Origin of the sequence: Exiguobacterium sp. R-39, from assembly GCF_049942815.1 — a bacterium.
Classification (GTDB): domain Bacteria; phylum Bacillota; class Bacilli; order Exiguobacteriales; family Exiguobacteriaceae; genus Exiguobacterium_A.
Map to the genome: position 1 here is coordinate 1133261 of NZ_CP187965.1, position 114441 is coordinate 1247701.

Consider the following 114441-nt stretch of genomic DNA (forward strand, 5'->3'; position numbering starts at 1 on the left):
GAAGCTGACTTCGACATCGATCCAAGCGGCCGTAACATCTGGTTTGGTGTGCGTGAGTTTGCGATGGCAGCAGCTGTCAACGGTATGGCGTTACACGGTGGTGTCATTCCTTACGGTGCGACATTCTTCGTATTCTCGGATTACCTCCGTCCTGCAGTTCGTTTAGCAGCGTTGATGGGTATCCAGTCGATTTTCGTCCTGACACATGACTCGATTGCTGTTGGTGAAGATGGTCCAACACACGAGCCGGTTGAACACTTGATGAGTTTCCGTGCGATGCCGAACTTGACAGTTTACCGTCCGGCAGATGGGAAAGAAACGATTGCCGCATGGAAAACAGCCGTTCAATCAACAAACAAACCGACACTTCTCGTCATGACACGTCAAGGATTACCTGAACTTGAAGGTACGACGGTTGAAGGCGCTGAAAAAGGCGGATACGTCATTGCGGGTGACATCAACAAAGCGGATACAATCTTAATGGGAACAGGTTCTGAAGTGCATCTGTTAGTCGAAGCACAAAAAGAACTTGGCGAAACGGCAGCAGTCGTTTCACTTCCATCATGGGAATTGTTTGAAGCGCAATCAGCAGAATACAAAGAATCAGTTTTACCAAAACGCATCACGAAGCGTCTTGCGATTGAAGCCGGTGCTTCACTCGGTTGGTATAAATATGTAGGAACAGAAGGACAAGTCATCGGAATCGATCGCTTTGGTGCTTCGGCTCCTGGAGATCTTCTGTTAAAAGAGTACGGCATGTCTGTCGAAAATGTCTTGAACACAGTTAAGCAACTCGGTTAATGAAGAAAGGTGCGCAAACGCGCGCACCTTTTTTTTGCATTATCTATGCAAAGGCTTTAAATTATAGTATAGTAAAAAGCGACGTTTGAAGTTAGAGGAGGAAGCAACTTGGCTACATGGATTTGGATTTTAATTGCCCTTCTTTGCTTGGTAGCTGGTGTCGCCCTTGGTTTTTATATCGCTCGTCGATACATGATGAACTATTTGGAGCAAAACCCACCAATCAACGAAGATATGATTAAGACATTGATGATGCAAATGGGTCAAAAGCCATCACAAAAGAAAGTCAACCAAGTGATGCGTTCAATGAGTGGTTCAATGAAATCACCGAAAAAATAACGACTTGTAAAAGGAGACCAATTTGGTCTCCTTTTGTTTGCTATTTTTTAGGAAGATGGCTAATCTAAAATGTGAGACTATTAGAAATACTCAATCGATTTAAAAAGGGGGGACTTGTATGGGAGTCTTCAGGAAACTGAGTTGGTTTTTCCGACTCGAATGGAAAGCATACAGTTTAGGCATCATTGCTTTAATTTTTGTTGCCGGACTGGAACTGATTCCGCCGAAAGTAATCGGTTCGACGGTCAACGGACTGAGCGAAGGCAGTTTGACGAAAAATGATTTATGGAAACTGGTCGCGACACTGGTGTTGATCGGGGTATCGACCTATGTGATTCGTTATTTTTGGCGGTTTTACATCTTCGGAGCGTCGATCCGGCTCGGCCGGTTGTTGCGAAGTCAGCTATATGGTCATTTTTCGGACCTGGATCAATCATTTTACAAGAAGTACCGCAGCGGGGATTTGATGGCTCATGCGACGAATGATGTACAAGCCGTCTCGATGACGGCAGGAGCCGGTATTTTGACACTCGTCGATTCCGTGACGATGGGCAGTTTCGTCATCATCACGATGATTACGACGATCAGTTGGAAACTGACGCTTGTTTCGTTGTTACCGATGCCGCTGATGGTTTATTTGACGTCACGGTACGGGAAGATGCTGCACTCCCGATTCCACGATGCGCAGGAAGCTTTTTCGGATTTGAATGACAAGGTCGCAGAAAGCGTCAGCGGAGTCCGCGTCTTGAAAGCAACAGGGGAAGTTGAATCGGATGTCGGAACGTTTACTTCGTTATCTGATGATGTCGTTCAAAAAAACCGCCGGGTCGCGAAAATCGATGCCTTATTTGATCCGACGATTTTCGGTTTGGTCGGCTTATCTTATATCATTGCCGTCGGATACGGCGCGTATTTATTACAGCAAGGGGAAATTCGGATCGGGGACATCGTGTCCTTCACTACATATTTGGGATTACTGACGTGGCCGATGCTTGCGTTCGGCTGGTTGTTTAATATCGTCGAACGGGGACGGGCTTCGTACGACCGGATTGAACGGATGCTTGCAATCGAACCGGAAATCAAGGATGCGAAAGAAGCGGCGACGACGGTTTCGTCCGCTGATTTACAAGTCGCGATTGATCGGTTTGTATATGAGACACAACCTGTGCTTGAGAACATTCACGTGACATTGACACCCGGACGGACACTTGGAATCGTTGGTCGGACCGGTGCCGGAAAATCGACGTTCGTTCGTCTGTTATCACGCGAATACGATGTCAAATACGGTTCGATTGCGATTGGCGGACAGGACGTCAAACAATTGACGCGTGAAACGGTCCGCAAGCAGGTTGCAATCGTTCCGCAGGATCATTTCCTGTTCTCTGCTTCGATTGCTGATAATATCGCCTTTGCGAAACCGGATGCATCGATGGAAGAAATCATGGAAGCTGCACGGATTGCTGCCGTTCACGAGGATATTCTCGGCTTTACGGAAGGCTATGCGACGATGGTCGGGGAACGGGGTGTCACATTATCCGGCGGTCAGAAACAACGGATTTCGATTGCCAGGGCGTTACTCGCGGATTGTCCGATTCTGGTATTGGATGATGCATTGTCGGCGGTTGATGCCAAGACGGAGGAAGCGATCATCGAACACTTCCGGACAGCGGATAACGAACAGTCACAAATCATTGTCGCCCACCGTCTGTCGGCGGTTTCGCATACCGATGAGATCATCGTCCTCGATGCGGGTCGAATCATTGAAAGGGGAACACACGATGAACTGCTTGCCCGTGACGGTTGGTATAAAGAAACCTACGACCGTCAGCAACTCGAATCACTCGTCGAACAGGGAGGTGGAACGCTTGAATCATGATATTAATGAAAAAGCGGTCTTACGACGATTGCTGGGATTCGTCAAACCGTTTAAAAAACAGGTGTTAGTCGCCTTTTTACTGTTGCTTGTGACGACCGGAGCAAAGCTCGGAGGTCCCTATCTCGTTAAAATCTTCATCGATGATTATGTCGCGGTCGGCAACTATCCGGTGCAGGAAGTGGCGTTATTGTTCGGCGTGTACTTACTGTTGCATACGACAGGGATCGTCGTCGATTATCTGCAGGCGTTTGAGTTCCAAAAAATCGCCTTGAAAGTCATTCAACGGCTTCGGATCGATGTGTTTCGCCACGTCATGCACTTACGGCTCGGTTATTTTGACCGGACACCGGCTGGCGTACTTGTTTCACGGATCACAAACGATACGGAAGCCATCAAAGAACTGTATATCGGTGTCTTGTCGACGTTCTTCCAAAGCGGGGTGCAACTGATTGGAACCTATCTGTTCCTTTACTTACTGGAACCGCGCCTCGCGACGATTGCGTTAGTCCTGTTACCGCTGTTTTATTTCATCATCTGGATTTACCGCCGTTATTCAACGAAATATTACGCTGAAGTCCGGGATTTGTTGTCGAAGATTAACGGACAGCTGAATGAATCGATCAACGGGATGGCAATCATTCAACAATTTCGCCAGGAAAAACGGTTGATGGCGGAATTTGAAGAGACGAACATCGCCCATCAGAACGGCCGTTACAAGAACTTGAAGCTCGACAGCTGGCTGCTTCGGCCAATCATCGAGTTGATGTTAGCGCTGACGATTGCGTCCTTGATTACGTACTTCGGTGTCCTGTCATTTTCACAAACGGTCCAGGTCGGGGTCGTATATGCCTTTATCAGTTACATGGAGCGGATTTTCCAACCGGTTCAGCAAATCATGCAACGTCTGTCTGAATTCCAACAGGCTGTCGTCTCGGCGGACCGTGTCTTTAAAGTACTCGATACGGATGAGCCGGAACCTGCGAAGACGATTGCGGGTGACGCTGATATTACAGAAGGACATATCGTCTTTGATAACGTCCGCTTCAGTTATGACGGAGAGAAGGAAGTTTTAAAAGGAATTTCGTTTGAAGCGAAGAAGGGTCAGACGATTGCCCTGGTCGGTCAGACGGGCAGCGGGAAGAGTTCGATCATCAATATCCTGATGCGTTTTTATTCCTATCAGTCGGGTCGAATCTTGATTGACGGGCAACCGCTCGAACAATTGCCGGAAGACGAACTGCGGCGCCATGTCGGACTGGTGTTACAGGATTCATTCCTGTTTACTGGAAGTGTCGCCGATAACATCCGGTTATTCGATTCCTCGATTCCATTCCAAAAAGTCGAGGAAGCAGCCCGTTTTGTCCAAGCAGATGGCTTCATCAATCAGTTGGACGAGCAATATGACAGTCCGGTCGCAGAGCGGGGAGCGACGTTTTCTGCCGGGGAACGCCAGTTGGTCTCGTTTGCCCGGACGATGGCGCGGGATCCGAAAGTCCTGATTCTCGACGAAGCGACAAGTTCAATCGATACGGAAACGGAAGAAAAAGTTCAAGTCGCCTTAAAACGCATGCGACAAGGGCGAACGACGATTGCGATTGCCCACCGGTTGTCGACAATCCAGGATGCGGATTTGATTTTAGTCCTGCATCAAGGGGAAGTCGTGGAACAAGGGAATCATCAGACGTTGATTGAAAAGAACGGATTGTATAAAAAAATGTATGAATTACAATCCGGACACGTTTCATCCGTTTCTTAAGACATAAAAAAGCCTGCCAGGCGATCTCGCCCGGCAGGTTGTTTGTGTTTAAAATTAGTAGACAGTAACAGTGACGTTTTGACGTCCCCAGTTGAGTGCTTCTTGTTGTGAACCAACGAGAAGGTCAAGTTTGTTACCTTGGATAGCGCCGCCACGGTCAAGTACGATGGCTTCACCGATACCAGAGATGTGCATGCGTGTACCAATTGGGTATTGAGCTGATGCTGCAACGATACGCATACCATTGTACGTGATCGTGTTTGTAACATCATAACCGCTGGCAGTCAATGCGCGACCGTTGTAAAGGCGGCTACCGTTATTTGATGGATCAGTTGTGTACGCTGTAACGTTCATTGTTACTTTCGTACCTGATTTTGCTGCTGTTGTTTGTTTTGTTGCTACAGCTGGTTGAGCTGCTGCTTTTGGAGCTGCTTTAGCAACAGGTGCTGCTGGAGCTGCTGGAGCTTTAACAGCTGGAGCTTTTGCTGTTGAACCTGCTAAAGTTGTATAATCGCTGTGTACGTAACGAGTTTTTCCGTCGATTGTTGTTTTGATCCAAGCACCGACTTTGCTTTCTACGTTAACGGACTGGCCTTTATACAAGTTGCCAACGTCTTTAGAGTTTGTAGTAGGTTGCGTACGAACGTTTAATACTGCCGTAGTGACTGTAGCTTTTTTAAAGTCGAATGAAGAACCGGCTGAAGTGTAAGCACCGTGTACATAACGTTTTTGGCCATTGATGTTTGTTTGAATCCATGCACCAGAACGTCCTTCGACATTTAATTTTTGACCTTTATATACGTTACCTACATCCGCTGATGCCGTAGTAGGTGCTGTCCGTACATTTAATACCGCTGTATTTACTGTTACCGTCTCTGAGGCAGCCTCTGTCTCTTGGGCGAATCCTACTGATAGAGCCGTTGCTGCAAGACCTGCAGCGAAAACTGCTTTTTTCATTATTGATGTCCTCCTGACATATGCTGTGTTTACTGTTCCTACTTTACACGGCAATTCAGGGTTGTGCGTTTACAGGTCAGAGTCATTCAAGTTACAAACCGGGCTAGTATGACAAACAGATTGCAAAAATGCATGTTTTGTCACGTCTAGGTCATAATGCTTGGAAAATTAAAGGGGAAGTAGGACTTTAGGCATGGTAAAGAGGAAATATTCTAATTATTCACCTAACTAAAGACTCAAAAAAAGAATCGGATGAAGAAAGTAAAGAAAGAATTAAAGATTTTTTAAAACATAAAACAAAAAAACGCATTATATAGAAGAAACACGAAAAAGCCGCTGACGAATACCATACGTCAACGGCTTTTACATCAGGCTATATGGACGACTGTCGTGTTGTTGCGACAACAAAACAATGTTTTATCCTAAAACAGATTCGTTCGTACGGGAAGGATACGTGTACTTCTGAACGAAACGGGAGTATTCCAGTAATAATAAATCCAGTTCATGACTCAGTTTCAACACATGAGGGGAGGTGAAACTAGACCGATCCGCTTGATGATACAGTTCACTTCGTTTTGCCTCGATTGCTAAAGTCAATAGATGTTGGCTTGTCATAGGATCCTCCCTTACATTGATGTCATATCCATATTCTAGCAAGTGGTTTCTGGCAGTGCAACGACATTTCATCTGTTTTGAGGAAATGTAATTTTTTTGTAATTTCAGTTGTCATGAATCTTTTTAATCTTTCGGAAGATAATAGGTGCTAAATGTCGATTAGTTTGGCAAAATAGAGAAGGAACTTCTTCTTAATTAGAAAGGAGCTGCTGAAATGGAGCTCTCGCTTTGGTTAGCGTTTGGTGCAGGGTTATTGTCATTTGTCTCACCTTGTACGCTTCCGTTATATCCGGTGTTCCTCTCATACATTACCGGTGTTTCTGTAACGGACTTAAAAGAAAAAGGGGTCAGAGAAAAACGGTCACTGTTGCATACAGTAGCGTTTTTGGTTGGATTTGCAATGGTCTTTGCTGTTCTTGGCCTATCGACTTCCTTATTAGCGGATGTTTTCATTACCTACCGTGACACATTGCGGATGGTCGGCGCGCTCGTGATTTTCGTATTTGGTGTGGTATTGCTTGGATTGTGGCAACCGACATTCTTGATGCGTGAGAAAAAACTCAATTTAGGTGAACGAAAGGGCGGGTACATCGGTACGATCCTTGTCGGAATCGGTTTTGCTGCCGGATGGACACCATGTACGGGTCCGATTTTGGCAGGTGTCATCGGACTGGCAGCGACGAACCCGAGTCAAGGCATGTTGTATATGCTGTTTTATGTGCTCGGATTCTCGATTCCATTTTTATTGATGGCCTTTTTCGTCGGTCGTTCGAGATTATTCGTTCAATACAGTTTAAAGATGACAAAATTCGGTGGAGCATTGATGATGTTGTTCGGAATCGTCCTGTATTTTGACGGACTCAGCGCATTTGCTGCATGGATGAGTGATATCGTAGGATTCACTGGATTTTAACAAGGAAGTGATGGGATGATTTGGGTATCAACAGGGGTTGCGCTCGTCATGGGTTTACTGATCAGCTTCATTCGTGTCAAAGCTTCGGCTAAACCGACGAACGCTAAAAAAATCTTAATCCCGCCCTTCGCCATGTCGACCGGGATGCTGCAGTTTTTATATCCGGCATCACGTCTGACCTGGACGGAAGTGGCAGAAGCGTTATTGATCGGGATGATCTTCAGTATTTTTTTGATCAAGACGTCTAATTTTTACGAAGCCGAAGGACAAATTTATTTGCAACGGTCGAAAGCCTTTTTCATCGTCCTGTTCGGGATTCTGATTGTCCGGACCGTCGCGAAGTTTGTCATCGGCGGGCAAATTGATATTTTTGAGACGGGCGGAATTTTTTATCTCGTCGCCTTTGGGATGATTGTGCCTTGGCGGATTGCGATGTACCTGAAGTATAAGCAGGTTAAGTCGGGAATCGTTCCGGTCAAACATTTACCGCAAAACTAAAAGGAAGGATTCTCGCGAGAGAGTCCTTCCTTTTAGTTTTGGAAATAAAGTTCGTAATCCCGCCAATCGATGGCGTGTTCGCGTAAGGCTTTTTTCAAGAATTTATGATCCCGTTTCGGTGTCGCAGAAATATAGCCTTTGACGACCAGTTCGGACGTCATTACAGATGCGCGTTCTTCCAGTGCGAACTGACCGATCCGTCCCGCGATCTTTCGGCGTGCCACATCCCGAAAAGCAGCCGGAACAGGCATAACCAGTGCATTTAATAAATCAAGTGTTTCATCCGTCCATAAATGGCGGGTCTGATCGATGTATTCATCTTCCCAGTCCATCATCGATTTGCCGTCTTCTTTCGGAAGTTTCTTTAGGAACTTCCGGAACATGAAGAAACCGCCAATCGCCATCAATGTGATCATGATAAAGCCCCAGAGCAAAATTCCATTCATGAACCATGCCATCCGTGACTCATCCCCCTTTCAACATCACTTATACATTAGCATAATTTTTTTTGTCATGCTATGATAAATGACGGAGAAAGTGAGGCGGAACGATGTTACAACCTTATGTACAATTGGATGAGTCCGGACGACCTCAAAAAGGTCTGTTGCCGGAGACAGCGGACGGTCGTGTCGTCGAATTTTATTACGATACGAACGGAACGGACATCACGGTCGTATTCGTGACGATTCCGGTTCAGGATACGAGCCGGAAGCGGGCGTTCACGGTCGGAAAAACGTTTAAGACGATTTCGACGCTCGAGGACTTTACATTGGTACGATACGACTTGACGGACCATAAAATCCTCGCGACACTCGAGATGTTTGCCGATGGATCGAAGCGTCAAATTGATGCTTCGAGATTGCTCGACTATTAAAGAAGGAGGAGACGCGGATCGCCGCGACTCCTCCCTTTTTTAATGTTGAATCGAAATCATGCCGTCTTCCATCGAGACCTTCCCGCCGATCGGGAAGGTGAAGAGCGGCATCGTATGACCGAAGTCTGCTCCGGAGATGACCGGAATCGATGAGAGAGCAGGGTACAGGCTGACCAGATAACGCAGGTGTTCATCTGTCATCTGAGTTGCGAGCTGAAAACGACCAAAGACGATTCCTCGAATTTGATCTGCCCCGGGCTGTGCCATCAAAGAAGCAAAATCACGGGCAAATGTCGCCGGATGGACTTCGTAATCATCTTCAAGGAACAGGATACTGTCACGTAAGTCCGGGAAGTACGATGTACCTTGTAACAGATTTAACGTACAGAGGTTTCCGCCAAGCAGACGTCCTGTCGCAGAACCGGACGACAGGACGACAGGTCCCGGATTCGAAAGCGTTACATTTTTTCCTTCGTGCTGATCATGCCAATTGACACTCGGCTCAATCAGCGTCGTTCCGCTTTCGAATAAAACCTTCACGAACGACTGTAACGTATAGGCATCGCGGGAGGCGAGTGCGCGTAACATCGGTCCGGAATAGGTAACGAGTCCGCTTTGCGTCAGGAGTGCCTGACTAAGCGCCGTAATGTCGGAAAAACCGCAGAGAATCTTCGGATTGTTCCGGATTAAATCGTAGTCCAGCCCGTCCAGCAATTCATTGGAACTAAATCCACCACGGACACATAAAATCGCATCAATCGATGGATCGGCGAACGCGGTGTGGAGATCGTCCAGGCGGCATGCAGGATCACTCGAACCAAACGGATTCAAGGCCCGGGCATGTTGACTGATCGAAACCCGTAAGCCAAACGATTCCAAAACCGTAATTGCCTGATCGAGGATATTTGACTCGACTGTCGCGAGACTTGAGGCCGGTGCGAGCAAACGAACGTGGGAACCGTTCGTCAGCCGTTTCGGGACGATAACGGGAATTTGCTGTTCAATGCATTCAATCCGGTTACCGAACGGGTCATTTGTAAACAAACGTCGGCGTGGTGCCAGGCGGTCATCAAACTGAACAGGGTATCCGTCAGTCTGTAACCGGTTTGCCAAGTCATCCAGATGCGAAAAGGTCAGACCCGGATGCGCTTTTGTGGCAGGATGAAACGGCTCTTCGATACCGAGGTGAAGCAAGGCAGCGTGCGATTCAAACCAGACACCACCGCTTGCTTTGACACCGGACGGTTTGTCAACTTCCTTCATATGTAAAAGCCCGGCATAAAAAGCCCGAGCCTGTTCTTCCGAGTTTCTTGGGGCAGCTAACTGTACATGATCTAACATTCTGACACGTCCTCTCAAGAAAATTAAACGATGAATTCTGTGACCCGTTTGAGTTCCCGTTCGACGAAATTCAAATAAAAATGTCCGTCAATCCGTCGATCCAGTTCCTGGGCGACTTCGTAAATATTGGAGCGCAGTACTCCGAGATAGGCAACTTCGGCATGACGCGCAGCACGGTAGGACGCTGCATAGTGGGCGAGCAGGAATTGCAGGTAACCACGGTCCGTCAATAATGGAATCAACTGTTTTTTCTCTTCCATCGACCAGACGTACTTGTCGTCGTAATACATTGCGGCATAGAGGTGGTACGGTTCATCGCCGCCCGTAAAGAGCGGTTTAACCCGTTTGACTTCTTGGATCAATCGTTCCGTCCAATCAAACCGGTCTTTCTTCCGACTGATGAATAACGGAAGGATAAACGGATGGGCTTGATCGGGCATACGCGAACAGCCATGCTCATGGCGGATTGCGGCATACAGTAACAAGGCCCGGTCTTCGTAACCGCGTTCAATCGCATACGTCATCCGGCTGAAACCTTCGCAAGACGGGCAGTCACTTAATTCATCGGACGGAGCGTCAATCCATTCGGAAAGATAGTGGTCCGCCTGTTCTTCGTCACCGAGTTTGCTGTAAATCATAAAGCCGATATAATCCCGTGTCCGGGCAAAGCCGTGAGTGTCACAAAAATCAACGAACCGGTCAAAGTCTTCTTCTAACAAGGCAACAGGCATATCCTCCTGTTCGGCTGCATAAATTAAATAGGATTTATAATTCCAGTACAGGTCAAGTTCCTGTTTAGGGGTTAATGTCAATTCGTCTTTTCGGACCCAATCCATCAAAAGGGAAAAGGAAACTAAAAAAGAGCGGAAGTGACCCAAATCGAATTGGTTTTGAGAAAACGTCCATAAGGCAAGGGGACGGAGTGTCGCATCAGTCGTGTCTTCAAAAATGGTCCAAAGTGATTCACCACGTTCGAGTGACGGATCTGCCTCTTTTAAACGGAGATATAAAGTGTTGAGTTCTTCGTGAGGGTTCATCTGTACCCCTCCTTTCTTATATGAGTATACCACGCACGGATTCAGATGACGTCACGGATGTCTGTCGACAAAAAAATGATTCCGCCCACGATTAGTCGCGGCTCGGAATCATTTCAAGGATTTGTCGATGTGTGGAACTCGTTGGATGAAGTAAATCATTTATCGTGTAACTGTTCAAGACTTGATGAAACGCAGCAATCGCGTCATCAAAAGCGTCGCGTGCAGGGTCTAAAGAAGGGAGCTCGGACATCCCCTCGAGTGGATCTAAAAAGTGAGTTGTTGGTTCAAACAATTGCACTACGTCACCGATATAAATTTCATCCGGCGGGCTTGCCAAACGGAATCCGCCACCTCGACCTCGAACAGAATGAATCAATCCATTTTGTCCTAACCGATAGACGACTTTCATCAGATGATTTTTTGAAATGTCGTAACAGTCCGCTACTTCCTGAATTCGGACCAATCGATCAGAGTTTGCCCCGGCAAATAACAGGGATCTGATTGCATAATCCGTATAACGTGTCATGCGCATTTTCATCACCTACTTACCTACACATGTTAGAGAAGTTTAATAGGAAGTACAAGTTTGAATGTGCATATCTAAAGATGCATTTTAGAGATTGAATTTAAAGAAAAGGTCGGGCATAATATACGAGGAAAGGTAGGTCATGTCATGCATTTTGATCAGGCATTACATTTATTACAATCGATCGGACCACAAGTGGATCAAAACGGCTTACGAATTGCCAGCCGTTTTTATAAACAGTTGGAAAATAAGTATAGCGCAGAACTGCAGGAAATAGGAAGTCTCGAGCTTCCATCGCAAAGTTTTGAGCTCCGGATCCTCCGATTGGCTCAACTTTTAAAACATGTCACGCATCAACATGAATCCAGTGAACTGTTTAAAATGGTCTTATTAAATGAAATCAGGCAAACCAAATCTTTTATCCTGACCTATCCGGATATCGTCAGTACCGAGATTGTCGATGCGGTCAGAGTGGAGCTTGGATTGTCATCGACGGACCCGGTGCTTGAAGCCTGGCAGATTGTCCATCATCAATTAGTCGAGACGTGTCGCCATTTTTGCAAATATAAGCAACAAGGTGACTGGTCTCGTCTTGGTGTCCTGCTCGTCGCGGAAGGGCATCATCTGGGTGCTATCATCGATGAGGCGCAATATGCGCTGATGAGTGGACGGACAACGACGATTTTACATGTCCGGACAACAAAACCGTCTTCAAAGAAGATGTTGTCAGATCTTAATTCACTCACAAAACAGGGCTTAATTTTTCATAGCATTCAGAATGAGGGATGGGACGAAGAAATTGAAAGTTTCCTGGAACTCATTTCAATAGACGATCCAATCGTTTTCGTGAGCGGCTCGAGTCGATTCATTGCCGAAGTACAACGAACGTTAGAACCTCTGCCCGTTATATTTGGTCCATTTGTTGCGGACGGTGTGTTGCCATCTTGATGGTGTTCGAAAATCAAGTCTGTCTTTTGGAACATTCGAAGCAGAAGCCATTTCCTACATGAGCTGTTTCGGGTTCCGGAATGCTTTGAATGTATAATCAATTTTTTCTCAGATAGGAACAGACCACATATTTTGTCAAACGATCAGAAGGCAATAACGTGTCAGGGAAGTGAACGGGGCTTTTGTCATATAAACATGCGTATAGGAGTCATCAAACGTGATCAAGGCAGAGACAAGATGAGCCCGGATATGGCGACAAGAATGGCTTCGTCGTTGTGGTGTAATCAATTCGTCCCGATTGGAATCGAAGTCTAATAACAGTTGGAGCGGCTGCTCCGTAAAAATCGTCACCTGACAGCGGATCCCGACTCGTTGATAGTAATCGAAGATGCACTGGCGAACGGATAGCGCTCTTTTATGGGTAATCATATGCATCGTCTCTCCCTTAAACCGGAACTGAAGCATCGAGATTCCTACGTTAATGTCCCGATCCTGACACTCCCACTCCCACCACGGAAGTAGTGGGCTTTCTGGCCTTAAATTCTGTAAAGGAGTTCATTTCCTGCTGTGGAGAGTAAATATCTCCACGGAAAACTTGTAAAATAAATACTACTATTTAATCATCAATACCCTTTCTCCTCCTCGAATATCATATAGGACGAAATTCCTTATTAAATCATATACATACGAAAACCCCAAACCGGATACTTTTGACGAGTGTCTGGTTTGGGGTTTCTATATTAAATGAGTAAAAAAAATCTACTTTAATTTATGCGGATTGAGACAACCGTTTCGCGCGTTGGATCGAGCGATCAAGCGCGAGATAAACAAGTCCGGACAGACAACAGGCGAGTCCGACACCGGCAAGTGCATATTGTCCGTTTCCGGAGTCAAGGAACAGGGATCCGAGGAGCGGCGCCGTCACACCACCGATTAGCCACTGGATACTGGCGGCACCGTTATACGTTCCGCGCAAATGTTCCGGTGCAATCAATGCGATGAATGTCATCTGGACCGGTGACATGATCATCTCACCGAGTGTATAGAGTGCGTAGATGAACAGTAAAATCGTGACGAGCACGATATAGCCGGTTCCGAGTGAAAACAGATAAGACGGAATGAACGCGAGTAAAATCATCCCGAGTCCAAAGATGCTCGCCCCGAGCAGCATGACTTTACCGAATGCTTTACCGGACAGGCGGGCAGCGACCGGGAACTGGAACAGGACGACCATGATGCCGTTCAGTCCCATCAGGTACGGGAACGGATTTTTATCGTTCGGCAGTCCCGGTAACGCTTCCTTCAGGAAAACCGGCAACATGCTTTCGACGAGAGCGAAGCCCATCGAGATGAAAACGCCGGCTGCGATGAAAATCACGAAAACATGATCTTTGCGCAGGACGGTGAAGGCTGACAGTTTCGGCTCATCCTGCGTGTGTTCGATCTGATCCGGCTTTGTTTCCTGGATGAAGATCAACAAGACGAGTGCATACAGGAAAAAGACGGCGGCAGCGGCATAAAAGATCAGCGACCGGTCGACGAACAGGACAGCACTTCCGATCAACGGACCAAACGCTGCCCCGACGTTATGTCCCATCCGGAGTAGTCCGAATGATTCGTTGAGCCGCTCCGGCGGCGTGACATCAGCGACCATGGCGCTCGCTGCCGGGTGGAACAAGGAGTTCGTCAAACCGAGCAAGGCGTTCATCAGTAGTAACGGCCAAAACGAATCGGCGAACGAGAAGCCGATCAACGCGATGACATCGCCGACGATCGAAATGACCATCAGCGGTTTACGTCCGTACAGGTCGGCGAGATAGCCGCCGAGGAACGAACCGAACAGGGACGTGATTGGGCCGGTCGCCATGATGAGACCGACTAAAAAATACGAATCGAGCTGTTCCGAGTAATAAAGAACAAGAAATGGTGCAATCATGAACATCATGACTCCGGTAATCGTTTCCCCGACGAACCGGATCCAAATGTTACGGTCAAGCTGTTTTAGTGCAGTAAACATAAACAAAACCCCTTATATTTCCGTTTTTAGACCATGAAAAAGACGGATACGCACAAATATGGGCATACCCGTCCTGATATAAGAGGGCAGCATGTACGTATACGCATACGTACACCCTGCTTAATTAAAAATTAAACGATTGGGTGACGTACAGTTGTAGCCAATACGTGAATCGATGGTTGCTGATTAAATGATTGTGACATTGTACGTCTCCTCCTTTTTGTAATAGTAACTTCCTCGTCATCGTATAGAACATGAGGCAGGATTGTCAATATGAAATCTGAAAATTGAGTCAATAAAGTGAAATGGACGAGACTGCGAAAATTCGGTATGATAGACTAGTTGCGAAAAAGTATCTGTATCGAGGTTGAATATATAGGTGAAAGGAATTAATATACATGACAAAACTACTTCAAACCGAAGTTGAGAAACGCCGGATCTTCGGCATCATCTCCCACCCGGATGCCGGGAAAACGACATTAACTGAAAAATTCTTGCTCCACGGTGGAGCAATCCGGGAAGCCGGATCCGTCAAGGCACGGAAAAACTCGAAATTTGCGAAATCCGACTGGATGGAGATCGAAAAACAACGGGGAATCTCCGTTACGTCCTCGGTCATGCAGTTCGAATACGATAAAAAAATCGTCTCGATCATGGATACACCGGGTCACTCCGATTTCGGGGAAGATACGTACCGGATCCTGACAGCCGTCGACTCGGCGATCATGGTCATCGATGCCGCGAAAGGGATTGAGTCCCAAACGAAAAAACTGTTCCAAGTCTGCCGGATGCGCGGAATTCCGATCTTTACGTTTATCAACAAGATGGACCGTCAAGCACGTGATCCGCTTGAATTAATGGAAGAACTCGAAGAAGTCCTCGGCATTCCATCGGTTGCCGTCACATGGCCTGCGGGATCGGGACAACAGTTCGAGGGCGTCTACGACCGTGTCAACGAGAAATTCCACTGTTTCAAGAACGACCGTCTGACGATTGATCTCGGTGAAGAAGGACTGGCAAACGATCAGTTGGCATCGACGATCAACAACGAAATGTACGATACGTTAGTGGATGAAGTCGATTTACTCGACGGAGCGGGAAATGAGTACAATGAAGAACTGATTGCAAAAGGTGAATTGACACCGGTCTTCTTCGGTTCTGCCTTAGTCGACTTCGGAATCACACCATTGCTTGAGCATTACCTCAACTTGTCCCCGTCCCCGACACCACGTGAGTCGAACAAAGGACAAATCGAGCCGGCACAAGAGTTCTTCAGTGGTTTCGTCTTCAAGATCCAAGCGAACATGAACCCGAACCACCGTGACCGGATCGCCTTCGTCCGGATTTGTACCGGAAAATTCGACCGCGGGATGGAAGTCGTCCTGACGCGGACCGGCAAAAAGATGAAGCTGTCGCAATCTACACAGTTTATGGCGGATGAGCGGGAAACGGTCAACGAAGCGTTTGCCGGCGATGTCATCGGATTGTACGATTCCGGTAACTATCAAATCGGTGATACGATCACGAACGGTGATCCGAGCCTGCAGTACGAGGCCTTGCCGACGTTCGCACCGGAACTGTTCCTGAAAGTCTTTACGAAAAACGCACTAAAGTCCAAACAGTTCCAAAAAGGTGTCGAACAGCTCGCACAAGAAGGAGCCATTCAAGTCTATAAGACGGAATACAACGAAATCATCCTCGGCGCGATCGGACAACTTCAATTCGAAGTCTTCGAACACCGTCTCAAAGGGGAATACGGCGTAGACATCTTAAAAGATGCGGCAAACTTCCAAGTTGCGAAATGGGTCAAGGTAACGGAAATCAGTGAAGTCAAGAAGTTGACGGATTCGCGGACGGTGCTTGTCTATGACCGTTGGGAAAACCCGGTTCTCTTGTTTGCCAACGATTTCGTCTACGAACGGTTCGTTCAGAAAAACGACGGTGTCATAACACTCGTCGACTCACCACAATTACTCAAAGACTAATCTGTTAAAACGTATCTTCCGGTTCACTGGAAGATACGTTTTTTTCGTTTGGAGATGCAAAAAGAAGGGTAAAAATGGAGGTCTGTGAATTCATATCTCTGTGAGAGGAATGGTGTTGACGATGGCGAAAAAATTTGTTGGTATTTTTCATGATGAATCGAGTTTACATCAAAAAATGCAAGCACTAAAACAGCAAGGACATAAGGATTCTGATTTTTCAGTAGTGGGACGGGACGACGCAACAGATGAGACATCTGGTGTGTCCTGGATCGATCAAGTCAAATCGAAGTTCAGCCATGAGCCGCCGCTTCGGGAAACACTAAAGCGGGTCGGTCATTCCGATGATGAAGCGGAACGCCATTACCAAGAAGTCGAGCGGGGAGGAATCGCATTGTTCGCAAAAGACCGGCACGATGAACATGACCATACACATGATCACAATCACGACCATGATCACGACCATTTACATGATCACGACCATTTACATGATCATTCTAACGATGAGAACGACCGTCACGGCGGGAAAGTCGCAAATCCGGGCATCAATGATTATGAATCAGATCGTACAGATGATCATGACAAGAGTGACCGTTCAAAATGGAAGGCTGACGATGTAGATTAATCGAACTGGACGTGAAGCTGAGTTTTTCAGCTTTGCGTCCTTTTTTGTGAAAGTGAAGTTTGTTCATTACCGTTTTGAAAATCACCGGTGCTATACTGAACGTATCAAAGAGGTGAAGAAAAATGAAAAAAACAGTAGCAGCACTAGCCGGTCTCGGCGTTCTCGGAGCGGTCTTCATGACCCGTTATCCGTTGTTCGGCCGCCGACCATCGAAAACAGATCAACAGCGTTATGCCCGTTCGACTCAGTTTTCGAACGGAAAATTTCAAAATGAACTGCCGTTCCAATTAAAAATGGAATGGGAGACGATGAAAAGTATTTTAAAAGATTACGGACGGGAATTGCCGTTGTTAAAACCGGTCAAACCGTTGCCGGTCGTTCCGTTTGAACGCCGGACGGACGGAACCGAACCGCGCGTGACGTGGTTTGGTCACTCGGCCTTTTTACTGGAGCTCGATCAGCAGACGATTTTCTTTGATCCGATGCTCGGTCGCGCCCCGTCACCGTTCCCGAAATTCGGAGGCGGACGGTTCCAGACGACGGCTCCGGTCGATCTCGATGCCTTACCGCCGATCGATCTCGTCATCTATTCGCATGACCATTATGACCACTTGGACTATCATTCGGTCCTGGCGTTAAAAGACCGGGTCGGGCAATTTATCGTCCCGCTTGGTGTCGCAAGCCGTTTAAAAGGATGGGGTGTGGATCCAGACCGGATTACCGAACTCGATTGGCATGAATCCATTGAGATGAACGGTCTTCGCTTAACGGCAACACCGGCCCGGCACTATTCGGGACGAAACGGTCTCGATCAATTTTCGACACTTTGGGCATCATGGGTGCTTGAAGGGTCGAAGAAAGTCTTTTTCAGCGGAGACAGCGGTTACGGGCCCCATTTCAAGGCAATCGGAGAACAATATGGTCCGTTTGACTTAACGATCATGGAATGCGGGCAATACGATACCCGTTGGTCGAACTCACATATGTTGCCGGAGCAGACACTTGCTGCGCATCTCGACGTTAAGGGAGACGTGATGATTCCTGTTCACTGGTCGGCCTTTACGCTGGCGTTCCACCCGTGGTTCGAACCGGTCGAACGGGTGTTGAAGGAAGCGAAAAAACACGACGTGCCGGTCGTAACACCGATGATCGGCGAAAGTGTCACCGCTGCAAGTGAGACCCGCAGATGGTGGCGTGAGGTACGGTGAAGTTAAGTTAAGTGAAACTCGTCTTATTTTCCCGTGCTTTCCTCAGGCTGGTTTGTCTCTGACAGCGCAAAAAGCAAGCGCTCTTTCCCGTAGGAGTCACGTGAAAAAGCCGGTGCTAAAAGAGATAGATCGTGTCTGAAAAAATAAATTACCGTGTTCTGAAATGATCAGGAAGAAAAAATCCCCACTTTGTCGCATTTTGCGAGAAAGTGGGGATTTTACTTTGAGATATAGATTAACTGGCAAGCCGTTCTGATTTAGCATCACGTCGTGAACGCAAACGTTCGATGACTTCAAAACCGAGCACAAGCATCGTGCCGATCAATAAACCGTTACTGAAGAACGGACGTAACGTCAACGGCAGGATTTCCGCCAGGACCGTTGATTGTAACAAAATACTGATTCCGATGACGGCACAAATCGCAAAAGCATGTTTCCGGCGGCTCGTCGTCATGCTGCTTTCAGCGGACTGCCAGGCAATCAGGAACATGTGCGGTAACGTCGCAAGCAGAGCGGCGCTGGCCACACTGCGCGGCAACGTCGCGATAATCCCGATGATACTCGGGAAAAAGCCGATCAGGGCAATGACAAGGGAGGCAATCAAAAACGGTCGGCGTTCCTTACTTCCCGTCTGAGCGATGAAACCACTCGTAATCGGCAATGGAACCGGGACGAGCGTCGAGAACGTCGCCGCAATCAAGTGAATGATCCCTTCGACCGTCAGCCCCTGATTCAAGGCCCCTTTTTTCTGAATCGTCGCTTCGACGGCGCTGAGCGCAGCAATTAAGTTGACGATTAAAAGAATCGCAAATGGAATCGCAACCAAAAAAGCACTGCCGTCAAATTGCGGCATCCCGAACGGTAAAGCCGTCGGAACGGCGAAGATACCGGACGCTGCCGGTAACGACGGACGGCTGACCAACCAGCCGACGACAATTCCGATCATCAAGGCGAATGGCCGGAGACGTGCCGGACCAAACTGGCTGAGTCCGAGCACAAGCAGGAACGTCAGCATTCCGGCGAAGCGTGTTGCTTCAACGGCGAGAACGGCACCGAGCATGACGCCGGTCAGTTGAATACATAATAAAAGCAAAAACGTTCCGCTGACGAGCGGCGTAAAGACCGGTAATAAAAAGCGGGTCCATCCCGTCAACCCGAGGAAAATCAAGACAACGCCGGCAATGACGACCGCGGCCATCGCAATCGTGAAGGCGGTCTTTGAATCGACCGGCAACGCGGCGATGACAACAAAGATACTGACCCATGAACCGGCCGGACCGGATACGATCGGTAACCGGTGACCAAACGTTCCGTGAAGGAAACAGGCGATTCCTCCAACAAAGAAGGATCGTTGAACAAGTGCGGCCGTCTCGACGCTTGAGAGGTCAAACAGGCTCGCGACGACGATTGGCAAGGCAATCGTGTTGGCTAATAAAAAAATGATCCACTGGACCGTGGACGTCGTACGTTTCACAAAAATCATCTCCTTTGAAAATCGCTGATTTCAGCATCATATCATATGATTGATGTTATGATTAATACATATTTATGACTGAAAACATATGAAAGAGATGATGAAGATGGATTTACGCCAATATCGGTATTTTTGTGCAGTTGTCGAAGAACAATCGGTCACGCGGGCGGCAGAACGTTTGCGGATGGCCCAACCCGCTTTGACGCAACAGATTCGGAAAATGGAAGAGTTGCTTGGGGTGCGGTTGATCGAACGGGCAGGGCGCGGCATCCGGATCACGGCAAGCGGCGAGCGGCTGTATGAACGGGCCGTCTCCTTGTTGCGTTACGAAGCGGAAACCCGGATTGAAGTCAGTGACATTAAGGAAGGACGAGCCGGGATTTTACGGATTGGTGTCAATACGTTGTCTGCCGGTCGACTGACTGGCTGGGTTCAAGAGATGAAACGACGGCATCCCCGGATTACGCTTCAAATTCATCAGGGAGAGTCGGGTGTATTAATTGACCGTCTGAAGGATCATGCGATTGACGTGGCACTTGTCCGACTGCCGATCGATGCACAAGGCGTCACGATCGAATGGATGGAGGAAGAACCGTTTTATCAAGTTCGTCATCCGGAATTTGCGGACGCCGACATCATCATTCCGAGTCAGGAAGGACTTGGTGTCTTTCAGACGCTCAGCCAGCAGTTCGGAGTCGTCTCGCAGGAAACCTGTTCCGACGTCTTGACCTTGATTGGACTTGTTCGTTGCGGGCAGGCGGTGACGCTGTTGCCGGAAAGTACACTTCGCGAGCTTGATATGACAGGACTGGTTCAAGAACGGTTACCGGACGCGACGAGTACGACGGCTATTGTCTGGTTGACGGAAGATGGTCAGTCGGCACTGATGCAACAGTTCCTGAAGATTGTTCACGAACGAGAATAAATTGTTAAAAAAGGGATTTTGTAGGATAATTAAAAAGGAATACATAGGGGGATGACGATATGAAGACGATTCGCGGAAAATACGGTGAAGCGAAGATTTTTACCCACAACGTCGATGACATGACGATTGAGCAGGTGACAGGCATGCTGAATGAAAATATTGCCGTCGACGGGAATGTCCGGATTATGCCCGATTGTCACGCCGGCAAGGGGTCGGTCATTGGAACAACGATGCGGATTCACGATAAAGTTGTCCCGAATCTCGTCGGTGTGGATATCGGTTGCGGGATGTTATGTACACAGATTACACGAAACGACACAGCCGGCATCGACTATGACAAACTGGATGCGACGATTCAGGAACTGGTGCCGAGTGGCATGTCGGTCCGTAATCAGCCGCACCGCTTGTCGGAACAGATTCCATTTGATCAAGTATTGGCACCGTTTAACGAAACACGCGCCCGGTTATCGATCGGCACGTTAGGCGGAGGAAATCACTTTATCGAGCTGAATACGGACGAGGAAAACAATCTGTATCTCGTCATTCATTCCGGCAGCCGGAACCTCGGGAAAACGATTGCCGAGCATTATCAAAAGCTGGCGGAAAGCTCACAATTCACTGTCGATACAGAAACAATCGTCGCATCGCTGAAAGAACAGGGACGTGAACAAGACATCCAATCGACTTTGGTCGAGTTGAAGAGTCAGTTCAATGAAACAAATAAAGATTTGGCGTACGTGTCCGGTTCCGATATGGACAACTACCTGCATGACTTAAAAATCGCCCAACGCTACGCGGCACTGAACCGTCAAGCGATGACCGACGTCATTGTTGAAGCGATGGGCTGGTCGGTCACGGAACAGTTCGATACGATCCATAACTACATCGATCTCGAGCAGATGATTCTCCGGAAAGGTGCGATTTCAGCGCAAGCCGGTGAAGTCGCCATCATTCCGATGAACATGCGCGACGGTTCACTGATTGTCAAAGGAAAAGGCAATCCGGACTGGAACTATTCGGCGCCACACGGAGCAGGACGTATCATGTCCCGCTCAAAAGCCTTCAAATCAGTGGACTTGAAGGAATTTGAGGAGACGATGCAGGAGGTCTGGTCGAGTTCGGTCGTCGAATCGACGCGCGATGAGTCACCGTTTGTCTACAAACCGATGGAAGAAATCATCCGAAACACAGAGGACACGGTCGAGTTATTAAAAGTCATCAAGCCGCTTTATAATTTTAAAGCGAAATGATGGGACGAAGTACGAATAATATTACTGGCAGATGAACTGATGACTGTCTTGGTCGCAAATCCCTGTCGTGAACCCGGCTGTTAAGAGAACGGACTGTGAGGCACGGTTATCAGGTGCGGTATAGGCACAGACCTGTCTGACCTTCATGTCCTGCAGTCCAAAGCGGGTAACTGTTTTGACGGCTTCCGTCATGTAGCCGTGACCCCGAAAGTCCGCTTTGAGTACATAACCAATCTCGGCGATGTTGTTTTGGTAGCCTCTGCAAAAACAACAATTGCCGATGAATTCGCCGGTCGACTTTAAATACAGTCCCCACGTGATGCCATCCCCGTTGAGGTAATCAAGAGCAATTTGACTCAAAATCCGGACGACGTCGCGACTATTTTCTGCCTGTTGCCCGTCATAGGCCGTAATCTCAATCATTTGGTTTGCTTCGCTTAACCGGATTTCCCTTAACAGGAGCCGTTCGCTCGTCAGTTCAGGAAAGACGTCAAAATAGTATTTTTCTTTCACGGGGCATGCCTCCTTTAATTTGTTTCTTATCTCAAGTGTACGTTATTCGATTGGAACCGGAAACATTCATCAGAACGAAAAATCCGTTTATTCATCAGGAGGAACTCACATGTCCAAAAAAGCTTTAGTCGTCATCGATATTCAAAATGACATGACAAAAAACTACAAAGAAGTCATCGGGACCATTAATCAGTCGATTGACTGGGCAGTCGAACAAAACATGCATGTGGTCTATATCCGGCATGAGAATTTATCGGCTGGAACCAGAACGTTTAAGACCGGAACACGCGGTGCCGAGTTGGCACCTGATTTAAAGATTGTGTCGGATCACATTTTTACAAAATATAAGGGGAACGCCTTAACAAGCGAAGATTTCGCAGCATTCATTGCGCAACATGACATCACCGGCTTTTATCTGACCGGCGGAGATGCGACGGCTTGTGTCAAATCGACGTGCTTTAACTTACGTAAACTGGATTACGGCGTGACGGTGATCACGGACGGCATCACGAGTTACGATAAAAAGAAACTTCCGGAAATGATTGAATACTATGAGAAAAAAGGCAGCAACATCGTTCAGTTCAATGATCTGATGTCGATTAACTAACACTTTTGAACAGAAAGCATCATGAATCAGCTTGAGAGGAATGGAGTAACGCGAAATTAATTTTGATGGGAATCAGTATTATTTTATTTGGAATCGCTCTGATGATCGGCTTTAGTCCAATGGGTTTGAATGATGCACTGGGAATTAAAGTGGGAATTACAGCATCGTTTATTGGTTTACTCGTCACGTTCATGGACTTTTTCATTCGCGTGAAGGAATGAATGGAGGGCGTTAAATGAAAGTCAGAAAAAGATTCTTAATGGTACTATCGAGTGCTTTTTTCGTTGTGGGATGCACGGATGATGCAGTAACATCTAATCCTAAACCAGAAATCAAAAAAGTCACTTCTGCTAATCAAAAAATAGTTGGAAATCAGAATCAAATCATGAATCACGACCGGTTTGAGAAGCTGTTTGAACAGATGCATGAATACTTGAAGATTGATCATTTTCAACTGAAAGCAAGTACGCTGGGATCAGATTTTACAATAATCGACAGGGAGTTAAGCTTTGGCAAAAGAAAATGGCTAACCGTTGATGGAACCAGTGACAGTGCCTCAACACAAGAGAGTTTGTATTTCGAAGACGAAAAACAGACGACTCAGTTATCTATCCACTTTGCATACATAGATCACTACATAGGGGAAGACATGATCCAGTATCCAAGCAATTCGGGTTACAACAAATTGAATCAAAAACTCGCGAATAAATCAGATTTAATTATTATCAGCTATAAGAACATAGTGATTTCGGTTCAGCAAAACACATTAAGTAAAATAGATCCGGAAACGACACGACTTGCAGTAAAGAGGGTAATCGATGAGTTAGAAAAACGAAAATAATTACTTACTAAAATGAGAGAACTCCGCCATGAAGGAGCTCTCTCATTTTTTGTCTCTATTCAAACATTCTTCAGTATCATTAGATGCGATTGAATGATCAACGAATCGTTTTTAAGGCACCAGCCCAAGGGATGACTTGATCGAGCATTTGGTTGACGGAATCTGCTTGAACCGGTGCTGCTTTTAATACAGCTCCATTCTCAAAGTCAGTGAACAGCGAGAGGGCAGGGTGGACCCGAACGTCTGCGATCAACAATTCGCCTAAAATCCCGCGTAAGTGTTCTGCTGCCCGGGCACCGCCGACCGAACCGTACGAGACGATACCGGCCGCTTTATTGTTCCATTCGACACGGAGATAATCGAGGGCGTTTTTTAACGAAGCAGAAATCGAGTGGTTGTATTCCTGTGTGATGAACACAAATCCATCTTGAGCGGCAATCGCTTCAGACCAGGCAGCTGCACCGGAGGCATCGCCGTCTTTTTCGCCGAGCAGCGGCAATTTGTAGTCGGCGATGTCAATGATCGTATAGTTCGCGTCTCCACGTTTGTCCGCCAGCTCTTTAACCCAGTTCCCGACCTGTGGGCTTAAGCGGCCTTCACGTGTTGATCCCAAAATGATTCCAATGTTTAACTTTGTCATGTTCGTTTCCTCCTCTTGTTGTGGTGTTTCCTTTGAACCAAATAATTTACTGAATAGACTCAAGTGAATTCCTCCGTTTTATAGGTATTCTTTTTCGATGGTCCGCGTGCTGCGGACGGTATCAATCGGACGGACCGTTTGTTCGATTTGCTGGCGTTGCGACTCGAGGAACGGTGGCAAGGACAATTTCTCTCCGACTGTTTCATACGGTTCATCGCCCAGGAAGCCGGGACCATCCGTTGCCCATTCGAACAGAATACCTTGGGCGACGCGTGCATACAACGACTCGAAGAAGAAGCGGTCCACGTAGCCGGATGTGTTGAATCGTAAGTTTTGCATGCGGCTGATCCATTCATTTAAAGCGGCTGTATCTTCGACTCGGAACGCAACATGGTGAACGGTACCAAATCCTTGCTGTCCACTTGGAAGGAGGAGGTTATGTTCGACGATGACTTGCGCGCCGTTTCCGCCTTCGCCCATTTCAAACAGATGCAGGGATCCGGCTTTATCGATTTCCCGCATCAGCATCGCTTTTTCCAACACTTCTTTTAACCGGTCAAATTCGGCAATCCGGATGTGAATCGGACCTAAGCCGGTGATCGCAAATTCTAATGGAACCGGACCGTTTTGCCACGGAATGCCGGATGCAATGCCTTCGTTGTGTTCATCCGAAATCAGCATGTACTGTTGATCATCAAAATCAACGAACGAGAGGGTCTTTTTACCGAATTGTTCTTTAATGCCGCGATGCTTAACGTCATATTTGTCAAAACGTTTGATCCAGTAGGCAAGTGCTTCGTCCGTCGGCACGCGGAAAGCGGTTTTGTAGATTTCGTTTGTGCCGTGGGTTCCTCTCGGGATGCCCGGGAAATCAAAGAATGTCATATCGGTACCGGCGGATCCTTTGTCGTCGGCGAAGAATAAATGGTACGTCTGAATGTCATCCTGATTAACTGTTTTCTTGACTAAACGCATGCCTAATACGTTTGTGAAGAATGCATAATTTTTCTCTGCACTGCTCGTGATGGCTGTTACGTGGTGGATTCCTTTTAATTCGTTCATATAAATCTCTCCCTTAGTCTTTTTTATCTCGAATTCGAGATATATCGTTAAAATTTTTTAATGGTTTTGTGCCTGATAGCCTATTTTTTTAGCGGTCTTAATAAACGATTCGATTTCCGATGGATCAATACCTTGGAAAACCTGATTAATTGCTTTTTCATGTTCCGGAAAAATCGTATCCATTAAGCTTTGACCTTCTGTGGTGAGTTCCGCAAATGTCACACGCCGATCCTCCGGACATGCTTTGCGGGCGACGTAATTTTTTTTTTCGAGCTTATCGATGACATAGGTGATGCTGCCGCTCGTAATCAATACTTTTTTCCCGATTAGTTGAATTGGCTGCCTTCCTTTGTGATACAGCAACTCGAGTACGGAAAAATCTGTCGGATTTAGTCCGGACTTCGCAACATCCTGTTTAATGACTTCATGAAGCGCGTCGACTGCACGTACCATGACAGTCAATGCTTTTAGGTTCGGATTCGGCTGTTCCATTTCGTTCACCTCTTTTTATCTTCAATTCATATATCTTTAATTCGAGATAAATATATCATCTAAATTTTGGTACGTCAATCGTTTTGATTGGTTTCTGATTGCAGGCAGTTCATTTGTCTAATGCCTGATATGGATTGGATTAATGCAGCAGTATGAAAAGAGGCAAGCCGCAAAGTCCGGGCTGCCTTTAGAGTGGGTAAACGTTTTACCAGTTCAGTTTATTTAAAAACGCAAGAATGTCTTGATTGACTGCGTTCATGTCTTTTCCTAACGTCATTAAATGTTTTGAATTCGCATATCCTTTTATCGTCTTTTGATCCGAAGCTACGCTTTCGAAAATCGTTTCGGCACTCGTCTTGTATGAGGAATCATCCATTTCCCCGTACATCACGCAAACAGGAGATACTACGGAGGCTAAATGGTCTCGCGTCCGGGTAATGAGTTGTTCGAAGTCGGTCAGCGATTCAAAAGGCAGGAGATCCAGTTCAGCCATTTCAGAGGCAATCTGCTGGTCCTCTTTTCCTTCGATCTGTTTATAGCGCTTGGCGTAATAAACGATTCGTTTCTTTAGGACGGCTGCTTCTTTATCCATCGGTACGGACAGGGTGACTACACCGTTTATCTTTAACTCCTGTCCCATTTTTAAAGCAAGAACACCACCCAGTGAGAGACCGACGACCGCTATACGTTCGAACCCTTTGTCTTTCAACAGTTGATAACCGTCGAGTGCATCTTGCCACCAGTCGGCTGGTCCGTAGTTCAGAAGTTCTTCTGCCGGCAGACCATGTCCACTGAGTGTCGGGGCGTAGCAGGAATACTGATTTTGTTGCAGATAGCTTCCAAGCTTTTTCATATCATTCGGATTGCTGGTGAAAGAATGTAAAAGCAGAACAGCTCGTTCACCGCTCTCGTAATAAAAGGGCTTCGGGGGTAAAAATTTCATAGAAAGAAATTCCTCATTTCATCGTAGTTCTCATTTTTATGGATGTACGTCAGTTCGCCTTCACTTCATAGTCAGTTAAGATGGTATTACCGATAGCAGTAAGCATCTCTGAGTTAACAAAAGACTTTACTAGAAAAAGCAAGTTATCTGTGCTGAGAACGGGATTAATCATCAGTGCTTTTTGTTCAAAAACAAAGCGATTCCGATCATAATGTATGATCAAGTCTTTTAACGCGCGTAAGTCATTCTTTGAGAAATCAAACAGGATAACCGCTTCGTGTATCGTCGTATTTTCGAGTGCACCTGGATTTAAATTTCCGAGTAGAGTCAGTAACGTACGATTGTGAATTTTGAGCTTTTCAATTTCCTCTATACTAATTTGTTTTTCATTACTTAATTCCCTCTTTTTTAATATTTTATAAGAAAGGATTATACTAAAAATAAGTCTATAATTTTGGTTCGAACGAAATTGAATACACGATTACAGGGAAAGGTGAACGACTCATTAAACGAAAAAAAGTAACGGGAAATCTAACTTAGAGCATCGAACACATTCACACTATAAAAATACATTAGTTGTCCAAAGTGACAAAAATGTCACTTCAGAAAACCAATTTGTAATGTAATTCAAAAGACATAATTATTTTTTCTTGGTAGGGTATCTATACTAGAAATAAATAGACAAACATTTCAAATATTTATAGAAAGAATAAAGTTTCTTTATTTTCAATATATCGATTGTAATTTTCAGTAGCTTTTTATTTTTTAAATGCTATGTTGAATAGCTTGTAAAAATTAAAAAAGAAAGGAAGCGTAAAAATGGAAATGAAAATTTTCATCGTAGAGGACGATTTAGCCATTTTTAATTCATTAAAAGAAACATTGACTAAATGGGGAATGCAAGTTTCAGGACCACTAAATTTTAAGGACGTTTTAGAACATTTTAAATCCGACGAGCCACATTTAATCATTATGGATATACAATTACCGATATATGATGGTTTTCATTGGTGTCGTGAAATTCGATTGATTTCGAAAGTTCCAATCATTTTCCTATCATCACGTGATCACCCAATGGATATGGTCATGGCAATGCATATGGGTGCAGACGATTACATACCAAAACCTTTTCATTCAGATGTCTTGCTTGCAAAAGTTCAGGCTACATTGAGAAGAGTGTATGCTTACGGAGAAAAATCTCCTGATTTCATAGAATGGAACGGAGCATTAATTGATTTAAAGCGGGGAATAATTCGCATGGATGAAATAGAAACAGAATTGACAAAAAATGAATTTTTTATTTTGATTGTATTGGTAAAAGCCAATAATGAGATTGTTTCTCGCGATGAATTAATTCGGAGTTTATGGAATGATGAGCGCTTTGTAAATGATAATACATTAACTGTGAATATCACACGACTCCGCCATAAATTAGAAAATTTAGGTTTGCAGGAAGCAATCCTTACAAAAAAAGGTTTAGGATACGTGGCTGTTACTTTATGAGGGAGGGGTTTTATGTTTCTTAGCTATTTAAAAGATATGAGAAGTTGGATTTTGTTTTTTTTCCTATCCCTTTTTTCAACAGATTTACTTCTTTGGCTTGATCGAGGGATTAATGTCCATATTAATTCGTTGATGTACGTAAATGTATTCTTACTAACTTTCTTTATGGTATTTATTTGTTGGCGGTATTATCGAGAGACAGCATACATACGTCAGCTAGAAATATTAGAAGAAAAACTAGAAACCGATTGGCATGAGGCATTACCAGAACCATTATTTGAATGTGATGAACGTATAAATAGAGTATTGCAAAGTGCAGGGGTTTCTTTCTCTAATCAATTAAATAAAGATCGACAAAACACGATTATACAAGATGATTATATTGCTGCTTGGGTTCACGAAGCAAAAGCTCCGCTTACTGCAATGAAACTCATGATTGATGCTAACAAATCTAGTCCATCTATATTCAAAATCGAAGCAGAATGGTTACGTATCTTTTTATTGATTGACCAGCAATTATACATATCACGACTGTCTTCACTAGAATCAGATTATGTGTTGGACGAAGTGCTGGTTCAAGACGTCGTATCCGTTGAAGTACGTGAACTGATGTCTTGGTGTCGGGAAAAGAACTTGGCCATAGAAACGGAAGGATTGGAAACGGTCATAGTAACAGACAAAAAGTGGTGTCGTTTTATTGTTCGACAGATTTTATCGAATGCCATTAAATATAGTCCTAGAGATGGAATAATCTATATTACGGCACATACAGAAGCAACCGGACATTGTATTTTGTCTATAGAAGATGAAGGACCAGGCATTCCAGATCATGATTTGCCTCGTATTTTTGATAAAGGTTTTACAGGCGGTATGGGAAGATTAAGCAATAGTGCAACTGGTCTTGGCCTCTATTTAGCAAAAAAAGTATCTAATCAAATTGGTATTCAGCTTTCAGCGATCTCAAAAAAAGATAATGGTACGATTTTAAAGATGAATTTCTCATTAGAAAACGATTTTGATCAAATCCGTAGATAACAATATTGTCATCTTATACTCTCTTTTTGTCATATAAATCAAACGACTGTCGAATTTTTAGACCGTAGTATTAAAGATATAAGAAGAAAGGGAGGTTAAACACATGACACTTTTAAAAAGGAATTCAAAAATCATTGATGAATCAACCAAAAAAACAGTATTATATGCCCAAAATATTCGAAAATCATTCGGTTCAAAAGGAAATGTTCAACAAGTACTAAAAGGAATTGATTTACGTGTAGAAGAAGGTGAATTTGTTGGAATCATGGGCGCTTCAGGTGCTGGTAAAACAACGTTGCTCAATATTCTTGCGACAATCGACCGGTCTACGGAAGGAACAGTCCTGATCAGTGGATTAGATATCTCTCAGATGAAAGATGCTGCTATGGCCGATTTCCGAAGAAATCAGCTAGGATTTATCTTCCAGGACTACAATCTTCTTGATACATTAACCGCTAAGGAGAACATCTTGTTACCATTATCACTTGGGAAAATAAACAAAAAGTCGGCAGAAACAGAATTTCGTACCATTGCCGATATCCTAGGGATCTCCGATTTAATTGATAAATACCCGCATGAACTTTCAGGAGGACAAAAGCAACGTACTTCTGCAGCCCGCGCATTGATTAATCAGCCTTCTATGGTCTTTGCAGATGAACCGACTGGAGCGCTGGATTCCAAATCAGCTTCCTCGTTGCTTAGGACCATAACAAATATTAACGAGAAAAGAAAAGTAACAATCATGATGGTAACCCATGATCCACTCGCCTCAAGTTACTGCAGCCGTGTTATTTTCCTGAAAGATGGTAAAATTTATACAGAGATCTATAAAGGAGATAAAACGAGACAAGCCTTTTTCCAGGAAGTTTTAAATATTCAAGCTGTGCTTGGAGGTGAAAACGTTGACGTTCTTTGATCTCGTCTTCCGTAGCATGCGCAAAAACATCAAACATTATTACTTATACTTTTTTGCTCTCATTTTCAGTGTTGTGCTGTACTTCGTTTTTGCTACTTTGCAGCATGACCCAGTCGTCTCTACACAGAGCGACCAAATGAGTACAGCGTTTCTAGCAGCAGGAATTCTATTAATTTTTATTATTGGCATATTTGTAGTCTACGCCAATTCGATTTTTCTAAAAAAAAGGAGCCGAGAAATCGGACTCTATCAATTAATTGGATTGAAAAAAAGTATAATTGCACGACTATTAGTTTTTGAGAATTTACTTCTTGGCACCGGAGCACTTGTTGTCGGAATTGCTATCGGAATGTTAGTATCACGTATTTTCTTATTACTGCTCATGAAATTAATCGGGTACGAAATGATAATCAATATTTCATTTTCAATGGTTGCCGTCATTCAAACAATTTTTGTGTTTTTCGGGCTTCTTATCTTTACTACCATCCAAATGATTACTACAGTGTATCGGAACACCTTATTGTCCTTGTTTAATACAGAAAAAACTGGAGAACAGCCTAAAAAACCAAAAGCCAAAACTGAAGCCTTTTTGGCCCTTCTTGGTGTAATCTTGATCTGCTTAGGATATATCATTTCGAATAATATGATAAATGATTTATTTCTTTTCAATATACTGGCTGTGTTAGCTTCTATAGGGATAGGAACGTATCTCATTTTCCGGGTAACTATTGGTTGGTTATTTTATCAAATTCGTAATCGAAAAGCAGGTCATCTAGGTTTATCCAATAGTTTGTCGATTGCTCCATTAATGCATCGATTAAAAGAGAACGCTAATTCGTTAACACTCATCACTATCCTTTCAGCCATGACATTGACGATGCTTTCTGGAGCGTACTCTTTCTATTATGCTACTGAACATGAAACCCGTTCGCAAATGCCATTCGACATCATATTTGAAGAAAATGAATCAGTAGCAACTCAATTGAGCAACGAGTTAAATGAAAAAGGCATATCTTTTTCACATGGGGAGATTGATTTGCTTGTGCTATCGGGTCAATTGGAAGAAGGCACAATGCCTGTACCAAGTAACGAATTATACATTGCCATTACAAGTGATAAGCAATTGCAGCAAGCAGGAAATGATATAAAAGCTCCTACTGACGGCTCAGCATATTTTTACAGCACCTCGTCCATTTCCTTATTCAGAGACGCGATGAAAATGCCGGTAACTCTGGAATTAGATGATAAAACAAAGACTAAAATTAAAATCACCGATTACCGAGAGGGAAACAGTATCAATGGATCGATGCTCTACTCTCAAATTGTAGTTAACGATAAGAAATTTCAAACCCTTAAAAATCAATTTATAGCGAATAATTCAGCCAAATTCAAGCGAATCGATGGATTCAAAATTACTGACTCTAACGATTTAAAATTAGCATCCGAGATTTATAACAATCACTATGCGAGCGAAAATTCACATATTGACTACTATTCAGCCTACCAACAAGCTATCCAAAAAAATGGATTATTGATTTTCATATCAGGATTTTTAGGTCTTGTCTTCTTAATCTCAACCGGTAGCATTTTGTACTTCAAACAAATGACAGAAGCTGAACAGGAAAAGAAAAGTTACGGTACCTTGCGCCAGCTTGGGTTTAGTGTGAATGAAATTATGCGTGGAATTATCCGGAAACAAATTTTTATTTATGGTCTTCCACTTATTATTGGATTGCTACATGCTATTTTTGCCATCCATGTTCTTTCTGCTTTCTTCCAATCAAACATTGCTTTCGCAGCTTCTATAGCAATGATGGTTTACACAATCATTTATATATTTTTTGCGTTCTTAACAATCGGTTACTATCGAAAGACGGTAAAAGCAGCATTATAGAAAAAAGTAATAAAATCAGTTCTTCACTTTTGGGAGATGAGAACAATAATTTGACTTACTGATAATTTACATCTTCACAAAATTGGTTATACATTCAATATTATGTGTTATCTAAAAAATTATAAACATTGAAAGGAAGTGTATGTAATGAAAATTAATTTAATCATTTTTCTAACATCCATAAAAGCACAAAAAGAAAATAGTCGTACTGAAATTGTAGTGAAAACAGTCGAATCAGGTATACGTCCAACTATTGGAGACATAATTGATGATCCTGGATTTGATTCAAGATTTCATAATGGATATGAAGTGGTTAAAGTAACTTTAAATTATGAGTTCAACGAATGTAATGTCTCTCTCCAACCACTTGCAATAGAACTAGAAGAAATTAGTATTGATAGCTATTTAGAAAAACTTATAGCAAATAGATGGCGTATATTTACAAAAGAAGAATTTTTAGCGTCGTTATAAAAAGTTATTTAAGCATGAAGGAGCTAGGAGGCAGCAAAGAGAATCAAAGGATTTTGTTCGTCTTTAAAGGACTTCTTTTAAAAGTTTAATTGTTACATCAGTTATTAGAACTGTGGGATAAAATAATAGGGCTTAAAAGAGATGACTCCAGAAAAATACCGGAGTCATCTCTTATTTACATAAATCAAACGCTTTTTTTATTCTAATTAAGCAAGAATACACTTTTTACTTTCTAATATATGACCTTTAAGAAGGTGAGAATCATGTGGAAGCATGAGTATATACGTTTCCAAATCTATCCGAGTAAAAAGCAACACATTTTAGCGAAATGAGATGAGACGTACATGACGAGTGGGGAAACGATTGTCTTACGTTCAACCACCTAGCTGATGCGAATAATGGTTTCTTCAAAAAGAAAAATATACGACCGCAATTCATTCAAGTCCAATTGAAATCCTACGTCTCGAGATAGCTATAATTAACTACTTTTATCATGTTGTCACGTTAGTTGAAATATAACCTCATTATTTCATGCGTTGGTAGACTGTTGGACTCCTGAATTTCAACAAAGTATTCTACTTGCCATGTCTGCGTAGCAATCGCTTGTTTGCTAGTCGGATACTCCCAACTTGGATAAACTCGAATTGCCATTTTCCCTTTTATAGTATTCGTACTCAGTATTTTTTGCTTAATAAGGACCTCTTTAGGAAAAATGAACTGACCGAATTTATTATCGTTAGTAAAGATATTCACTACTAATAAGTCTGTGGCAGTCTTATCCGAAAAAGGTTGATTTTTATTCTTGTCATCTTTTTCCCAAAACGCCACAAACTGTCCTGCTTTTTTAGGTGTAGTCTTTGCGACTCGAAATCGAATGGACTTTGAGCGTAGATGAAATAAACCAGCGCTATAATCTGAATTCTGAACTTCTTCTTGTATGAATTGTGGGTATAAATCATATGGCTTATACATTATTTTTTGTACATACGCTAAGGCATCAAAAAAATTATTCATTCCCTGTACCTCCTTCTTGTTCTCACTAGGCTAAGTTTCTGATGACTTTTCTAGTAAATTTTAGGATTCATAAAGAAATCGACTAAATGTCTAGATTGGAAGATTTCTCTTTTATTTATAATAATTTTTTAGCTGATTCCTTATTTGATTTTTTTCAGTATTTCACTTTTTAACAGCATGCTAATCAAAATGTAGATTCAAAAAAATGTTCCTGGCATAAAAGAAAGTACATGACTTTTATCTGGGTTATTGAATTAAGTACATGTATAGTGCTTCATTCTGTAATGTTATGAACCATGAAAATTTTACTTCATCGTTGTCATAAGTTGAAAAAAGTAAGTCGGTTCGTTGGTCTTATGCAGATTATACCAAGCTTCCAGTGTGTCAAGGTGGAAGATATCCATAGCTTTTATGGTTTCTTTTGCAAAATCGAGCGGTGCCATTCTAGAGGCTGTAATCAATTGATTGTCCTTTATGACGGAACACGATTGATGCAACGTGGCCCTTTATAAGAAAAACTCTCCATTTGTAGATAGGATAAATCATTATTCGTATGATGAAGAGAATCTAAATGTCCAACCTTAGCTAAGCCATGGATCGCACCACAAGTCGCAGCAATTAATGTGTTCGGTTGGAAGCCTTCATCGACTTTTTGTAAGATCAGCTCATGTATGTCCTCACTCCAGCTTTCTCCACCCGGAAGTATCAATAAGTCTTTTTTCGTTAATTTCATCTGCTCCACTGAAATATCTGGTTTTACCGCTAAACCACCCATTGTCGTGATTATAGCCGAGCTTGGAGCAACCGTGATCACCTGTAAACAATCTGCATCCTTCCCTCGTGTTTCGCTCGAATCATTTTAGCGTAATGAATAATCAGATGCTGTAGCTGAAGTATTACGGGATGCGTAAAAGTCCTAACTATTTTTGAAGAGCGTCCAACTCTTAATTGTATAAATAGGAAACCGGCTATTCTATAGAATAATAGAGAACTATCGGTGGTTTTTCTAAATAAAATATATAGATATAAAGCCAGTGACCTATGTATAAGGTTACTGGTTTTTCACAACTCTTGTGCAAAATATTGCTTAAAATTGATGTAAGTTATCTATTAAAGTTGTGGCTTCTTTTTATAGGTTAAAGTTAAAGCACAATAATAAAAGGTAATATTAAACTATACGCCTATAATGAAATTTATTTAATCTGGAGGAGCCTTATGGAAACACGATTAGAAGAATTACAAAGATATGAAAAATTTGACGATTTAGCAAACGATGTGCTGGATCTTGCCAAGGAAATTCTCCCTGAGCAACTGTTTTACTTATCCGTTTTTAGTCATACGCAGCAATTCATATTGAAGCTGTCTAATGAAAGAACAAATATTCATATAACCGAAGGGATGGTGGTTGACCTCAATCAATCGGTATGTAAACGAGTTGATTTTGAAAAAAATCAACCTTTGGTTTATGAGGATGTCAACAAAGATTGTTCAATTGATGAGGTAAAGAAGCTACTCGACGGAGTAAATGTTCAATCCTATCTAGGGATTCCCATTTCGCTCACAAACGGTGAGAAATTTGGAACATTATGTGCTGTAAACGATGAGGCGAGCCTCTTGGATAAGAAGAGTATTGATTTACTCCAACGCATCGTAAAGTTGTTCTCCTATTATTTAGATTTGGAGCGATTTGCTTGGAAGGATATGTTGACAGAACTCTACAATAGACGCTATTTAACTAAATATTTTGAAAAATATCAGCATCAGAATGGTGCCCTCTTTTTCCTCGATCTCGATGGTTTTAAAAAAGTGAATGATGGATATGGACATGATACGGGAGATGCCGTCTTAAAAGTAGTGGCATCTAGGCTTCAAATGATCGTGGATGGGCAGAAAGATGCGTTTGCAGTACGGTTAGGGGGAGATGAGTTTATCCTGCATTTTTCTCAAACTAACAGTAAGCAAGAGTGGGACAAAATAGCTAATCAAGTGGTTAAGGCTATAAACGCTTGGGATACCCCGTATAAAGTCTCGACCAGTATCGGGATAGTGACATACGAAGAAGGTGATGCTGTCAGCCTATCAAACCTCCTGCAACATGCAGATGAAGCCTTATATCATGCTAAATCATTTGGTAAAAATACGTTCAAGTTTTTTAATGAATCAAAAATAAATGGGGAGAGATGCTGAAATAGCATGCTCTCCCCATTGCTTTTCCTATCAAATCAACATTTTTCAGATTATCTTCAAAGGAAAAACTGAATCAGATCTTTTAGTACGGAGCACCATGACTCCCATTCAAAAAAAGTGTTATGTAAACTAATTTATCATAAGTAAAATGAATAAGTCTCTATTAAAACTATCGACATCAAAAACGTCCCCGAAAAAGCGGGGACGAAACGTACATCTTATACTGTTAGTTCAGACCGTCTCATCCGTAAACGTTTCACCTGTCCGGCGTACGGTCGCTCCGAGTTCCGCGGCAATCGCATTGATCGCTTCCGAATCCTCGTTGACTTCGCTGATGATGATGACGCCGTAGTGGTCGGGATTGATCTGGTTGAGTGTCCGGTTAAACAGATCAAACGAATCGCGTTCGTTTTTTTCGTCCCGGTTTGCGCCGATCAGGTATCCGGCGACGGAGCCGACGAGCATGCCGAACGGTCCACCGACAACGCCGACTGCCATCCCGATCAACGAACCTTTAAACGATTGATCCTGTTGCGTGAAGTCAATCGCATCGATGAAGGAGAAGCCGTCCGTCTCATTGCGTTCGGCGAGCACCATCTGTTCCATTTCAATCTCTTTGATCGCTTCGAGGTCCTTGATCATTTCAAAACCGGTTTTTGCTTTTTCCAAATCATCGAAAATAATCGTCGTGACGACGTGAGTTGCATCATTTTTATATTGTGCCATAATTTCCGCCTCCAGAAAGTTCTGATGTCGTTCTACAATTTACTTGTACCCGTAACAGAACCATTAAAAACTAGAAAGCGAGTGTCATCATAAGCATATGATTGATATAGTTTCTCAATTAGGTGATAAGTAAAACTTATTGAAGGTCTTTTGTTCTTTCAAATTGTAACGGGGCTCATATTATACTATGATAGAGCTGTACAAGTAAGCGGTATCAGGGGCTTGATGTCGTCAACACTTAAAGGGGGAATCAGCATGAAGCAAACGCAACCAACGCAAGACGTGTTTGGTGCACGCCGTTCGTTTGAAGCTAACGGTAAAAATTACAACTATTACAGCCTTGAAAAATTGGAAGAACTCGGTCTGACGGAAGTCAAACGCCTTCCGTATTCAATCCGTGTGCTGCTTGAATCCGTCCTTCGTCAACAAGACGGTCGTTCGATTACACAAGAGCATGTCGAAAACTTGGCGAAATGGGGAACTGCCCAAGTATCGAATGATATCGATGTGCCGTTCAAGCCGTCACGCGTCATCTTACAGGATTTCACGGGCGTTCCGACTGTCGTCGACCTCGCGTCACTCCGTAAAGCGATGCAGGACCTCGGTGGAGATCCGTCAGTCATCAACCCGGAAGTTCCGGTTGATCTCGTCGTTGACCACTCGGTTCAAGTCGATTCTTACGGATTTGCCGGCGCACTTGCTGAAAACATGGATCTTGAGTTCGAACGGAACGAAGAGCGTTACAAATTGTTACGCTGGGCAACAACGGCATTCGACAACTACCGTGCTGTACCGCCTGCAACAGGAATCGTCCACCAAGTAAACCTCGAGTACTTGGCATCTGTCGTTCTTGAAAAAGAAACAGCAGACGGTTCGGTTGATGTCTACCCGGATACACTCGTCGGAACAGATTCGCACACAACGATGATCAATGGACTTGGTGTCCTTGGTTGGGGTGTCGGTGGAATCGAAGCAGAAGCAGGCATGCTTGGACAACCTTCATTCTTCCCGGTTCCGGAAGTTATCGGTGTCCGCATCACGGGTGAAATGCACCCTGGAACAACAGCAACGGACGTTGCCCTCCGCGTGACGGAAATGTTACGTCAACAAAACGTTGTCGGTAAATTCGTTGAGTTCTTCGGACCGTCACTTCACTTGATGTCATTGTCTGACCGTGCGACAATCGCCAACATGGCGCCTGAATACGGCGCAACTTGCGGATTCTTCCCGGTGGATACGGAAACGTTGACGTACCTCCGTTTGACAGGCCGCGACGAAGCATTGATTGAAAAAGTCGAAAACTACTCAAAAGCAAACGGCTTGTTCTACACGCCGCAAAACGAAGATCCAACGTTCACGAAGACGGTTGAACTTGATCTGTCGACAATCGTTCCTGCACTTGCCGGACCGAAACGTCCACAAGACCGGATTGATTTGACGGACGTCCACACGTCGTTCCAAAAAGCGTTGACAGCACCACAAGGAAACGCCGGTTTTGGTCTTGCTGAAGAAGAAGCTAGCAAAGTCGCTGTCGTACAATACGAAGACGAAGCGGTTGAGATGCGTACGGGAGACCTTGCGATCGCAGCGATCACGAGCTGTACGAATACATCAAACCCGTACGTCATGATCGGTGCCGGACTCGTTGCGAAAAAAGCAATCAATCTCGGATTGACGGTTCCGAAATACGTCAAGACATCACTTGCGCCGGGATCGAAAGTCGTAACGGATTATCTTGAGAAATCAGGACTTCAACCATACCTCGATCAACTCGGCTTCAACACAGTCGGTTACGGTTGTACGACATGTATCGGAAACTCAGGTCCGCTTGACCTTGCCGTCGAAAACGCAATCCTCGGATCAGACCTGCTCGTCTCGTCTGTCCTCTCAGGAAACCGTAACTTCGAAGGACGGGTTCATCCGCTCGTCAAAGCCAACTACCTGGCATCACCACCACTCGTCGTCGCGTACGCGATTGCCGGAACGGTCGACGTCGACATCATGAACGCGTCACTCGGAACAGGCAAAGACGGACAAGAAGTCTTCTTCGCGGACATCTGGCCGTCACGTGACGAAATCCAAACGATCATCAACACGGTCGTCACACCGGAAAGCTTCCGTGCCGAGTACGATTCGGTCTTCACAGGAAACGAACGTTGGAACAACCTTGACGTGCCGACAGGCGATCAGTATGACTTCGACGAAGAATCGACATACATCCAAAATCCGCCGTTCTTCGAGAATTTGGCGAAAGAGGCCGGTCATGTCGAAGCATTAAACGACCTCCGTGTCTTCGGTAAGTTTGCGGATTCTGTCACGACAGACCACATCTCACCAGCCGGTTCATTCTCGAAAACGACACCAGCCGGACAATACCTTGTCAGCAAAGGTGTCGCACCAAAAGACTTCAACTCATACGGTTCACGCCGTGGTAACCACGAGATCATGATGCGCGGAACATTCGCGAACATCCGGATCCGTAACCAGGTCGCTCCGGGTACAGAAGGCGGCTTCACGACGTACTGGCCGACAGGCGAAACGATGGCGATGTACGACGCTGCGATGAAGTACAAAGAAGATGGTACAGGTCTTGTCATCCTCGCCGGTAAAGATTACGGGATGGGTTCATCACGTGACTGGGCAGCGAAAGGGACAAACCTTCTTGGTGTCAAAGCCGTCATCGCAGAGAGCTTTGAGCGGATTCACCGTTCGAACCTCGTCATGATGGGTGTCCTGCCGCTTCAATACGCAGCCGGCACATCAGCTGAATCGCTCGGCTTAACAGGTGAGGAATCAATCAGTATCGCGATCGACGAGTCGGTTCGTCCACGTGACGTCGTCGAAGTTACAGCGACAGCTGCAGACGGAAAAGTCACGAAGTTCGAAGCAATCGCTCGTTTTGATTCGGAAGTCGATATCGATTACTACCGTCACGGCGGAATCTTACCAATGGTTCTCCGCGAACGCTTGCAAAACTAAACCGTTTACATTAACGTTTGAGGTGGGGGTAAACCCCACCTTTTTTGATGCAGAAAGGGGCGAGACCGTGAACCGATTCAAGAAATGGTTTCAAGCAAAAGAAGAACCCGAGCTGCCGGTTCGCGACGTCACGCTCGATGAAGTCAAACGGGCGACGCACGATTTTGAACTGGCGTTGCCGAAAGGGACGAACCGGACGATTCTGCTCGATGAAGAACAACGGATTGATTTAACGCAACTTGCGCCCTATCTCGGTGCCCGCTCGACGCAGGTCTTCTATATGTCACGGGAAACGTTTACGATCATGGAAGCGAAAGATCATTTGACGGTCTATGAAATGGATCATGTTCAGGTCGCGGTCGACCGGTATTTTGACAAAGAACGGAAATTACCCCTTAAACCGTACTCGAAGACGTTCCAGGTCGATTGTGCGAAGCTGTTTGAGCAAGGCTATTTACGGGAGTTGCCCCATCAAACGTATTACCTCGTCGATGAGTCGATGATTGTCTCACTCGAACCGAAAACAGATTAAATCAAGGTGGGCTGCCGGATCGACGGGCAGTTCACCTTTTGTGTTTCGTCAAGGAAGGGATCAGAACGATTCGAAACAGAATCAATTGTTCAAAAGTCTGACGCATTTCTTCAGAAATGCGGGAATCTTGGACAAACCCTTTGTATTCTACGCCTAAAACCGATACCATTAACATGAAACGAGACAAATTTAGGATGGTGTACATGGCATGACGAAACGAACGAGCACATGGATTGCAGTCGCAATCGTGGCAATGGCGATACTCCTTGCCTATAATTTTTACCTTTTGAATAAGACACAGACCGCTAATGAAGATAAAGCTGCTCCGGTCAAACCGTTTTACACGATGTCGCGGATTCAGTACGTCGAAAAGAAACTGTCGACGACGGAAGACGCTCTCGAGACGCGGACATATGAAGTCGTTTTTGATGATAAAGGCCACTTCCGGACAGAAGTCATCGACGGACCATCTAAAGGAACGATGGCGATTTGGGACGGGAAGATGTTCCGCGAATACGCTGCCGACGGAAAATTGTTGAATGAGACGAAAGCGTCGAAGAGTGTCAGTGCACCGCGTCCGTTCTTGTCACGCGGCTTTAACGAACAGATCATCAAGTTCATCGAAAATGGTGATTTTGGTCAAGTCGAAGGCGAAGCCGATATCGCCGGAAATGCGGCTGACGTTTACGTCAAAAAAGAGCCGGCAAGCACAGTCCCGAAAGAATGGATTAAACAGTATCCATCGTTCTTCGATAAGGACGACAATGCGGAAGAAGCGACCTACTATGTCGCGTCCGACCGGTCGAAAGTACTTGGAGCCGAGTCACGTAACAATGGAAAACTATTTTATTCGGTCAAGATGAAAAAAATCGAGACACTGGATACATTCGATCCAAACTGGTTAAAAGCTAAATGAGGACAGACCGACTGGAGCGTCACACCGTGACGACCACAGTCGGTTTTTTCGAGAAGCGGGAGGAATCAAGATAACATGGAGACGTTCTCAAAAGAGGAGATGTTCAAACAAATTACGGCTTGGGAAAACGGGGCGAAGGTCGAAGAAGTTCTCGCCTTACGTTATGCCCAAAGCAGTCGCCTATTACAGGAAACAGAAGCATTAGTCCGGATTTTAGCTTTACTCGTCGAACACCGTTACATCATGACGGGACGGATCGATGCCCTGGCCGAAAGCTGGATGCAGGAAATCCGCCAGCACGATCGGCTGCCGGAACGGCTTGAACAGTTGCTGATCGAACAGCAGCTCCAGAGCAGTTACCAATTGCTCGTCGCTAACACTTTTCCGACGATCCGCGAGACGGACAATGCCAATGCCAAACGGTCAGCGACAAAGGAACTGATTCAACAAGCGGGTCAAATCCTGCACGAGACGGAACAGGTCGTCGAACAGACGGAACGGTTGCGCCGGCTGGATGCTGCGCGCTGGTCGGAATTGTTCGAAGCCGGAAAAGCTTTATTGTTGTCGAGTGCGACGCTTGAGCAGATTGCGACGGAGTTCCTTAACAGTCTGCAGGAACGATTTTATTCGCGTGACGCGTTCCGGGAGATGACGGAACTAAAAGCGACGGCACTGCAGGATTTACGCCGGGTCGTTGCGCTGCTTCCGGCAGAAATCAAACAGGTCGAACGGTCGGCGCTCGAGGAACTCGATGCGATGATCGGACTGGAAGACATTAAGTTGCGTGTCCATCAGATGTACCGGTTCTTGAAGTATCAGCAAAAACGGACGTCGGACGGGTACCGCTCGAGCGATCAGCCGTCCCTCCACATGATTTTCATGGGGAATCCCGGGACCGGTAAAACGACGCTTGCCCGGTTGATGGCGAAAATCTATCACGAACTCGGTCTGTTGGAACGGCCGGAAGTCGTCGAGACGGACCGCTCGTCGCTCGTTGGTGCGTTTGTCGGTCAGACGGAAGAACAGGTCATGAGTAAAGTCCGCGAAGCGGTCGGAGGTGTCCTGTTCATCGACGAGGCCTACGCCTTAAAACGGGCCGGTCAAAGCGGCAATGATTACGGCCAAGCCGCGATTGATACTCTCGTTGCAGCGATGACGAGCGGAGAATACGCCGGTCGGTTTGCCGTCGTGCTTGCCGGTTATCCGGAAGAAATGCGTGATTTCCTGAAAGCGAATCCCGGACTGCGGAGCCGTTTCCCGGAATCGAATCATTACCTGCTTGCGGACTATACGGATACGGAACTACTTGAAATCGGCCGTTCGATTGCGACCGTCAACGATTATGTCCTGACGGAGCAGGCAGAGCGGGCGTTGTTGTCCCGGCTCGAACGGGAACGGGTCGACGCGAGTTTCGGGAACGGGCGCGCCGTCCGCAATATCGTTCTCGATGCGATCTTTAAAAAAGGGGCGAGTCTCGGGGAAAGTGCCAGTCACGAAGATTTTGCGTTGCTCGAACAAACGGATTTTGAACTCGTCGCTTCAGACGATAATACGGTCGAAGAACGACTTGAACAGCTTGTCGGATTACAGCCGTTGAAAGCGGAAATCAAACAAATCCAGGCATTATTATCGATGCAGAAGCGTCGACAGGAGGCAGGCTTTAAAGTCTTGCCGGTTGAACTGCATGCTGTCTTCAGCGGGAACAGCGGGACCGGAAAAACGACGGTCGCAGCTCTCTATGCGGATGTCCTCCGTCAGTGCGGTTACTTGAAGCGGGGGCACTTAAAAGTCGTCAGCCGGGCCGATCTCGTGTCCGGATACGTCGGACAAACGGCGCAACAGACCCGCGACGTGATCCGGGATGCCCTCGGCGGTGTCTTGTTCATCGACGAGGCCTATGCGCTGAACGGGGGTGCCAACGACTTCGGGAAAGAAGCAATCGATACGCTGGTCGACGAGATGACGAAACATGCCGATAATCTCGTCGTTGTCCTCGCCGGTTACGAACAGCCGATGCAGGCCTTGCTTGCAAGCAATCCCGGACTGAAGTCACGTTTTAAACGGGAGTTCCATTTCCCGAACTATGTGAAGGAGGAACTGATTGAAATCATCATCAATTATGCTGCCCAATACGGGTATCAATTGACGGATGAAGCGAAACAGACGCTTGAGCAGATGATTGAGACGGTTCCGAACGGCAATGCCCGTGCCGCGATTACGATTGTCGAACGGGCAATCGCGAAGCAATCCGTCAGATTAATTGACAAACTTAGCTTAAGCGGTTCAGAATGGTCCTATCTTGAAAAAGAGGATTTTTAAGGGGGAAGCTTCATGTACACGATTGAAATACCAGTCCGTTACGCCGAAACCGATATGATGGGCATCGTCTATCATTCGAATTATCTCGTTTATTTTGAGATTGCACGGACGGAACTGATCAAGTCACTCGGACTTGATTACAAGGAAATGGAAGAAGCCGGATATGTTTCGCCGGTCACGAATGTGAATCTCGATTACAAACGGTCGTTAACATACGGTGACGTGGCACAGGTTTCCGTCTGGGTTGATCATTACGACGGTCTGCGGACGATTTACGGTTATGAAGTCAAGAATGCCGACGGTCAACTGGCGGTCGCAGGAAAAACGTCGCATGTCGTCGTCAAAAAAGAGAACTTCCGTCCGATCCGTTTACCAAAAGTCTTTCCGAACTGGCACGCGATTTACGAACAAATGCGTACCGAAGATGCTGCACTCATCTCAAATTAAGCCTCCGCCCTCAGCAGGATTTCTTGCGTGAGGGCTTTTCTAATCAGTCGATTAGAGGTAACATAGAATAGCACCAAGGAAGCGGGGAATTAAAAATGAAAAAAATCGTAGCAGTCAGTACATTGGCGCTCCTCCTTGCAGGATGTAACCCTGGGGATCAGGAAGCGGAAGACAACTCAAAAACCGAACAGGCGAATAAAAGCGCAGACGAAAAGGCCACTTCAGATTCTGAAAAAAGTGATGCCGAAGTAGCAAAAGAAAAAGAAACAGCCGAAGCGAAAAAAGAAGCCGATGCGAAAGCGGAAGCTGAGAAAAAAGCAGAAGAACAGGCAGCGGCCGATCAAAAAGCAGCCGATGAAAAAGCGGCCGAAGAGAAAGCAGCGGCCGATAAAGCAGCTGAAGAGAAAACGACGGAAGAGAAGTCATCGGACGAATCTTCGACAGAAGACAAATCGGCCGATAAAAAAGACGATGGGAAAACCGATTCCGCTCAGGATCCGGAACCTGCCAAACCGTCTAAACCGGAGTCCGAAACACCGGACGTCGATAAATCGGATACAAAAGCCGATTTATCACTGGGTGAGTTAGTCGTCGTCAATAAAAAATACAGCTTACCGATTGATTACAAACCGTCGGACTTAGTCGTACCAAACGTCAGCTTCTCGTATTCAGGTGTCCTTGAACAAAGTTATATGCGGGCACCGGCAGCGAAACAGATGGAAAAAATGTTTGCTGATGCGAAAGCCGACGGCGTGACACTAAATGCCGTCAGTGGATTCCGTTCTGGTTCACGTCAGACGGTCCTTTATAACAACTACGTCGCCCGTGACGGAAAAGCGGCAGCCGATCAATATTCTGCCCGTCCTGGTCACAGTGAGCACCAGACCGGACTTGTGTTTGATATCTCGGCACCGAGTGTCGGGAATGGATTGACGGCAGAACTTGGAGATACAAAAGAAGGAAAATGGATTGCGAACAACGCAGCGAAGTATGGATTTATCGTCCGGTACGACCGTGGGTTCCAGTCACGGACTGGGTACACGTATGAGCCATGGCACATCCGGTATGTTGGTGTCGGTCCAGCCACACAAATTAAAAATAATGGACAGACTCTCGAAGAATATATGAAGGTCGGTCACTAATACGTTGGAGGTTGACCATGATTGAAATCATCGGGATTTTAATTTTAGGCTATTTACTCGGCTCGATTCCGTTTGCTCTGCTTGTCGGAAAATGGGGACATGGCATTGATATTCGGCAGCACGGCAGTGGGAATCTCGGGACGACGAATACGTTCCGGGTTTTAGGAAAAAAGGCAGGGATTATCGTCTTGATTGGTGATCTCGGTAAAGGTGCAGTCGCCAGTCTCGTCCCGATCCTGCTCGCTTCCGAACTGCATCCGCTGTTTGCTGGTCTAGCGGCCGTCATCGGACATATTTATCCGGTCTTTGCCAAGTTCAAAGGCGGAAAAGCGGTCGCGACTTCCGGCGGGATGCTGCTCGTGACGAGTCCGATTTTGTTCCTCTTTTTGCTCGTCTCGTTTTTAACGACATTACGACTGAGCCGGATGGTTTCACTCAGCTCAATCGTTGCGGCAAGCATCGGCATCGTTGTTTCGATTACGATCGGCATCATCGAGCAGGACTGGATCGTCCCGACGTTCTTTACGATTCTTGCACTGTTCGTCATCTTTAAACACCGCGAAAACATCAGCCGTATCCGTCAAGGGACGGAATCAAAGATTGGTATGTTTGTGAAAGATAAAAAAGACACCGACTGATTTCAACCGGATGCTGTTGTTCTTCTATAAAAGAAGGACAGGAGGATCCGGTTTTTTTTGTGAATATCTTGTTAATCTGAAAAATGAACGAATTCAACAACATTTCATAGGAATTACACGTTTTTTTACACCGGATTTACAAGACCTTTACAGACGTTCGCTACACTAGAAGTAGTACTTGTCTGTGAAGGGGGAAGGTCATGTGTCGTTATTAGGAGAGGAACGGAAATCACAAATCATGCAATGGCTCGAAGAAGAAGGGAAAGTCATGACGAAAGATTTGATCGATCGTTTAGACGTCTCCGGTGAGACGGTCCGGCGCTATCTTGAGGAACTCGAACGGGAACGGCAACTGAAGCGGGTGTATGGTGGGGCAATCTATCACGGCGGAAAACAAGAGTCGTCGATTTCACGACGGACGGACCAATTATCACGGCGCCTGGCCCGGTATGCCAAAGGTTGGCTCAGTGACTATTCCTGCATCTTTTTAGGAAAAGGGGAACCGGTCGAACATCTGTTGCCGTACCTCAGTGGGGGAGCGACCATCGTGACGAATTCTTTATCGATTGCCAGTCATCTGGAACAATGCCGGGAAACCGGACCGTTTCATGGTGAAATTCGCTTGCTCGGCGGAACCGTCGATTCATTCGGACAGACGGTCGGTGTCGAAGTGTTACAAGCGCTTGATGCTTACGCCTTTGATGCATCGTTTTTGACATTTGACGGCGCCGAAATCGAGCGGGGATTCGTCAGCGATGACATCGAATCGTCCCTGATTCAAAAAGCGATCATCGGACGGACGAAGGACGTGTATGCCTTTTTGGCATGTGACGAGTTTGAAGGAAACCGGAAGTACAAAGTCGCCGAATTCCGGCGGGCTAAAATCGTCCTCAGTCCCTCGACCTATCCGCCGTCATGGGAAATGAAACTGTTCAACGAACGGGTGAATTGGACAGTCGTCTCGTGATACACTAGGGCGGGAGGGATGTATCATGTTAGAAATCATTGCAGCAACAGTCGAAGAAGCAACAGCAGCCGAGCGGGCGGGAGCTGACCGGTTGGAACTCGTATCCGCCTTATCGGAAGGCGGGCTGACACCGAGTTACGGCTTGATCCGGCAAGTCTTGTCGTCGGTCGAGATTCCGGTCCACGTCCTCGTGCGTCCGCACAGCAAATCGTTTGTCTATTCGAAAGCCGATCAGGAAACGATTATCACCGATATCGATTTAGTCCGGGAACTCGGAGCAGCGGGCATCATCGTCGGATCCTTGACGCCGGACGGTCGTGTCGATGAAGGATTCCTCGGACGGATTATTAAACATAAAGGCGACTTGTCGTTGACGTTCCACCGGGCCATCGACAGCAGTCGGGACATCCTGGAAGCGGCGGAAGTCCTGGCTGATTTTCCGGAAGTCGACCGGATTTTGACGTCCGGGGCACAACCGACGGCACTGGAAGGTCAGGCTGTTATCGCCGAACTGATCGAACAGCATCCGGACCTGATTGTCTTGCCGGGTTCCGGTATCACAGTTGAGCGGGCGGAAGAATTACTTAATGCAACGAACGCAACCGAGTTACATGTCGGATCCGCTGTCCTCGTCGACGGTCAAGTCGATCCGGAGAAGGTCAAAGCGTTAAAACAATTGCTGGCACGTTAATCAAAGTTATTCGTTGGCGTAACAGTTAACCTTATGAGAAAAGAGGGCAGATTTGAATCTGTTCCTCTTTTTTTATTTTGGAGAAACCATTTCATTCACGAGACTCCTACAGGAAAAAGCGCAATTCTTTGCGCTGTCAGAGACAAACAAGACCCGTTTTCCTGCCTTCAAAGGCAGGGAAACTGGCTTGTGTCTCGTCTGAGGAAGCGGGTGAAGAAAAAGTGGTTTCGGTTGCGTCGCTCTTTTTAAGAAGAGAAAGGAAACCAATCGTCAAAGCTGTCCAAAAATCGTCACATCTTCAGCCTTGTGAGGAGATGATTGCTATTTTTTCAAAGCAGACTACGGTACACTAAAACAGGAATGTTGAAAGATAAAGGAGTTCATTATGACAAATTTACAGTACAAACAAGCTGCACTTGCGACATTAAAAGGGAAGTGGCTGACAGCGCTCAGCATCTCAATCATCTACTTCGTCATCTTTGCACTTGCTGCCAGCCGGATGTCGTTTGACCAGGATAATCTCGACAGCATGTTACGGTTCGTCGCCTTGAATATCGTCGTGACGATTGTGCTGTCACCCGTCACGCTTGGGCGGACGATTGCCTACTTACGATTCGTCCGTGGAGAATCAGCCGGTATCGGGACGTTATTTGAAGGGTTTGCGTCGATCCGTTTCTATCTGAAGACGATGGCAGCCTATACACTGGTAACGTTACTTGTTTACATTGGTTCTTTTTTGATCCTTCCGGCAATCTACTTTTATCTGATGTACCGATTGGTGCCGTTTTTATTGGTTGACCGACCGGATCTGTCGTTTATCCAGGTCCTTGGTGAAAGCCGCCGGATGATGCATGGGCATAAATGGCGGCTGGCGAAACTTTATCTCAGTTTCATCCTTTGGGGGATTCTTGCGCTGCTCAGTACCGTCGGAGTTGTTCTGCTGACGCCGTATTTTGATACGACGCTGGCGCACTTCTATGAACAATTAAAAAAAGAGCAACAGACAGCAACGCGTTCAGCGTAAAAAAACGAGTCTGACTTCCCCCTGTGCGGAAGCGTCAGACTCGTTTTTGTCGTTTTTAATCCTTTAACGGGACGGTGTTTTCTCTTTTAACAGCAAGTAGAGGGCTTGTGTCCCAGATTCGGCATGACCGGATGCTGCCAGCTCGTCGTATAAATCTTTGACTAGTGCAAGTCCGGGTGTTGCAATCCCCATCTCTTCGGCCCGTTCGAGTGCCAGGTTCATGTCTTTGATAAAATGTTTGACGAAGAAGCCCGGCGAATAGTTTTCCGCAATGACACGCGGAATCAGGTTTTCAAGTGACCAGCTGCCGGCGGAGCCGCTTTTGATCGTCTCGACGAACTGTGTCGGATCGATTCCCGATTTCGTGACGAACAGCAACATCTCGGCTGTTCCGATCATCGATCCGGCAATCGCGATCTGATTGGCGAGCTTGGCCGATTGTCCTTGTCCCGGACCGCCGAAGCGGGCAATCGATTTTCCCATTGCTTCAAATAACGGTTGAACCGTGTTAAATGCTTTTTCGTCGCCGCCGGCGAGAATCGCGAGGGTCCCGTTTTTTGCTCCGAGATCGCCGCCCGTGACCGGTGCATCAAGCGCAGAAAGACCGTTTTGAGCAGCCTGTTCGGCAATCCGGATGGCGAGCGCAGGACTCGATGTCGTCATGTCGATGACGATTGTCCCTGGGTTAGCGGATGCTAAAATCCCGTCGTCCGCCAAGTAAATCTGTTCGACGTCCTGCGGATAGCCGACAATCGAGATGACGACATCGACATCCGTCACGGCTTCCTGAATCGTATCGACGATCACAGCGCCGTCCTGTTCGAGCGGCAAGCCTTTTTCTTTCGTCCGGTTATAACCTTTGACGGAAAAACCGGCTTTTAACAAGTTGCGGACCATGCCTTGCCCCATGACGCCGAGTCCGATGAAACCAATTGTTTTTGTCATGTGTTACTCCCCCTGGTCGTTTCGGTGTGACCGATGAATTGTTGCGTTACGAGTTTATTATACAAAACATTTGTCTCAACGAGGGTATCATGTGTCCCGATACCGGAAACACGTCCCTGTTCGAGGACGACGATTTGATCGGCGTGACGGACCGTCGCTAAGCGATGGGCAATGACGAATGTCGTCCGTCCTTCCATCAGGCGTTCGAGCGCTTCCTGGACGACCCGTTCCGATTCCGAGTCAAGGCTCGAAGTTGCTTCGTCGAGCAATAACAATTCCGGATCCCGCAGGAGGGCGCGGGCAATCGCAATCCGTTGCCGTTGACCGCCGGACAGTTTAACACCGCGTTCGCCAATTTCCGTGTCATATCCGAGTGTAAATGAAGAAATGAATTCATCGGCATTCGCCATCTCGGCGGCGTCGCGGATTTGTTGTTCCGTGACATCTTGCGTCAAGCCGTATAACAGATTGTCGCGGATTGTTCCCGACAAGACGGGTGAGTCCTGGGCGACATAACCGATCGCATTACGCCAGCTGGCCAGTTCAAACTGATCAATTGCATGAGGACCGAGCTCGATTTGACCGTTCGTCGGCAGATAAAAGCGTTCGAGCAGAGCGAACAAGGTCGATTTACCGGAGCCGCTCGGACCGACGATTGCCGTGGTTTGACCACGCGGCAAGGAGAAGGTGACGTCGTGCAACAGTGTCGTGTCGTCATAGCCGAACGACAAATGATTAAAGTGAACGGCTGCGAACGGACGCTCAACCTGTCGGGTACCGTCCTGTTCCGGTCGTTCTTCGAGCAGTTCCGAAATCCGTTCCGTTGCCCCGCGCGCTTTTTGTAATTTCGAGACAAACTCGGTCATCGTCACGAGCGGCGTCATGATTTGAAACAGATATAACGAAAAGGCGACGAGTTCGCCCGCTGTAATCTGATTCGTCGAGACGCGGTAAGCACCGAAACTGATGATGACAATCAACATCGAGGTCAGGGCGACGTTGAAGACGGGCAGTAAGATTGCCTGAATCTTCCCTTCTTTGACACCGAAGCCAAACAGATGTTCAATCCGCGTTTTTCCGCGTTCCATTTCATAGGTTTCTGTCGCCTGTGATTTGACCAAGCGGACTTCACCGAGCATCTCTGCAAAAAATCCCGATAAGCCGGCGAGCTCTTTTTGCGTCTCCCGTGAAATCTGATGCAGTTTCCGAACGAGCGGAATGATGATCAATAATGTCAACGGGACGGCGATGACCATGACGAGCGTCATTTGCCAGTCGAGGAAAAATAAAATCGTAATCGCACCGACAATCGAGACGATTGAGGTCAACAGACGAACGAGTTGCTCCGATAATAATTGTTGTAAGGTCGTCGCATCGTTGTTGAGACGTGAGACGAGTTCGCCTGACTTCGTTTCGTCATAGAACGGAATGGGTAAAGCTAGCAAGTGTTTCCACAACATCGTCCGCAAGTTGGCGACAATCCGTTGCCCGGCGACTTGCAGCCAGTAGATGGAAAAAGCATTGCTGATCATCTGGACGATGAAGACCGTGATGAAGAGGGCGACCAAGCCCGGTGTGACCTGATCGATGGAGAAGTTGTCGATCAGGGATTTCAAAAACCAGGGAATCATCAAAGCAGCGAGTGCCTGAATGATTGAAACCGTCACGGCAGCTGACAGCAGTCCGACCGGTGGTTCACTTTTCTTTAGTAAGGATAAAAATGAGGTAAATGTTGCAGGTTTCAATTCGGCACATCCTTTCCTTTCTATTGTCGGTTCTACGGCAGTTACGGTCAACTTCGAGTGATGGACTTGACAGTGATTCCGGTCGTCACGGACACTTAATGAAAGCGAAGTAAAGGAAGGAGTGACCTGACATGAAAATATGGATTGATGCAGACGGCTGTCCGGTCGTCGATTTGACGATTCGATTGAGCAAAGGATACGAGGTTTTTTTAGTCTGTGATACAGCACATCAGTTTAATCGGGAAGGGGCGACGACGATCACGATTGGTCAAGGAGCGGACGCCGTCGACTTTGCCATCGTCAACCGGATGGCGCCGGGAGACATCGTTGTGACCCAGGATTACGGTCTGGCTGCCCTCGCCCTCGCACGCAATGGACGAGCTATCGATCAGAATGGTCGAATTTTTACAAACGAAAACATAGATTTTCTTCTACATACACGACATGTCGGTCAAGAAATCCGGCGGGCAGGTGGACGGACGAAGGGACCCAAAAAACGGACACGTCAGGAAGATGTTGCGTTCGAACAGGCATTTAAACGTTTGTTGGCAGAAACGGCAGCACGTTCTTAAGTCGAATGAGCGACGAAAAATTAAAATCTCGTGTTATAATTTTAAACATGAATGCATGAATCGGAAGGAGGAAGCCCATTGAAAAAAATCGTACGATATCGTCCTGAAAAGAAGACGAGACCGTATCGTCTGAAGACCAGTCCATTTCCAGTCAAGACGTTACAGACGACCGACCGTCAACGGATCGGTCAACTGACACAGGATTTGGCGGAAGTTGAACATAAATTGAAACACCGCAACGAAATCATGGAAGCATTGGCAACCCAAAGCGTCGAGTCAGCATGTGAGACATTACTCGTTAAGTTGCTGAAACTCATCAATCTTGAGGCGGGGGCCATCCTGTTATATCGCCGTGAACAATTGAGTCACCTTGTGACGCAAGGGGTGGAAGACATTGAATTGATCGAAAAAGATTTGGATCAATATTCTGTGTTACGCCGTGCTTTTGTCATGCGAAAATCGGTTCAGCTCCCTATAGCAGAAAACATGTATGAATCGGCGATTCCTGTCCAGTCACCAAGCAATGGCGGTGTCGTCGGTGTCATCTATCTCAAACATCCATTCGAGCAGTTCAACTTGGAACAGGTCGGGGATATTTTGGATTTGTCACGTAAACTCGGGATGACGCTTGAACGTCACCTGTTGTTCCATCAAATGGAGCATGAAAAAATCAAAACGTATCAATTACTCGATTCGATTCGGGAAGCGGTCTTATATATCGAAAGCAGCGGGGAACAGATTTATGCCAATCAGGCATTGTTGAACATGTTCCCGCCAAAGCTCGTCAGTCAATCTCAAGGCTTCCGCCATGCGTACGAACGGGCGACATCCTTATTCGAACACGTTGATCAGCCGGATGCGCTGCATGACTATATCGGTCAATTGATGAACGGGGAGATTCCCGGAGAGACGATTGAACTATCGGCTTTTCGCGGGAATCTGTTGCTGAATGCCTATGCCGAACGAATCGCCATCGCCAATGTCGAGTGGGGAATGATGCTCGTCTTGCGAGATGTCACGAAAGAAAAAGAACTGGATTTGAAACAGTCGGAGTTCGTCTCGATTGTTTCGCATGAATTAAGAACACCGCTCTCGTCGATTATGGGCTTTACGGAACTGTTGATGCGTCGTTCACTCGATGGTCCGCGTCAAAAAAAATACCTCGAGACGATCCACTCCGAGACCGTTCGTTTGGCAGAGCTGATTGATGATATTCTGGAAATCCAAAAAGGTGAGGATGTCTCACAAGGCACCGTCAAAAAACGGCTGGACCTTAAACGATTGGTATATGAGATGCGACCGATGTTCGAGCTTGCGAGCAGTAAACACCGGATTCGGGTTCTGTTTGAAGCGGGCGATTATCAGATGACGGCGAGCGAAGAGAAGATGAAACAGCTCTTCACGAACTTGATCATGAATGCCATCAAATATTCACCGGACGGAGGAACGATTCAAGTTCGGGGGCACATGAAGGGATCACACATGGTCTTGACGGTTGAAGATGAAGGAATCGGAATTCCGGAAAAAGCACTACCGTTTGTATTTGATAAATTTTACCGGGCTGATAACTCGGACACGCGAAAAATTGGCGGAACCGGTCTTGGTTTAGCGATCTGCCGGATGATTGTCATGGATCATGGCGGATCGATTGCCGTGCAGTCAGAAGAAGGAAAATGCAGTACGTTTACGCTTCAATTTTCGACTGAAATGACAGAGGACTAACGAAGAAAGGAGGGACGGGACCGTGGATAACTCGCAAATGCGATATGAAGCCTTACACCCGCTTGTCGAAGATATCTTAAATCAATTGAGTGAAAAAATCGGAGTCAATACACTGTTTTTCGCATTAAATGACTCAAACAGTAACTTTATCGTCAAGGCAATCAATCATGGAAAGGAACTGATTGAAGAGGGAACGACACACATCTTCCAACATGTCCTCTGTAAACTCGTCATCGATGAAACAGACGGTAAGATTCAAATTAATGAATTATTGACGAATCCAATGACAAGTCATCATCCGGTCACCCAAACACTGGGTAACGGCAGTTTTCTTGGCGTCGCGATTAAAAATGCCAATAACGAGAAAATCGGGACGTTATGCGCTTTTGATGATCAACCGTACGAATTCAGTAAAACCGAATTAGAGATGATTGAAAATTACGCGAACATCATCAGTAAATCAATCAGCGTCGAGACCTATGTCATCAAAGATGCATTGACAGATGTCTATAACGAACGATATATGAACCGATTGATTTCGAGTGTCTCGAGCCAGCCGACCTTTTTGATGGTCCTCAATCTCGATAACTTTCATGCGATTAATGCGAAGTACGGATACCGGATTGGAAATCAGGTGCTTCAGGAAATTGCGTCACGCTTAAAGTATGTCGCGATTCCGGAACACGTCGTCGGACGGATGGAGGGGAACGAGTTCATTGTTCTCGCACCTCTGGAACAAGCTGATTTTACAGATCAAGGCCGGACATTCGCTGAATCCATCATTCAGACGATTGAGGAGCCAATCAATAACCTTGCGGACGAACCGATTCGTTTGACGGCTTCGTCAGGTGTCAGTCTGTTAACGGGCGATCACATGAACCGCCAGACACAGGTCTATGCAGCAGAAGCCCTGATGCAACAGGTCAAACTGGACGGAAAAGCGGGTATATCATTTGTCGATCAGCAACGCGAGGTCGAACAACATCCGTTTAACCGTGTATTGGAACAGGAATTGGAGCAAGCATTGGAACGTGGTCAGTTCGAATTGTATTATCAACGGATTTTAAATGCCAAACTGGGACAGACGGTTGCCGTCGAAGCACTACTCCGCTGGAATCATCCGGTCTTAGGATTCGTCAGTCCAGCCGATTTCATTCCGATTGCGGAACGGACAGGGAAGTTTAGTCAAATCGGTCACTTTACGATTGCACAGGCGATTTCGGATAGTGTCCGGTTAGAGACAGAATTGGGACGTCCCGTGACAATTTCGATTAATCTCTCCGCCAGTCAATTCAAATCGGATGCGATGCTTGCCGATCTGTTACAGTTCGCAAACTGTGCATCCTTCAAGAAAGAGCGGATTGTGCTTGAAATCCGGGAAGAAGTCTTACAAATCGGAAAACGGAAAGCCATCGAGCGTCTGGAAATGTTACGCCGGGCAGGTTATCGACTGAGTGTCGACCATTTCGGGAGTCATTATGCTTCGCTCAATTCCTTGCTCCGTTTACCGGTCCAATCCGTTAAGTTGGATCCGATCTTTACACGGCGTCTCGTTCAAAACCAGCTCGAACAGTCGATGGTCCAGTCTGTTTATTCGTTGACACAGGCACTTGGAATTTCGCTTGTCATTCAGGAAGTCGAAACAAGCGCTCAGTTCCAGCATATCGTTGCGGTGGGAAATCCCCTGTATGTACAAGGACATTATCTGCATCATCCGCAACCGATCACGAACTTGATTGCCGATTTTGCAAAGATCACGCATACCCAGGATGTTTAACCGTCTCTCGTAAGGGAATACTTTAATCATCATGATTCGAGGGGGATGTTACCATGTCAGAGCAACACGAAAAAGAAACGGATCCGATTACATCGGGAAATCGCATGACAAACGACGATATCGCAGGTCGTGATCAATCCGGTACAGCAGCACAAAACGAGTCGGATTCAAAATCCGAGCACCACGAAAAAGAGCCGCAGTCCGACAATCAAGACAAGAAGTCAGCGGACTCAGAATCAACAGATCAACCGGATTCTGAACCATCATCTGACGAAGCACCTGATTTGTCTCACGAAGCCGATGAAGACGGCGATGTGACACCGTCTGATGCAGACGATCAACAAAAATAATCGGGCACTTGTGCCGGATTTTATACCAATGGGTCTGACTCAAAAGTCACTCTCTACAAAGATCAGGGTGGCGGAATGATAATCTGCCACCCTGATTTCGTAAAAAAAAAGAATCACTCGCTTCACGCAACTCCTACAGGAAAAGCGCATTTTTGCGCTGTCAGAGACAAACAAGACCCGATTTCCTGCCTAAATGAGGCAGGAAAACTGGCTTGTGTCTTGCCTGAGGAAAGGGCATGAAAGAACGAGTGATTCTTTTTTGAGTCAGCCGCGTTTTGTTTTTTTAGAAAATTTTATACGGAAACAGGCACTGGATGGGCGAGTTCAATCGCCACCGCCACCGCCATCGCCGCCGTCAAATCCACCGTCCGCCATTCCGCCGTCTGTCGCATGGGACGTATCCGTCAAGTCGACCGGGAACAGGAAAACGGGAATGAAATCAGTCGAATTCGTCCAGTCAGCCGGGCTGTACGGAGCAAACAATTGGTGCAACGTCGGATGATCCGCAAGATAGAGCCGGACCGCCGTCAGGAAAATTAAATCCTTCCGGTATTTAAAGTGAGGATTTTGCCGCAAACGGTCTGATATCTGTTCAAGTGCTGCGCGGTGTACTTCCGGTTGACCGAGTAGCGCAAGCAACGCATGAAACGACAGTGGAATCCCGTGTTTACGGTAAGCGTTCCGGGACTGGACGAGCTGATCGAGATAGAGGTGATGGTCCTCGTCCGGTAATAAGGCAAATAAGAGTGCCGTGACATACGTTTGCTGAGACCGCCCGAACCGCTTTTTCAACATGTCATACAGCGATTCGATCTGATCATGGATTGTTGATAACTCGCCCCGGCGGAGACTGTTTAAAAACAGAAACGAGATCAGCAGGGGAGAGACGATGAACCGGTGTGAGGTTTTGCAAAGGCGGTATAACGAGACGGTCCGCTCAAGTTGGACATCCGTCGGCTGTAAGCGGCTGATCAATAAAGCGGTGGAATAAGCATTGAGCGGATGGACGAGCCGATGTGTTGCAAAAAAACTATAGATTGACATCATCGGAGCAATCCGTTCAGCCGGTTCCATGTCGTATGCCTGAATTTTTGAAGCAAGCAATAACGCTTGTGTCTGGTGGGAGCGGAGATGCTCTTCCAAAAACCGAGCCGTCTTCTCCAACTCCGGAAAAGGTGCGGGATGTCGGCCGACGACAGCATCAAAAGCAAGTTCGATTAAAATACCATCCTGGTAAGTGACGAAATAATGTCCTGTTTCATCTAAACGTTGTAAAAAACGTTGTTCGAGTTCCATTTCCTGCACCTCATCCTTTTTCCCCTATTTTACCATGACACACAAAAGAAAGACGGTTACTTTTCTAATCGGTCAATCAATCGTTCGGCTGCCCGGCGGTACAAGTTGCTCATATGGGCGAGCGACAAAATCAGTTGCAACTGTTCGAGATGATCCAAGTCATCCGTCGGAGGCTGCTGCTCCTCGAACAAGGTCTGATTGACCGCTGTCGCATCGAGATACGTTTGATAAAAATCTTCCAAATCAATTGTTTGTTCCGTAACACCGGTATTCAAGTCCGTCAAAATCGTTTTGATGTCATTGATGGAGAACGTTCCTTTCAACTGGTAGATTAAACTGATTAAGATCAGATGGTTTTTCGTATATTTTTTATTCGTGACCGGGAAAAACAATTTTTTCTTGGCGTAGTTGTTAATCATCGTCTTCGTTAAAATCGTTTCGCCTTCGGTTCGCGTCGTCTCTTCAAACGTCCGTTCAAACAATTGAATGACTTGGTCCATGTAGAGATCGATGTTCGGGATATCCGTTAACTCCAACTGGCGATCGAGTGATGGTTTCGGGTGATCTGACTGTGTCATGAAAATACCTCCAAAAAAATAATGCGGAATGACTTCCTATTTCTCTAGTGTATGATAGAATGTTCATATAACGCCATGTAGTATTTAAAACTACATAAAAATGGAGGGAAATTATGAAAACGTATATGAGAGAACCGATCAATGGTCTGACCCACCTTGGCGGAGCCGTCTTCGCCTTTATCGGATTGCTCGCCTTGGTCATCAAAGCGGCACTGGAGCGGGGAGCAGGACTACCGATTGTCGCGGCGATCATCTTTGGAGTCAGTATGATTGCCTTGTATGCAGTCTCGGCGACATATCATATGGTACTTGCGAGTGACCGGGCCATTGCGACGTGGAGACGTCTTGATCATTCGATGATTTATCTGCTGATTGCCGGCTCGTATGCCCCGTTTTGTCTGATCAGTCTGAACGGACCGACCGGCTGGGTATTGTTCAGTATCGTCATGCTGATTGCGGTCTTCGGTATCACCTTTAAACTCGTCTGGTTCAACAGTCCGCGCTGGTTGTCGACGACGCTGTACATCGGAATGGGCTGGATCATGGTCTTTGCGATCACACCGCTCGCAGAAGTCCTGTCGCCGGTCGGAATCGGTTTACTGTTCCTCGGCGGGATTTTTTACACGATCGGTGGCATTATATACGGCTTAAAACCGCGTGTGCTTTCGTTCAAACACCTCGGTTTTCACGAGATTTTCCATGTATTCGTCCTGCTCGGCAGCTTAGCGCATTTCCTTTGTGTCTATTTTTTCGTCATCTAAATATTTCGGTTCACACATCCTTCCGCTCGCGGAAGGATGTTTTTTGCCGGTAAAGGAGTGGACTGGCAGGTCTCGCGGGAAGGGAAGCCGAAGGAAACGAAAGGACAGGATTAAAGGGGGAAAAACGATGGCGATCACGACATCCCGTTGGCAGCTCGAAAAACTGTATTCGATTGGAAAAGTGGGACAGACGATTAACAGGTTACGAAAGGAACTGGATCAGCTTCAAACCGACCAACCTCCGGTGTCTTCTTATTTGACGCATCTTGAGCGAATCAAATGCCACGTCGAAGAACTGGCTGATTTTGTGTATTGCCTGTACGCGGAAGATGTTTCACGTCATGAAGTGGGCCGGCTGCTTGAGCAGACCGAGATATTGCAGGCGAGTCTCCGGATGACTGAAACGGTCTTCGAGGAACGATTGCGGAAACTGTCCGAAGCAGAATGGATAACGCTGCAATCTGACTCGCCGTCTTATTATCTGACGGAACGCCGCGCCATCATGGAACGTCGTTTACCGGCTGAACAGGAACAAATGATTCAGGCACTGGCAATCGACGGTTTTTCCGGATGGGAACAGTTGTATGAACAGCGTTTGACCGGTTTACGGATTCCGCTTGAAGAAGAAGTCACAATTGGACACGCCCTGCATCAGGCTTTTCATGGGGCAACACGCAACGACCGGCAAGCGGCGGCGACGGCTTTCGCAAAGACGTGTGCTGCTGAACGAGACGACTTTGCGATGATTTTGAACCGGATTGCCGGATTTCGGTTGCAAGTTTACACAAAACGCGGATGGGAGGACCCGTTAACGGAACTGTGTGAACAAAACCGGATGCAACGGACGACAATTAAAGCGATGCTTGCGGCGATTGATCAAAATCGTCCGCTGTTCCAGTCTTATTACGAACGAAAATTGCGTCTGGCACATGTCACGGAACCGGAATGGCATGATTTAGAGGCGAATACCTTCACCTCGCGCGGTTATGTTTCCTATATTGAGGCGCAATCGATCATTCTGCATCAATTTGACCGGCTCCATCCGCGGTTGGCAAACTTTACGAAAACCGTGTTTGAAAAAGGCTGGATTGATGCGGAAAACCGGCCGTCTAAAGCAGAAGGTGGTTTCTGTGCCTCGTTCCCGGTCGCTAAAGAAAGCCGGATCTTCATGACGTACCGTGAAGCGTATCCGGATGTCGTTACGCTTGCCCATGAACTGGGTCACGCGTACCACAATTTGCTGTTGCACGATTTGCCGTTCCTTGATCAGATTAAAGGGACGAGCAGTGCCGAGACGGCTTCGACATTCATGGAAAACCTGGTCCTTGACGCCGTGATCGAACAATCGGCGAGCGAAGAAAAACTGGCGATGCTTGAAATCAAAATCAGCGAAGGCTTAAAATACGTCGGAACCATTCCGAACATGTTCCGGTTTGAACAACGTTTTTATTCGGAGCGACGGCAGGGGCCGGTTTCAAGCGACCGGATTGCTGAACTGATGCGGGAGGAAGATGCCCGCTTTTACGGCGATGTACTGACGGAACCGGATCCGTACAAATGGATTTTTGTCGGTCATTTCTATGATACAGAAAAGCCGTTCTACAATATTCCCTACACGGTCGGTTACTTACTGAGCAATCACTTATATCCGGAGGTCAAGCAATCAAATGAGGCGTTCACCGGACAATTCGAACCGTTGTTACGCGCATCGGGACAGGCGACAATCGAGGAGCTGATTGAGCAGTATGTAGACGGCGAACCGGACTCAATTACTTTTTGGCAACAGGCACTTGAACCGCTCCTGTCGGCGATTGAAATGTACTTACAAGAGACGGCTGGACTCATCGATTGAAGTCGCCAGCAATCGGGAATAGATAACTAACGAAGGAGGGGTGCGGATGTACGAACAGGATAAAAGGGTGTTGGCGGAAGCCGCCATCAAGCATGTTAAGAACGGAATGATTCTTGGTCTTGGGACAGGTTCGACGACCCGGAGTTTCATCGATGTCCTCGGTAAGTGGGTCGAAGCAGGCGGTCAGGTGCAGGGAGTGACGACATCAGCCGAGACAGCGGAACAAGCCAAACGATTAAACATTCCGTTGCTGTCACTCGAGGAAGCGACGCATATCGATCTTGTCATCGACGGCATCGATCAGATCGATGCGCAGTTCCGTGTGCTCAAGGGCGGTGGTGGAGCGCTGTTCCGTGAAAAAGTCGTTGCTTTGATGAGCCGGGAAGTGCTCTACTTAGCGGACGCCTCGAAGTTCGTCCATCACCTGAGCGGTCCGTTACCGGTTGAAATCGATGCGTTTGCGAGACCGTATGTCGAACGTTTTTTGCAGGATAAGCATGTCGATGTGACGCTACGGGAGCAGGATGGAGAACCATTCGTGACGAACGGGGGGCATCTGATTTTGGATGTCGATCTCAAGCGGGTCCAGGATGTCCCTCACTTTGCCCGGGAACTGAAAAGTTTGACGGGAGTGCTCGAAACCGGCTATTTTGAGCGGCAACCGGATCACGTCCTGACGGTCGAGCAAGGACAAGTCAGACAGCTGGCTCATCCTGATTTACGGGATGGAGGTGGACTTGTCTAACTGGCGTTTTGAGAGAAAGAAGGGAAACCGATGCGGTTACGAAAACGGTATGTGTTCGGAGCAAGTGTATTGGCGGGGGCGGGTCTTCTTTTATTGAAGAACAAAGAGCAAAAAAATACGGATCCGCTAAAAGAGTATTTAACGCATCTCGATCAGGATTCAAGTCCAGATGCCGACAAAGATCCGGATGAAGTCGGATTGACGAAACTCGATTCGATTTACCGGGCGGAGTGGCAGGCGAACGGCTATCCCCGTTCGCAAAAAGAACTCGAAGATTTGGAAAAATGAAAAGCGCCGACAATCCACGAGCGGATTGTTGGCGCTTTTTTTAGTATGTAAGGGAACCGGCGATGATCAGACCGATCGAAATTGAAAGAAACAGCAATAATAAACCAACGGCTTCATTATTGGCATCGATTTCTTTCGTCATACTGATCCGCGGAATGATCAAGTCTGCCAAATAGAACAGGACGATTTGGAAGACGATTGCTAAAGCTCCCCATAAGACCATATCGAGGATGCTGACCGAGTTCGTGATACTGGAGTAGAGAACGATCGCAAGACCAAGGATTCGTCCGCCGAATGCATAAACGGCCGCTTTTTTTCCTTGACGGATTAGCTCCATCTCTTTTGATTTGGTCGTCACTTCAAACAGGACGACGCCGATAGCAAGTAAAAGTGTAGCCACTCCGATATACGCAAGTGTCGAGACGAACAGTTCACTGAAGCCCATCTTAATTCCTCCTTAGGAATGATTGGATTTGTTTCGTTCTTTTCGTTGTTGCCAGGCAACGTACCCTTCGAGCATCGCTCCGACTAAAATCCCGGCGGAGACATACAGGTAAAAATTATCCCCGATGAAGCCGAAGAGCAGTCCGAGCAGCAGACCAATGATAATGTAAGGTCCTTTTGTTAATTTCATGATGAATCACCTTCCTCATCATCAAACGTAGCCGATTTTTCCGGATTCGTCCATCCCTAATCGACAGAATGAGTCACAGCTACTTCGAGTTCGCGTGTAAAAAGTGTCACCCGGTTGCGTCCGTTTTGTTTGGAATGATAAAGTGCGACGTCTGCATCCGTCACAAGTTGCTGAATCTCTGATGTTGATTTCGGGAAAAGTGCGACTCCGAACGAAGCTGTCAACGGCAGTTGCGTCCCATTCGACAATTGAAACGGAGACGTCGCAATCCGTTCCCGCAACTGTTCAGCCAACGCCAGGACTTTTGCATCCGTCAACTGTTCGACGAGAATGGAAAATTCCTCACCCCCGTTACGGGAGATGAATCCGGCATCCGTCACACCGTCCCGCAAACGGGAGGCGAATTGACGCAGGACCTCGTCACCGGCTTCGTGACCGAACGTATCATTGACATGTTTGAAATGATCGATATCGATCGTAATCAACGCTACTTCATGTTGCTGTAAAATCGTTTGTTGCTTTAAATCATCAAAATGATCCGTAAACGCACGGAAATTATGTAAGCCGGTCAAAAAATCACGTTGTGCCGTTTGTTGCCATGTCCGCATCGACTGTTTCGTCAAACGGATGTCACGGATGATGACGAGTGCAAGCCAACTGCTGATGAAGGAAGCGGGCAGGACGACACTGAGGATATCGAAGAGGAGACCCGTGTCAGCTAAGACATATATCAAAACGATTCCATGCAGGACAGTCGCATAGACAGTGACTATCGTAAAGGTCCGCTTGGAATAGATCGGCAACCACTTGACGAGAAGCGACGTCCCGACAGCAATCAGGATGATGAACAGTGCTGCCGCATACGCTGAGCTGTTCAAATTAATGCTGAACCGGTAAAGAATGATGACACTTGTCACAATCATCGTCGGCAACGGACCGGCAAAATAAGCGGCAACGATGACAGGAATGTGCCGCAAGTCGACTAAAACACCGGGAACGGGCTCAATCGTCAGTTGCATCAGCAACCAAGATAAGATACTCAGGCTGATTCCGTACAAAATGCGGACTGAGCGTTTGGAATCGACGGTAATCGGATGCGGTGACAGCTTTCCGAGCAGGTAAAAACCGCTCATCAATAGGGTCAGGTTATGGAGAAGATCATACAAAATGGTTTTCAAATTCAGGCACCTTGCTTTCGTTTGACAAATCGTTCTACCGTTTAGAATACGCTATTGACGTCAAATAGTCCTCCATCTGGTCAAAAGATTTCCGAAAAAGACATCAAAAAATAAATGTGTCTATAATGTGAAGTTATAGAACCTATAAGCTGTACTTATAGGTTTATGGTTTTTGATTGACCATTCGGTGATTCAATTGTTAAATGATGAAGAAGCAATTGAAAGCGCTTACTAAATTTTAAAGGAGATCCACCATGGAACTGATTATCATTCTTCTTGCCTTATCTTTATTAATGTTCGTAGCGTACCGTGGCTTTTCAGTCATCTTATTTGCTCCGATCTGTGCTCTGTTCGCTGTCTTACTGACGAACCCGGATTGGGTCTTGCCGTTCTTCTCCAATATCTTCATGGAAAAAATGGTGGGATTCATTAAAGCCTACTTCCCGGTATTCCTGCTCGGAGCGATTTTCGGGAAAGTCGTCGAAATGTCAGGAATCGCTGAATCGATCGCGAAGTCGATCATTCGGATGATCGGAGCAAAACGGGCGATTCTTGCCATCGTGTTGCTTGGCGCGATTTTGACGTATAGCGGTGTCAGCCTGTTCGTCGTCGTCTTTGCCGTCTATCCGTTCGCAGCGAACTTGTTCCGCGAAGCGAATATCCCGAAACGCTTGATTCCGGGAACGATTGCCCTTGGTGCGTTTACGTTTACGATGGATGCCTTGCCGGGGACACCGCAAATCCAGAACGTCATTCCGACGACGTTCTTTAAAACGGATATCTATGCGGCACCAATCATGGGATCAATCGGCGGCTTGATCATCCTGACGGTCGGGATGTTCTATCTTGAATCCCGTAAACGTAAAGCACATCAAGCTGGGGAAGGGTATGCCGGATTTGAAGCGACGGCAGCCGGTACGGCTCCGCAGATGGAATTGAAAAATGAACCGGAACTGACGCTCGAGACGGCACAACAACCGGTTTACCGCCAAGTCCTGGCATTTGTGCCGTTGATTTTAGTCGCTGTCATGAACAAATACTTTACGCTCGCGATTCCGGCATGGTATCCGGAAGGTTTTGATTTCGCCGCGATCGGTCTTGAAGCATTCGGGAAAATCGAGACGCCGGCCGTTCTTGCCATCTGGTCCGTCCAAATGGCCTTGATCATCGGAATCATCTCCGCGATGCTGTATGACTTCAAAAAAGTCCGGACGAACTTCCAGGCCGGATTGAACCTCAGTATCGGTGGTGCCTTACTTGCTGTCATGAATACCGGAGCCGAGTACGGATTCGGCGGTGTCATCGCCGCTTTACCGGGCTTCAAGACGGTCTCGAACGGGATTTCATCGACGTTCACCGATCCGCTCGTCAACGGAGCGGTCACGACGACGGCACTTGCCGGGGTAACCGGTTCTGCGTCCGGCGGAATGGGCATCGCGCTCAGTGCGATGTCGGATAAATATACACAAGCGATCACGTCAGGCGGCGTCCCGCCGGAAGTCATGCACCGGGTCATCTCGATGGCGTCCGGCGGCATGGATACGTTACCGCACAACGGAGCCGTCATCACGTTGCTTGCCGTCACCGGCTTGACGCACCGTCAGTCGTACCGTGACATCTTTATGATTACGATTTTAAAGACAGTGACGGTCTTCCTGATGATCGGACTTTACAATCTGACAGGTCTTTATTAAGCATTTGGGTTTAAAAAAGGGGGAAATGAACGATGCAACAGGGGAAAATCTACGATTCATTTACCGAAGCGATAGCTGACATCTTTGATGGGGCGACACTCGTCGTCGGGGGATTCGGTTTATGCGGGATTCCGGAGAAATCGATTGCTGCCTTGCAGGAAAAAGGGGTCAAGGACTTGACGGTCGTCAGCAACAACTGTGGCATCGATGACTTCGGACTCGGCATCTTATTACAATCACGTCAAATCAAAAAGATGGTCTCGTCCTACGTCGGGGAAAACAAGACGTTTGAGCAACAGTACTTAAGCGGAGACATTGAGGTCGATCTCGTGCCGCAGGGGACACTGGCAGAACGGATCCGGGCCGGCGGAGCGGGCATTCCCGGCTTTTATACACCAACTGGCGTCGGGACACCGATTGCGGAAGGCAAGGAACAAAAAGAGTTCGACGGGAAAACTTATCTGCTCGAAGAAGGGATCGTCGGCGATTTTGCGCTCGTCAAAGCCTGGAAAGCGGACAAAATCGGTAATCTCGTCTTCCGAAAGACATCGCGGAACTTCAATCCGCTCGTCGCGACAGCCGGCAAAGTGACGATCGTCGAAGTCGAAGAACTGGTTGAAGTCGGTGAACTCGATCCAAATGAAATCCATACACCGGCCGTTTACGTCCAGCGCATCATCGTCGGGACGGACTACGAAAAACGCATCGAACGCCGGACAGTCCGGGAAGCATAAGGGGGAGATACTATGGCAACGTCAAGAGAAATCATTATCAACCGCGCGCTGCAGGAAATCGAGGACGGCATGTACGTCAATCTCGGAATCGGGATTCCGACACTAATCGCCAATGCGATTCCGGATGATGTCCACGTCATGCTGCAATCGGAAAACGGGTTGCTCGGCATCGGACCGTATCCGCTCGAACATGAAGTCGACGCCGACGAAATCAATGCCGGCAAAGAGACGGTTACGGCACAAAAAGGGGCGTCCTATTTCGACAGTGCCGAATCGTTTGCGATGATCCGCGGTGGTCACATTGATCTTGCGATTCTAGGCGGGATGGAGGTCGCCGAAAACGGTGACCTCGCGAACTGGATGATTCCCGGCAAGATGGTCAAGGGAATGGGCGGGGCAATGGATCTCGTCAACGGCGCGAAACGGGTTGTCATCATCATGGAACACGTCAATAAGTACGGCGAGTCGAAGGTCAAGACACGTTGTACGTTACCGTTGACCGGCAGTCAAGTCGTCAACCGGTTGATCACGGATAAAGCGGTCTTTGATTTCACGGAAGCCGGGATGGTCTTGATTGAGACATTGGACGGACTCACAGTCGAAGACATCCGCAACGTGACGGAAGCGGACTTCACTGTCAGTCCGGAACTTGAACGCATCAGCATAGGGGAGTGAGTCGAATGGTCAATGGAGATATCGTCCTTGTGACGGGAGCAGGAAGCGGGATCGGGCTTGAAATCTCGACAGCCTTCGCAGAGGCAGGCGCGAAGGTCGTCATTACGGACGTCAATACGGAAGCAGCTGAAAAAGCAGCGAAGTCGTTACAGGGAGCGGGACATGATGTCATCGGACTGACGTTGAACGTGACGGATGAAGCGCAAGTTCAGTCAGTTTTTGCCGAGACAATCAAGCGGTACGGCCGACTTGATGTCCTGATCAATAATGCCGGTTTACAGCACGTCTCACCAATCGAAGACTTCCCGACAGAGAAGTTCGAACTGATGATTAAAATCATGCTGACGGCTCCGTTCATTGCGATTAAACATGCGTTTCCGCTCATGAAGGAGCAAGGATACGGCCGGATCATCAACATGGCATCGATCAACGGCTTGATCGGCTTTGCCGGAAAAGCGGCCTATAACTCGGCAAAACACGGTCTGCTCGGTCTGACGAAAGTCGCGGCACTGGAAGGGGCGGAACACGGCATCACAGTCAACGCCTTATGCCCGGGGTACGTCGATACACCGCTCGTTCGCAATCAGATGGCGGATCTCGCGAAAACACGACAGGTCGAATTGGAAAAAGTCCTCGAAGACGTCATCTATCCGCTCGTTCCGCAAAAACGATTGCTTGCCGTCGAGGAAATCGCCGATTATGCGTTATTCCTCGCAAGCCGCAAAGCAAAAGGGATTACGGGACAGGCCAATGTCTTAGACGGCGGTTATACGATTCAATAAGGGGGAAATCAGCATGAGCGAGCAAGTTGTCATCGTCAGCGCGACACGAACGGCAATCGGCAGTTTTAACGGCAGTTTAAAGGATGTCCCGGCAACGAAGCTCGGCGCAACGGTCATCCAAGCGGCGCTCGAACAAGCGAATGTCGCACCGGACCTCGTCGAGGAGGTCATCATGGGCAACGTTCTTCAGGCGGGACTTGGACAAAATCCGGCCCGTCAGGCGAGTCTCCTCGCCGGTCTTCCGGAAACGGTTCCGGCCATGACGATCAATAAAGTCTGCGGTTCCGGGCTGAAGGCGATTCACCTCGCGTTCCAAGCGATCAAGTCCGGCGAGGCCGACATCATCGTCGCCGGCGGGATGGAAAACATGAGTCAGGCACCGTACGTGTTAAGCGGTGCCCGGACCGGCTTACGGATGGGAGACCAGCCGCTTGTCGATACGATCATCAAAGACGGACTCGAATGTGCCTTCAATGACTATCATATGGGAATCACGGCGGAAAACTTAGCCGAGCAATATACGATTTCCCGTGAAGCACAGGATCAGTTCGCAGCGTCAAGTCAACAAAAAGCGGGACAGGCCATCGAAGCGGACCGGTTCCAAGCGGAAATTACACCGGTCGAGATTCCGCAGCGCAAAGGCGAACCGGTCGTGTTTGCACAAGACGAGTTCCCGCGTGCCGGAACGACAGCGGAATCACTTGCCCGCTTGCGTCCGGCCTTCAAAAAAGGCGGTACAGTGACAGCCGGCAATGCATCGGGTATCAATGACGGAGCGGCAGCAGTCGTCGTCATGTCGGCCCGGAAGGCGAAAGAACTCGGTCTGACACCACTTGTCGAAATCGTTGCGAACGGTACGTCCGGTGTTGACCCGAGCATTATGGGAATCGGTCCCGTCAAGGCCGTCGGACAGGCGTTACGAAAAGCGGGTCTCGAACTGGATGCCATCGACGTCATCGAGGCGAACGAAGCGTTTGCTGCCCAATCGCTTGCAGTTGACGCAGAACTCCAGTTTGATCCGGCAAAGTTGAACCGAAACGGCGGGGCGATTGCGCTCGGTCACCCGATCGGCGCCAGTGGAACACGGATCATGGTGACGTTGATCCACGAGATGTTACGGACCGGAGAAAGCCATGGTCTCGCGACACTTTGCATCGGGGGCGGCCAAGGAATTGCGACGATCGTCAAGAAGTATGAAGGATAATCAAAGCTATTGAATGCTGGAAATACGACCCTGGACTTTACGTTCAGGGTTTTTCTGTTTTATTTTCTGAATGATTTACTTAATTAGAGAAGTGACGCGGGAAAGAAAAAAAGCACACGACATGACAAAAACAGATAGCTTACGGTAAAATGAAACACGTTGCAAGGGAGGGTGTCAGATGATTTCATTACAGAATGTCAGTAAAAGTTTTTCCGGACAACCGGTCATCCAGTCCGTCGCCCTCTCGATTGAACAGGGCGAGATGCATGGCATCATCGGTGCGAGCGGTGCCGGGAAATCGACGTTACTCCGGCTGATGAACCTGCTCGAACGGCCGGATACCGGGCGGGTCGAATTTGACGGGATGAATTTAACAAACCTGTCGAACCGACAGCTGCGGCAGACCCGGCAAAATATCGGGATGATTTTTCAAGGCTTTAATCTGGTCGGAAACAAGACGGTCGAACAAAACATTGGTGTTTCACTTGAACTCGCCCGTGTCAAAAAACGAGAGCGGGCGGACCGGATTCAGGAGTGTCTCCGGTTTGTCGGACTGGAATCCTTTGCCCGGAAGTATCCGTCCGAACTGAGCGGAGGACAGAAGCAACGTGTGGCGATTGCCCGGGCGCTCGCCAACCGCCCGCGCGTTTTGCTGTGTGACGAACCGACGTCTTCGCTCGATCCGAGTACGACGTCGGAAATCTTATGCGTGTTGCAGGATATCAATCAGACACTCGGGGTGACGATCGTACTTGTCAGTCATGAGATGCAGGTGATTCAAAGCATTTGCAACCGGGTCACGATCATGGCAGACGGGCGGATTGAAACGACGATCGCGACCGAACCGGCGGGAATCCCGGAAATTACGAGTGATGCCGGTTGGTTCCTGACCCAATTGACGGAGCGGAGGGATTCACATGCCTGATATCGTGCTCGAATATGCGGCGGAAATCAGACTGGCGATCGGACAAACGTTCGTGATGGTCGGAATTTCGATTCTCGCGGCAGTTCTCGTTGGTTTACCGCTCGGAACCTGGCTCTATCTGTCACGTAAAGGGCAGTTGCTGTCGAACCGATTCGTCTTTTCAAGTTTGAATTTACTTGTCAACACGATCCGCTCGTTTCCGTTTTTATTGCTCATTGTCTTCCTGATTCCGTTTACGCGGTTCATCATCGGGACGGCGATCGGAACGGCAGCAGCGACGGTTCCGCTTGCGATTATTGCCATTGCCCATTACTCACGGCTCGTCGAACAATCGCTGCTTGAAGTGCCGAAAGGTGTCATTGAGGCGGCTGTCTCGATGGGAGCCTCGACGCGTGAAGTCGTCCTGAAGTTTTTATTCGTTGAAGCCCGGTCCGGTCTTGTGCTTGGTATGACGACGTCGATCGTCAGCTTCATTTCGTATTCGACGATCATGGGGGTTGTCGGAGGCGGGGGGATCGGCGACTTTGCCGTCCGGTACGGCTACCAACAGTTTCAGACGGAATTGATGCTCTATATGATTTTGATTATGGTCATCCTGGTGCAATTGCTTCAATTTACCGGGACGACCGTAGCACGCTTGCTCGATAAACGTTAACCGAAAGTAGGAATTCAAAATGAAAAAAATCATGGTATTACTCAGCGTTTTTGTGTTGGCCTTAGCCGGATGCGGCAACGCCGATAAAAAGGATGAACAAGAATCGGCGTCAAAAACAGAGACGTTAAAAGTCGCGTCACTGATCAAACCGATGACGGAAATTCTTGATCTCGTCAAACCGGAACTCAAAAAAGAAAGCATTAATCTGGAAGTCGTCGTCCTTAGTGACAACGTGCAACCGAACAGTGCCCTCGCAGCAAAAGAAGTCGATGCGAACTTCTTCCAACACGTCCCGTACATGCAAGAGTTCAACCGCAACAATAAAGCCAATCTTGTTCCGATTCAACCGATTTACTTTGCGAACTACGGTTTGTACTCAAAAGAGTATAAAAAGATGGACCAAATGCCGAAAGGCGCTGTTATTGCCGTCGCAAATGACGTCTCGAACATCGACCGGTCGCTCGCTCTGCTCGCACAGCATGATGCGATCAAGTTGAAAAAGAAAACCGGTCCGTACTACACGATGAAAGACATCACGGAAAACAAACGTAACTTTAAGTTCAAGGAAGTGGATTTGCTGATGCTCGCCCGCCTTTATGATGATGCGGATGCGGTCATCATGACGCCGGCCTATGCTTCACCGCTCGGTCTGACTCCGAAGAAAGATGCCCTTGTGACGGAAGGCGTCGAAAATGACTTTGCGATCACGCTCGTTGCCCGGAAGGACAATCAGGATTCAGAAGCGATTCAAAAGCTTGCGAAAGCAATGACAAGTCCGAAAGTCAAAAAGTTCCTCGAGGACAATTATGACGAAATGGCGATTCCTGCCTTTAAATAAGTGTTCGGATGATAATATCAAAAACCACGGTTCGTATGTCTGTTTCAAAGACACGCGATCCGTGGTTTTTTTAGCATCAGTTTATCGGAATTTTGCCTAACGGATCGTCAACTTCTTCGCATAGCCGGTTTTCTCCAAAATATCAGTTGTCGGCATCTTGGTCCACTTGGCAACGGGAACATCAGGATTTTTCTGGATGAAGTCCGTCATGATCATATAGCCGAGCGTATATTGAGCAAGCGGCGGAATGTCTTTGTCATAGTTGCCGTATCGTAAATCGTACGCATCCACGTTATGGTTGTTGATCTGTGTCAACAGATTTTCCAGCGTATGATCGAGAAACGGTTCGGTCGCTTCCGATTTCCCTTTTGGATAGACCTGCGCAGCAAACATGTCCGCTTCACCTTCCAAAAGGATACCGTTGAACACCGAGTCATGAGTGTTGCTTTCAAAAGCGACGGTATGGTGGTATTCGTGGGCGATGGTATTCGCCAGTGTGTCTTTTGAAAAATTTTTTGCTAAGTAAAGGGTGAACATGTTTGTCCCGGAGGCAAAACCGGTAGCACCGCCGTGACGTTGAATATTAGCCGCATTATGAATCTCATAAGGCGCGACGAAGACTGTCAGCTTATCTGTTCTTGGCAGTGCTTTGATTGAGGTCTGAAGGCTTTTTTTAATCTGTTGATGAATGGAATCCTGGTGTTTTTTTAAATAGGCAATCGTTTTGTTCAGTTCTTCTGCATTGTCGGTAGGAATTTCTAAAATGCGTCTGTCCTGATAGGTAGGTGTCAGTTTTTCCTTCTCAATCCACTTATCTTTCACGTCTAAAACGTGTTTTTCAAACAGGGCACCGTTCTCGGTCGGCTCTTTTAGCGTTGCATCGACATATGACTGATATGCATCGTAAAGCGGAATGATTTTTATCGTCTGTTCATCCTGCTTGAATGTCAGTCCCGGTGGTTTTGCTTTTTCGGCTTCCGGTGTGTTGGAACAGCCGGCGAGCAGACTTGCTAACGTCATGCCAATCAACAATCGTTTCATAAAACCCCTCCTATCAACCAAATATACCACAATTATCCATAAGGGAATCAGAGACAAAAGATTCCTCTTTTCTGAACTTAGTCAGATGAACTTATGTTACCGATTACATCGTTCAAGCGCATCAGCAGTCATTTTTTAAGAAAAGAGTGAAACAGCAAGGTTTTTTGAGAAATGTCAGAATATTCACCAGATAAACTCCTGGCACGAGGTCACAGACCTGTGTTATCCTTTCGAACGAAGTACCTGATTCGTTGATAAAACATGAATCAGGTCGTAATTAAATCGTGGGGGTTTCTTATGTCTAAAACAGTTCCAACATCCTTTATCGTCGTCATCGGTATGATGCTGTTTGCTTTGTTTTTCGGAGCAGGCAATCTGATTTTTCCACCGATGCTCGGACAAATGGCGGGAGAAAATGTCTGGATTGCCAATGCCGGGTTCCTGGTTACAGGCGTCGGCTTACCGCTGCTTGCGATCTTAGCGTTTGCTTATTCCGGAGAAGCGGATTTACGGGCGATGGCGTCGCGGGTCCACCCGGTCTTCGGTCTTGTCTTTGCCATCATCTTGTACTTAGCGATTGGTCCATTTTTTGCGATTCCGCGCGCTGGAACCGTTTCCTATGAAATCGGGATCAAACCATTTTTCGGGGAAGGCGCATCGTCGACACCGTTGCTGATTTTTTCGATTCTGTTTTATACGCTTGCCTGCCTGTTGTCGCTGAATCCGACAAAAATCGTGGATGTCGTCGGGAAAATTTTGACACCGATCAAGATTACATTCATCGGGCTGTTGATTCTCGTTGCCGTCATTAAGCCAATCGGAAGTTTTCAGAATCCTTTGACGACGTATCAGCACAACGCTTTTTTTAATGGTTTCCAGGAAGGCTATTTGACACTGGATGCCCTCGGAGCGTTTGTCTTCGGTATTATCATCATCTCGGCAATCAAGGAAAAAGGGGTCACGTCGAAAAAACAATTGCTCATTATTTGTTCGAAAGCAGCCCTGATTGCGGCGAGTTTACTTGCCATCACGTATTCGGCCCTTGCCTTCATGGGGGCTTCCAGTGTCTCCAAAATTGGTCCGCTGACGAACGGAGCGGAAATCCTCTCAGCGGTGTCCGACTATTACTTCGGCGCATACGGCTCGATTTTACTCGGTCTGATGATTACGGTCGCATGTCTGACGACGAGTGTCGGTCTGATTACGGCCTGCGCCTCGTTCTTCGCGCTATTGTTACCAAAGATTTCGTACGTCAAGTGGACGATTGGACTGTCGATCTTCAGCGCGCTCGTTGCCAACATCGGTCTGACCCAGTTGATCGCGATTTCAAAACCGGTTCTGCTGACGCTTTATCCACTGGCAATCTGTCTGATTTTCCTGACGTTCCTGCATTCCGTTTTTAAAGGAAAACCGGCGGTCTACCAGGGAGCGATGTGGATGACGTTTGCCGTCAGTCTGTTTGATGGACTGAAAGTGGCAGAAGCACCGGTCGGACCGGTCTTGCGCGTTTTTGAAAACGTGTTGCCGTTCTTCTCCGTCGGACTCGGTTGGGTCGTTCCGGCCATCATCGGAGCCATCTTAGGCGGATTATTCGGGCGGAAAAAAGCCTACCGGCCGGAACAGTCACGCGTTGCTTGAGCAAAGATATTAATCCTATGGATGTTAAGCTGTTTCGATCTTGAATCGAAGCAGCTTTTTTGCTGTCTGTCACATCATCATCGATGGAAACAAATTGGAATGGTATTGACAAAAGGAGGAGGAACGATGATATAGTATTGTTGCAAATGAGATTCATTATCAATTAAAAGGGAGTGGTTTTTCTGTTCATCCAACTTAAAACAATTCGGGTGGAAACCGGTCATGCGGAGTCGATGATTGAACGATTCGCAGGCGAAGGCATCATCGAACAACAACCCGGCTTCATCGATCTCAGTGTCCTGCAAAAAAAGCGGACGCGGGGCGAAGAAGAAGTCATCGTACTGATTCGCTGGGAGTCGGAACAGGACTGGAAAGCGTGGGAGACGAGTGACGTCCATCTTGCAGGTCACCGTGCACGTCGTGGTCAACCGGTGCCGTCGTTCATTTTAGGAAGTGACCAGCAGTATTACGATGTTCTGGGTCAAAAAGGCAAACGCTGAGAAAAAGACCGATCCGTCCACTTGCGGCGAATCGGTCTGCCTTTATTTTCGGAACAATAACACGATGAAATAAGGTGCGCCAAGGATTGCGATGACAATCCCCACCGGAATGTCGGCCGGAGCAAGCAGGTTTTTCCCGATCAAGTCTGCGAGCAACACGAGCAGGCTGCCGAGCAGGGCAGCGACCGGAATCAGACTGTAATGGTTCGGTCCGACAAGACGCCGGGCAATGTGCGGGGCGAGCAGACCGATAAAGGAAATTCCGCCACCGGCAGCGACGCAGGAACCGGCAAGTGCGGCAGCGATCAATAAGATCCGTTTCCGTGTCTGTTCGACTCGGAGTCCTAACGTTTGCGGGAGCGAGCCGCTCAGTTGCAACAGATTCAACGGCCGGCTGTGTAAAAAGGCAAGCGGCACCAAACAGACGATCCAGGGTGCAAGCGTCAAAACGGATGACCAATCCGCCTGCCAGATGCTTCCGGTCAACCAGACCGTCGCCTGCTGAAAATCGCGCGGATCCATCTTCAACTGAAAAATGATCAGGAGGGCGCCGCACAGGGCGTTGATTCCGACGCCGACCAACAACAGACGTCCCGGTTGGACTGCTTTTCCCGCTAATCGGTAAATCGTCCAGGCGACAAGCGTCGCACCGACAAAAGCGGCGAACGGCAGAACCGGAAGTTGATGTGTAGCGGAGCGAAAGAAAAACAGTGTCAAGACAACGAACAATCCGGCACCGGCATTGATTCCGAGAATGCCGGGATCGGCGAGGGCATTGCGTGACATACCTTGAAGTAGTGTCCCGGACACTGCTAGTCCGGCACCGATCAACAATGCGAGTAACATCCGCGGTAACCGGAGATCGATGAGAATCAGCCGTTCAGATTCCGTTCCTTGTCCGATCAACGTTCGGCCGATCGCGCTAAACGAAACGGGAAGAATCCCGGTCGACAGACTGTACACAAATGTCAAAATGAGCAGACTACATAAACAAAACAGCGTCAATCGCGCCTGTTTTACGGCATGCCAGACATCCATCAGACGGACAACTCCTTTCGGCGGGCGAGATAAAGGAAGTAGGGTACTCCGACCAGGGCGGTGACGGCTCCAAGCGGGGTTTCGAACGGCGGATTGATCATTCGTGCCAGCAGGTCGGAAGCAATCAACAACGTCATGCCGAGCAGGGCGCTGACCGGCAGCAACAGGTAATAGTTCGTCCCGACTAAAAAGCGACTGATATGGGGAATGATCAAGCCGACAAAGCCGATGACACCGGCGACCGACACGGCAACACCGGCAAGCAGGACGATGCTGCAAAATCCAAGCAGCCGGACTTTCGTCAACGAGGACCCCAGCCCGGTCGCAACATCTTCTCCGAGCGAGAGGACGGTCATGCTGCGGGCGATATGTAAGGAAATGAGGAGTCCAAGCAGGACGACCGGAAGCAAGACCAACACGTGCGCCCATTTTGCCCCGGATAACCCGCCGGCATACCAAAAGCTGAGATCTTGGGCGACTTGGTGAAACAGGGTGATGCCGGTCGACAGAGCGCTGAATAAAGCACTCAGTGCCGCACCGGCTACGGTCAACGTGACCGGTGAAAAGCGTCCGCGGGCAAATACTGTGATCAGCAAAATGACAGCTGTCCCAAGTGCGGCGCCGCCAAACGAAAAGGCAAGCGAAGTCACAAATGAATGCTCCGAGACAAAGGCCAGCGACAAGGCGACTCCAAGTCCTGCTCCGTGGGTGATGCCAAGCAGGGAGGGGTCAGCCAGCGCATTCCGGGTCAACCCTTGCATCATCGTCCCCGACAGCGCCAGAGCAATACCGACAAGCCCGGCGCAAATCAGACGCGGAAGCCGGACTTCTTGAACGAGTTGATGCTGCAGATTACCGGCGTCAAAGGAATGAAACGAGGCAAGGACGGTCGCCCGGGAAATCGGCACGGCACCGTAAAACAAGGACAGTGTACTTAGTAGCGTGAGCAGTCCAACCGTGAGAGCAACAATCGTCAGGATTGAGCGTGGTCGAACGGATGTAGTCATAGACGTCTCTCCTTTTTAATTGAGAATCAGATTCATTATCAACGCGATTAAACGTACATCGAAGACCAATTTTTTGTCAAATGTTTTTTTAGGGAGTGGGCAGGATGGAGTTACAGATTAAACCGTTACCAATCAAGAAGCACTGGTTGCTTGAAGGCGATAGGCGATCAGTCAAGCCGGGACTGGTCATCGTTGTTGCAGGGAGCGGATTTTTATACAGCAACCGGCACCGGTTATACCCGGGCGATGCCGTCTGGATCGAACAAATCGACGAAGTATTGCCGGCTGCAAAAGAGACTTGTTTATTCTACCACCTGACGTTGACGGGACACCGGTGTGCTCTGTATCGGCAAGATGCAGACATCCTGCATGACTGGTTACGGCAACTGCATGTCAGCCCGACTTCGGAACAGGAAGGGTTGACTCAACTACGAATTCTGTATCAACTGCTTGAGACATTGAACAGCGAACAGGAAAATCATGTGTTTGAGGAAGTGGTCGCTTCGTGGCTGAAGGACTTGTCGATGAAAAGGTCCGTCCATGAGCTGGCGCTTGATCTCGGAATGTCGGTACCGACATTTAACCGGCTGTTCAAAGAGCGGTATCACGCCACACCAAAAGAATATGTGACGCAACTGCGGATTCGCACGGCAAAAGAGTGGATGCTCGCTTCACACGAGATGACGTTGGCGCAAATCGCACAAAAAGTGGGGCTGCAGGACGAATTTTACTTCAGCCGCCTCTTCAAAAAACGGACCGGTCTGTCGCCGACCCATTTTTTACAACGGATTACGCCCCGGATCGGCATTGCCAGCCGCCTCTTGTTGCAGGATCATCTGTTGGCACTTGGTCTGCAACCGATTTTGGCACCGAGTTATCCGACGGAATACGGAGCAAGCGGATTACCCGTGTTTTTGACCGGACTGGACGGAACCCGGTTGTACGACGCGAATCAACCGCTTCAGCGGGAATGGTTCGAGACGACGGCACTGGATTTGATTATCAAGACACCGAGTTTAGAGAAGGGACAGGATATCAGCTGGTTGCCGGCTGACCATGTCCTTGAACTGCCGCATCAAACCTGCTGGAGTGAATATCTCCGACTGATTGCCGTAGCGACGAATCGGGAAGACCGGCTCGAGCCGATCGTCGCGCAGATTACAGCGCTCGAACAAACGGTCAAGGAACGTTTGGCGTGGAACAAGACCGGAACATGGGCTGTCGTCTGGATTCGACCGGACGAGGTGCGTTTATACGGGATGAAGCAACATACGATGCTTGATTTTTTATTTCATGATTTGGGTCTGAAACCGGCACCGGGATTACCTGAAGCCATTTATGAGATTGTCACGCTGGAGACGTTACAACGAGTTGATCCCGAAAACCTGTTGATCTTATGGAGTCAACCGGTTGATGTCGAGCGGATTCAGCAAGAATCGACATGGCAGACCTTGCAGGCGGTCAGGCGCCATCAAGTCTATTATCCGGACAGCGTTGATTGGGATCCTTGGGGACCACTCGGACGCACCCACATGCTGAAGCAATTGTTAGACTATATTGAAAATGAACCACGCTTGATTTGTCCATGAAAGTTGATCGGTTCGTCCATGTCGCTCTTTAGTGATAATGATTATCATTACTAATGAAGAACGAGAGTGAGAGGGGAAAAGAACCACATGAAAAAAATCATCAGTGTCACATCCGTCCTCGCGACGTGTGTTGTATTAGCCGCCTGTGGAGGCGAGGCAAGCGAACAACCGACAAAAAAAGCAGCCGCTGTCCACACCGTTGAACATATTTTTGGAAAGACGGAAGTTCCGAATGATCCGAAAAAAGTGGTTGTCCTGTCACACGTCTCATGGGAAGGGTCGCTCGTCTCCGTCGGTGTCAAACCGTATGCCGTGATGGCGTACGATAATGAGTTTCCACCACACTTGACGAAAGAACTCGAAGGAACGAAGGCGTTGCCGTACGCCGACGAAATCAATCCGGAAGAAATCGTCAAACTGGATCCGGACTTGTTGATCATCAGTGACCGGTACAAACCGCTGTATGACAAACTGGCGAAAACGATCCCGACGGTCGCCGTCGAGGTGGGTGGTGACTGGAAAGAAGATCACCTGAAAGTCGCGGAAGCGGTCAACAAGAAAGAAGAAGGACAGGCAGTCATCGATGACTTGGCGAAAGAAGCAAAAGACATCGGTCAACGGATCAAGGAAAACGTCAAGGACGAGACCTTCATGGCGGTCTCGGTCAACAAAAAAGATATTCGGGTCTACGGTCTGACGAACCACGCGACGAACTCGCTGTTGTTTGATGATATCGGGCTGACACCGACGAAAGGTCTCCCAAAAGATTTCGGGGAAAACATTTCGATTGAAGGACTGGCGAAATATAATCCCGACCACATCATTGATTTGTCGTACTTCAACAGTGGACCGTACTACGATGAAGTGACGAACGGGAAGGTCTGGAAAGGGCTGACAGCAGTCAAACAAGATCAAGTCCACCAATTGTCGACGACGTGGGGCTTCTGGGATCCAATCGAACGCCAAAAAGGATTAACGGAACTGGAAGACGTCTTATTGAAATGACCAGATGAAGAGCAGGAGAAAGAACGGGGAAACCCGTTTTTCTCTTTTTCAACAGTGAGAATGATTATCAATTGTTAAAAGGAGTGTGACAGTCATGACGACACGTACAGAACGAACCGAAGAGATTGCAACCCATGCAACGCTCCAAGCTTTCGGCAACAGCTACCTCCGTGAAGTCGACATGATCGAGTGGTTCATTCCAACAGATGAGGAGAACATCTGGTTCGGTGAGACGGCCTGCCGGATCGACGTCGGGGTCATCTACGTCCTTGAAATACGACGCCGTTCAAGGATCGGGCGTCACGAAATCGGACGGATTTACCGGCAAACGAGCTGCGGATGGACGGAGGAAGCACCATTGACCTTCATCATTGCCTGTTGCCAACATCTGCAACGGCATGCTCCCGGCGTAACAGATTTATTGTACCGGGTCCTCGACAGTCACCGGTGTATGTGTCACGTCATCGCGCATGAGCTGAATGAGCCGATTTGCCCTGAGACGTTTCTTGAACACGAGCAGACGGTCCGGTTCGGACATTGGTTCCACCCGACACCGAAAAGCCGGGTCGGAATGCATGACTGGGAGCAAGTCGCGTATGCACCGGAATTCAGGAACGGGTTCCAACTCGATTATTTTGCGGTTGATGAATCCCTGCTGACGGAAGCCAGTGCGACGAATCAACGGATCAGCGAACAGATGCGGAAGCAACTCGGATCAGCAGTAGCACTGTCAGCGTCAGAACGCCTGTTACCCGCGCATCCTTTGCAGGCGCAACATCTTTTGTTGCAACCGACTGTGCAACAGTTGATCGCGACGAACGAACTTCGCCATCTCGGCCGACTGGGTCCGACGTACTTCGCGACATCTTCAATCCGGACGGTCCTGCAAGCGGATCGGTCGCATATGCTGAAGTTTTCGATTCCGGTCCAGGTCACCAATTCGCGTCGCGTCAATAAACGGCATGAACTGACTGCGGGACTCGTCATGCGGCGTCTCGCCGAACAAATTTCGTTTCCGGACGGCTTTTCGATTACCCATGATCCGGCATACGCAACGGTTCAGACCGGTGCAGATGAGTCCGGTTTTGAAGTCATCTACCGCGAAGCCCAAGGAGATGCAATCAACGTCGCGGCACTCGTTCAGGAACCGCTCGATCAAGAACAGTCCGTCCTGGCATCGCTCGTCTTGAAGTCAAAGCGAGCGGATCAATCGATGCCTCAAGCGGCCCGGGACTGGTTCGAGACGTATATAGAACTGACACTCGGGACCTTGGTCGAGTTGTATGAACACTACGGGATTGCGCTCGAAGCGCACCAGCAAAACAGTCTGATCCGGTTTGAACACGGACGTCCTGTCAGCTACCAGTTTCGCGATAATCAGGGGTATTATCTCGCCCGTTCGAACAAAAACCAGCTAATCCACCTCGAAGCCTCACTGGCAGACGCACCGGAATTGTTCTACGACGAAACGACGATCAAGGAGCGGTTGACGTATTACATGATCTGGAATCACTTGGCCGGTCTGATCCATCGGTTTGACCGCGACGGCTTGCTTGCGGAATCAACGATGCTCGAGTGGGTCGGAACGTGGTGCGATCAAAAAATTCAGATCTTATCGGGACGCGGCAAGGATTGGCTCGAATATGTCCGTTCACGGCCGACGTTACCGTATAAAGCGAACTTGTTGACACGGCTCCATGCGCTCGACGAACTCGAAGTCAGCGGCGAGCGGGTGATCTTCATCGAAATCGACAATCCATTACACCGGGAGGTCCGCCATGCGAACGACGAACGAACGACGTGTCTGCAAACAACTTCTTGAAGCCATCCTGTTTGAACGGATCGAACCGTTCATCGAACACCGGCGACAGGGACAGACAACGTTTCGTTTTGTCCGTCCGCCGTATGAACTGACAGTCGACGGCAGACGGGGAGCGTTTGACCGCGTTTGGCTCGACATCGAGACGGTCGTCTTGACGCGGAGAAATCACGAGCAATCGCCGACGCTTGAGCACATCATGGACTGCTTTCAACTCGCGGAGCCGCTGCGGTTGGAACTGAGGCAGACGGTTAAGTTTGCCGACGTGTGTCCGACATATCCCGAGCTGCGGACGCATCTGTCCTACGAACAACTGGAACAAGCATTGGTCGAAGGGCATCCGTACCATCCGTGTTTTAAGTCCCGGATTGGCTTTTCGCGTGACGACCACTCGCGCTATGGACCGGAAGCAGGACAACGTTTCCGGTTACACTTTGTTGCCCTCCCGGTATCAATCGTTCATCAACAACGCATGGAAGGTGTGATGGAGCAGACGTTTGGTCGCAAGACGTATCTCCGGTTGCAGGAAAAGCTGGCCTCTGCGGTCGACGATCCGACCGGTTATCACGTTCTGCCGGTCCACCCGTGGCAATGGCAACACGTCGAAGCGGATGTCCGCGCGTCCGGCGGCATTGATCTGGGGGAAGCCGGACCTCTGTTTCAAGCGACCCAATCGATCCGGACCATTTTTCAACCGGATGCGCCGACGGTTCCGCACATCAAGCTCCCGCTCGATTTGATGCAGACTTCCTCGCGACGGACGTTCACCGTTCCGAACATTGTCGCAGCACCTGTTTTGTCCGACTGGTTGATCGACCGGACGCAAGAACTGCCGGTGACTATACTCCGGGAATTCGCCAGTCAAGTCGTCGAGACGACAGACGGAGACCTGTCGGGACGAATCGGCTGTTTGTACCGGGACAATGTCTTGGCGGCCGTGTCACCGGACGAAACGGTCATCCCGTTGACGGCACTCGCTCTCCGTGAAGGGAACGAGACTCTGTTTCTGGAACCGTGGTTCAAGACCTACGGACGCGAGCGCTGGCTCAAACAGTTTCTGACCGTCTATCTGGAACCGGTTTTCCGGCTGCTTGTTGAAGAAGGAATCGCAGTGGAGGCGCATGCCCAAAATGCTTTGTTGGTCTTGAAGAACGGTTGGCCGACGCGGCTGATGTTGCGGGATTTTCATGACAGCGTTGAATTTGTCCGCTCGTTTGTCGAACGTCCGGAAAAGATTCCGACGTTCGATACGCTGCATCCGGCATTTCGCTCAACGACTAATCTGTACTACGAGATGGGCCAGGTCGAAGCGTTACGCGAGCTCGTCGTCGATACGGTGTTTGTCTTTCATTTGACGGAGTTGTCGCATCAGCTGAAAGAGATACATCAGCTCGACGAGACCACCTTTTTTAACTGGACCGCCGACATACTCGCTGGACTGAATCTGACGCCGGCTCGTTTGGCAACGTTACAACTCGATACGCCGACAATCTATACGGAGTCGCTCGTTGCACGGAAATTCAACACGACGCAGTGCCGGCATCTGGTCCGTAATCCTCTGCAATCCCAAACACCGAAAGGAAGCGAAATGCATGTTATACATTGAAGACACGTTTTATACGAAACAGATGCTGACCGATCATCCGGTCTGTCGACTCAATTGGCTCACGGATCCCGCACAGACCGTCGTTGCCGTCTGCGTCAAGGACACAGCGGCATGGATCGCGTTTTGTCTCTATATGAAACAGATGCACGGGACGGTCGTACCGCTCCATCCGGATTTGCCGGAAGCCGGGGCAAGACGTCTGGCGGAACAAGCGGGATGTGATTATTTGGTGTATGCCGATTTTCAACAGCCGATCCGTTTGACAGCGTCAACGGTTCGACCGGGAGGATTGATTCAGTTCAGCTCCGGCACGACCGGCGACGCGAAAGTCATTCATCGGACGTGGGCCTCGATTGACGAGGAACTGGCAGCCTATGGTCAACGTTTTCCGTTAACAGTGACGACCGGCACCATCGTTGCCTGCCCGACGTCGCATTCATTCGGATTGATTTGCGGAGTCTTGGCGACACTTGAGCGCGGAGCGACACCGATTATCTTGGAAAACCTGTCACCGAAGCATATTTTACACGTCTGTCAGGCACGTCCGACTGCCATTTTGTATGCCGGACCGGGACTCGTCTATTTACTCAGCCAATTTAAGCAACGGCTGTTTGCGGTGATGATTTCCGGGATGACCGTGCCGACCGTCTGGTTTGAAGCGATTCGGGACGTAACGGATCATCTTTTGCAACAGTACGGCTGTTCGGAAATCGGCTGCATCGCCTTACATCCTGCTCCGAAATCAGCTCAAGCGATCGGCTATCCGTTGCCACATCTGACAATCCAGACCGGTACCATCGACGAGCCGGCTGAGTTGAAAGTGAAGGCAGGAGACCAGTGGATCGGAACCAAAGATTTAATGGGGCAGACGAGTACCGGCGAATTGCTGTTCTTCAGCCGTCTCGACGAAATGATCAATGTGTCCGGACTGTCGGTTTATCCGGCGGATGTCGAGGATGTGTTGCTCCGTCACGATGATGTCGAAGAGGCCGTCGTCTTCAAACGGACGGACCGTCTGCAGGGTGAACGCGTCTGTGTCCAAGTCGTCAGCTCGGCGAAGGAAGCCGCATTGCGGACCTATTGTCGGGAACAGCTTGCGCCTCATCAATGTCCGTCGGATTGGACGTTTGTACCGGCCATTGAAAAGCTGCCGAACGGGAAAGTCAGTCGCGTACGTCTGGGGGTGACGTCATGAATCTGCTCCTTGATTACACGTCATTTCGTCAGATTGTCGAGGAACAGCTGGAGGTCACCTTGCGACAAGCAGTGATGGGAGGCGAACGGCTTCGGGACGACTTGCAGCTGGATTCGATGCGGCTGTTGCAATTGCTCGTTCATCTGGAACTCGAACACGGGTATGTCCTCGCTGATGAGCAGCTTGCTCAACTGCCGCAGATGACGGTCGATCAGTTGCTGCAATCGTTGGCACGAAAGGAGGTCGTCTGATGATTAAAGTTCACTGTCTCGTCAGTTGTGTGTGTGAAGTAATCAAACGATCGGACGCCGACCATCGTCCGTACTACTTTGGTATCTGGGACGCTGACTTTGCGTTGACGTCTGAGTTTGTCCTGTCCCACCATGCGGCGCATATCAGTCATGAAGCAATGCTCGATTGGTACCGCTTGCTGTATGGAATCACCGTTCAGTCCTGGTATGATCCGTCCCGCACTAAAGCGGCGAACCTTGTGAATCTGGAACAGTTCATGAAAATAAAACGGCCGGAACAGTCTGTCATCGTCATGCTCGACCTCGCCCGGTTACCGGAGCGGGAAAACAAGTTTCATCACGAGGTCTTTCCGCATTACGTGATGCTCGAACCAACGGATGATGAAGACAGATGGCGGATGCTCGATCCGGACTTCCGGTATGAAGGCGAATTTGATCGGACACGGATTCTCCAGGCCGTCGATCAACCGACCGTCGCCGGTGGGTTTTGGTTTGACGGGAGTCAGGTCAAACTGCCGGACACGGAAACCGTCTCCGCTTATTTCATGAGTGGTCTCAAGCGGCACCATCCGTTGACGGAAGCGGTCGAACAGGTCATCTTACACCATGCGTCGAGCCCGGAAAGGTTGCCGGATGCGTTAAAGCAACTGCCTGTCATCGCCATCCGCAAATACGCCTATGAGCACGCCTTTGCCTATTTTTATGAACGCTTGGGAATTGATTTAGTGGCGTCCGATTTTGACGACTGGTGTGACAAAATCGAGCGATTGGTCAATCAATATACCATCATTCAACACCGGGCGATTAAATACAGCATGACCCGCGACCGGACAGATTTACTGGATATCCAACAATGGCTCGTCGCACAAACGACGCTGGAAGATGACATCAAACGGCAGCTTGTTGATTTGTTCAGCCGATTTCAACAGAAAGAAGGGGAAACGGATGCAACTCGCACTTTGTACGATCAGCTACCGGCATCATCTACGGTCATTCGATGAATTGGTGAGGTTTGCCGCAGCAAACGAGTTTGAGGCGATGGATGTCTGGGGTGTTCATGCGAAGCATCTGGAGGAAGCAGACCTTGCCTTGTTGCAAAACAGCGGAGTTCATGTCAGTATGCTCAGCCATTACCTGTCGTTTGACGCTCCGCTGTCGGTCTTGCTTGAACAAACGAAAGCCTTGTCTCGTCTCGCCCAGCGGCTCGGAACCCGGCGGATCCGGATTTTTGCCGGCCACAAGGCGAGTCATCAACTAACGGAGGCGGAACGGGCGCGACTTGTCTATCAATTGAGCGGCGTCTGTAAAGTCTTGGATCAGGCAAAACAGTTGGTGTTGCTTGAAATTCATCCGAATACGGCGGCGGATACAATCGAATCGACGGAGCGGTTATTGCACGAGGTCAACCATCCGGCCTGCCGTGTGAATTTCGATGTTCTCCATGTCGCTGAATCCGGTGCCGATCCGGTCGCAGCCTATCGCCGGATTGAGCCCGTCGTTGAACATCTTCATCTAAAAACGGTGGCGCGAGCGGATCAATTTAGCGTTTTTGAACCGGCGAATGTGTATGCAGCAAGCGGCTCACGGGACGGTATGGTGCCGTTGTTTGATGGAATCGTCGACTACGACAGGTTCTTTGAAGAACTCAGGCTGGCGTTAACGACAAAAACAGCGAGTCTCGAATGGTTCGGGGAGAACCCGGATGACCGCTTGGTGACAGACGGACGATTGGTACGTCAGAGTTTGGCACGACAGGTTCTGCAATTCACCTAATGTTCACGGCTCGATGTGTTTAGAGCACGGGGCGAAAAGGAAAGCAATATAATGTAAGTCATTGTTGATGGTCTCATTGAAAAAGAAAGGATGTTGAACATGTCAGAACGTGTTTTCATTAGTCCGGCAAAGTACGTCCAAGGAAAAAATGTCATTGATCGGCTTGGTACATACGTGAGCCCGATTGGTGATGTGGCCCTCGTCATCGCGGATGATGTCGTTTGGGGGATTGTCGAGGAACGTGTCCAAGCTTCATTTTCAACTGAAGGAATCAAAATCGAAAAAGCGGATTTCAGCGGAGAAGCCTCAAAACATGAGGTCGAACGGATTGCGACGCAAGCGAAAGACGCCGGTGTCAAGTTCGTCATGGGTGTAGGCGGCGGGAAAACGCTGGATACAGCCAAAGCCGTCTCCGACGAACTGCATCTGCCGGTTGTCATCGTGCCGACCATCGCTTCGACCGACGCACCGACGAGCGCGCTGTCGGTCATCTATTCTGAAGACGGGATTTTTGAGAGTTACCGTTTTTACAACAAAAATCCGGATCTCGTCCTGGTCGACACGAAGTTGATCTCGGAAGCACCGGCCCGCTTCTTTGCCTCAGGTATCGCCGACGCACTGGCAACTTGGGTCGAAGTACGGAGTGTCATTGCCTTCGGCGGATCGACGATGGCCGGCGGACGGCCGACGATTGCGGCGGAAGCGATCGCGAAACGCTGCGAGGAAGTCCTGTTTGAGCACGGACGCCTCGCCTATGAGTCGGTCCAGGCAAAGGTCGTTACGCCGGCCCTCGAAGCCGTCGTCGAAGCGAACACCTTGCTCAGTGGTCTTGGTTTTGAGAGCGGTGGTCTTGCGGCAGCACACGCCATTCATAACGGTTTCACGGCACTCAATGGGGACATTCACCATTTGACGCATGGAGAGAAAGTTGCGTTCGGGACGCTCGTGCAACTGGCGCTGGAAGAACATCCGCAAGAAGAGATTGAGCGGTACATCGCTTTTTATATGGACCTTGGTCTGCCGGTCACACTGGAAGACGTTAAACTGAAAGATGCCTCACGGGAAGACATATTAAAAGTCGGACAGGCGGCAACAGCAGAAGGGGAGACGATTCACAGCGGTTTTGATGTCACGGCCGATGAAGTGGCGGATGCAATCATTGCAGCGGACCGCTATTCGAAAGCGTATCAGGCAAAGTTAAAGAACTGACGATACGTTGTATGGACAGTAAGTAAAAAAGACGATGCCCCATTAAAGGGAAGCATCGTCTTTTACTCTTTTAATTTAGAAGAACAGCCAACCTTAGTGAACGTGCGGCTTTTGTTCACCGTGACAGTATAGTTGATCTTCATGGTCATGTTGCGCGGTCTCGACTTGAATCGTCGCATGGGTGATACCGGCATGTTTTAGGTCGTGATCGAGTTGTTCACGGATTGACTCCGATTCGCGGACGGTCATATCGTCTTTGACGACGACGTGGCAGGATAACGCATTGTAACCGCTCGTAATCGACCAAATATGAAGATCATGCAGACCGAGGATCGCTTCATTTGTCTGAATCGTCGAAACTACTTGATCGATGTCGACATCGCTCGGTGTTCCTTCCATCAGGACGTGGACGGCGGCTTTCGTTACGTAATAGCCGCTGCGCAGAACGAGGATGGCGACGATGATACTTGCGAGCGGATCTGCCCAGCCCCAACCGAAGAACATGATCAACAGGGCGGCAACGATGGCACCGATCGAGCCGAGCATGTCACTTAAGACATGCAAGTAGGCACCACGCATGTTCAGATTGTCTTCATGGCCACCGCCGCGCGTCATGATCCAAGCTACAAGCAGATTCACAAGAAGTCCGAGTATACTGATGATCAACATCCCGGTCGTTGCGACAGCCGGTGGATTAACAAAGCGTTGTACGGCTTCGACGAAAATATAAAGCGAAATACCGATCAGTGCGACGCCGTTGAAAATCGCCGCGAGAATTTCGAACCGCTTTGATCCGAACGTCTTATTCGCATCCGATTTCTGGGTCGAAAAGTGAAAGGCGGCGAGCGCAATCGCAAGCGAAATCGAGTCACTCAGCATATGTCCTGCGTCCGATAACAAAGCCAGACTGTTCGTCCAAAATCCGCCGATCACCTCGACGATCATAAACAGCGTGATGATCATGAAGGACAGAAGTAATACTTTTTTATTGTCGGTGTGATGATGCTCATGATTATGATTATGCGGCATAATGATACCTCCTGATACATTCAAATGTCTATTTGAATTATAGAATGCGAAACGTCTATGGTCAATCGATGTATGCTTCATTTCCCACTGATAGAAGAGAATGAAACGCGATCATTGGACGTTATACGGTTGTATGAGACATCTGAAAAAACAAAACATCCCCTTACTTCATGAGAAATAAGGGGATGTTCGAGTTGTTACAGGTAGTTCAACGGATTGACGCTGCTTGCCGCCGATGTCGCACTGTAGACGTATGTTCCGCGATGCAGTTCAAAATGAAGATGCGTTCCGAACGCATTTCCTGTTTGACCGACCGTACCGAGAAGCTGTCCTTTTGAGACCGATTGTCCGACTGAGACCGATCGGCTGTTCATGTGGGCATAGAGACTCGTGAAGGAAGCGCCGTCGATCGAATGCTTGACCATGACATAATTGCCATACGCACCTTTTAATTGAGAAGTGATGACTTTCCCGGCTGCCGTCGCATAAACCGGTGTGCCTTTCGGGGCACCGTAATCGATTCCGTTATGGAACGTATAGCCGTAGACACCGCTTGCTTGACCATATCCTTGCGTAATCGGTCCACTGGTCGGCGTGATGAAATCGTTTGAGGCTTTTGTTGCCCCACCCGAATTGGTTAAGCTCGTAACCGTATATTTTTTGACGTAATCGGCATGGACAAATCGTTTGTTACCGTTATATAAGAATTTAATCCAGTCTCCCGTCCGACCGAGGTAACGGAAGGTTTGTCCGCTGTTGACGGTCCCGACCTGGGAACTGCTTGTGGACGAACTGCTTCTGACGCGGAGATTATCGACCATGATTTTGATTTTATATGATGTCGTGACAGAATATTTTTTGACATATGTAGAAGAGACGTAGACTTTACGTGATCCGTACAGAATTTTTGTCCAATTTCCGGTCCGGCCCAAGTATTTGTATGTATCGCCTTTATCAAGACCTGTGATGATGCCGTATGTCGTCGCGGGACCGGTGCGGGCACGCAATCCGTCGTTCATGACTTTAACCTTATAAAACGTTGCCGCATCAGCTTTTGGAACGGCATATGTCGAGAAACCGGCGATGGCAATAGCAGACACCGTCAGCGTAGTAAATAATTTTTTCAAATCAGTAAATCCTCCTTTGAATCTGTCGGACCTTGTCCGTGTATGTGGGTGGTGTAATATGTAATGTTGTTCTATGGAATTCTTAGATGAGTGTACCATTAGTAAAAATGTTTAAATATTACAATATTATTTCTATAATGTTTCGTTATTTTATATTATAGAGAATAGAAATTATTTTTTGCCTTATTTTAGGTTATTTATTTTCGAACTGTCTTTGCCCAATTCATTGATTTGAATTGATTGAACGGGGATTTTTTGAAATTATTCGGAAATCAGAACAATCAGTATGTTATGATAGTTTTTCCAATAATTAGAATGAATTTATTTCAGGGGACTTATTTTTAAAAAGGTTTAAAAAAACGGACACCCGTAAGAGGGTGTCCGAAGTAATCATAAAACGCTGAGCGGGTTGATCGTGTTGGCTGCTGATGATCCGCTGTAGATGTAACCGCCGCGGTGAAGTTCGAAGTGAAGGTGTGAACCGGTTGAGTTCCCGGTACTGCCGACGTTACCGATTTTCGTTCCTTTGGCGATTGACTGACCTGAATAGACCGAACGGCTGCTCAAGTGGGCATAGACACTTGTGTAGGTCAAACCATTCACTTTATGTGTCATCATGACATAGTTGCCGTATGCACCTTGGTAGCCGGATTTGATGACCTTACCGGAAGCAGTCGCACGGACCGTTGTCCCTGTTGCTGCTGCGATGTCGATGCCGTTATGGAACGTGTATCCGTAGCGGCCGCTTGCACTTCCGTATCCTTGCGAGACGCGTCCGCTTGTCGGACGGAGGAAGCCTGTTGAGAAGGAAGCTTTTTTAGCTGTAGCCTGTTTGCCTGTGCTGTATCGTTTTACATAACTGGAATAGACGTAGCGTTTTTTACCGCCGTATGAAATTTTCGTCCAGTTGCCTTTTTTACCATAGTATTTAAAGGTTTGTCCGGCATTGACGCCAGCGACGATTTTATATTTCGTAGAAGGACCGGTCCGGACACGTAATCCATCGGCCGTGACTTTGACTTTATAAGAAGAAGAGCTTGCAGCTTCAACTTTTCCTGTACCCGTGCTGGCAAATCCTGAAACGACGAGTGCGCTCATCGTGACGGTTGTTAAAATACGTTTCATGTAATAGTTCCTCCTGATGTGAAAACAATTGACGGTCGATGATTGGTGACAGATCGTTGCTGTCTTGCTTAAAGTATAAGGCTGTATATGAATACTGCGTCGAAGTAGTAAATTTGATAAACCGAGTATAGCATCGGTCGTTTTGAAAATAACATTTCAGTTTGATTGCTTAAATATAGGAAATTAATATGTATTGTAATATATCGTTTTAAATAATTCTGAAATGCTGTCATACCAGCGAAAATTTTATTACAGGTTATCGATTTTTTGACATAATTCTGATTGTGGGAAACTGTGAAAAAGTATGGGTCGATAACAAAAAGGAGGAAGATTACAAGATGGATATTAAATTTACCGTGGGACAGCAACGGTTTAACCACCGGGCCGCAGCAGTGATCGTCAAAGAAGGTCATCTGTTGATTCACAGAAATGTTCGGGATGATTTTTGGGCATTGCCGGGCGGACGGATACGTTTGATGGAATCAGGAGCAGAGGCGGTCATCCGCGAAATCAAAGAAGAGTTGGGGCTAAAAGCTGAGGCTACGAGGTTTTTAGCCGTCCAGGAAAACTTTTTTACATATGATGAAGTATCATTCCATGAAGTCGGTTTTTATTATGAAGTGAACGTATCAGATGACATGACGGTCACTTCGAAAGATTTTTTCGGAGTAGAGGGAGAAGAGTTAGTCTATCGTTACGTTCCGATTGATCAATTGCAAAGCGTAAAATTGTATCCCGAAAAACTGACGATGATGATTCAGTCCGGTGAGTGGGCACCCTTATTTTCAAACGACGTGTAATGGGTGGTTTTGGTGTATCCCTATATAGAAGAAACGAATTTAAAAAAACGATGATTTTCATCGTTTTTTTTTCGTTAGACGTTTATTGATACATGGCAAGGGAATGTTAATGAAGGTAGTCATCTATTGAAAAAGGGGTTGGGTCATATGCGTGAAGAAGAGTTGGAGCAGATGCATCAACAGGCACGGGGACAAACTCAGGATCAGCAACCGGGGATTGAATCCGAGATGAATCCGGAACCGGTGTACGATGATCCGGAATATGTCGGATCCGGTAAGTTGAAAGGTAAAGTGGCGTTGGTGACAGGCGGAGACAGCGGCATTGGGCGTGCCGTCGCGATTGCCTACGCCAAAGAGGGCGCAAATGTCGCTATCGTGTACTTAAATGAAGGACAGGATGCGGAAAAAACGAAAAAATTGATTGAAGGGTATGGTGTCAAAGCATTGGCGTTTGCGAAAGACGTCAGTCAGCCGGAGAATGCTCAACCAATCATCGATAAAGTCATCGAAACGTTTGGCCAGTTGAACATCCTCGTCAACAATGCCGGGAAACAGTTCCCGCAGGACGATTTCTTGGCAATCACACCGGAACAACTAAAAGAAACGTTCGAGACGAATCTCTTCTCGATGTTTTATTTGACGCAAGCCGCCTTACCACACTTGAACAAGGAAGACTCCATCATCAATACGTCTTCTGTCACGGCATACCGTGGCGCACCATCATTGATCGATTACTCGGCGACGAAGGGAGCAATTACGTCATTAACTCGTTCGCTGGCATCGAACCTGATTGAAAAAGGAATTCGTGTCAATGCCGTCGCACCGGGGCCAATCTGGACGCCGCTCATTCCGGCGACGTTCTCAAAAGAAAAAGTCGAATCACACGGGGAAGATACGCTCATGAAACGCCGCGGACAACCGTCTGAAAATGCACCGGCCTATGTGTATCTGGCATCACGTGACTCGAGTTATGTCACCGGGCAAACGATTCATATCAATGGTGGCGATTACATTACATCTTAAGGAGGAAATCATCATGAAGAAAAATCCGAACGAAGTGCCGGAACACGAACCGAATCAACAGCCGGATGAGATTCCGACAACACCTCCGTCAGAAGTACCGGAGACACCGCAGGAAGATCCGATCCGTCAACCGGAACCTGATACCTTCCCGGAACCGACGGAAATTCCGGATACACCGCAAGAAGATCCAACACCTTACTAAACAAGACAGGCTGATTCTGGACATCGTTCAGAGTCAGTTTTTTTATTCCAAAGATTTTTGATAATTTTCAAATAATTTGGGAACCCTTACATTATCTTGAACGTAAAATAAGATATCAAAAGGGGGAATCACTCATGGACTTTCTATTAGCATTTTTGGCATTAGGGGCGGGATTTTGGTTTTTCTACAGTTACTTACTTGGATATCGAAACAAAAACATCACAATGACATTTGATGATCGGTTTTACACGTTGGATGAACACGTCAAAGCGATTGAACATAAACTCAAACAAGACGGAAAGCTTGTCGAATATTTAGGTAATCGCCGCTTTTTAGTAAACGGGAAACGATATTTGTTCGTTGAGCGAACTGTTCCGATGTCAGGTATTCCAGTTCAACAAACCATTTTAGAATTCCAAAAATAAGATTATTCATGCCGCCTCTCTACGGAGTGCGGTATTTTAGTATGATTTCATAAACCACAAGAAAGGATGAAAACAGCTTTGGATAAATATTCTCTACAAGAATTTGTTCCGAAAAGAATAGAGTTTATAGACAAAATGATGGTAAGTCGTTTTCATGCCATTTCTGTCGATAAAAGCGACAAAAAAATTGCGAGGGTGATGGAGGATCCGTTCATACCTTCTTATGATACGATTTGCGGTGTGTATTGCATCTACAGAAAATCGGTATTAGATGTATTAAACGGCAGCATAGCATCGTTTAGCAGTTATGAATTTGAAACAGCATGTTCCTCGGACAAACTAATAATAGATGAAAATGTGGAGGATGTATTAGATTTTGCAACAGTGGTGATCATTGCTTCAGAAGATAAAAAATACATGTCTCACTACTTCATTGTGGAAATTCTAAAAAACTCAACAGTATATTAAACGTTTGTTCAGGATTCCCTAAAAGTGCGAATAAAAACTTTTTAAATCTTACCATTAACCGTTTTAAAGAAGATGTTAGTGTCGTTGGAAACATGGATTATTTGAAAAATTTACTGAATGAAGTAGTGTAAGGAAAGAGGGAAGGTGCTGATCAAAGTGCACCTTCTCTCTTTCTGTTTGTGCAACCTTTAAAAGAGTAGTGATATGTGCATTTCAATCGTGCACTTAAAATATTTTCGAAATGCAAATGTTTTAAGTAAATGAAGTAGCAAAAAAGTTAGAGGTACTATATCTGCCATCTAATTCTATCCCTATGAATTAGGGGTAAAGTATTTTTTGGAAATAGATTGACAGTCAACTGTACTACGCGTATGATACAGAAAGAAAGTGTATTACTGTTTTAATACAGTAAACGGGAAAGGGAGGTCAAGACCACGATGCAATTTGACCAAAGAAGCCCGGTGTATCTTCAAGTCGTCCGATGGTTCAAGGAACAAATCGCGACGGAAGAACTGAAGTGCGGGCAGGAAATTCCATCGCGCCGGGAAATCGCTGCGCAACTCGGAATCAATCCGAATACGGCACAAAAAGCGTACAAAGAAATGGAGGATCAGCACTTGATCACGACAGAACGGAACGTCCCAAGTAAAATCACGATGGATCAGGAAGTAGTCAAAAAAGTCCGGACGGAGATGCTGGATGAAGCAGTCGCCCAGTTCATCGAGGCGGTCCAGGCAATTCAGATTCCGCTCGGTGAAGTCGTCACGAAAGTCGAGACGATGTATCAGTCAACGGAACGGAGGAAGATCGATGCTTGAAGTCCATGGTTTGAAAAAACGATACGGTCGGAAGAAACCGATTTTAGAAGGGGTCTCGTTTTCGGTTCGTCCGGACAGCATCACTTGTCTGATCGGTTTAAACGGCGAAGGAAAATCGACAATCCTGAAAGCCATCATGGGTCTTGTCCCGGTCGATGCCGGAACCGTCCTCGTCGACGGAGAAGTCTCACGCGAAAAAATCGCCTTTGTTCCGGATCTGCAAACGATGCCCGGTTACATGACAATCGGTGATGCTTTGCTGTATATGAGTGATTATTATCCGGACTGGAATCCGAAGGTCGCGGAAGAATTGATGGGTCTGTTCAAGTTATTAACGACCGACAAGATTTTAGAATTATCGAAGGGGAATCAGGCGAAGTTCAGTCTAGTGCTCGGTTTTGCACTCGACCGTCCGTATCTGTTGCTCGACGAACCGTTTGCCGGGATTGATTTATTTACGAAAGAACAGATTGCCTGGATCTTTTCGAGTCATTACATGGAAGGACGCGGCATTCTGATGACGACACATGAAATCATTGAAATCGAACACTTGATTGACCGGGTCGTCTTTTTACAGGACGGCCGGATCATTGATGAACACGATACGGAAGAGATGCGCGAAGTATACGGAAAATCGGTCCAGGACCGGATGCGGGAGGTCTATCAGCGATGAAACAATACCTGATGTTAACGAACGAAGAGTTAAAACGCAGCTGGAAAATGATTGTCTCGGTCATTCTTGCGATGGCAAGTATTGAAATCCTGACCGTCGTCGGACGGGTCATCTATCATGAACGTCAAATTAAAGAATATATGAGTTATTCGAAATTGACCGAATCGGAAGCTCTGCGTTCGTTTGGAAAGTTATCATTCGGACTGGCCAGTGTTTATTTCGGCTATATCGTTTTGGTCGGGATCGTCCTCGTTATTTTGTATGCTGTTCAAATCTGGTACCGGGATTGGTTCGGAGAGTCCAAGTACATATATCGTTTATTGTTGTTACCAGGTAGCCGGGCAAAAATATTTTTTGCGAAATTTACATCATTAGCCCTTGTTATCATCAGTTTCATTGGTTTGCAATGGGTTGTTATCCAACTCAGTTATGCCATCTTTAACTGGTTGATTAAAGATGACTATCGTACGTCATCTTTTAATATCCCGATTGAATTAAATCAGCTGTATACGATGAATTTGATAGATACGCTAATATTAGTGGTTTTAGCGCTTTTTATTGTAAGTTTCTTGTTCATGCTCGTTTTACTGGAACGATCTTACCGTAAAGTGAAAGGACTATTGTTCATTGTTCTTGAAGTGGTCGCTTTTTTCATTATTATGGTGGGAGGTATGTATGTAATTGAAAAGCTGGATTTCTTTTTGTCACAAGAAATATCAGCAATCATGCTAGCGATTTTTGTGTTGTACTTTGTTTATACGATTTGGAAAAGCCTGCGTTTATTAAAATGGAAAATTTCGGTCTGAGGAGGGCGTCATGCGAAAATTTAATTTTTTACTTATCCTGGCTGTCATAAGTTTCCTGACGATAGGGATCTACACCATATTTATACAATCGATCGATGAATCTGACTTTACCGTTGAGACGGTCAAAGGTGACCCGAAACAGCCGGCTGTCCGGTCTGTTCAAGCAGAACTTTATGATGAAGGGTTAAAAAAAGTTGATTACAACGTTGCGCTGGACGGTCGAGTCGAAAAAACGAAAGATAATTGGATTAGTGGCATGTTTGAAGGTCCATATAATGAAAATGGTGCGCCAGCTGATTTCCGACGCTTCATCCGTTCAGATTACGTGCTTACGTTCGAACAGCAAGGCACCACGTATGCAATGGGTACAAAGGACAATAATAAATGGGAATTACAGTATTGGGAGAAGGGTAAACAGCGTGTCGTCAAAAAAATCTTTCCGGCACCTCCTGAAGCTCGGAAGTTAGGTGAAACTCAACTCAGTCCAGATAAACGGTTTGGCAACAGTTTATACGTCCTTGCACAAGACATTCAAAACGATTCGGAAACGTTATTATACAAAATAGATTTGAAAAACGATACGATTCAAAAAATCAATTTACCCGTTACTTCTAAAGGTGAGATAATTATTCTAGGTATCCACAATGAGACAATTGTTTATTACACAACGGAAATCGTTGAAGGGGCAGATGATGAAAAGGAGACACTGTATCTTAGTGACGGCAAAAAATCTCAGCGTTTAACGGGATTGAAATCGTTCGGTAATGAAGAAACTAAACTAAGTACAGATGGAACGAAACTGATTATGCTTGAACGTGAACCAAAAAAATTAAATTGGACTATTTACGATCTGGCATCAAAGAAATCGATAAAACATAAGATAAGTATCCCGTCAGTAACGGATGAGTCTGGATCAGGAGAGTATACCGAACTGAAAGATGATCTGATTTATACGGCTAATCGAACTGGTGACGGTGTTTTCAATGTACTTGTCATTGATGCACTATCAGAACGTGTCATATATGAAGGAAACATCAAAGACAAACTCAAACGAACAGAAACGACTTTGAATTCACTTGTCTATAATTGATTGGCAGTCATAAGTATCACAGTATTCAAAAAACAGTCATCCGAAACTCGTATGAGTTCCGGATGACTGTTTTTGTTTCACTGATACGATTTGATGATGATGTCCTGTTTCGTGTAGTAACTCCATGTCAGGTCCTGCGATTCAACCTTTTTCGTCGTCACGGCAACGAACTTGTTTTTCCCGGTGTAGATTCCGACGAAGTTCGGTGCTTTCGCCTTTTTCGCCTGGACGAACAACAAATCACCCGGAACGGCTTTTTTGAGTGTGACGGTTTTGAGCGGCATAGCGGCTTGTTTCGCAATTGTCCGCTCGAGTGTCAGACCGCTTTTTTGATAAACGTATTGTGTGAAGCCGGATGCGTCAAAGCCTTTTGTTGTCGTCCCGCCTTCTTTATATGGTGTTCCGATCAAAGACGTCGCGAGTTTCGTAATAGCCGCTTTCTTTTTTGCAAGTGCTTTTTCTGATAATGGTTTCGCTGTCTCGACTTTAGTCGGTGTTGCAGCAAATGTTGTGACCGGACTGACTGTCGCTGTCAGTAAGAGGGCTGTTAATGGAAGGGCATAATACGATTTCATAGTAAAATCTCCTTTTTCGTAAGTGGGATGAAAAACTATCTTTACCGTACCATGCCGATTGACAGATTAAGCAACAAATTGGATACGTTCACCTAACAGTCTTGTAAGGTTCAGTCTGAGCAAACATCGGCTCTAAGTTCCAGATTCCACATAAAAAGACTTCCGTTCCGTTTACCTCAGTTAAAGGCATTATTGGAACAGAAGTCTTTTAACTGTTACGCCCGCTGATCGAGGCGATGACTGACAGCCGTCAACGCAGCTGCGAGTATAGCGACGGCACCACCAACAAGCGCGATATTCATGATCGGACCGTTCGCATAGACGAGTCCACCTAAAGCAGAACCGAAGGCAATCCCGACATTGCTTGCGACCGGCATCAAGGAAGCAGCCAGTCCTTTTGCTTCCGGATTAAACTTCTCTGCTAGGTCAATCAGATAGATTTGTGTTGAGGTCGTCAATAAAATCGACATCAAGGACATCAAGGCAATGTTGATCAGTCCAAGCGAAACGGACGCTGTCGTCACGTACAGGGCAGCAAGCACGATTGCCTGGACGATGAAGACGAACCGGAGACGCCCGATCGGATTCCGGCTGGCGATTTTTCCGGCCAGTATATTACTGAAGATTGAGACGACACCGTAGGCGAGTAAAATCGGACTGATCCAGGCCGACGGCAATTTCAGTTCCAACTCAAGCACGGGGACGAGATACGTATAAACGACATATGTCGCGCCGAACCCGAATGACGGAATGAAAAAGGCAATCATGATCCGTGGATTGGCGAGTAAGCTGAGCTGTTCGCGGATCGAGCCGGACGATTCCGATTGCTGAACCGGAACGACTTTCAAGACAGCAAGCAGGGCGATGACACCAAGACTGCTTGTCAGCCAAAACGAGGCGGCGTAACCGGCATGTTGTCCGATGAATGTACCGATCGGCACACCGAGAACGTTTGCCATCGTAAATCCGCCAAAGATGAACGAGACGGCGACGCCGCGTTTTGCGATCGGTACACTATCGCTTGCGACGACCATCGCCAGTGAAATCAGGACACCCGTCAGAACAGCCGTCACGATCCGAGACAACAGCAACAGTTCATAATTCGGTGCGATCCCGCTGCAGATATTCAGAATAATCCAGACGAAAATCAGACTGAGCATTAACTTCCGCCGCTCAAGGTGTCCGGTCAAGGACATCGTTATCGGTGTTCCGATGGCGAAGGCGATCGCAAAGGCGGAGACAAGCGTGCCGGCTTTTGCAATTGTGATGTTCAGACCGTCCGCAATTTCAGATAAAATACCGACGATGACGAATTCGCTTGTTCCAAGGACAAAAGTCAACATGGATAACGTCGCGATTAACAACCAGTCGGCTTGACTCAAACGAGTCGATGATGATGACATATACAATTCCCCACTTCTGGCGCCTGTGCGCAAAAAAACTATCGTTTATCAGAATAGCATGATTTAAGAAGGGCGGAAACCGGATTTACCTGACCCGGAAAAAGAAGCATTATTGTGAATAGACAGTCAATTTCACCTGTCACTGATTCGGGTATACTAACAGAGTAGGAAACATCACCTAAATCAGAAAAGGACGTGATCTTGATGCAAGCAACAGTCACTTGGAATCAAAAGATGGGCTTCAGCGGGGAAACCGAATCCGGACATCACTTAGCGATGGATGCGGCACCGGAAAACGGCGGGGACAATCAGGCACCCCGGCCGACGGAGCTCTTGCTTCATGCCGTTGCCGGCTGTACCGGCATCGATATCGTCTCGATTTTAGAAAAGATGCGCTTGACGCTGACGTCATTTGAAATGGATATCGAAGGCGAACGGGCGGATGATCATCCCCGGCGTTTCACGACGATCTCGATTCATTACCGGCTCGAAGGTGATTTACCGGACGATAAAGTCCGCCGGGCGATTGCCTTATCAAAAGACAAATACTGCTCGGTCTCGCAATCGCTGAACGCAGAGATTGAAGTTTATTACTCGATCAACGGCGTCCGGAACGAGGAACCGATTTGAAACGGATTGTCCCTGTTCTGTTGGCAAGCGTCCTCCTTGCCGGTTGTGCTGACGAGCCCGTACAACCCGCTGACCCGCAACCGAAGCCGGCAAAGAAAACAAAGCCGCCGCAGCCGGATCGACCTTCTGCTGCTGAACGGGCAGAGAAACAACTCAAGCAAACCGTTTCGAACATGTCGACGGCGGAAAAAGTCGATCAATTGCTGTACATTGGCGTAACGGGAACGGCTTTGACACAAGCGGACCGTCAATTATTGCAGGACCATGCGCTCGGTGGTGTCCTGCTGCTTGGTGGCAATATCACCTCAACCGATCAACTGAAAACCTTCACAACAGCGATTGCCAAGGCGCAAACCGCTGATTCAAAAGCGTTCCTTGGCTTTGACGAGGAAGGCGGACGGGTCAGCCGGGTCCCGGACGCACAGCTCAAATTATCACCGAGCCTGTCGTTTGGTCATAAAAATGATCCGGCATTGATGAAGGAAGTCGGACAGACACTTGGTTCGATTTCCCGTTTTTACGGCTTTAATATGGATTTCGCACCGGTCCTTGATGTGAACAGTAATCCGGCGAATCCAATCATTGGCGACCGGGCGCTCAGTGCGGATCCGCAACAAGTCGCCCGGCTTGGTGTGCCATTGATGCAGGGCATGAAAGAAGAAGACATCGTTCCGGTCGTCAAACATTTTCCGGGACACGGGGATACGACCGTCGACTCGCATGTCGGTCTGCCGCGGGTCGATGCGACGAAAGCGGAACTTGAGCAGACGGAGCTGGTCCCGTTCAAACGGGCGATTCAGGAAGGGGCCGAGATGGTCATGGTCGCGCATATCCTGTTTCCGGCACTCGACAAAACCCGTCCGTCTTCGTTGTCGAAACCCGTCATGACCGGGATGTTACGGGATGAGCTGAAGTTTGACGGTGTCATCATCACGGACGATTTGGTCATGGGAGCCATCACAGAACGGTACGGACTTGCCCAGGCGGCAAGTCTTGCCCTCGAAAATGGTGCGGATATGGCGATGTTTTCCTCACCCGGTGCGTACGCGTCCGTTCATAAGGAAATCATGGCACGGATTAAACAAGGTAAATTGTCGAGAGCAGATCTGGATCAGAAGGTCATGCGGGTCTTACACTTAAAACAAACGTATGACTTGTCGCAAACGAAACGTGTCGACGAATACCAACGCTTGATTGAGCAGGTCAAAGCGGTCGAATCGGACATGCGACACTAATCAAGGGTAGAACAAATCGGACTACCCGTGGTAAACTACAGGCGTACCACACAAATCAATATCTACACTAGGGGAGTCTCGCAGCAGACTGAGACGGAAGTATCCGGACCCTTTGAACCTGATCTAGTTCGTACTAGCGGAGGGAAGTGGATTCCGATCATTCATAGAGGATGCGACGACTGTCGCCCTTTTTTGTAGGACCACTCCATCAGTTCATGGGGTGGTCCTTTTTCGTGTGGAAAGGGGGAAATGATGAGCCAGTTACATCTGATGACAACCGGCAAGCGGCATCCGGACATACTCGAACATCTGTTGCCGAAACTCACACTATCCGTCGACCGGATTCATCTGCGGGAGCCGTTATGGTCAGCGAAGGAACTGGTCGTGTGCATCGAAACACTCGTGCGACGAGGCGTAAAGACAGAGCAATTAATTGTCCATGACCGGCTGGACGTGGCAGTCGTCACCGGCACCGGAGTTCAGCTGACAACACGCAGCATTCCGGTCGACCTCGTCCGTCACCGTTTTCCGGAACTGGTGATCGGTCAATCGGTTCACTCGTTAACGGAAGCGATAGCGGCGGAACAAGCCGGTGCTGATTACGTCCTGTACGGCCATATTTTTGAGACGGGATCAAAACCGGGTGTACCGCCCCGGGGACTCGACGCCTTGAAACAAGTTGTCGACTGGACATCGATTCCTGTCATTGCAATTGGTGGCATTACACCGGACAATCTGCCGGATATCCTGGCGACCGGCTGCGCAGGCGGGGCCGTCTTGTCGGGCATTCTCGGTCAGGCGTCTCCGGTCGAAGCAGCCAACCGATTCCGGGCGGTGATGCAACGATGACACGCCCGGATGTTTTAATCATCGGAGCCGGCATCATTGGTTTGACGCTCGGCTATGAGCTCCTGCAGCGCGGGAAAACCGTTCATTTGCTTGAACAGTCAACTGTCGGTCAGGGAGCGACGCAAGCAGCAGCGGGAATGCTCGCGACAGATGAAGAATTGCTGGCACCATTACATGAACTGGCCCGGCTGAGCCGGACGCTGTATCCGGAATTCGTGCAACAATTGTTTGACGAGACCGGTCTCGGAAGCGGGTATCTGGAACAACCGTTTCGTATGCAACAGGCGCATCACTGGCGGACGTTTGATTCGGTCGGACAGGTTGATCCGCGGTTGCTTGCACAAGCATTACGCAGTGCCATCGAACGACGGGGCGGGGTAATCGAAGAGGCAACGGTCGTAGCACGTCTCGTACGGGACGGACAAACGGTGACCGGCGCCGAGACGAACCGGGGGCTACGGGCGGGCAGACAAATTATTGTCGCCGGTGGTCGCGGATCGGAAGAATTGTTACAGACGGTCGGAGTGACGATTAACACACTTCCGGTCAAGGGCGAGTGTCTGTCTGTCCGGCTGACGACCGGACAACTCAATCGGACGCTGTTTGGTGATGCGGTCTATTTAGTCCCGAAAGCAGACGGACGGATCATCATCGGGGCGACGGAACGGGTTGGTGATGAATCAACGACCGTCAGTCTGAACAGTATTCGTTTGTTATTGAATGCAGCAGTAAAGCTCTATCCGCCGCTTACAGAGGCCGTGTTCGTGGAAGCTTGGTCCGGTGTTCGACCGCAAACCGGGGACGGTCTGCCGTATCTCGGAGCAGTGGACGGAATCGATGGGTTGTTCGTCGCGTCAGGCCATCACCGGCATGGCATCTTACTGGCCCCTGCGACGGCCAACGTCTTGGCCGATTGTCTCATGGGGCAAACGCCAAGAGTGACACTGGATGGTTTTAACAGCCGACGACAGGAGGAAAGCAGATGACTATCCGATTGAATGGGAAAAACTATGCTTTGACAGAGGAAATCAGGACGTTACACGATTTGTTGGAGGAACTAAAGATTCAGGGACAAGTCGTCATCATCGAGCAGAATCATCAAATCATCGACCGGTCGAGCTATCCGGATACGGACGTTACGTCCGGAGATGTCATTGAAATCGTTCATTTTGTAGGAGGCGGATAACATGTTAGAAATTGGCGGAAAAACATTTGCATCACGATTGTTACTGGGGACAGGAAAATATTCGGATAATGAGAAGCAACAGCAAGCGGTCGAAGCATCGGAAACAAACATCTTAACGTTTTCCGTCCGGCGTCTCGACGTCTTTGCAAAGGAACAGAACGATCCGCTCGCAGCGCTTGACTTAAGCTGCTATGATCTCTTGCCGAACACTGCGGGTGCGAAGACGGCGGAGGAAGCGGTCCGCCTTGCCCGCCTTGCCCGGGCCTCAGGGATGTGCGATATGGTCAAGGTCGAGGTAATCGGTTGTGACAAGACACTGCTGCCGGATCCGATTGAAACATTACGAGCAGCAGAGGAATTAATCAAGGATGGCTTCATCGTCTTGCCGTATACATCAGACGATTTGTTGCTTGCCCGTCGGCTCGAAGAACTCGGCTGTCATGCGATTATGCCGGCAGCATCACCAATCGGTTCCGGACAGGGCATTTTAAATCCGCTCGCGCTCAGCTTCATCATCGAACAAATGTCAGTACCGGTCATCGTCGACGCCGGCATCGGTTCACCGGCTGACGCGGCGTACGCGATGGAGCTCGGAGCTGATGGTGTCCTATTGAATTCAGCCGTCGCGCATGCGAAAGACCCGGTCAAGATGGCACGTGCAATGAAGCTTGCGGTTGAAGCGGGACGACTCGGCTTTGAAGCAGGACGGATTGAGAAAAAACGGTATGCGACGGCGAGCAGTCCGACGACCGGGATCAGTCGCCCATGATGGACCGGTATAGCCGACAAATCCGCTTTCGTCCAATCGGACAGGAGGGGCAGGATCAACTGGGACAGCGGCACGTCGTCATCGTCGGTCTCGGTGCACTCGGGACAGCGAGTGCGGAACAGCTTGTCCGGTCAGGAATCGGACGAGTGACTCTGATCGACCGGGATTACGTCGAGTGGAGCAATTTACAACGGCAACAACTCTATACGGAACAGGATGTCAGGAACCATTTGCCAAAGGCGGTTGCGGCGAAACGCCGGCTCGGTGCCGTCAATTCGACGGTGACGATCGAGGCGATTGTCGAAGATGTGACGGCAATGAATATTACACGGCTTGTCGGACAAGCAGATTTGCTTGTGGATGGGACCGATAACTTCGTTGTCCGGATGCTGATCAATGATGTTGCGGCAAAATTTCGGATTCCTTGGATTTACGGTGCATGTGTCGGCAGTTACGGCATGACCTATACGATCCGTCCGGGACAGACCCCTTGTCTGCATTGTTTGCTCAATCATTTGCCGAAACAGCAGGAGACATGTGATACGTCAGGCGTCATCAGTCCGGTCGTCCAGCTGGTTGCGGCGCATCAAGTGACGGAAGCATTAAAATACTTGACCGGAGCGGAAGCTGCATTACGGCAGACGGTGCTATCATTTGATGTCTGGAACAATCAACAGAGCCAAATCAATGTTGTGTCCTTAAAACAATCTTCTTGTCCGTCCTGCGGCGATAACCCCGTCTATCCGTACCTCAATGCTCAGCCACTTCACTTCGTGACATTATGCGGCCGGGATACCGTTCAAATCCGCGGGGAAGGGACCCGTGATTTAATCCGGCTTGAACAGGAGATGAGTGGCCGTGGAATTAGCTGTCTACGCAATCCGTATCTGTTGATGTTCGAGACGGAACAACATCGGATTACCGCCTTTGCCGATGGGCGAATCCTGCTTCACGGCGAAGCGGATCTTGCGCAAGCGAAACGGATTTACGAGACCTATTTCGAAGGGACGTTCACAAAAAAATAAAACATTTTTTTGAATACATGTTTTAGATGTTTAAAAAAGAGGTAAATAAGACTTCAGACGTAAGTCGGAGATTTTTGGTGAAATTGAATGTGAAGAGGAGTGATTACGATGAAACAAGAATTCGATCAATCGATCCAGTCATTGGATCAGACGAAGCGGACAGACCATGCAGCTGAAGCCGTTCAGCAAGCGAATTGGAATCCAGACCGGTATCGGACGAACCTGAATCCGTTCTATCTGTCACCTTGCAGCGTCGAACGCCGGGAAGACCGTCAACAGGAAGTTGACCGGATTGTCGAAGTCGAGCCTACATCCTCCCCTCTCCAACAGTTATTCGAGCAGAAGCAGGAAGAACATATAACAGCAATTGAACCAGGTTCTGCGAAAAATCCCGGAGGAAAATTTACGACCGGGATTGTCGTCGGGGCAATCATCGGAGGGTCCGTGTCTATCTTCACGTCGGTCAAACGATTTCGTCAAAAGCGCCACACCCACTGAAGATGACAAATAAGCCGTCCGAAAAACCGCCTTCCAGCTAAACAGGAAGGCGGTTTTTGTCTATTGTCAGGAGGAAGCTATAATGAATTCAGACAAACCTGAGGCGAATCCTTTTGAGCTTCTCGCAAAGCCGGCACAACGGGCCCTGAGTGAACACGGCGTGACATCATTGGAATTGTTAGCGATGTATCATGAACATGATATTCTGCAGTGGCACGGAATCGGACCTTCTTCGATACCGAAGTTAAAACAGTTGCTTGGTGAACGTGGACTGACCTTTAAAACATGATGCATCATAAAACCCATTGCTTGACCGGGAGACTATCGGTCAAGCAATGGGTTTTACTTGGTTTGGAATCGGTCAGATCATCGTCAGAAACATTCAAGTCATGCTAAAATAAGGATATTATAGAGGAAAAGTGAGCGTGATGAGAGATGAAATGGATTCATACTGCCGATTGGCATTTAGGAAAAATCGTTCATGGCGAATCGATGCTCGACAATCAGCGGGCTGTTCTCCAGGAATTTCTACAATTGCTTGACCGGGAACAGCCGGACGCGGTCATCATTGCCGGTGATCTGTATGACCGTGCCGTCCCGCCGACGGAAGCGGTCGAACTGCTTGATACGGTGTTAGCCGACATTGTTCTGGAACGGAAGATTCCGGTCGTCGCGATCAGCGGCAACCATGATTCAGCGGAACGGCTGAGTTTCGGTACACCGTTATTACAACGGGCGGGTCTTCACCTGGCAGGTAAATTGACGGAGGCGATCGAACCGGTTCAGATCAACGGCGTCCGTTTTTATCCGGTGCCGTTCGCAGATCCGGCGACCGTCCGCTATGTCTATCAGGATGAAACAATCCGGACGCATGATGACGCGATGCGAAAAATCATCGGAACGCTGGACATCGATGGACCAAGTGTCCTCGTTGGGCATGCCTTTGTCATCGGCGGGCTTGAGACCGATTCCGAACGCCAATTGTTGGTCGGGACAGCGGGACAGGTCAGCGCCAGTGCGTTTGCTCCGTTCACCTATACGGCGCTCGGACATTTGCATAATCCACTTGCGATCAAGTCGGAGACAATCCGGTACAGCGGTTCGTTATTGAAATATTCGTTTTCGGAAGCCAGTCATGTCAAAGGCGTCGATATTTTGACACTGAACGAAAACGGGACGTTTGACCGTCGCTTCGAACCGTTGACGGCCAAGCGCGATTTGCGTGAACTGACAGGCAGTCTTGCCGAACTGACGGATCCGGTCTTCGTCGAAACACAAGCGACGGACGATTACATTAAAATCAACCTGACGGATGCCGAAGCCTTGATTGATCCGATGGGGAAACTGAAGAAACTGTACCCGAACATCCTCCATCTCGAGCGGACCGGCTTCACCCGCGAAAGTACCCGGGCGGTCCAGGCATCACGCGATCAGGTCCAGGCGGCGACGCTGACGGATCTGTTCCAGGAGTTTTATGAAGCAGTCCGGGAAAAACAACCGACGGATGCAATGCAGGCCGTCTTAGAGGAGGAAGCTGCATGCGTCCAGAACGATTAACCTTACGTGCGTTCGGACCGTTTGCCGACGAACAGACAATTGATTTTCGCGCACTCGGCGGTCGGACGATGTTCGTCATCTCGGGGAATACCGGTGCCGGGAAAACGACGATTTTTGATGCGCTGACGTTTGCTTTATATGGCGAGACGTCAGGCGGGGAACGGGAAATGAGCGATTTGCGCAGTCATTTCGCGAAACCGGAAGACAAGACGGAAGTTGAACTCGAATTTCTGTTAAAAGGCGAACGCTACCGAATTATCCGGCAACCGAGTCAGCCGCATCCGGTCAATAAGACGGATTACGGCCATGAGGCGGAACTCGCCCGGCATGACGGGACGGCCTGGAAGCCGCTTGCGCTGAAAATCCCGGAAATCCGCCAACAGGTGCAGGAACTGTTACAACTCGATCACAAACAGTTTTCGCAAATCTTATTGCTTCCGCAAAATAAGTTCCGGGAACTGTTAATGGCGGAGTCAAAAGATAAGCTGCAGATCCTCAAGCAGTTGTTCAAGACGGAACATTATGGGGAGTTTCAGCAACGGCTGCACCGGAAAGCGCTGGATCTTGCTGCGGCGATCAAAGAAACGAAAACGAAGCAGCTTGCGAAGCTCGAAGAATTACCGCTCGACCTCAACTGGTCGGAAGCGACGGAAACGACAATCCGTCACCAGACAGATACATTGCTTGTAGCACTTGATGAAAAAATTGAACAGGCGAAAACGGTGGAACAGACAGGACGTCAAACGGTCGAACAGTTGACGGAGCGGCTGCGGCAGGCGGAGCACCTCGAGCAGACATTTACCGAGTACGATCAATTGTTACATCTCGAAAAACAGCTCGCCTTGACGTTGCCGGAAACAATACGTCAGAAAAAACAATATGACGCGGCTTCCCGGGCAGCAGCCATCCAAGGGGTGTACGAAATGTTTCAGTCGGAGGAACAATCGGTCCGGCAATTGACCGGGACGAAACAAACCGTCCTGTCCGAACTCAAGCACCTGCAACAGCAACTCGACCAGGTCAACCGGACCGTCGAACGATTGACGATGCAGGAACCGGAAATACGCGAGGCGTCACGGCGCCTGGAGCAAATCACGGAAGAGCTGCAACGGCTGAAGGATCAAGAACAATTGGTGCGTCAACAAGAAGACTTACGGCGTGCCGTTGCTAAGCTGAATCCGGACGCATTACGTGAACAACGGACCCGTCAGCGCAGTGACCGGACACAGCTGCAGGCAGAGATTTCGATGATGATCGACGATTCGAGCACCCGTCTGTCCTTACAGGAACGCCGCTTCGTCCTGCAATCCATGGAACAGAAACACTTAGAGTGGCAACGGAATGAAGCCGATCGGCTCCGGTTGATCGAGCAGGGGACACGCGTGAAAGTGGAGAAAGAACAGGCTGAAAAAACGTACACGGCTGGCCGGCAGAATGAACGCCGTCAACTGGCAGCGGAACTTGCGGCACATCTGCATGACGGGGAAGCATGTCCGGTCTGCGGTAGTGCAACGCATCCGCAACTTGCTGTCAAAACGGAAGCGCTCGATGTCGAAGCGTTGCATCAGGCCTACTTAACCGCACAATCGGCGCACCAGGAGTTACAGGCGACGTACCGGACAGTCGCAGAACGGAAACGGCAACTCGAACAGGAACTCGCGACACTTGCAGACGGACAACCGGTTCCGACCGATGTGACCGCGATTCGTTCTGAAATCAACGACTTGAAAGGGCAAGAAAATAGATTACAGCAACAACAGGAACGAAAACAGCAACTGGATCAACAGCTCCGGACAATCGAGACGGCATTGGAACAGGCGGACCGGCAAATCGAAGAGGAGACGAATCAGCAGTCGAAACTGTTGCTTGAGCTCGCTCGGCTTGAAGGCATGCTGAACCGAAATCCGGATGAGCCGTCACGTCGTGAGTTGGAAACCGAACAGCAGACACTGACAAAACGATTGGCGGAGTTTGAAGCGGCACGGACAGCAAGTCAGAATCAAAAACAACGGCTCGATCAAGAAGTCGCGGCACGAAGTGGACGCCTCGAGCATATCGAAGAAGAATTGGCGACACATACATCCAAGCAGACGGAAGTCAAACGCGTGTTTGAACGGAGTTTACAGGAAGAACGCTTCGAGACAGTCGAACAATTCGAGCAGGCCCGTCTGACACGACAGATGATGGAAGGGTTAGCGGAGCGACTCGAAGCCGACCGGCGAAAACGGCAGGATGTCGAAAGTGGTCTTGGGCGGATCCGACAACTGATTCAGCAACAGGATCGTCCGGATCTGACGGCTCTTCGTCCGCTCGTCAGACAAGCGGAAGCGGAACTGGCGACAGCGACGGATTACCGGATTGGCGTTGAGAAAGAACAGTTGCACATCAAACAACTGGTCGATGCCTGGTCGAGTCTTCAGCAACAAATCGAAGCGGAGGATGCACGGTACGGTATCCTCGGTGAGCTGGCCCGGGTCGGTGTCGGAGAGAACGCGCAACGGATGACGTTTGAAACGTATGTCCAGACCGCCTACTTTGACGAAATCCTGCAGGCGGCGAACCGTCACTTGCACGGGATGACGTCCGGACGCTTCCTGCTCGAACGGAAGACGGAAGCCGGAAAAGGCTTGAAGAAATACGGTCTTGATTTAAACGTTTTTGATGCCTATACGTCGCAGACTCGTCACGTCAAGACGTTGTCCGGCGGGGAAAGCTTTAAGGCCTCACTCGCCTTGGCACTCGGTCTGTCGGAAGTCGTGCAGGAAGCGAGCGGAGGTGTATCGCTTGAGACGATGTTCATCGATGAAGGATTCGGTACGCTTGATCCGGAATCGCTCGAGCAGGCAATCGAAACGTTGTTATCGATTCAGGCAAGCGGTCGGATGGTTGGAATCATCAGTCATGTGCAGGAACTGAAATCACGGGTCGATGCGAAAATTGAAGTGACGCAAGGTAAAACAGGATCGACGATTCGTCTTGTCGTCGAGTGAGGGGTGCGAAATGGAAACGAGACAAATGGTCACGAAATCAAAACTGATCGCAGATTTAAAACAGCTGGGGGTCACGCCCGGTATGAAAGTGTTCGTCCACAGCGCGATGAAACAGATCGGCTGGATTCCCGGCGGGGCACAAGCGCTGATCGAAGCGTTGCAGGAAGTCATCACGCCGGACGGTCTGATCATGATGGCGGCACAGAGTACGGATAATTCGGATCCGAAAAACTGGAGCCGTCCCGCCGTTCCGGAAGATTGGTGGGAAACGATCCGTCAGGAAATGCCGGCGTATGATCCGGCGAAGACACCAACCCGGAGTATCGGCAAGGTACCGGAACTGTTCCGGACGTTCCCGGGCGTCAAACGCAGTGCCCACCCGATGTGGTCAGTCACGGCGTGGGGAAACGAGGCATCGGAATTCGTTGCCGGACATACGATTGAAAATGGATTTGGTCCTGGTTCACCGCTTGAAAAGTTCATCGAAGCGGACGGACAGATTCTGCATCTCGGTTCACCGTGGGATTCGACGACCGTCTGGCATTACGCCGAATACGGAGTCGACCGGCCGCTCGAGGAATCGGGATGTAAGATGCTTCAAGGAGATGAAGAAATCTTCATTCGTTATCAGCACCGGATCATCGACAGTGATCCTTTTGGACCGATCGGCGAAGGGATTATGGACGAACCGTTCGTCACGACAGGTAAAGTCGGACAGGCGACGTCGCACCTTGTCTCAGCGAAAGCATCGATCCCGGTCGTCATGCTGCAGCTGAATGCCTTAAATAGTTGGTTAAGCTGAAACTTTTCCGGGAAACAACCGTAGTAAGAAATAGAAAAAATAGAAGGAGTGAACGCAAGATGGCAACACGATTTAAAGTGAATCCGGCCTTACGCCGTGGTTTTGAAACGGCACGTGCCGGTGAACGGCCGATGACGAAGGCAGGGACGATGAGTAAGATTTTCCTGTTGCTCGCCCTTGTCACGGCAGCAGCCGGTGGAACATGGTTCTTCTTAGCCGCGAATCCGCAATTTTTAGTACCGGCTTTGATTGGCGGAGTCGTCCTCGGATTGATTCTCGCGCTGATCATCACGTTTAAACCACGAACGGCACCCGTGCTCTCACCGGTCTATGCAATCGTCGAAGGGGTCGCCGTCGGAGCGATTTCGTTGATGTTCGAAAGTATGTACCCGGGACTCGTCGGTAAGGCGGTCCTCGCGACATTCGTCGTCTCGTTTGCGATGTGGTTCGTCTATACGACCGGCATGATCAAAGTGACACAACGATTCCGTTCGGCTGTCACGGCAGCGATTCTTTCAATCCTCGTCTTGTACGGCGTCAACTTGTTGCTCGCGTTGTTTGGTGTCGATCTGCCGTTCATGACCGGCAGTTCGCCGCTTGCGATCGGCATTCAGTTTGTCATCGTCATCGTCGCCTCACTGTCGCTCGTGATGGACTTTGATTTCATCTCGCAACAAGTCCAGGCCCGTGCGCCGAAATCGATGGAGTGGGTGGCCGCGTTCGGATTAATCGTAACGATCATCTGGCTCTACATCGAGTTGCTTGATCTGCTGTACCGTTTGGCAGCACGGGACTGATTATTACGAAAAGACATTGCGAAAACGCAATGTCTTTTTTTGATGGAAGAAGCACATAAATGCATTCGGATAAAAAAGGTAGAACCGGAAACCCTCAATTCGATTGTAAAATCCAAGAAAATATTTTATATTTGATTATATTATGTGCAAGTGCACGCTAACAAGATAAACATACTCTCATGTAATTGTTTGATTAGAACGGCAAGAACTCAAGAAGGTGAAAAGAATGAAAATGACACGGTCGACGGATTATGCAATTCGCGTTCTGCTCTATGCCACTTTGAATCCCAACCGGCTTGTTCAAATCCAAGAAGTAGCGGATCATTACGCCATTTCCAAAAATCATTTGATGAAAATTGTCCATTCATTGAGTAAGTTCGGGTTAATTACGTCTTATCAGGGACGGAATGGGGGATTTAAGTTAGCCAAAGCACCGAATGAAATCACGCTGGGTCAAGTGGTGGCTTTATTTGAAGAAGTTTCGTATTTGAAAGAAGTATTGCCAACACACGAGAAAGAATCGCTTCGAAATACGCGGCAAGCTTTTGATAATGCTTTTTTATTATTTTCAAATGCTTTGCAAGCGTACACATTAGAAGATTTAACAAAAGTGCAGATTGGATGAAACGAATAAGCACGGTCTTCTTTTTATCAAAAGAAAAAGTGGACCGCTTTTCGTTTTTTTTATGGCTTCGGATTCGGTCTGAAAAGACGAAATATGTTAAACTAAAAAAGGCTAAGCAAATCAGGTTTCTTTGGAATTAAACATACGATATTCTTATATGTTTAATGTTTTGGCTGGATCTTGGCGCAACAAAAGAAAAATCTTCGAACATTTGGTATCGAGGTTAGAAAAGAGGTTTTTGATGTCTGAGATAAGCATTGAACGCATCATTCGTTTTATTCAAAAATTAATTCACCCTCCGTTTTTCCTTACGACGCGGCGGGGAAGAAATCATGAAGTTCACCTTGAAGTCCGGTATTTGGACGTGTCAGAACGTATGAAATCGTCCCTTCTTAATGAAACCATCCATCTCTTACATATGCATACAAGTGAAGAAGTGAGAGAACGACTACATGAGGAATTGCTGGCGGTTGCCGTCTATACACAAAAACATTCGACCTTGCTTTTTGCGTTCAGCTTGATCAACGAACCGCCTGTTCGAATCAAATTGATTCAGAATGAGCAGGTGACCTGTCAGACTCTTATCCGGACGCAGGATGATTTAAAAGCATTCGTTCAGAGCCTAGATACGCGATGGATGAGACAGGATTGATCGTCTCTAAAACATGTATAAAAATGGTATGGATTGATCATCGATAGCAATAAGAAGCGAAATACAGGTTTGCTTTATGGATTTGAGCTAAACTAGAAAAAAGGAAATCATTGATAGAGGGAGGACACAAACGTGAAGCCAATCATTTTATTTGATGGGGAATGCAATTTGTGTGATGCCAGTGTGCAGTTTATCCTGAAACGGGATCAAGGGTACTATGATTTTGCTTCATTGCAGGGCGCGACTGGACAGGAACTCATTCAAAAACATCGTTTACCATCTGATTTAAACAGTGTTGTGGTTATCGAGCAGGGAGTTCCTTATATCAAATCGGATGCAGCGCTACGGATTACCAGACACTTAAACGGCGCATGGCCATTCGCTTCGTTTTTCCGCTTCTTACCGCGTGTCGGAAGAGATTTTGTGTATGATATTGTCGCGAAACACCGGCATGAATGGTTCGGAGAAAAGCAACAATGTATGCTTCCTTCTAAAGAAACACGCGCCCGATTCCATGACTGATACGGGTTCGGCATATGTTTCATCAAAAAAGCCAGACGATGTTCATCGTCTGGCTTTTTTGATGAGGTAATGAATATCATCTGGCCTCCATGAACAGCCAATGGCAACTCGGTAAAGGGTCAGCTAAAAAACTGAGACCGAGGTCATGTGTTTGATGAATCGGCTGAAAAGCACAGGATTCTGTTTGCAGATAAATTTCATGGTGAGGGGAACGAAGATGAGTTCCGCACAACCGCCATCTTCCGTGACCATACGCGGTATGGACCGTATAGTTGATGTCGGGAGCGATCACCAACGGATTGCCGACTGAATGCCGGGTCGTAAACTGGAGAAAGTCTCGGTCCTTTTCAATATCTTCCAGATAAACCTTCCGTGTCGATGCTACGTCTTCACTCCTTAGGCGTCCCGTCGAGGTCAGAGAACGTGTCGGATTGGCCTGCTTAGCAAGGTGAACATGAGGAACATCCTGTAAGCCTGTCATGGCAATCTCAGTCAACGTCCGGTATTCCGTCGCATGGGGATCAAAGGTCCGGTCATCGCCCTCAAAATAAATATGAGGAGAAAGCAGATTCGGATTTTTTAAAATCGGTGGAGCAATAAACGTCATGATTCGCAGTCGTGCGCGGACGGCTTCGGGTTCTTTATTCGGTGCAAGGGGCTCAGATACAAACGGATGGAGAAGGATATAAAGAATAAACGATTCAAACTCCCGTTCCCGATCTGGTTCGTGTTTTAAATGATTCAAAAGTTTTAACGCTCCCTCCATGACGGAGGAGAGTGGTACATTCTGACGAGACGATGGTCGGAGGGCACGGATTTCGTAACGGGCAGACTCGTCTTGCGATGATGCTTCGTACCACGTATGATCATCCGTATCGCCCAAGCGTTTTCCATCTCGGAAGATACTGTAGGATTCGACATCCGGGATAGCCCCCCATACCAAAAGTAATTCCTGGTCTGAACGGATGATGACGGTGGATTTTTGATTCCAAAACAATGTTCCCTCATCGGCGACAACGGCTGTATCGATTGTGATACGGACGTGATTGGTCCGCAGTTCATATTGCACGGGAGAGAGGGGAGCAAGCGTCGTATCGATGAATTCGTGTGCCGCGCCATCACTGAGGATCTCACCGTCACGGAGAAGCTGAACGGGAGAATCCGCTTGCCACGAAAGATGTAAATCTTGACCAAGTTGCTTGACTGTAATGTTTTTAACGGATAGCATAACGGCGTCCTCCGATCAGTCTTTTAATCCCTTTCGCTTCCCATAATAGGCGGAAGTTACGAAACCCTCTCTTCTCGACCGAAGAGAGGGAAATGTTTACTTGCTCTGAACCAATTCCTGAATCAGGTTCATCTTTTCTTCATCATGCTTCAACTGCTTTTTTAAATCGTATGCCAGGTACATATCATTTTCAATCATGTAAGTCGCAATATCAGCATGTGTCTGAATGGCATGATTCAACTGCTTCGTCAGGATTTTTCTGACATCGGGAGAAGCAGCTTCCGTAACGGCCACGGCATAGGCGCGGACGAGTGATTTGGCACTGACGAGGTGGTCGATGGCGATCAGTTCGTCTCTTTTCTTGCTGGCACGGTTCATCTGTTTTTGAATGGTCACAAAAAGCACCTCCGGTCGTTCGTCTGGTGGAATCAATGGAATAAAGATTGTAGCTCTTTTAGTGCACGTTCTGATTCTTTGATGTCCTGTTCAATCAGTTTTTTTAACTTTTTATCTTTGACGAGCGGGCTAAGTGCATAAGATTTGACAAGACAGGATTGCTTCATTGTCATAATTTCATGGATTTCCAACGTCTCGTGCAACGCCAGTTGTTTCGCCATCCTGCCTCACTCCTTGTCCTTTAGAATGCGTTTGACTGTATCCGCGACGCCTCGTTTTTGCGGCGGTTCATTCAAATCATGGTGCAGATTGTGTGCCGGAACTTCAGGATTTGGAATTTGACCCTGCGGTGCCGGATTTTCGAGATACACGAATTCACCGGTTCCATCCTGCGCGCTTCCTTGCGCCCAGCGTCCTTCTTTTGAAGCCGTTCCTTCCGACAAGTCCCAAAATTCATAAGCATGCGGCTGGGCTTCCATTTCTTCTTCCGGTGCAAACGTGGCCGGGACGACGATGCCGTTTTTCTCTTCCAGCTCTTCAATGGCTGCCATCCATTGATATTGATGATACCGGTCGCGGGCCAGCATTTTCCGGAGTGTTGTCCGGACTGCTTCATCGTTCGTCATGTGATAGAGACGTGCGACCTGAAGTCGCCCCTGCGATTCCGCATGGAGGTTGGATCGCATATCCGCCAAGAGATTACCACTCGCGACAATGTAGGAACCGTTCCACGGCACCCCGTTTGAATTGGAAGGAAGTCCGCCGAGTCCACTGACAAGAAGGTGTTGCGGATTCATTCCACCGAGAATTGCGGCGATGGCAGGATCCTTGGCCGCCTCAGCTTGGTCGTCGGGTGAAGCACCGTCGAGCAATTGCGAAATTAAAGAACATAACATTTCGACGTGACCGATTTCTTCCGTGCCGATATCCATCAGCATATCCTTGTACTTTTCATTTCCCCGACAGTTGAATCCTTGGAACAGATACTGCATCATGACGGTCATTTCCCCAAATTGTCCGCCTAATACTTCCTG

At 47.8% G+C, this 114441-nt stretch carries 120 protein-coding genes and 1 riboswitch (2 of these 121 only partly in view); of the genes, 84 read left to right on the forward strand and 36 right to left on the reverse strand.

Annotated features, from left to right (window positions below; all coding sequences use genetic code 11):
• From tkt to ACP26N_RS05810, 4 genes are all read left to right on the forward strand, one after another.
• Positions 1-801, forward strand: partial view of a transketolase gene (tkt, locus tag ACP26N_RS05795; RefSeq protein WP_131502971.1) — the end only. The gene continues 1188 nt to the left of window position 1, outside the view; only the last 801 of its 1989 coding nucleotides appear in the window; its start codon lies off the left edge, out of view; its stop codon occupies positions 799-801.
• A 108-nt stretch (positions 802-909) separates the two neighbouring features.
• The gene (locus ACP26N_RS05800) at positions 910-1140 is read left to right on the forward strand and encodes a YneF family protein (RefSeq protein ID WP_012370001.1); all 231 of its coding nucleotides are present in this window, start codon (positions 910-912) and stop codon (positions 1138-1140) included.
• A 118-nt stretch (positions 1141-1258) separates the two neighbouring features.
• A complete protein-coding gene (locus ACP26N_RS05805) occupies positions 1259-3016 on the forward strand; it encodes an ABC transporter transmembrane domain-containing protein (protein WP_131502970.1) in 1758 nt (585 codons plus the stop codon).
• Entirely contained in the window at positions 3006-4772 is a 1767-nt protein-coding gene (locus tag ACP26N_RS05810; RefSeq protein ID WP_426355005.1) for an ABC transporter ATP-binding protein, read from the forward strand. Before ACP26N_RS05805 ends, ACP26N_RS05810 begins: the two co-directional genes overlap by 11 nt.
• Positions 4773-4826: 54 nt before the next feature.
• Here the strand turns inward: ACP26N_RS05810 and ACP26N_RS05815 are convergent, their stop codons facing one another.
• Positions 4827-5729, reverse strand: coding sequence for an SH3 domain-containing protein (locus tag ACP26N_RS05815; protein WP_131502968.1), 903 nt, complete (start codon positions 5727-5729; stop codon positions 4827-4829).
• Positions 5730-6146: 417 nt separating this feature from the next.
• Positions 6147-6344 (reverse strand): aspartyl-phosphate phosphatase Spo0E family protein, encoded by a 198-nt coding sequence (locus ACP26N_RS05820; protein ID WP_131502967.1) that lies wholly within the window; start codon positions 6342-6344, stop codon positions 6147-6149.
• A 214-nt stretch (positions 6345-6558) separates the two neighbouring features.
• Here ACP26N_RS05820 and ACP26N_RS05825 point away from each other — a divergent pair, with 214 nt between their 5' ends.
• Together ACP26N_RS05825 and ACP26N_RS05830 are read left to right on the forward strand one after the other, a co-directional pair.
• Entirely contained in the window at positions 6559-7257 is a 699-nt protein-coding gene (locus tag ACP26N_RS05825; RefSeq protein ID WP_026828727.1) for a cytochrome c biogenesis CcdA family protein, read from the forward strand.
• Between the two features lie 15 nt (positions 7258-7272).
• A complete protein-coding gene (locus ACP26N_RS05830) occupies positions 7273-7755 on the forward strand; it encodes a CcdC family protein (RefSeq protein ID WP_114596177.1) in 483 nt (160 codons plus the stop codon).
• A 32-nt stretch (positions 7756-7787) separates the two neighbouring features.
• Here ACP26N_RS05830 and ACP26N_RS05835 read toward each other — a convergent pair whose 3' ends face one another.
• Positions 7788-8213 carry a DUF2621 family protein gene (locus tag ACP26N_RS05835; RefSeq protein ID WP_026828725.1) on the reverse strand — a complete coding sequence of 142 codons (426 nt, stop codon included), beginning with the start codon at positions 8211-8213 and terminating at the stop codon, positions 7788-7790.
• Positions 8214-8305: 92 nt separating this feature from the next.
• Here ACP26N_RS05835 and ACP26N_RS05840 point away from each other — a divergent pair, with 92 nt between their 5' ends.
• On the forward strand, positions 8306-8629 hold the full coding sequence (locus tag ACP26N_RS05840; protein ID WP_114596175.1) for a hypothetical protein: 324 nt from the start codon (positions 8306-8308) through the stop codon (positions 8627-8629).
• A gap of 39 nt (positions 8630-8668) precedes the next feature.
• On the opposite strand, the gene ACP26N_RS05845 is transcribed toward ACP26N_RS05840, so the two are convergent.
• From ACP26N_RS05845 to ACP26N_RS05855, 3 genes are all read right to left on the reverse strand, one after another.
• Positions 8669-9970 carry an LD-carboxypeptidase gene (locus tag ACP26N_RS05845; RefSeq protein ID WP_426355009.1) on the reverse strand — a complete coding sequence of 434 codons (1302 nt, stop codon included), beginning with the start codon at positions 9968-9970 and terminating at the stop codon, positions 8669-8671.
• A gap of 23 nt (positions 9971-9993) precedes the next feature.
• Positions 9994-11007 (reverse strand): hypothetical protein, encoded by a 1014-nt coding sequence (locus ACP26N_RS05850; protein ID WP_426355011.1) that lies wholly within the window; start codon positions 11005-11007, stop codon positions 9994-9996.
• 91 nt (positions 11008-11098) lie between these two features.
• Positions 11099-11539 carry an RrF2 family transcriptional regulator gene (locus tag ACP26N_RS05855; RefSeq protein ID WP_131502964.1) on the reverse strand — a complete coding sequence of 147 codons (441 nt, stop codon included), beginning with the start codon at positions 11537-11539 and terminating at the stop codon, positions 11099-11101.
• 141 nt (positions 11540-11680) lie between these two features.
• Here ACP26N_RS05855 and ACP26N_RS05860 point away from each other — a divergent pair, with 141 nt between their 5' ends.
• Entirely contained in the window at positions 11681-12481 is an 801-nt protein-coding gene (locus tag ACP26N_RS05860; protein WP_131502963.1) for a hypothetical protein, read from the forward strand.
• A 135-nt stretch (positions 12482-12616) separates the two neighbouring features.
• Here the strand turns inward: ACP26N_RS05860 and ACP26N_RS05865 are convergent, their stop codons facing one another.
• Complete coding sequence (locus ACP26N_RS05865; RefSeq protein WP_131502962.1) at positions 12617-12910, reverse strand: hypothetical protein; 294 nt, start codon at positions 12908-12910, stop codon at positions 12617-12619.
• 340 nt (positions 12911-13250) lie between these two features.
• Positions 13251-14498, reverse strand: coding sequence for an MDR family MFS transporter (locus tag ACP26N_RS05870; RefSeq protein ID WP_131502961.1), 1248 nt, complete (start codon positions 14496-14498; stop codon positions 13251-13253).
• A 398-nt stretch (positions 14499-14896) separates the two neighbouring features.
• On the opposite strand from ACP26N_RS05870, the gene ACP26N_RS05875 reads away from it, so the two are divergent.
• The 3 genes from ACP26N_RS05875 (at position 14897) to ACP26N_RS05885 (ending at position 18313) form a co-directional block, all read left to right on the forward strand.
• Positions 14897-16483 carry a peptide chain release factor 3 gene (locus ACP26N_RS05875; protein WP_131502960.1) on the forward strand — a complete coding sequence of 529 codons (1587 nt, stop codon included), beginning with the start codon at positions 14897-14899 and terminating at the stop codon, positions 16481-16483.
• Positions 16484-16604: 121 nt separating this feature from the next.
• Positions 16605-17105 (forward strand): hypothetical protein, encoded by a 501-nt coding sequence (locus ACP26N_RS05880; RefSeq protein ID WP_426355013.1) that lies wholly within the window; start codon positions 16605-16607, stop codon positions 17103-17105.
• A gap of 122 nt (positions 17106-17227) precedes the next feature.
• Positions 17228-18313 carry an MBL fold metallo-hydrolase gene (locus tag ACP26N_RS05885; RefSeq protein WP_214853826.1) on the forward strand — a complete coding sequence of 362 codons (1086 nt, stop codon included), beginning with the start codon at positions 17228-17230 and terminating at the stop codon, positions 18311-18313.
• Positions 18314-18548: 235 nt separating this feature from the next.
• Here the strand turns inward: ACP26N_RS05885 and ACP26N_RS05890 are convergent, their stop codons facing one another.
• Complete coding sequence (locus tag ACP26N_RS05890; RefSeq protein WP_188005326.1) at positions 18549-19787, reverse strand: purine/pyrimidine permease; 1239 nt, start codon at positions 19785-19787, stop codon at positions 18549-18551.
• 106 nt (positions 19788-19893) lie between these two features.
• Here ACP26N_RS05890 and ACP26N_RS05895 point away from each other — a divergent pair, with 106 nt between their 5' ends.
• A complete protein-coding gene (locus ACP26N_RS05895) occupies positions 19894-20712 on the forward strand; it encodes a LysR family transcriptional regulator (RefSeq protein WP_131502956.1) in 819 nt (272 codons plus the stop codon).
• Positions 20713-20771: 59 nt separating this feature from the next.
• Positions 20772-21962, forward strand: a complete 1191-nt coding sequence (locus tag ACP26N_RS05900) for an RNA-splicing ligase RtcB (RefSeq protein WP_026828712.1) — start codon at positions 20772-20774, stop codon at positions 21960-21962.
• Positions 21963-21983: 21 nt separating this feature from the next.
• On the opposite strand, the gene ACP26N_RS05905 is transcribed toward ACP26N_RS05900, so the two are convergent.
• Positions 21984-22475 (reverse strand): GNAT family N-acetyltransferase, encoded by a 492-nt coding sequence (locus ACP26N_RS05905; RefSeq protein WP_026828711.1) that lies wholly within the window; start codon positions 22473-22475, stop codon positions 21984-21986.
• Between the two features lie 109 nt (positions 22476-22584).
• Between ACP26N_RS05905 and ACP26N_RS05910 the strand changes: the two genes are divergently transcribed.
• The 3 genes from ACP26N_RS05910 (at position 22585) to ACP26N_RS05920 (ending at position 23923) form a co-directional block, all read left to right on the forward strand.
• Positions 22585-23082, forward strand: coding sequence for a cysteine hydrolase family protein (locus tag ACP26N_RS05910; RefSeq protein WP_426355014.1), 498 nt, complete (start codon positions 22585-22587; stop codon positions 23080-23082).
• A gap of 65 nt (positions 23083-23147) precedes the next feature.
• Positions 23148-23303, forward strand: coding sequence for a hypothetical protein (locus tag ACP26N_RS05915; RefSeq protein WP_426355015.1), 156 nt, complete (start codon positions 23148-23150; stop codon positions 23301-23303).
• 14 nt (positions 23304-23317) lie between these two features.
• Positions 23318-23923 (forward strand): hypothetical protein, encoded by a 606-nt coding sequence (locus tag ACP26N_RS05920; RefSeq protein WP_426355016.1) that lies wholly within the window; start codon positions 23318-23320, stop codon positions 23921-23923.
• A 97-nt stretch (positions 23924-24020) separates the two neighbouring features.
• On the opposite strand, the gene ACP26N_RS05925 is transcribed toward ACP26N_RS05920, so the two are convergent.
• The 4 genes from ACP26N_RS05925 to ACP26N_RS05940 form a co-directional block, all read right to left on the reverse strand.
• Positions 24021-24563, reverse strand: coding sequence for an NADPH-dependent FMN reductase (locus ACP26N_RS05925; protein ID WP_131502952.1), 543 nt, complete (start codon positions 24561-24563; stop codon positions 24021-24023).
• 78 nt (positions 24564-24641) lie between these two features.
• On the reverse strand, positions 24642-25625 hold the full coding sequence (locus ACP26N_RS05930) for a ring-cleaving dioxygenase (RefSeq protein ID WP_131973091.1): 984 nt from the start codon (positions 25623-25625) through the stop codon (positions 24642-24644).
• Between the two features lie 57 nt (positions 25626-25682).
• Positions 25683-26117, reverse strand: a complete 435-nt coding sequence (locus ACP26N_RS05935; RefSeq protein WP_131502950.1) for a MarR family winged helix-turn-helix transcriptional regulator — start codon at positions 26115-26117, stop codon at positions 25683-25685.
• Positions 26118-26322: 205 nt separating this feature from the next.
• Positions 26323-27060 carry an alpha/beta hydrolase gene (locus ACP26N_RS05940; RefSeq protein ID WP_426355018.1) on the reverse strand — a complete coding sequence of 246 codons (738 nt, stop codon included), beginning with the start codon at positions 27058-27060 and terminating at the stop codon, positions 26323-26325.
• Positions 27061-27879: 819 nt separating this feature from the next.
• Here ACP26N_RS05940 and ACP26N_RS05945 point away from each other — a divergent pair.
• The 5 genes from ACP26N_RS05945 to ACP26N_RS05965 all read left to right on the forward strand — a co-directional run bounded on the left by ACP26N_RS05945 (position 27880) and on the right by ACP26N_RS05965 (position 32879).
• Positions 27880-28563, forward strand: a complete 684-nt coding sequence (locus tag ACP26N_RS05945; protein ID WP_426355020.1) for a response regulator transcription factor — start codon at positions 27880-27882, stop codon at positions 28561-28563.
• Between the two features lie 12 nt (positions 28564-28575).
• Positions 28576-29598, forward strand: coding sequence for a sensor histidine kinase (locus ACP26N_RS05950; RefSeq protein ID WP_426355022.1), 1023 nt, complete (start codon positions 28576-28578; stop codon positions 29596-29598).
• 103 nt (positions 29599-29701) lie between these two features.
• Positions 29702-30514, forward strand: coding sequence for an ATP-binding cassette domain-containing protein (locus tag ACP26N_RS05955; RefSeq protein WP_131502948.1), 813 nt, complete (start codon positions 29702-29704; stop codon positions 30512-30514).
• On the forward strand, positions 30501-32408 hold the full coding sequence (locus ACP26N_RS05960; protein WP_426355024.1) for an FtsX-like permease family protein: 1908 nt from the start codon (positions 30501-30503) through the stop codon (positions 32406-32408). The genes ACP26N_RS05955 and ACP26N_RS05960 overlap by 14 nt, the downstream gene beginning before the upstream one ends.
• Positions 32409-32555: 147 nt before the next feature.
• Positions 32556-32879, forward strand: coding sequence for a hypothetical protein (locus ACP26N_RS05965; protein WP_426355025.1), 324 nt, complete (start codon positions 32556-32558; stop codon positions 32877-32879).
• A 504-nt stretch (positions 32880-33383) separates the two neighbouring features.
• On the opposite strand, the gene ACP26N_RS05970 is transcribed toward ACP26N_RS05965, so the two are convergent.
• Together ACP26N_RS05970 and ACP26N_RS05975 are read right to left on the reverse strand one after the other, a co-directional pair.
• Entirely contained in the window at positions 33384-33893 is a 510-nt protein-coding gene (locus ACP26N_RS05970; protein WP_426355027.1) for a MepB family protein, read from the reverse strand.
• Positions 33894-34365: 472 nt separating this feature from the next.
• Complete coding sequence (locus tag ACP26N_RS05975) at positions 34366-34707, reverse strand: DJ-1/PfpI family protein (RefSeq protein ID WP_426355029.1); 342 nt, start codon at positions 34705-34707, stop codon at positions 34366-34368.
• 401 nt (positions 34708-35108) lie between these two features.
• On the opposite strand from ACP26N_RS05975, the gene ACP26N_RS05980 reads away from it, so the two are divergent.
• Entirely contained in the window at positions 35109-36080 is a 972-nt protein-coding gene (locus ACP26N_RS05980) for a sensor domain-containing diguanylate cyclase (RefSeq protein ID WP_426355030.1), read from the forward strand.
• Between the two features lie 231 nt (positions 36081-36311).
• Here ACP26N_RS05980 and ACP26N_RS05985 read toward each other — a convergent pair whose 3' ends face one another.
• Positions 36312-36806, reverse strand: a complete 495-nt coding sequence (locus tag ACP26N_RS05985; RefSeq protein WP_131502940.1) for a hypothetical protein — start codon at positions 36804-36806, stop codon at positions 36312-36314.
• Positions 36807-37061: 255 nt separating this feature from the next.
• Here ACP26N_RS05985 and acnA point away from each other — a divergent pair, with 255 nt between their 5' ends.
• The 10 genes from acnA to ACP26N_RS06035 all read left to right on the forward strand — a co-directional run bounded on the left by acnA (position 37062) and on the right by ACP26N_RS06035 (position 48461).
• On the forward strand, positions 37062-39785 hold the full coding sequence (gene acnA, locus ACP26N_RS05990) for an aconitate hydratase AcnA (protein WP_131973071.1): 2724 nt from the start codon (positions 37062-37064) through the stop codon (positions 39783-39785).
• Positions 39786-39852: 67 nt separating this feature from the next.
• Positions 39853-40317 carry a DUF3939 domain-containing protein gene (locus tag ACP26N_RS05995; protein ID WP_131973070.1) on the forward strand — a complete coding sequence of 155 codons (465 nt, stop codon included), beginning with the start codon at positions 39853-39855 and terminating at the stop codon, positions 40315-40317.
• Between the two features lie 208 nt (positions 40318-40525).
• Complete coding sequence (locus tag ACP26N_RS06000; protein ID WP_131973069.1) at positions 40526-41233, forward strand: hypothetical protein; 708 nt, start codon at positions 40526-40528, stop codon at positions 41231-41233.
• 75 nt (positions 41234-41308) lie between these two features.
• Positions 41309-43552, forward strand: a complete 2244-nt coding sequence (locus ACP26N_RS06005; protein ID WP_426355032.1) for an AAA family ATPase — start codon at positions 41309-41311, stop codon at positions 43550-43552.
• A gap of 12 nt (positions 43553-43564) precedes the next feature.
• On the forward strand, positions 43565-43999 hold the full coding sequence (locus ACP26N_RS06010) for an acyl-CoA thioesterase (protein ID WP_012370047.1): 435 nt from the start codon (positions 43565-43567) through the stop codon (positions 43997-43999).
• A 95-nt stretch (positions 44000-44094) separates the two neighbouring features.
• Positions 44095-45141, forward strand: coding sequence for a M15 family metallopeptidase (locus ACP26N_RS06015; RefSeq protein ID WP_426355034.1), 1047 nt, complete (start codon positions 44095-44097; stop codon positions 45139-45141).
• 17 nt (positions 45142-45158) lie between these two features.
• Positions 45159-45779: a glycerol-3-phosphate 1-O-acyltransferase PlsY gene (plsY, locus tag ACP26N_RS06020; protein WP_131502935.1), complete on the forward strand. Its 621-nt coding sequence runs from the start codon at positions 45159-45161 to the stop codon at positions 45777-45779.
• 202 nt (positions 45780-45981) lie between these two features.
• Positions 45982-46746 (forward strand): DeoR/GlpR family DNA-binding transcription regulator, encoded by a 765-nt coding sequence (locus ACP26N_RS06025; RefSeq protein WP_114596147.1) that lies wholly within the window; start codon positions 45982-45984, stop codon positions 46744-46746.
• A 25-nt stretch (positions 46747-46771) separates the two neighbouring features.
• Entirely contained in the window at positions 46772-47437 is a 666-nt protein-coding gene (locus ACP26N_RS06030) for a copper homeostasis protein CutC (protein WP_426355036.1), read from the forward strand.
• Positions 47438-47822: 385 nt separating this feature from the next.
• Positions 47823-48461, forward strand: a complete 639-nt coding sequence (locus ACP26N_RS06035) for a DUF975 family protein (protein WP_426355037.1) — start codon at positions 47823-47825, stop codon at positions 48459-48461.
• A gap of 63 nt (positions 48462-48524) precedes the next feature.
• Here the strand turns inward: ACP26N_RS06035 and ACP26N_RS06040 are convergent, their stop codons facing one another.
• Entirely contained in the window at positions 48525-49406 is an 882-nt protein-coding gene (locus tag ACP26N_RS06040) for an NAD(P)-dependent oxidoreductase (protein WP_188005342.1), read from the reverse strand.
• Positions 49403-51151 (reverse strand): ABC transporter ATP-binding protein, encoded by a 1749-nt coding sequence (locus ACP26N_RS06045; protein WP_131502931.1) that lies wholly within the window; start codon positions 51149-51151, stop codon positions 49403-49405. Before ACP26N_RS06045 ends, ACP26N_RS06040 begins: the two co-directional genes overlap by 4 nt.
• Positions 51152-51282: 131 nt before the next feature.
• Between ACP26N_RS06045 and ACP26N_RS06050 the strand changes: the two genes are divergently transcribed.
• The 4 genes from ACP26N_RS06050 to ACP26N_RS06065 all read left to right on the forward strand — a co-directional run bounded on the left by ACP26N_RS06050 (position 51283) and on the right by ACP26N_RS06065 (position 55572).
• On the forward strand, positions 51283-51723 hold the full coding sequence (locus tag ACP26N_RS06050) for a YaiI/YqxD family protein (protein ID WP_214853784.1): 441 nt from the start codon (positions 51283-51285) through the stop codon (positions 51721-51723).
• A 78-nt stretch (positions 51724-51801) separates the two neighbouring features.
• On the forward strand, positions 51802-53445 hold the full coding sequence (locus ACP26N_RS06055) for a sensor histidine kinase (RefSeq protein ID WP_426355040.1): 1644 nt from the start codon (positions 51802-51804) through the stop codon (positions 53443-53445).
• A 22-nt stretch (positions 53446-53467) separates the two neighbouring features.
• On the forward strand, positions 53468-55222 hold the full coding sequence (locus ACP26N_RS06060; RefSeq protein ID WP_371819868.1) for a putative bifunctional diguanylate cyclase/phosphodiesterase: 1755 nt from the start codon (positions 53468-53470) through the stop codon (positions 55220-55222).
• Positions 55223-55275: 53 nt separating this feature from the next.
• Complete coding sequence (locus ACP26N_RS06065; protein WP_131502929.1) at positions 55276-55572, forward strand: hypothetical protein; 297 nt, start codon at positions 55276-55278, stop codon at positions 55570-55572.
• A gap of 324 nt (positions 55573-55896) precedes the next feature.
• On the opposite strand, the gene ACP26N_RS06070 is transcribed toward ACP26N_RS06065, so the two are convergent.
• Together ACP26N_RS06070 and ACP26N_RS06075 are read right to left on the reverse strand one after the other, a co-directional pair.
• A complete protein-coding gene (locus ACP26N_RS06070) occupies positions 55897-56868 on the reverse strand; it encodes a DUF4003 family protein (RefSeq protein ID WP_131973063.1) in 972 nt (323 codons plus the stop codon).
• 56 nt (positions 56869-56924) lie between these two features.
• On the reverse strand, positions 56925-57446 hold the full coding sequence (locus ACP26N_RS06075; protein WP_114596139.1) for a DUF1836 domain-containing protein: 522 nt from the start codon (positions 57444-57446) through the stop codon (positions 56925-56927).
• Positions 57447-57559: 113 nt separating this feature from the next.
• Between ACP26N_RS06075 and trhA the strand changes: the two genes are divergently transcribed.
• The 4 genes from trhA (at position 57560) to ACP26N_RS06095 (ending at position 61092) form a co-directional block, all read left to right on the forward strand.
• Positions 57560-58207, forward strand: a complete 648-nt coding sequence (gene trhA, locus ACP26N_RS06080; protein ID WP_114596138.1) for a PAQR family membrane homeostasis protein TrhA — start codon at positions 57560-57562, stop codon at positions 58205-58207.
• Positions 58208-58334: 127 nt separating this feature from the next.
• The gene (locus ACP26N_RS06085) at positions 58335-60059 is read left to right on the forward strand and encodes a M3 family oligoendopeptidase (RefSeq protein ID WP_426355041.1); all 1725 of its coding nucleotides are present in this window, start codon (positions 58335-58337) and stop codon (positions 60057-60059) included.
• Between the two features lie 46 nt (positions 60060-60105).
• Positions 60106-60804 (forward strand): ribose-5-phosphate isomerase RpiA, encoded by a 699-nt coding sequence (rpiA, locus tag ACP26N_RS06090; protein WP_426355042.1) that lies wholly within the window; start codon positions 60106-60108, stop codon positions 60802-60804.
• A gap of 30 nt (positions 60805-60834) precedes the next feature.
• Entirely contained in the window at positions 60835-61092 is a 258-nt protein-coding gene (locus ACP26N_RS06095) for a hypothetical protein (protein WP_026828680.1), read from the forward strand.
• Between the two features lie 40 nt (positions 61093-61132).
• Here the strand turns inward: ACP26N_RS06095 and ACP26N_RS06100 are convergent, their stop codons facing one another.
• Genes ACP26N_RS06100 through ACP26N_RS06110 form a run of 3 tightly spaced genes read right to left on the reverse strand, consistent with a single transcriptional unit; the run spans position 61133 to position 62904 of the window.
• A complete protein-coding gene (locus tag ACP26N_RS06100; RefSeq protein ID WP_026828679.1) occupies positions 61133-61537 on the reverse strand; it encodes a DUF350 domain-containing protein in 405 nt (134 codons plus the stop codon).
• A 12-nt stretch (positions 61538-61549) separates the two neighbouring features.
• Positions 61550-61726 (reverse strand): hypothetical protein, encoded by a 177-nt coding sequence (locus ACP26N_RS06105; protein WP_165871658.1) that lies wholly within the window; start codon positions 61724-61726, stop codon positions 61550-61552.
• A 56-nt stretch (positions 61727-61782) separates the two neighbouring features.
• Positions 61783-62904, reverse strand: a complete 1122-nt coding sequence (locus ACP26N_RS06110; RefSeq protein WP_426355044.1) for a GGDEF domain-containing protein — start codon at positions 62902-62904, stop codon at positions 61783-61785.
• A gap of 254 nt (positions 62905-63158) precedes the next feature.
• Here ACP26N_RS06110 and ACP26N_RS06115 point away from each other — a divergent pair, with 254 nt between their 5' ends.
• The 8 genes from ACP26N_RS06115 (at position 63159) to ACP26N_RS06150 (ending at position 70411) form a co-directional block, all read left to right on the forward strand.
• The gene (locus ACP26N_RS06115; protein WP_426355045.1) at positions 63159-64598 is read left to right on the forward strand and encodes a GntP family permease; all 1440 of its coding nucleotides are present in this window, start codon (positions 63159-63161) and stop codon (positions 64596-64598) included.
• 32 nt (positions 64599-64630) lie between these two features.
• A complete protein-coding gene (locus ACP26N_RS06120) occupies positions 64631-65332 on the forward strand; it encodes a CoA transferase subunit A (RefSeq protein ID WP_426355046.1) in 702 nt (233 codons plus the stop codon).
• Between the two features lie 12 nt (positions 65333-65344).
• On the forward strand, positions 65345-66007 hold the full coding sequence (locus ACP26N_RS06125) for a 3-oxoacid CoA-transferase subunit B (protein ID WP_131502921.1): 663 nt from the start codon (positions 65345-65347) through the stop codon (positions 66005-66007).
• Between the two features lie 5 nt (positions 66008-66012).
• Complete coding sequence (locus tag ACP26N_RS06130; RefSeq protein WP_131502920.1) at positions 66013-66789, forward strand: 3-hydroxybutyrate dehydrogenase; 777 nt, start codon at positions 66013-66015, stop codon at positions 66787-66789.
• Between the two features lie 13 nt (positions 66790-66802).
• The gene (locus ACP26N_RS06135) at positions 66803-67993 is read left to right on the forward strand and encodes an acetyl-CoA C-acetyltransferase (RefSeq protein WP_131502919.1); all 1191 of its coding nucleotides are present in this window, start codon (positions 66803-66805) and stop codon (positions 67991-67993) included.
• Between the two features lie 178 nt (positions 67994-68171).
• The gene (locus ACP26N_RS06140) at positions 68172-68918 is read left to right on the forward strand and encodes a methionine ABC transporter ATP-binding protein (protein WP_426355048.1); all 747 of its coding nucleotides are present in this window, start codon (positions 68172-68174) and stop codon (positions 68916-68918) included.
• Positions 68911-69573 (forward strand): methionine ABC transporter permease, encoded by a 663-nt coding sequence (locus ACP26N_RS06145; protein ID WP_426355050.1) that lies wholly within the window; start codon positions 68911-68913, stop codon positions 69571-69573. The genes ACP26N_RS06140 and ACP26N_RS06145 overlap by 8 nt, the downstream gene beginning before the upstream one ends.
• A gap of 19 nt (positions 69574-69592) precedes the next feature.
• The gene (locus tag ACP26N_RS06150) at positions 69593-70411 is read left to right on the forward strand and encodes a MetQ/NlpA family ABC transporter substrate-binding protein (RefSeq protein WP_426355051.1); all 819 of its coding nucleotides are present in this window, start codon (positions 69593-69595) and stop codon (positions 70409-70411) included.
• A gap of 96 nt (positions 70412-70507) precedes the next feature.
• On the opposite strand, the gene ACP26N_RS06155 is transcribed toward ACP26N_RS06150, so the two are convergent.
• On the reverse strand, positions 70508-71452 hold the full coding sequence (locus ACP26N_RS06155) for a DUF2268 domain-containing putative Zn-dependent protease (RefSeq protein WP_426355052.1): 945 nt from the start codon (positions 71450-71452) through the stop codon (positions 70508-70510).
• A gap of 297 nt (positions 71453-71749) precedes the next feature.
• On the opposite strand from ACP26N_RS06155, the gene brnQ reads away from it, so the two are divergent.
• Positions 71750-73090 (forward strand): branched-chain amino acid transport system II carrier protein, encoded by a 1341-nt coding sequence (brnQ, locus tag ACP26N_RS06160; RefSeq protein ID WP_188005353.1) that lies wholly within the window; start codon positions 71750-71752, stop codon positions 73088-73090.
• Between the two features lie 182 nt (positions 73091-73272).
• Positions 73273-73590 (forward strand): antibiotic biosynthesis monooxygenase, encoded by a 318-nt coding sequence (locus tag ACP26N_RS06165; RefSeq protein ID WP_131503178.1) that lies wholly within the window; start codon positions 73273-73275, stop codon positions 73588-73590.
• A gap of 42 nt (positions 73591-73632) precedes the next feature.
• Here ACP26N_RS06165 and ACP26N_RS06170 read toward each other — a convergent pair whose 3' ends face one another.
• Together ACP26N_RS06170 and ACP26N_RS06175 are read right to left on the reverse strand one after the other, a co-directional pair.
• Entirely contained in the window at positions 73633-74628 is a 996-nt protein-coding gene (locus ACP26N_RS06170; protein ID WP_426355053.1) for a FecCD family ABC transporter permease, read from the reverse strand.
• Complete coding sequence (locus tag ACP26N_RS06175; protein ID WP_131973053.1) at positions 74628-75635, reverse strand: iron ABC transporter permease; 1008 nt, start codon at positions 75633-75635, stop codon at positions 74628-74630. Before ACP26N_RS06175 ends, ACP26N_RS06170 begins: the two co-directional genes overlap by 1 nt.
• A gap of 104 nt (positions 75636-75739) precedes the next feature.
• Here ACP26N_RS06175 and ACP26N_RS06180 point away from each other — a divergent pair, with 104 nt between their 5' ends.
• The 9 genes from ACP26N_RS06180 (at position 75740) to ACP26N_RS06220 (ending at position 86082) form a co-directional block, all read left to right on the forward strand.
• A complete protein-coding gene (locus ACP26N_RS06180) occupies positions 75740-77224 on the forward strand; it encodes a helix-turn-helix domain-containing protein (RefSeq protein ID WP_131973052.1) in 1485 nt (494 codons plus the stop codon).
• Positions 77225-77311: 87 nt separating this feature from the next.
• Complete coding sequence (locus tag ACP26N_RS06185; RefSeq protein WP_426355055.1) at positions 77312-78229, forward strand: ABC transporter substrate-binding protein; 918 nt, start codon at positions 77312-77314, stop codon at positions 78227-78229.
• A 94-nt stretch (positions 78230-78323) separates the two neighbouring features.
• Positions 78324-80051: an IucA/IucC family protein gene (locus ACP26N_RS06190; protein ID WP_426355057.1), complete on the forward strand. Its 1728-nt coding sequence runs from the start codon at positions 78324-78326 to the stop codon at positions 80049-80051.
• The gene (locus ACP26N_RS06195; protein WP_426355059.1) at positions 80008-81654 is read left to right on the forward strand and encodes an IucA/IucC family protein; all 1647 of its coding nucleotides are present in this window, start codon (positions 80008-80010) and stop codon (positions 81652-81654) included. Before ACP26N_RS06190 ends, ACP26N_RS06195 begins: the two co-directional genes overlap by 44 nt.
• The gene (locus ACP26N_RS06200; protein ID WP_426355060.1) at positions 81641-82849 is read left to right on the forward strand and encodes an AMP-binding protein; all 1209 of its coding nucleotides are present in this window, start codon (positions 81641-81643) and stop codon (positions 82847-82849) included. The genes ACP26N_RS06195 and ACP26N_RS06200 overlap by 14 nt, the downstream gene beginning before the upstream one ends.
• Positions 82846-83100: a phosphopantetheine-binding protein gene (locus ACP26N_RS06205; protein ID WP_131502906.1), complete on the forward strand. Its 255-nt coding sequence runs from the start codon at positions 82846-82848 to the stop codon at positions 83098-83100. The genes ACP26N_RS06200 and ACP26N_RS06205 overlap by 4 nt, the downstream gene beginning before the upstream one ends.
• On the forward strand, positions 83100-84101 hold the full coding sequence (locus ACP26N_RS06210) for a DUF6005 family protein (protein WP_214853723.1): 1002 nt from the start codon (positions 83100-83102) through the stop codon (positions 84099-84101). Before ACP26N_RS06205 ends, ACP26N_RS06210 begins: the two co-directional genes overlap by 1 nt.
• Complete coding sequence (locus ACP26N_RS06215) at positions 84046-84873, forward strand: sugar phosphate isomerase/epimerase family protein (RefSeq protein WP_165871657.1); 828 nt, start codon at positions 84046-84048, stop codon at positions 84871-84873. Before ACP26N_RS06210 ends, ACP26N_RS06215 begins: the two co-directional genes overlap by 56 nt.
• Positions 84874-84972: 99 nt before the next feature.
• Positions 84973-86082: a glycerol dehydrogenase gene (locus ACP26N_RS06220; RefSeq protein ID WP_131502904.1), complete on the forward strand. Its 1110-nt coding sequence runs from the start codon at positions 84973-84975 to the stop codon at positions 86080-86082.
• 93 nt (positions 86083-86175) lie between these two features.
• Here the strand turns inward: ACP26N_RS06220 and ACP26N_RS06225 are convergent, their stop codons facing one another.
• The 3 genes from ACP26N_RS06225 to ACP26N_RS06235 all read right to left on the reverse strand — a co-directional run bounded on the left by ACP26N_RS06225 (position 86176) and on the right by ACP26N_RS06235 (position 89363).
• Positions 86176-87111 (reverse strand): cation diffusion facilitator family transporter, encoded by a 936-nt coding sequence (locus ACP26N_RS06225; protein WP_426355063.1) that lies wholly within the window; start codon positions 87109-87111, stop codon positions 86176-86178.
• A gap of 197 nt (positions 87112-87308) precedes the next feature.
• On the reverse strand, positions 87309-88238 hold the full coding sequence (locus tag ACP26N_RS06230; RefSeq protein WP_188005363.1) for a peptidoglycan DD-metalloendopeptidase family protein: 930 nt from the start codon (positions 88236-88238) through the stop codon (positions 87309-87311).
• Between the two features lie 390 nt (positions 88239-88628).
• Positions 88629-89363, reverse strand: a complete 735-nt coding sequence (locus ACP26N_RS06235) for a peptidoglycan DD-metalloendopeptidase family protein (protein WP_131973042.1) — start codon at positions 89361-89363, stop codon at positions 88629-88631.
• A gap of 338 nt (positions 89364-89701) precedes the next feature.
• On the opposite strand from ACP26N_RS06235, the gene ACP26N_RS06240 reads away from it, so the two are divergent.
• From ACP26N_RS06240 to ACP26N_RS06280, 9 genes are all read left to right on the forward strand, one after another.
• Positions 89702-90163 carry an NUDIX hydrolase gene (locus ACP26N_RS06240; protein WP_426355065.1) on the forward strand — a complete coding sequence of 154 codons (462 nt, stop codon included), beginning with the start codon at positions 89702-89704 and terminating at the stop codon, positions 90161-90163.
• A 147-nt stretch (positions 90164-90310) separates the two neighbouring features.
• Complete coding sequence (locus tag ACP26N_RS06245) at positions 90311-91186, forward strand: SDR family oxidoreductase (RefSeq protein ID WP_426355066.1); 876 nt, start codon at positions 90311-90313, stop codon at positions 91184-91186.
• 13 nt (positions 91187-91199) lie between these two features.
• Positions 91200-91388 carry a hypothetical protein gene (locus ACP26N_RS06250; protein WP_426355067.1) on the forward strand — a complete coding sequence of 63 codons (189 nt, stop codon included), beginning with the start codon at positions 91200-91202 and terminating at the stop codon, positions 91386-91388.
• A gap of 134 nt (positions 91389-91522) precedes the next feature.
• The gene (locus ACP26N_RS06255) at positions 91523-91813 is read left to right on the forward strand and encodes a hypothetical protein (RefSeq protein ID WP_426355069.1); all 291 of its coding nucleotides are present in this window, start codon (positions 91523-91525) and stop codon (positions 91811-91813) included.
• Between the two features lie 78 nt (positions 91814-91891).
• Positions 91892-92281, forward strand: a complete 390-nt coding sequence (locus ACP26N_RS06260) for a hypothetical protein (RefSeq protein ID WP_426355070.1) — start codon at positions 91892-91894, stop codon at positions 92279-92281.
• Positions 92282-92718: 437 nt separating this feature from the next.
• Entirely contained in the window at positions 92719-93099 is a 381-nt protein-coding gene (locus ACP26N_RS06265) for a GntR family transcriptional regulator (RefSeq protein WP_114596117.1), read from the forward strand.
• Complete coding sequence (locus tag ACP26N_RS06270; protein ID WP_114596116.1) at positions 93092-93772, forward strand: ABC transporter ATP-binding protein; 681 nt, start codon at positions 93092-93094, stop codon at positions 93770-93772. Before ACP26N_RS06265 ends, ACP26N_RS06270 begins: the two co-directional genes overlap by 8 nt.
• Entirely contained in the window at positions 93769-94578 is an 810-nt protein-coding gene (locus tag ACP26N_RS06275) for a hypothetical protein (RefSeq protein WP_114596115.1), read from the forward strand. The genes ACP26N_RS06270 and ACP26N_RS06275 overlap by 4 nt, the downstream gene beginning before the upstream one ends.
• 10 nt (positions 94579-94588) lie before the next feature.
• Positions 94589-95668: a hypothetical protein gene (locus ACP26N_RS06280; protein ID WP_114596114.1), complete on the forward strand. Its 1080-nt coding sequence runs from the start codon at positions 94589-94591 to the stop codon at positions 95666-95668.
• A 77-nt stretch (positions 95669-95745) separates the two neighbouring features.
• Here ACP26N_RS06280 and ACP26N_RS06285 read toward each other — a convergent pair whose 3' ends face one another.
• Entirely contained in the window at positions 95746-96243 is a 498-nt protein-coding gene (locus ACP26N_RS06285; RefSeq protein ID WP_426355073.1) for a C40 family peptidase, read from the reverse strand.
• Between the two features lie 215 nt (positions 96244-96458).
• The gene (locus ACP26N_RS06290; RefSeq protein WP_131973034.1) at positions 96459-97646 is read right to left on the reverse strand and encodes an MFS transporter; all 1188 of its coding nucleotides are present in this window, start codon (positions 97644-97646) and stop codon (positions 96459-96461) included.
• A gap of 204 nt (positions 97647-97850) precedes the next feature.
• On the opposite strand from ACP26N_RS06290, the gene ACP26N_RS06295 reads away from it, so the two are divergent.
• From ACP26N_RS06295 to ACP26N_RS06370, 16 genes are all read left to right on the forward strand, one after another.
• On the forward strand, positions 97851-98276 hold the full coding sequence (locus ACP26N_RS06295; protein ID WP_131973033.1) for an OsmC family protein: 426 nt from the start codon (positions 97851-97853) through the stop codon (positions 98274-98276).
• Entirely contained in the window at positions 98273-99511 is a 1239-nt protein-coding gene (nagZ, locus tag ACP26N_RS06300; protein WP_426355075.1) for a beta-N-acetylhexosaminidase, read from the forward strand. The genes ACP26N_RS06295 and nagZ overlap by 4 nt, the downstream gene beginning before the upstream one ends.
• A 59-nt stretch (positions 99512-99570) precedes the next feature.
• Positions 99571-99673, forward strand: a riboswitch (TPP riboswitch).
• 90 nt (positions 99674-99763) lie between these two features.
• Positions 99764-100360, forward strand: coding sequence for a thiamine phosphate synthase (locus ACP26N_RS06305; protein WP_426355077.1), 597 nt, complete (start codon positions 99764-99766; stop codon positions 100358-100360).
• On the forward strand, positions 100357-101346 hold the full coding sequence (locus ACP26N_RS06310) for an NAD(P)/FAD-dependent oxidoreductase (protein ID WP_426355078.1): 990 nt from the start codon (positions 100357-100359) through the stop codon (positions 101344-101346). Before ACP26N_RS06305 ends, ACP26N_RS06310 begins: the two co-directional genes overlap by 4 nt.
• Positions 101343-101546, forward strand: a complete 204-nt coding sequence (gene thiS, locus ACP26N_RS06315; RefSeq protein WP_426355079.1) for a sulfur carrier protein ThiS — start codon at positions 101343-101345, stop codon at positions 101544-101546. The genes ACP26N_RS06310 and thiS overlap by 4 nt, the downstream gene beginning before the upstream one ends.
• A 1-nt stretch (position 101547) precedes the next feature.
• Complete coding sequence (locus ACP26N_RS06320; protein ID WP_131973028.1) at positions 101548-102315, forward strand: thiazole synthase; 768 nt, start codon at positions 101548-101550, stop codon at positions 102313-102315.
• A complete protein-coding gene (locus ACP26N_RS06325) occupies positions 102312-103340 on the forward strand; it encodes a ThiF family adenylyltransferase (RefSeq protein WP_426355081.1) in 1029 nt (342 codons plus the stop codon). Before ACP26N_RS06320 ends, ACP26N_RS06325 begins: the two co-directional genes overlap by 4 nt.
• Positions 103341-103448: 108 nt before the next feature.
• Positions 103449-103838 carry a hypothetical protein gene (locus ACP26N_RS06330; protein WP_131502886.1) on the forward strand — a complete coding sequence of 130 codons (390 nt, stop codon included), beginning with the start codon at positions 103449-103451 and terminating at the stop codon, positions 103836-103838.
• Positions 103839-103920: 82 nt separating this feature from the next.
• Positions 103921-104127 (forward strand): hypothetical protein, encoded by a 207-nt coding sequence (locus tag ACP26N_RS06335; protein WP_131973025.1) that lies wholly within the window; start codon positions 103921-103923, stop codon positions 104125-104127.
• 146 nt (positions 104128-104273) lie between these two features.
• Positions 104274-105395, forward strand: a complete 1122-nt coding sequence (locus ACP26N_RS06340; protein WP_426355083.1) for an exonuclease SbcCD subunit D — start codon at positions 104274-104276, stop codon at positions 105393-105395.
• Complete coding sequence (locus ACP26N_RS06345) at positions 105377-108385, forward strand: AAA family ATPase (RefSeq protein WP_131502883.1); 3009 nt, start codon at positions 105377-105379, stop codon at positions 108383-108385. Before ACP26N_RS06340 ends, ACP26N_RS06345 begins: the two co-directional genes overlap by 19 nt.
• Positions 108386-108395: 10 nt before the next feature.
• Positions 108396-109187 carry an AAC(3) family N-acetyltransferase gene (locus tag ACP26N_RS06350; protein ID WP_131973023.1) on the forward strand — a complete coding sequence of 264 codons (792 nt, stop codon included), beginning with the start codon at positions 108396-108398 and terminating at the stop codon, positions 109185-109187.
• Between the two features lie 59 nt (positions 109188-109246).
• A complete protein-coding gene (locus ACP26N_RS06355) occupies positions 109247-109984 on the forward strand; it encodes a Bax inhibitor-1/YccA family protein (protein ID WP_131973022.1) in 738 nt (245 codons plus the stop codon).
• A 226-nt stretch (positions 109985-110210) separates the two neighbouring features.
• A complete protein-coding gene (locus ACP26N_RS06360) occupies positions 110211-110609 on the forward strand; it encodes an RrF2 family transcriptional regulator (RefSeq protein ID WP_214765029.1) in 399 nt (132 codons plus the stop codon).
• 241 nt (positions 110610-110850) lie between these two features.
• On the forward strand, positions 110851-111261 hold the full coding sequence (locus ACP26N_RS06365) for a hypothetical protein (RefSeq protein WP_426355085.1): 411 nt from the start codon (positions 110851-110853) through the stop codon (positions 111259-111261).
• 132 nt (positions 111262-111393) lie between these two features.
• A complete protein-coding gene (locus ACP26N_RS06370; protein ID WP_131973019.1) occupies positions 111394-111783 on the forward strand; it encodes a thiol-disulfide oxidoreductase DCC family protein in 390 nt (129 codons plus the stop codon).
• 76 nt (positions 111784-111859) lie between these two features.
• On the opposite strand, the gene ACP26N_RS06375 is transcribed toward ACP26N_RS06370, so the two are convergent.
• The 4 genes from ACP26N_RS06375 to ACP26N_RS06390 all read right to left on the reverse strand — a co-directional run.
• Positions 111860-113011 carry a DUF3238 domain-containing protein gene (locus ACP26N_RS06375; protein WP_131973018.1) on the reverse strand — a complete coding sequence of 384 codons (1152 nt, stop codon included), beginning with the start codon at positions 113009-113011 and terminating at the stop codon, positions 111860-111862.
• A 96-nt stretch (positions 113012-113107) separates the two neighbouring features.
• Positions 113108-113407, reverse strand: a complete 300-nt coding sequence (locus tag ACP26N_RS06380) for a spore coat protein (RefSeq protein ID WP_255508434.1) — start codon at positions 113405-113407, stop codon at positions 113108-113110.
• Between the two features lie 32 nt (positions 113408-113439).
• A complete protein-coding gene (locus ACP26N_RS06385) occupies positions 113440-113628 on the reverse strand; it encodes a spore coat protein (protein ID WP_131973017.1) in 189 nt (62 codons plus the stop codon).
• Positions 113629-113634: 6 nt separating this feature from the next.
• On the reverse strand, positions 113635-114441 hold the 3' portion of the coding sequence (locus ACP26N_RS06390; RefSeq protein ID WP_131973016.1) for a manganese catalase family protein. Its footprint extends 75 nt past the window's final position; 807 of the gene's 882 nt are visible here — the last part of the coding sequence; its start codon lies beyond the right edge, outside the window — the gene reads right to left on this strand; its stop codon occupies positions 113635-113637.

What these genes read in the sequence shown, in the direction of transcription:
- ACP26N_RS05805 (WP_131502970.1), top strand. Translation starts at nt 1,259, where the DNA reads ATGGGAGTCTTCAGGAAACTGAGTTGGTTTTTCCGACTCGAATGGAAA.
- ACP26N_RS05815 (WP_131502968.1), bottom strand. Translation starts at nt 5,729, where the DNA reads ATGAAAAAAGCAGTTTTCGCTGCAGGTCTTGCAGCAACGGCTCTATCA.
- ACP26N_RS05820 (WP_131502967.1), bottom strand. Translation starts at nt 6,344, where the DNA reads ATGACAAGCCAACATCTATTGACTTTAGCAATCGAGGCAAAACGAAGT.
- ACP26N_RS05825 (WP_026828727.1), top strand. Translation starts at nt 6,559, where the DNA reads ATGGAGCTCTCGCTTTGGTTAGCGTTTGGTGCAGGGTTATTGTCATTT.
- ACP26N_RS05830 (WP_114596177.1), top strand. Translation starts at nt 7,273, where the DNA reads ATGATTTGGGTATCAACAGGGGTTGCGCTCGTCATGGGTTTACTGATC.
- ACP26N_RS05835 (WP_026828725.1), bottom strand. Translation starts at nt 8,213, where the DNA reads ATGGCATGGTTCATGAATGGAATTTTGCTCTGGGGCTTTATCATGATC.
- ACP26N_RS05840 (WP_114596175.1), top strand. Translation starts at nt 8,306, where the DNA reads ATGTTACAACCTTATGTACAATTGGATGAGTCCGGACGACCTCAAAAA.
- ACP26N_RS05845 (WP_426355009.1), bottom strand. Translation starts at nt 9,970, where the DNA reads ATGTTAGATCATGTACAGTTAGCTGCCCCAAGAAACTCGGAAGAACAG.
- ACP26N_RS05850 (WP_426355011.1), bottom strand. Translation starts at nt 11,007, where the DNA reads ATGAACCCTCACGAAGAACTCAACACTTTATATCTCCGTTTAAAAGAG.
- ACP26N_RS05855 (WP_131502964.1), bottom strand. Translation starts at nt 11,539, where the DNA reads ATGCGCATGACACGTTATACGGATTATGCAATCAGATCCCTGTTATTT.
- ACP26N_RS05860 (WP_131502963.1), top strand. Translation starts at nt 11,681, where the DNA reads ATGCATTTTGATCAGGCATTACATTTATTACAATCGATCGGACCACAA.
- ACP26N_RS05865 (WP_131502962.1), bottom strand. Translation starts at nt 12,910, where the DNA reads ATGATTACCCATAAAAGAGCGCTATCCGTTCGCCAGTGCATCTTCGAT.
- ACP26N_RS05870 (WP_131502961.1), bottom strand. Translation starts at nt 14,498, where the DNA reads ATGTTTACTGCACTAAAACAGCTTGACCGTAACATTTGGATCCGGTTC.
- ACP26N_RS05875 (WP_131502960.1), top strand. Translation starts at nt 14,897, where the DNA reads ATGACAAAACTACTTCAAACCGAAGTTGAGAAACGCCGGATCTTCGGC.
- ACP26N_RS05880 (WP_426355013.1), top strand. Translation starts at nt 16,605, where the DNA reads ATGGCGAAAAAATTTGTTGGTATTTTTCATGATGAATCGAGTTTACAT.
- ACP26N_RS05885 (WP_214853826.1), top strand. Translation starts at nt 17,228, where the DNA reads ATGAAAAAAACAGTAGCAGCACTAGCCGGTCTCGGCGTTCTCGGAGCG.
- ACP26N_RS05895 (WP_131502956.1), top strand. Translation starts at nt 19,894, where the DNA reads ATGGATTTACGCCAATATCGGTATTTTTGTGCAGTTGTCGAAGAACAA.
- ACP26N_RS05900 (WP_026828712.1), top strand. Translation starts at nt 20,772, where the DNA reads ATGAAGACGATTCGCGGAAAATACGGTGAAGCGAAGATTTTTACCCAC.
- ACP26N_RS05910 (WP_426355014.1), top strand. Translation starts at nt 22,585, where the DNA reads ATGTCCAAAAAAGCTTTAGTCGTCATCGATATTCAAAATGACATGACA.
- ACP26N_RS05915 (WP_426355015.1), top strand. Translation starts at nt 23,148, where the DNA reads ATGGGAATCAGTATTATTTTATTTGGAATCGCTCTGATGATCGGCTTT.
- ACP26N_RS05920 (WP_426355016.1), top strand. Translation starts at nt 23,318, where the DNA reads ATGAAAGTCAGAAAAAGATTCTTAATGGTACTATCGAGTGCTTTTTTC.
- ACP26N_RS05925 (WP_131502952.1), bottom strand. Translation starts at nt 24,563, where the DNA reads ATGACAAAGTTAAACATTGGAATCATTTTGGGATCAACACGTGAAGGC.
- ACP26N_RS05930 (WP_131973091.1), bottom strand. Translation starts at nt 25,625, where the DNA reads ATGAACGAATTAAAAGGAATCCACCACGTAACAGCCATCACGAGCAGT.
- ACP26N_RS05935 (WP_131502950.1), bottom strand. Translation starts at nt 26,117, where the DNA reads ATGGAACAGCCGAATCCGAACCTAAAAGCATTGACTGTCATGGTACGT.
- ACP26N_RS05940 (WP_426355018.1), bottom strand. Translation starts at nt 27,060, where the DNA reads ATGAAATTTTTACCCCCGAAGCCCTTTTATTACGAGAGCGGTGAACGA.
- ACP26N_RS05945 (WP_426355020.1), top strand. Translation starts at nt 27,880, where the DNA reads ATGGAAATGAAAATTTTCATCGTAGAGGACGATTTAGCCATTTTTAAT.
- ACP26N_RS05950 (WP_426355022.1), top strand. Translation starts at nt 28,576, where the DNA reads ATGTTTCTTAGCTATTTAAAAGATATGAGAAGTTGGATTTTGTTTTTT.
- ACP26N_RS05955 (WP_131502948.1), top strand. Translation starts at nt 29,702, where the DNA reads ATGACACTTTTAAAAAGGAATTCAAAAATCATTGATGAATCAACCAAA.
- ACP26N_RS05965 (WP_426355025.1), top strand. Translation starts at nt 32,556, where the DNA reads ATGAAAATTAATTTAATCATTTTTCTAACATCCATAAAAGCACAAAAA.
- ACP26N_RS05970 (WP_426355027.1), bottom strand. Translation starts at nt 33,893, where the DNA reads ATGAATAATTTTTTTGATGCCTTAGCGTATGTACAAAAAATAATGTAT.
- ACP26N_RS05980 (WP_426355030.1), top strand. Translation starts at nt 35,109, where the DNA reads ATGGAAACACGATTAGAAGAATTACAAAGATATGAAAAATTTGACGAT.
- ACP26N_RS05985 (WP_131502940.1), bottom strand. Translation starts at nt 36,806, where the DNA reads ATGGCACAATATAAAAATGATGCAACTCACGTCGTCACGACGATTATT.
- acnA (WP_131973071.1), top strand. Translation starts at nt 37,062, where the DNA reads ATGAAGCAAACGCAACCAACGCAAGACGTGTTTGGTGCACGCCGTTCG.
- ACP26N_RS06000 (WP_131973069.1), top strand. Translation starts at nt 40,526, where the DNA reads ATGACGAAACGAACGAGCACATGGATTGCAGTCGCAATCGTGGCAATG.
- ACP26N_RS06005 (WP_426355032.1), top strand. Translation starts at nt 41,309, where the DNA reads ATGGAGACGTTCTCAAAAGAGGAGATGTTCAAACAAATTACGGCTTGG.
- ACP26N_RS06010 (WP_012370047.1), top strand. Translation starts at nt 43,565, where the DNA reads ATGTACACGATTGAAATACCAGTCCGTTACGCCGAAACCGATATGATG.
- ACP26N_RS06015 (WP_426355034.1), top strand. Translation starts at nt 44,095, where the DNA reads ATGAAAAAAATCGTAGCAGTCAGTACATTGGCGCTCCTCCTTGCAGGA.
- plsY (WP_131502935.1), top strand. Translation starts at nt 45,159, where the DNA reads ATGATTGAAATCATCGGGATTTTAATTTTAGGCTATTTACTCGGCTCG.
- ACP26N_RS06030 (WP_426355036.1), top strand. Translation starts at nt 46,772, where the DNA reads ATGTTAGAAATCATTGCAGCAACAGTCGAAGAAGCAACAGCAGCCGAG.
- ACP26N_RS06035 (WP_426355037.1), top strand. Translation starts at nt 47,823, where the DNA reads ATGACAAATTTACAGTACAAACAAGCTGCACTTGCGACATTAAAAGGG.
- ACP26N_RS06040 (WP_188005342.1), bottom strand. Translation starts at nt 49,406, where the DNA reads ATGACAAAAACAATTGGTTTCATCGGACTCGGCGTCATGGGGCAAGGC.
- ACP26N_RS06050 (WP_214853784.1), top strand. Translation starts at nt 51,283, where the DNA reads ATGAAAATATGGATTGATGCAGACGGCTGTCCGGTCGTCGATTTGACG.
- ACP26N_RS06065 (WP_131502929.1), top strand. Translation starts at nt 55,276, where the DNA reads ATGTCAGAGCAACACGAAAAAGAAACGGATCCGATTACATCGGGAAAT.
- ACP26N_RS06070 (WP_131973063.1), bottom strand. Translation starts at nt 56,868, where the DNA reads ATGGAACTCGAACAACGTTTTTTACAACGTTTAGATGAAACAGGACAT.
- ACP26N_RS06075 (WP_114596139.1), bottom strand. Translation starts at nt 57,446, where the DNA reads ATGACACAGTCAGATCACCCGAAACCATCACTCGATCGCCAGTTGGAG.
- trhA (WP_114596138.1), top strand. Translation starts at nt 57,560, where the DNA reads ATGAAAACGTATATGAGAGAACCGATCAATGGTCTGACCCACCTTGGC.
- ACP26N_RS06085 (WP_426355041.1), top strand. Translation starts at nt 58,335, where the DNA reads ATGGCGATCACGACATCCCGTTGGCAGCTCGAAAAACTGTATTCGATT.
- rpiA (WP_426355042.1), top strand. Translation starts at nt 60,106, where the DNA reads ATGTACGAACAGGATAAAAGGGTGTTGGCGGAAGCCGCCATCAAGCAT.
- ACP26N_RS06095 (WP_026828680.1), top strand. Translation starts at nt 60,835, where the DNA reads ATGCGGTTACGAAAACGGTATGTGTTCGGAGCAAGTGTATTGGCGGGG.
- ACP26N_RS06100 (WP_026828679.1), bottom strand. Translation starts at nt 61,537, where the DNA reads ATGGGCTTCAGTGAACTGTTCGTCTCGACACTTGCGTATATCGGAGTG.
- ACP26N_RS06105 (WP_165871658.1), bottom strand. Translation starts at nt 61,726, where the DNA reads ATGAAATTAACAAAAGGACCTTACATTATCATTGGTCTGCTGCTCGGA.
- ACP26N_RS06115 (WP_426355045.1), top strand. Translation starts at nt 63,159, where the DNA reads ATGGAACTGATTATCATTCTTCTTGCCTTATCTTTATTAATGTTCGTA.
- ACP26N_RS06120 (WP_426355046.1), top strand. Translation starts at nt 64,631, where the DNA reads ATGCAACAGGGGAAAATCTACGATTCATTTACCGAAGCGATAGCTGAC.
- ACP26N_RS06125 (WP_131502921.1), top strand. Translation starts at nt 65,345, where the DNA reads ATGGCAACGTCAAGAGAAATCATTATCAACCGCGCGCTGCAGGAAATC.
- ACP26N_RS06130 (WP_131502920.1), top strand. Translation starts at nt 66,013, where the DNA reads ATGGTCAATGGAGATATCGTCCTTGTGACGGGAGCAGGAAGCGGGATC.
- ACP26N_RS06135 (WP_131502919.1), top strand. Translation starts at nt 66,803, where the DNA reads ATGAGCGAGCAAGTTGTCATCGTCAGCGCGACACGAACGGCAATCGGC.
- ACP26N_RS06140 (WP_426355048.1), top strand. Translation starts at nt 68,172, where the DNA reads ATGATTTCATTACAGAATGTCAGTAAAAGTTTTTCCGGACAACCGGTC.
- ACP26N_RS06145 (WP_426355050.1), top strand. Translation starts at nt 68,911, where the DNA reads ATGCCTGATATCGTGCTCGAATATGCGGCGGAAATCAGACTGGCGATC.
- ACP26N_RS06150 (WP_426355051.1), top strand. Translation starts at nt 69,593, where the DNA reads ATGAAAAAAATCATGGTATTACTCAGCGTTTTTGTGTTGGCCTTAGCC.
- ACP26N_RS06155 (WP_426355052.1), bottom strand. Translation starts at nt 71,452, where the DNA reads ATGAAACGATTGTTGATTGGCATGACGTTAGCAAGTCTGCTCGCCGGC.
- brnQ (WP_188005353.1), top strand. Translation starts at nt 71,750, where the DNA reads ATGTCTAAAACAGTTCCAACATCCTTTATCGTCGTCATCGGTATGATG.
- ACP26N_RS06170 (WP_426355053.1), bottom strand. Translation starts at nt 74,628, where the DNA reads ATGGATGTCTGGCATGCCGTAAAACAGGCGCGATTGACGCTGTTTTGT.
- ACP26N_RS06175 (WP_131973053.1), bottom strand. Translation starts at nt 75,635, where the DNA reads ATGACTACATCCGTTCGACCACGCTCAATCCTGACGATTGTTGCTCTC.
- ACP26N_RS06180 (WP_131973052.1), top strand. Translation starts at nt 75,740, where the DNA reads ATGGAGTTACAGATTAAACCGTTACCAATCAAGAAGCACTGGTTGCTT.
- ACP26N_RS06185 (WP_426355055.1), top strand. Translation starts at nt 77,312, where the DNA reads ATGAAAAAAATCATCAGTGTCACATCCGTCCTCGCGACGTGTGTTGTA.
- ACP26N_RS06190 (WP_426355057.1), top strand. Translation starts at nt 78,324, where the DNA reads ATGACGACACGTACAGAACGAACCGAAGAGATTGCAACCCATGCAACG.
- ACP26N_RS06195 (WP_426355059.1), top strand. Translation starts at nt 80,008, where the DNA reads ATGCGAACGACGAACGAACGACGTGTCTGCAAACAACTTCTTGAAGCC.
- ACP26N_RS06200 (WP_426355060.1), top strand. Translation starts at nt 81,641, where the DNA reads ATGTTATACATTGAAGACACGTTTTATACGAAACAGATGCTGACCGAT.
- ACP26N_RS06205 (WP_131502906.1), top strand. Translation starts at nt 82,846, where the DNA reads ATGAATCTGCTCCTTGATTACACGTCATTTCGTCAGATTGTCGAGGAA.
- ACP26N_RS06210 (WP_214853723.1), top strand. Translation starts at nt 83,100, where the DNA reads ATGATTAAAGTTCACTGTCTCGTCAGTTGTGTGTGTGAAGTAATCAAA.
- ACP26N_RS06215 (WP_165871657.1), top strand. Translation starts at nt 84,046, where the DNA reads ATGCAACTCGCACTTTGTACGATCAGCTACCGGCATCATCTACGGTCA.
- ACP26N_RS06220 (WP_131502904.1), top strand. Translation starts at nt 84,973, where the DNA reads ATGTCAGAACGTGTTTTCATTAGTCCGGCAAAGTACGTCCAAGGAAAA.
- ACP26N_RS06225 (WP_426355063.1), bottom strand. Translation starts at nt 87,111, where the DNA reads ATGCCGCATAATCATAATCATGAGCATCATCACACCGACAATAAAAAA.
- ACP26N_RS06235 (WP_131973042.1), bottom strand. Translation starts at nt 89,363, where the DNA reads ATGAAACGTATTTTAACAACCGTCACGATGAGCGCACTCGTCGTTTCA.
- ACP26N_RS06240 (WP_426355065.1), top strand. Translation starts at nt 89,702, where the DNA reads ATGGATATTAAATTTACCGTGGGACAGCAACGGTTTAACCACCGGGCC.
- ACP26N_RS06245 (WP_426355066.1), top strand. Translation starts at nt 90,311, where the DNA reads ATGCGTGAAGAAGAGTTGGAGCAGATGCATCAACAGGCACGGGGACAA.
- ACP26N_RS06250 (WP_426355067.1), top strand. Translation starts at nt 91,200, where the DNA reads ATGAAGAAAAATCCGAACGAAGTGCCGGAACACGAACCGAATCAACAG.
- ACP26N_RS06255 (WP_426355069.1), top strand. Translation starts at nt 91,523, where the DNA reads ATGGACTTTCTATTAGCATTTTTGGCATTAGGGGCGGGATTTTGGTTT.
- ACP26N_RS06265 (WP_114596117.1), top strand. Translation starts at nt 92,719, where the DNA reads ATGCAATTTGACCAAAGAAGCCCGGTGTATCTTCAAGTCGTCCGATGG.
- ACP26N_RS06270 (WP_114596116.1), top strand. Translation starts at nt 93,092, where the DNA reads ATGCTTGAAGTCCATGGTTTGAAAAAACGATACGGTCGGAAGAAACCG.
- ACP26N_RS06275 (WP_114596115.1), top strand. Translation starts at nt 93,769, where the DNA reads ATGAAACAATACCTGATGTTAACGAACGAAGAGTTAAAACGCAGCTGG.
- ACP26N_RS06280 (WP_114596114.1), top strand. Translation starts at nt 94,589, where the DNA reads ATGCGAAAATTTAATTTTTTACTTATCCTGGCTGTCATAAGTTTCCTG.
- ACP26N_RS06285 (WP_426355073.1), bottom strand. Translation starts at nt 96,243, where the DNA reads ATGAAATCGTATTATGCCCTTCCATTAACAGCCCTCTTACTGACAGCG.
- ACP26N_RS06290 (WP_131973034.1), bottom strand. Translation starts at nt 97,646, where the DNA reads ATGTCATCATCATCGACTCGTTTGAGTCAAGCCGACTGGTTGTTAATC.
- ACP26N_RS06295 (WP_131973033.1), top strand. Translation starts at nt 97,851, where the DNA reads ATGCAAGCAACAGTCACTTGGAATCAAAAGATGGGCTTCAGCGGGGAA.
- ACP26N_RS06305 (WP_426355077.1), top strand. Translation starts at nt 99,764, where the DNA reads ATGAGCCAGTTACATCTGATGACAACCGGCAAGCGGCATCCGGACATA.
- ACP26N_RS06310 (WP_426355078.1), top strand. Translation starts at nt 100,357, where the DNA reads ATGACACGCCCGGATGTTTTAATCATCGGAGCCGGCATCATTGGTTTG.
- thiS (WP_426355079.1), top strand. Translation starts at nt 101,343, where the DNA reads ATGACTATCCGATTGAATGGGAAAAACTATGCTTTGACAGAGGAAATC.
- ACP26N_RS06320 (WP_131973028.1), top strand. Translation starts at nt 101,548, where the DNA reads ATGTTAGAAATTGGCGGAAAAACATTTGCATCACGATTGTTACTGGGG.
- ACP26N_RS06325 (WP_426355081.1), top strand. Translation starts at nt 102,312, where the DNA reads ATGATGGACCGGTATAGCCGACAAATCCGCTTTCGTCCAATCGGACAG.
- ACP26N_RS06330 (WP_131502886.1), top strand. Translation starts at nt 103,449, where the DNA reads ATGAAACAAGAATTCGATCAATCGATCCAGTCATTGGATCAGACGAAG.
- ACP26N_RS06335 (WP_131973025.1), top strand. Translation starts at nt 103,921, where the DNA reads ATGAATTCAGACAAACCTGAGGCGAATCCTTTTGAGCTTCTCGCAAAG.
- ACP26N_RS06340 (WP_426355083.1), top strand. Translation starts at nt 104,274, where the DNA reads ATGAAATGGATTCATACTGCCGATTGGCATTTAGGAAAAATCGTTCAT.
- ACP26N_RS06345 (WP_131502883.1), top strand. Translation starts at nt 105,377, where the DNA reads ATGCGTCCAGAACGATTAACCTTACGTGCGTTCGGACCGTTTGCCGAC.
- ACP26N_RS06350 (WP_131973023.1), top strand. Translation starts at nt 108,396, where the DNA reads ATGGAAACGAGACAAATGGTCACGAAATCAAAACTGATCGCAGATTTA.
- ACP26N_RS06355 (WP_131973022.1), top strand. Translation starts at nt 109,247, where the DNA reads ATGGCAACACGATTTAAAGTGAATCCGGCCTTACGCCGTGGTTTTGAA.
- ACP26N_RS06360 (WP_214765029.1), top strand. Translation starts at nt 110,211, where the DNA reads ATGAAAATGACACGGTCGACGGATTATGCAATTCGCGTTCTGCTCTAT.
- ACP26N_RS06365 (WP_426355085.1), top strand. Translation starts at nt 110,851, where the DNA reads ATGTCTGAGATAAGCATTGAACGCATCATTCGTTTTATTCAAAAATTA.
- ACP26N_RS06375 (WP_131973018.1), bottom strand. Translation starts at nt 113,011, where the DNA reads ATGCTATCCGTTAAAAACATTACAGTCAAGCAACTTGGTCAAGATTTA.
- ACP26N_RS06385 (WP_131973017.1), bottom strand. Translation starts at nt 113,628, where the DNA reads ATGGCGAAACAACTGGCGTTGCACGAGACGTTGGAAATCCATGAAATT.